Origin of the sequence: Streptomyces tardus (genome assembly GCF_018101125.2) — a bacterium.
GTDB classification, from domain to species: Bacteria; Actinomycetota; Actinomycetes; order Streptomycetales; family Streptomycetaceae; genus Streptomyces; species Streptomyces tardus.
The window spans coordinates 692,683-806,787 of the sequence record NZ_JAELVF020000001.1 but is presented as its reverse complement, the minus strand read 5'-3'; the positions used below and the strand labels follow the sequence as shown (position 1 = coordinate 806,787).

Annotated in this window: 99 protein-coding genes and 3 pseudogenes (1 of these 102 only partly in view); 53 read left to right on the top strand and 49 right to left on the bottom strand. The window is 72.1% G+C overall.

What is annotated here, in order from left to right:
- Window positions 1–2,946: WXG100-like domain-containing protein (locus JGS22_RS26935; protein ID WP_443742856.1), on the bottom strand; the 2,946-nt coding region annotated here is incomplete at its 3' end.
- A 625-nt stretch (window positions 2,947–3,571) separates the two neighbouring features.
- Here JGS22_RS26935 and JGS22_RS03485 point away from each other — a divergent pair.
- From JGS22_RS03485 to JGS22_RS03440, 11 genes are all read left to right on the top strand, one after another.
- The gene (locus tag JGS22_RS03485) at window positions 3,572–4,975 is read left to right on the top strand and encodes a DUF6716 putative glycosyltransferase (protein WP_236073373.1); all 1,404 of its coding nucleotides are present in this window, start codon (window positions 3,572–3,574) and stop codon (window positions 4,973–4,975) included.
- 101 nt (window positions 4,976–5,076) lie between these two features.
- Entirely contained in the window at window positions 5,077–6,417 is a 1,341-nt protein-coding gene (locus tag JGS22_RS03480) for an acylneuraminate cytidylyltransferase (RefSeq protein WP_211040400.1), read from the top strand.
- A gap of 82 nt (window positions 6,418–6,499) precedes the next feature.
- The gene (locus tag JGS22_RS03475; protein ID WP_211040395.1) at window positions 6,500–7,438 is read left to right on the top strand and encodes an N-acetylneuraminate synthase family protein; all 939 of its coding nucleotides are present in this window, start codon (window positions 6,500–6,502) and stop codon (window positions 7,436–7,438) included.
- Window position 7,439: 1 nt separating this feature from the next.
- Window positions 7,440–8,561: a hypothetical protein gene (locus tag JGS22_RS03470; RefSeq protein WP_211040394.1), complete on the top strand. Its 1,122-nt coding sequence runs from the start codon at window positions 7,440–7,442 to the stop codon at window positions 8,559–8,561.
- A 151-nt stretch (window positions 8,562–8,712) separates the two neighbouring features.
- The gene (locus JGS22_RS03465) at window positions 8,713–9,963 is read left to right on the top strand and encodes an amidohydrolase (RefSeq protein WP_308405491.1); all 1,251 of its coding nucleotides are present in this window, start codon (window positions 8,713–8,715) and stop codon (window positions 9,961–9,963) included.
- A gap of 366 nt (window positions 9,964–10,329) precedes the next feature.
- Window positions 10,330–11,361 carry a BMP family lipoprotein gene (locus JGS22_RS03460; protein WP_211040392.1) on the top strand — a complete coding sequence of 344 codons (1,032 nt, stop codon included), beginning with the start codon at window positions 10,330–10,332 and terminating at the stop codon, window positions 11,359–11,361.
- Window positions 11,362–11,565: 204 nt separating this feature from the next.
- Window positions 11,566–13,224: an ABC transporter ATP-binding protein gene (locus tag JGS22_RS03455; RefSeq protein ID WP_211040399.1), complete on the top strand. Its 1,659-nt coding sequence runs from the start codon at window positions 11,566–11,568 to the stop codon at window positions 13,222–13,224.
- Entirely contained in the window at window positions 13,221–14,342 is a 1,122-nt protein-coding gene (locus JGS22_RS03450; protein ID WP_211040391.1) for an ABC transporter permease, read from the top strand. Before JGS22_RS03455 ends, JGS22_RS03450 begins: the two co-directional genes overlap by 4 nt.
- Window positions 14,339–15,634 carry an ABC transporter permease gene (locus JGS22_RS25890; protein ID WP_236073014.1) on the top strand — a complete coding sequence of 432 codons (1,296 nt, stop codon included), beginning with the start codon at window positions 14,339–14,341 and terminating at the stop codon, window positions 15,632–15,634. Before JGS22_RS03450 ends, JGS22_RS25890 begins: the two co-directional genes overlap by 4 nt.
- Complete coding sequence (locus tag JGS22_RS25885; protein ID WP_308294363.1) at window positions 15,631–16,044, top strand: cytidine deaminase; 414 nt, start codon at window positions 15,631–15,633, stop codon at window positions 16,042–16,044. The genes JGS22_RS25890 and JGS22_RS25885 overlap by 4 nt, the downstream gene beginning before the upstream one ends.
- 173 nt (window positions 16,045–16,217) lie before the next feature.
- Window positions 16,218–17,507 (top strand): thymidine phosphorylase, encoded by a 1,290-nt coding sequence (locus JGS22_RS03440; RefSeq protein WP_211040390.1) that lies wholly within the window; start codon window positions 16,218–16,220, stop codon window positions 17,505–17,507.
- A gap of 406 nt (window positions 17,508–17,913) precedes the next feature.
- Here JGS22_RS03440 and JGS22_RS03435 read toward each other — a convergent pair whose 3' ends face one another.
- Both JGS22_RS03435 and JGS22_RS03430 read right to left on the bottom strand, forming a co-directional pair.
- Window positions 17,914–18,339, bottom strand: coding sequence for a VOC family protein (locus JGS22_RS03435; protein WP_211040389.1), 426 nt, complete (start codon window positions 18,337–18,339; stop codon window positions 17,914–17,916).
- Between the two features lie 196 nt (window positions 18,340–18,535).
- Window positions 18,536–19,789 carry an MFS transporter gene (locus JGS22_RS03430; RefSeq protein WP_211040388.1) on the bottom strand — a complete coding sequence of 418 codons (1,254 nt, stop codon included), beginning with the start codon at window positions 19,787–19,789 and terminating at the stop codon, window positions 18,536–18,538.
- Window positions 19,790–19,993: 204 nt separating this feature from the next.
- On the opposite strand from JGS22_RS03430, the gene JGS22_RS03425 reads away from it, so the two are divergent.
- Entirely contained in the window at window positions 19,994–20,878 is an 885-nt protein-coding gene (locus tag JGS22_RS03425) for a LysR family transcriptional regulator (RefSeq protein WP_372454297.1), read from the top strand.
- A 94-nt stretch (window positions 20,879–20,972) separates the two neighbouring features.
- On the opposite strand, the gene JGS22_RS03420 is transcribed toward JGS22_RS03425, so the two are convergent.
- Window positions 20,973–21,713 carry an alpha/beta hydrolase gene (locus JGS22_RS03420; RefSeq protein WP_211040386.1) on the bottom strand — a complete coding sequence of 247 codons (741 nt, stop codon included), beginning with the start codon at window positions 21,711–21,713 and terminating at the stop codon, window positions 20,973–20,975.
- Window positions 21,714–21,939: 226 nt separating this feature from the next.
- Here JGS22_RS03420 and JGS22_RS03415 point away from each other — a divergent pair, with 226 nt between their 5' ends.
- The gene (locus JGS22_RS03415) at window positions 21,940–23,109 is read left to right on the top strand and encodes an adenosine deaminase (RefSeq protein ID WP_211040385.1); all 1,170 of its coding nucleotides are present in this window, start codon (window positions 21,940–21,942) and stop codon (window positions 23,107–23,109) included.
- A gap of 156 nt (window positions 23,110–23,265) precedes the next feature.
- Entirely contained in the window at window positions 23,266–23,616 is a 351-nt protein-coding gene (locus JGS22_RS03410; RefSeq protein ID WP_211040401.1) for a hypothetical protein, read from the top strand.
- A gap of 97 nt (window positions 23,617–23,713) precedes the next feature.
- Here JGS22_RS03410 and JGS22_RS03405 read toward each other — a convergent pair whose 3' ends face one another.
- The 5 genes from JGS22_RS03405 to afsQ1 all read right to left on the bottom strand — a co-directional run bounded on the left by JGS22_RS03405 (window position 23,714) and on the right by afsQ1 (window position 27,651).
- Entirely contained in the window at window positions 23,714–23,917 is a 204-nt protein-coding gene (locus JGS22_RS03405) for a PspC domain-containing protein (protein ID WP_211040384.1), read from the bottom strand.
- Between the two features lie 69 nt (window positions 23,918–23,986).
- Window positions 23,987–24,586 (bottom strand): VanZ family protein, encoded by a 600-nt coding sequence (locus tag JGS22_RS03400; protein WP_211040383.1) that lies wholly within the window; start codon window positions 24,584–24,586, stop codon window positions 23,987–23,989.
- 107 nt (window positions 24,587–24,693) lie between these two features.
- Complete coding sequence (locus JGS22_RS03395; protein ID WP_211040382.1) at window positions 24,694–25,287, bottom strand: hypothetical protein; 594 nt, start codon at window positions 25,285–25,287, stop codon at window positions 24,694–24,696.
- 95 nt (window positions 25,288–25,382) lie between these two features.
- Window positions 25,383–26,963 carry an ATP-binding protein gene (locus tag JGS22_RS03390; protein WP_211040381.1) on the bottom strand — a complete coding sequence of 527 codons (1,581 nt, stop codon included), beginning with the start codon at window positions 26,961–26,963 and terminating at the stop codon, window positions 25,383–25,385.
- Window positions 26,964–26,973: 10 nt separating this feature from the next.
- Window positions 26,974–27,651, bottom strand: coding sequence for a response regulator (gene afsQ1, locus JGS22_RS03385; protein WP_211040380.1), 678 nt, complete (start codon window positions 27,649–27,651; stop codon window positions 26,974–26,976).
- A 204-nt stretch (window positions 27,652–27,855) separates the two neighbouring features.
- Here afsQ1 and JGS22_RS03380 point away from each other — a divergent pair, with 204 nt between their 5' ends.
- Window positions 27,856–28,716 carry a SigE family RNA polymerase sigma factor gene (locus tag JGS22_RS03380; protein WP_211040379.1) on the top strand — a complete coding sequence of 287 codons (861 nt, stop codon included), beginning with the start codon at window positions 27,856–27,858 and terminating at the stop codon, window positions 28,714–28,716.
- An 11-nt stretch (window positions 28,717–28,727) separates the two neighbouring features.
- On the opposite strand, the pseudogene JGS22_RS25880 reads toward JGS22_RS03380, so the two are convergent.
- Together JGS22_RS25880 and JGS22_RS03375 are read right to left on the bottom strand one after the other, a co-directional pair.
- Window positions 28,728–28,844: pseudogene (locus JGS22_RS25880) on the bottom strand (DNA-binding response regulator); the annotation flags it as partial.
- Between the two features lie 488 nt (window positions 28,845–29,332).
- A pseudogene (locus tag JGS22_RS03375) lies at window positions 29,333–29,500 on the bottom strand (sigma factor-like helix-turn-helix DNA-binding protein); the annotation flags it as partial.
- Between the two features lie 4 nt (window positions 29,501–29,504).
- On the opposite strand from JGS22_RS03375, the pseudogene JGS22_RS03370 reads away from it, so the two are divergent.
- Window positions 29,505–29,654: pseudogene (locus JGS22_RS03370) on the top strand (phosphate signaling complex protein PhoU); the annotation flags it as partial.
- Window positions 29,655–29,975: 321 nt separating this feature from the next.
- On the opposite strand, the gene JGS22_RS03365 reads toward JGS22_RS03370, so the two are convergent.
- The gene (locus tag JGS22_RS03365) at window positions 29,976–30,581 is read right to left on the bottom strand and encodes a uridine kinase family protein (RefSeq protein ID WP_211039104.1); all 606 of its coding nucleotides are present in this window, start codon (window positions 30,579–30,581) and stop codon (window positions 29,976–29,978) included.
- Between the two features lie 137 nt (window positions 30,582–30,718).
- Between JGS22_RS03365 and JGS22_RS03360 the strand changes: the two genes are divergently transcribed.
- Window positions 30,719–31,078, top strand: a complete 360-nt coding sequence (locus tag JGS22_RS03360; RefSeq protein ID WP_211039105.1) for a hypothetical protein — start codon at window positions 30,719–30,721, stop codon at window positions 31,076–31,078.
- A 175-nt stretch (window positions 31,079–31,253) separates the two neighbouring features.
- On the opposite strand, the gene JGS22_RS03355 is transcribed toward JGS22_RS03360, so the two are convergent.
- The 4 genes from JGS22_RS03355 to JGS22_RS25875 form a co-directional block, all read right to left on the bottom strand.
- A complete protein-coding gene (locus JGS22_RS03355; RefSeq protein ID WP_236073010.1) occupies window positions 31,254–32,315 on the bottom strand; it encodes an aldehyde dehydrogenase family protein in 1,062 nt (353 codons plus the stop codon).
- Window positions 32,308–33,738, bottom strand: a complete 1,431-nt coding sequence (locus tag JGS22_RS03350) for an aldehyde dehydrogenase family protein (protein WP_211039106.1) — start codon at window positions 33,736–33,738, stop codon at window positions 32,308–32,310. The genes JGS22_RS03355 and JGS22_RS03350 overlap by 8 nt, the downstream gene beginning before the upstream one ends.
- Before the next feature lie 8 nt (window positions 33,739–33,746).
- On the bottom strand, window positions 33,747–34,730 hold the full coding sequence (gene deoC, locus JGS22_RS03345; RefSeq protein WP_236073367.1) for a deoxyribose-phosphate aldolase: 984 nt from the start codon (window positions 34,728–34,730) through the stop codon (window positions 33,747–33,749).
- Between the two features lie 80 nt (window positions 34,731–34,810).
- A complete protein-coding gene (locus JGS22_RS25875; protein WP_211039108.1) occupies window positions 34,811–36,214 on the bottom strand; it encodes a sensor histidine kinase in 1,404 nt (467 codons plus the stop codon).
- Window positions 36,215–36,338: 124 nt separating this feature from the next.
- Between JGS22_RS25875 and JGS22_RS03335 the strand changes: the two genes are divergently transcribed.
- Window positions 36,339–36,959, top strand: coding sequence for a PH domain-containing protein (locus JGS22_RS03335; RefSeq protein ID WP_211039109.1), 621 nt, complete (start codon window positions 36,339–36,341; stop codon window positions 36,957–36,959).
- A gap of 101 nt (window positions 36,960–37,060) precedes the next feature.
- Here the strand turns inward: JGS22_RS03335 and JGS22_RS03330 are convergent, their stop codons facing one another.
- From JGS22_RS03330 to JGS22_RS03320, 3 genes are all read right to left on the bottom strand, one after another.
- Window positions 37,061–38,779: a phospho-sugar mutase gene (locus JGS22_RS03330; RefSeq protein WP_211039110.1), complete on the bottom strand. Its 1,719-nt coding sequence runs from the start codon at window positions 38,777–38,779 to the stop codon at window positions 37,061–37,063.
- A 233-nt stretch (window positions 38,780–39,012) separates the two neighbouring features.
- Window positions 39,013–39,825: a purine-nucleoside phosphorylase gene (locus JGS22_RS03325; protein ID WP_211039111.1), complete on the bottom strand. Its 813-nt coding sequence runs from the start codon at window positions 39,823–39,825 to the stop codon at window positions 39,013–39,015.
- A gap of 297 nt (window positions 39,826–40,122) precedes the next feature.
- Window positions 40,123–40,560, bottom strand: a complete 438-nt coding sequence (locus tag JGS22_RS03320; RefSeq protein ID WP_211039112.1) for a gamma-glutamylcyclotransferase family protein — start codon at window positions 40,558–40,560, stop codon at window positions 40,123–40,125.
- 175 nt (window positions 40,561–40,735) lie between these two features.
- Here JGS22_RS03320 and JGS22_RS03315 point away from each other — a divergent pair, with 175 nt between their 5' ends.
- Window positions 40,736–42,166 carry an NAD(P)H-quinone dehydrogenase gene (locus JGS22_RS03315; RefSeq protein WP_211039146.1) on the top strand — a complete coding sequence of 477 codons (1,431 nt, stop codon included), beginning with the start codon at window positions 40,736–40,738 and terminating at the stop codon, window positions 42,164–42,166.
- Window positions 42,167–42,372: 206 nt separating this feature from the next.
- Window positions 42,373–43,293, top strand: a complete 921-nt coding sequence (locus JGS22_RS03310; protein ID WP_308405489.1) for a DeoR/GlpR family DNA-binding transcription regulator — start codon at window positions 42,373–42,375, stop codon at window positions 43,291–43,293.
- A 379-nt stretch (window positions 43,294–43,672) separates the two neighbouring features.
- Here the strand turns inward: JGS22_RS03310 and JGS22_RS03305 are convergent, their stop codons facing one another.
- Window positions 43,673–45,451: an acetyl/propionyl/methylcrotonyl-CoA carboxylase subunit alpha gene (locus tag JGS22_RS03305; protein ID WP_211039113.1), complete on the bottom strand. Its 1,779-nt coding sequence runs from the start codon at window positions 45,449–45,451 to the stop codon at window positions 43,673–43,675.
- 647 nt (window positions 45,452–46,098) lie between these two features.
- Here JGS22_RS03305 and JGS22_RS03300 point away from each other — a divergent pair.
- The gene (locus tag JGS22_RS03300; protein WP_211039114.1) at window positions 46,099–46,611 is read left to right on the top strand and encodes a hypothetical protein; all 513 of its coding nucleotides are present in this window, start codon (window positions 46,099–46,101) and stop codon (window positions 46,609–46,611) included.
- Between the two features lie 190 nt (window positions 46,612–46,801).
- On the opposite strand, the gene JGS22_RS03295 is transcribed toward JGS22_RS03300, so the two are convergent.
- The 4 genes from JGS22_RS03295 to JGS22_RS03285 all read right to left on the bottom strand — a co-directional run bounded on the left by JGS22_RS03295 (window position 46,802) and on the right by JGS22_RS03285 (window position 49,927).
- Complete coding sequence (locus tag JGS22_RS03295; RefSeq protein WP_372454186.1) at window positions 46,802–47,410, bottom strand: Maf family protein; 609 nt, start codon at window positions 47,408–47,410, stop codon at window positions 46,802–46,804.
- Window positions 47,411–47,537: 127 nt separating this feature from the next.
- A complete protein-coding gene (mmpB, locus tag JGS22_RS26710) occupies window positions 47,538–47,669 on the bottom strand; it encodes a morphogenic membrane protein MmpB (protein WP_268980881.1) in 132 nt (43 codons plus the stop codon).
- 201 nt (window positions 47,670–47,870) lie between these two features.
- Complete coding sequence (locus tag JGS22_RS03290) at window positions 47,871–48,074, bottom strand: acyl-CoA carboxylase subunit epsilon (protein ID WP_211039116.1); 204 nt, start codon at window positions 48,072–48,074, stop codon at window positions 47,871–47,873.
- A 257-nt stretch (window positions 48,075–48,331) separates the two neighbouring features.
- On the bottom strand, window positions 48,332–49,927 hold the full coding sequence (locus JGS22_RS03285) for an acyl-CoA carboxylase subunit beta (RefSeq protein ID WP_211039117.1): 1,596 nt from the start codon (window positions 49,925–49,927) through the stop codon (window positions 48,332–48,334).
- A 110-nt stretch (window positions 49,928–50,037) separates the two neighbouring features.
- On the opposite strand from JGS22_RS03285, the gene JGS22_RS03280 reads away from it, so the two are divergent.
- From JGS22_RS03280 to JGS22_RS03265, 4 genes are all read left to right on the top strand, one after another.
- Entirely contained in the window at window positions 50,038–50,994 is a 957-nt protein-coding gene (locus JGS22_RS03280; protein WP_211039118.1) for a biotin--[acetyl-CoA-carboxylase] ligase, read from the top strand.
- A gap of 438 nt (window positions 50,995–51,432) precedes the next feature.
- Window positions 51,433–52,509, top strand: coding sequence for an adenylate/guanylate cyclase domain-containing protein (locus tag JGS22_RS03275; RefSeq protein ID WP_236073362.1), 1,077 nt, complete (start codon window positions 51,433–51,435; stop codon window positions 52,507–52,509).
- Window positions 52,510–52,740: 231 nt separating this feature from the next.
- Complete coding sequence (locus JGS22_RS03270; protein WP_211039119.1) at window positions 52,741–53,547, top strand: enoyl-CoA hydratase/isomerase family protein; 807 nt, start codon at window positions 52,741–52,743, stop codon at window positions 53,545–53,547.
- A 356-nt stretch (window positions 53,548–53,903) separates the two neighbouring features.
- Window positions 53,904–55,022, top strand: a complete 1,119-nt coding sequence (locus JGS22_RS03265; RefSeq protein WP_211039120.1) for a GGDEF domain-containing protein — start codon at window positions 53,904–53,906, stop codon at window positions 55,020–55,022.
- 204 nt (window positions 55,023–55,226) lie between these two features.
- On the opposite strand, the gene JGS22_RS03260 is transcribed toward JGS22_RS03265, so the two are convergent.
- The 4 genes from JGS22_RS03260 to JGS22_RS03245 form a co-directional block, all read right to left on the bottom strand.
- Window positions 55,227–55,859 carry a hypothetical protein gene (locus JGS22_RS03260; protein WP_211039121.1) on the bottom strand — a complete coding sequence of 211 codons (633 nt, stop codon included), beginning with the start codon at window positions 55,857–55,859 and terminating at the stop codon, window positions 55,227–55,229.
- Between the two features lie 73 nt (window positions 55,860–55,932).
- Window positions 55,933–56,886, bottom strand: coding sequence for a WXG100 family type VII secretion target (locus JGS22_RS03255; protein ID WP_211039122.1), 954 nt, complete (start codon window positions 56,884–56,886; stop codon window positions 55,933–55,935).
- A complete protein-coding gene (locus tag JGS22_RS03250; RefSeq protein WP_211039123.1) occupies window positions 56,886–57,197 on the bottom strand; it encodes a WXG100 family type VII secretion target in 312 nt (103 codons plus the stop codon). Before JGS22_RS03250 ends, JGS22_RS03255 begins: the two co-directional genes overlap by 1 nt.
- Before the next feature lie 145 nt (window positions 57,198–57,342).
- A complete protein-coding gene (locus tag JGS22_RS03245; RefSeq protein ID WP_372454185.1) occupies window positions 57,343–57,807 on the bottom strand; it encodes an ATP-binding protein in 465 nt (154 codons plus the stop codon).
- Between the two features lie 150 nt (window positions 57,808–57,957).
- Between JGS22_RS03245 and JGS22_RS03240 the strand changes: the two genes are divergently transcribed.
- From JGS22_RS03240 to hutH, 3 genes are all read left to right on the top strand, one after another.
- Window positions 57,958–58,836 (top strand): helix-turn-helix domain-containing protein, encoded by an 879-nt coding sequence (locus JGS22_RS03240; RefSeq protein ID WP_211039125.1) that lies wholly within the window; start codon window positions 57,958–57,960, stop codon window positions 58,834–58,836.
- A complete protein-coding gene (locus JGS22_RS03235; RefSeq protein ID WP_211039126.1) occupies window positions 58,833–59,024 on the top strand; it encodes a DUF397 domain-containing protein in 192 nt (63 codons plus the stop codon). The genes JGS22_RS03240 and JGS22_RS03235 overlap by 4 nt, the downstream gene beginning before the upstream one ends.
- A 511-nt stretch (window positions 59,025–59,535) precedes the next feature.
- The gene (hutH, locus tag JGS22_RS03230) at window positions 59,536–61,110 is read left to right on the top strand and encodes a histidine ammonia-lyase (protein WP_211039127.1); all 1,575 of its coding nucleotides are present in this window, start codon (window positions 59,536–59,538) and stop codon (window positions 61,108–61,110) included.
- A 50-nt stretch (window positions 61,111–61,160) separates the two neighbouring features.
- Here the strand turns inward: hutH and JGS22_RS03225 are convergent, their stop codons facing one another.
- On the bottom strand, window positions 61,161–61,523 hold the full coding sequence (locus tag JGS22_RS03225) for a hypothetical protein (protein WP_211039128.1): 363 nt from the start codon (window positions 61,521–61,523) through the stop codon (window positions 61,161–61,163).
- Between the two features lie 114 nt (window positions 61,524–61,637).
- On the opposite strand from JGS22_RS03225, the gene JGS22_RS03220 reads away from it, so the two are divergent.
- The 3 genes from JGS22_RS03220 (at window position 61,638) to JGS22_RS03210 (ending at window position 64,424) form a co-directional block, all read left to right on the top strand.
- Window positions 61,638–62,078, top strand: coding sequence for a hypothetical protein (locus JGS22_RS03220; protein ID WP_211039129.1), 441 nt, complete (start codon window positions 61,638–61,640; stop codon window positions 62,076–62,078).
- Between the two features lie 271 nt (window positions 62,079–62,349).
- Entirely contained in the window at window positions 62,350–63,627 is a 1,278-nt protein-coding gene (locus JGS22_RS03215) for a L,D-transpeptidase (protein WP_211039130.1), read from the top strand.
- Window positions 63,628–64,061: 434 nt separating this feature from the next.
- Window positions 64,062–64,424 carry a VOC family protein gene (locus JGS22_RS03210; protein WP_211039131.1) on the top strand — a complete coding sequence of 121 codons (363 nt, stop codon included), beginning with the start codon at window positions 64,062–64,064 and terminating at the stop codon, window positions 64,422–64,424.
- Window positions 64,425–64,526: 102 nt separating this feature from the next.
- On the opposite strand, the gene msrA is transcribed toward JGS22_RS03210, so the two are convergent.
- Together msrA and JGS22_RS03200 are read right to left on the bottom strand one after the other, a co-directional pair.
- Entirely contained in the window at window positions 64,527–65,192 is a 666-nt protein-coding gene (gene msrA, locus JGS22_RS03205) for a peptide-methionine (S)-S-oxide reductase MsrA (protein ID WP_211039132.1), read from the bottom strand.
- 129 nt (window positions 65,193–65,321) lie between these two features.
- Entirely contained in the window at window positions 65,322–66,503 is a 1,182-nt protein-coding gene (locus tag JGS22_RS03200) for a hypothetical protein (RefSeq protein ID WP_211039133.1), read from the bottom strand.
- A 32-nt stretch (window positions 66,504–66,535) separates the two neighbouring features.
- Here JGS22_RS03200 and JGS22_RS03195 point away from each other — a divergent pair, with 32 nt between their 5' ends.
- Window positions 66,536–67,678 (top strand): cystathionine gamma-synthase, encoded by a 1,143-nt coding sequence (locus JGS22_RS03195; RefSeq protein WP_211039134.1) that lies wholly within the window; start codon window positions 66,536–66,538, stop codon window positions 67,676–67,678.
- 230 nt (window positions 67,679–67,908) lie between these two features.
- On the opposite strand, the gene JGS22_RS03190 is transcribed toward JGS22_RS03195, so the two are convergent.
- The 3 genes from JGS22_RS03190 to JGS22_RS03180 all read right to left on the bottom strand — a co-directional run bounded on the left by JGS22_RS03190 (window position 67,909) and on the right by JGS22_RS03180 (window position 69,538).
- On the bottom strand, window positions 67,909–68,157 hold the full coding sequence (locus JGS22_RS03190; RefSeq protein WP_211039135.1) for a hypothetical protein: 249 nt from the start codon (window positions 68,155–68,157) through the stop codon (window positions 67,909–67,911).
- Window positions 68,158–68,168: 11 nt separating this feature from the next.
- Complete coding sequence (locus JGS22_RS03185) at window positions 68,169–68,726, bottom strand: sigma factor-like helix-turn-helix DNA-binding protein (RefSeq protein WP_211039136.1); 558 nt, start codon at window positions 68,724–68,726, stop codon at window positions 68,169–68,171.
- Between the two features lie 209 nt (window positions 68,727–68,935).
- Window positions 68,936–69,538, bottom strand: a complete 603-nt coding sequence (locus JGS22_RS03180; RefSeq protein WP_211039137.1) for a MarR family winged helix-turn-helix transcriptional regulator — start codon at window positions 69,536–69,538, stop codon at window positions 68,936–68,938.
- 152 nt (window positions 69,539–69,690) lie between these two features.
- Here JGS22_RS03180 and ilvA point away from each other — a divergent pair, with 152 nt between their 5' ends.
- The 3 genes from ilvA to JGS22_RS03165 all read left to right on the top strand — a co-directional run bounded on the left by ilvA (window position 69,691) and on the right by JGS22_RS03165 (window position 72,974).
- Entirely contained in the window at window positions 69,691–70,908 is a 1,218-nt protein-coding gene (gene ilvA, locus JGS22_RS03175) for a threonine ammonia-lyase (protein WP_211039138.1), read from the top strand.
- Window positions 70,909–70,986: 78 nt separating this feature from the next.
- The gene (locus JGS22_RS03170; RefSeq protein WP_211039139.1) at window positions 70,987–72,063 is read left to right on the top strand and encodes an ATP-binding cassette domain-containing protein; all 1,077 of its coding nucleotides are present in this window, start codon (window positions 70,987–70,989) and stop codon (window positions 72,061–72,063) included.
- Entirely contained in the window at window positions 72,060–72,974 is a 915-nt protein-coding gene (locus tag JGS22_RS03165; protein ID WP_211039140.1) for an ABC transporter permease, read from the top strand. The genes JGS22_RS03170 and JGS22_RS03165 overlap by 4 nt, the downstream gene beginning before the upstream one ends.
- A gap of 252 nt (window positions 72,975–73,226) precedes the next feature.
- On the opposite strand, the gene greA is transcribed toward JGS22_RS03165, so the two are convergent.
- Window positions 73,227–73,724 carry a transcription elongation factor GreA gene (greA, locus tag JGS22_RS03160; protein ID WP_211039141.1) on the bottom strand — a complete coding sequence of 166 codons (498 nt, stop codon included), beginning with the start codon at window positions 73,722–73,724 and terminating at the stop codon, window positions 73,227–73,229.
- Window positions 73,725–73,867: 143 nt separating this feature from the next.
- Window positions 73,868–74,287, bottom strand: a complete 420-nt coding sequence (locus JGS22_RS03155; protein ID WP_211039142.1) for a DUF4307 domain-containing protein — start codon at window positions 74,285–74,287, stop codon at window positions 73,868–73,870.
- A 177-nt stretch (window positions 74,288–74,464) separates the two neighbouring features.
- Here JGS22_RS03155 and mca point away from each other — a divergent pair, with 177 nt between their 5' ends.
- On the top strand, window positions 74,465–75,316 hold the full coding sequence (gene mca, locus JGS22_RS03150) for a mycothiol conjugate amidase Mca (RefSeq protein ID WP_211039149.1): 852 nt from the start codon (window positions 74,465–74,467) through the stop codon (window positions 75,314–75,316).
- A 4-nt stretch (window positions 75,317–75,320) separates the two neighbouring features.
- Entirely contained in the window at window positions 75,321–75,668 is a 348-nt protein-coding gene (locus JGS22_RS03145) for a hypothetical protein (RefSeq protein WP_211039143.1), read from the top strand.
- Window positions 75,669–75,776: 108 nt separating this feature from the next.
- Here JGS22_RS03145 and JGS22_RS03140 read toward each other — a convergent pair whose 3' ends face one another.
- The 4 genes from JGS22_RS03140 to JGS22_RS03125 all read right to left on the bottom strand — a co-directional run bounded on the left by JGS22_RS03140 (window position 75,777) and on the right by JGS22_RS03125 (window position 82,383).
- Window positions 75,777–79,094, bottom strand: coding sequence for a tetratricopeptide repeat protein (locus tag JGS22_RS03140; protein WP_211039144.1), 3,318 nt, complete (start codon window positions 79,092–79,094; stop codon window positions 75,777–75,779).
- 255 nt (window positions 79,095–79,349) lie between these two features.
- Window positions 79,350–81,125 (bottom strand): DUF6297 family protein, encoded by a 1,776-nt coding sequence (locus tag JGS22_RS03135; protein WP_216814824.1) that lies wholly within the window; start codon window positions 81,123–81,125, stop codon window positions 79,350–79,352.
- Window positions 81,122–81,844 (bottom strand): ABC transporter ATP-binding protein, encoded by a 723-nt coding sequence (locus tag JGS22_RS03130; protein WP_211042603.1) that lies wholly within the window; start codon window positions 81,842–81,844, stop codon window positions 81,122–81,124. Before JGS22_RS03130 ends, JGS22_RS03135 begins: the two co-directional genes overlap by 4 nt.
- Before the next feature lie 170 nt (window positions 81,845–82,014).
- The gene (locus JGS22_RS03125) at window positions 82,015–82,383 is read right to left on the bottom strand and encodes an MmcQ/YjbR family DNA-binding protein (protein ID WP_211042604.1); all 369 of its coding nucleotides are present in this window, start codon (window positions 82,381–82,383) and stop codon (window positions 82,015–82,017) included.
- Window positions 82,384–82,640: 257 nt separating this feature from the next.
- On the opposite strand from JGS22_RS03125, the gene JGS22_RS03120 reads away from it, so the two are divergent.
- Together JGS22_RS03120 and JGS22_RS03115 are read left to right on the top strand one after the other, a co-directional pair.
- Window positions 82,641–83,735 (top strand): LLM class flavin-dependent oxidoreductase, encoded by a 1,095-nt coding sequence (locus JGS22_RS03120; RefSeq protein ID WP_211042611.1) that lies wholly within the window; start codon window positions 82,641–82,643, stop codon window positions 83,733–83,735.
- Window positions 83,736–83,819: 84 nt separating this feature from the next.
- Complete coding sequence (locus tag JGS22_RS03115) at window positions 83,820–84,500, top strand: FMN reductase (protein ID WP_211042605.1); 681 nt, start codon at window positions 83,820–83,822, stop codon at window positions 84,498–84,500.
- A gap of 181 nt (window positions 84,501–84,681) precedes the next feature.
- Here the strand turns inward: JGS22_RS03115 and JGS22_RS03110 are convergent, their stop codons facing one another.
- A complete protein-coding gene (locus tag JGS22_RS03110) occupies window positions 84,682–85,329 on the bottom strand; it encodes a TetR/AcrR family transcriptional regulator (RefSeq protein ID WP_211042606.1) in 648 nt (215 codons plus the stop codon).
- Between the two features lie 119 nt (window positions 85,330–85,448).
- Between JGS22_RS03110 and JGS22_RS03105 the strand changes: the two genes are divergently transcribed.
- From JGS22_RS03105 to JGS22_RS03080, 6 genes are all read left to right on the top strand, one after another.
- A complete protein-coding gene (locus JGS22_RS03105) occupies window positions 85,449–86,657 on the top strand; it encodes a hypothetical protein (protein WP_236073007.1) in 1,209 nt (402 codons plus the stop codon).
- Between the two features lie 119 nt (window positions 86,658–86,776).
- Complete coding sequence (locus tag JGS22_RS03100) at window positions 86,777–88,291, top strand: serine hydrolase domain-containing protein (protein ID WP_211042607.1); 1,515 nt, start codon at window positions 86,777–86,779, stop codon at window positions 88,289–88,291.
- A 92-nt stretch (window positions 88,292–88,383) separates the two neighbouring features.
- Window positions 88,384–88,956 carry a fluoride efflux transporter CrcB gene (crcB, locus tag JGS22_RS03095; protein WP_211042608.1) on the top strand — a complete coding sequence of 191 codons (573 nt, stop codon included), beginning with the start codon at window positions 88,384–88,386 and terminating at the stop codon, window positions 88,954–88,956.
- Window positions 88,957–89,050: 94 nt separating this feature from the next.
- Window positions 89,051–89,416, top strand: coding sequence for a fluoride efflux transporter CrcB (gene crcB / locus JGS22_RS03090; protein WP_211042609.1), 366 nt, complete (start codon window positions 89,051–89,053; stop codon window positions 89,414–89,416).
- A 239-nt stretch (window positions 89,417–89,655) separates the two neighbouring features.
- The gene (locus tag JGS22_RS03085) at window positions 89,656–89,811 is read left to right on the top strand and encodes a DUF6131 family protein (protein ID WP_211042610.1); all 156 of its coding nucleotides are present in this window, start codon (window positions 89,656–89,658) and stop codon (window positions 89,809–89,811) included.
- Between the two features lie 653 nt (window positions 89,812–90,464).
- A complete protein-coding gene (locus tag JGS22_RS03080) occupies window positions 90,465–90,968 on the top strand; it encodes a nucleoside deaminase (RefSeq protein WP_216814823.1) in 504 nt (167 codons plus the stop codon).
- 186 nt (window positions 90,969–91,154) lie between these two features.
- Here JGS22_RS03080 and JGS22_RS03075 read toward each other — a convergent pair whose 3' ends face one another.
- The 4 genes from JGS22_RS03075 to JGS22_RS03060 all read right to left on the bottom strand — a co-directional run bounded on the left by JGS22_RS03075 (window position 91,155) and on the right by JGS22_RS03060 (window position 97,864).
- Window positions 91,155–92,660, bottom strand: a complete 1,506-nt coding sequence (locus tag JGS22_RS03075) for a cryptochrome/photolyase family protein (protein ID WP_308405488.1) — start codon at window positions 92,658–92,660, stop codon at window positions 91,155–91,157.
- Window positions 92,661–93,067: 407 nt separating this feature from the next.
- Window positions 93,068–93,952, bottom strand: a complete 885-nt coding sequence (gene xdhC, locus JGS22_RS03070; RefSeq protein WP_211042755.1) for a xanthine dehydrogenase accessory protein XdhC — start codon at window positions 93,950–93,952, stop codon at window positions 93,068–93,070.
- Window position 93,953: 1 nt separating this feature from the next.
- On the bottom strand, window positions 93,954–96,368 hold the full coding sequence (gene xdhB, locus JGS22_RS03065; protein ID WP_211042757.1) for a xanthine dehydrogenase molybdopterin binding subunit: 2,415 nt from the start codon (window positions 96,366–96,368) through the stop codon (window positions 93,954–93,956).
- Window positions 96,365–97,864: a xanthine dehydrogenase small subunit gene (locus tag JGS22_RS03060; protein ID WP_216814822.1), complete on the bottom strand. Its 1,500-nt coding sequence runs from the start codon at window positions 97,862–97,864 to the stop codon at window positions 96,365–96,367. Before JGS22_RS03060 ends, xdhB begins: the two co-directional genes overlap by 4 nt.
- A gap of 830 nt (window positions 97,865–98,694) precedes the next feature.
- Here JGS22_RS03060 and JGS22_RS03055 point away from each other — a divergent pair.
- From JGS22_RS03055 to JGS22_RS03040, 4 genes are all read left to right on the top strand, one after another.
- Entirely contained in the window at window positions 98,695–99,933 is a 1,239-nt protein-coding gene (locus JGS22_RS03055; RefSeq protein WP_211041053.1) for a sensor histidine kinase, read from the top strand.
- Entirely contained in the window at window positions 99,930–100,604 is a 675-nt protein-coding gene (locus tag JGS22_RS03050) for a response regulator (RefSeq protein WP_211041054.1), read from the top strand. The genes JGS22_RS03055 and JGS22_RS03050 overlap by 4 nt, the downstream gene beginning before the upstream one ends.
- Window positions 100,605–100,969: 365 nt before the next feature.
- Window positions 100,970–102,367: an MFS transporter gene (locus JGS22_RS03045; protein ID WP_211041055.1), complete on the top strand. Its 1,398-nt coding sequence runs from the start codon at window positions 100,970–100,972 to the stop codon at window positions 102,365–102,367.
- A complete protein-coding gene (locus tag JGS22_RS03040; RefSeq protein WP_211041056.1) occupies window positions 102,364–103,581 on the top strand; it encodes an FAD-dependent monooxygenase in 1,218 nt (405 codons plus the stop codon). Before JGS22_RS03045 ends, JGS22_RS03040 begins: the two co-directional genes overlap by 4 nt.
- Window positions 103,582–104,048: 467 nt before the next feature.
- Here the strand turns inward: JGS22_RS03040 and JGS22_RS03035 are convergent, their stop codons facing one another.
- Window positions 104,049–104,615, bottom strand: a complete 567-nt coding sequence (locus JGS22_RS03035) for a Uma2 family endonuclease (RefSeq protein WP_211041057.1) — start codon at window positions 104,613–104,615, stop codon at window positions 104,049–104,051.
- A gap of 196 nt (window positions 104,616–104,811) precedes the next feature.
- Here JGS22_RS03035 and JGS22_RS03030 point away from each other — a divergent pair, with 196 nt between their 5' ends.
- The 3 genes from JGS22_RS03030 (at window position 104,812) to JGS22_RS03020 (ending at window position 108,679) form a co-directional block, all read left to right on the top strand.
- Window positions 104,812–106,857, top strand: a complete 2,046-nt coding sequence (locus JGS22_RS03030) for a thioredoxin domain-containing protein (RefSeq protein ID WP_211041058.1) — start codon at window positions 104,812–104,814, stop codon at window positions 106,855–106,857.
- 117 nt (window positions 106,858–106,974) lie between these two features.
- Window positions 106,975–108,186 carry a pyridoxal phosphate-dependent aminotransferase gene (locus JGS22_RS03025; RefSeq protein ID WP_211041059.1) on the top strand — a complete coding sequence of 404 codons (1,212 nt, stop codon included), beginning with the start codon at window positions 106,975–106,977 and terminating at the stop codon, window positions 108,184–108,186.
- A gap of 85 nt (window positions 108,187–108,271) precedes the next feature.
- Window positions 108,272–108,679: an SCO4983 family protein gene (locus JGS22_RS03020; protein ID WP_211041060.1), complete on the top strand. Its 408-nt coding sequence runs from the start codon at window positions 108,272–108,274 to the stop codon at window positions 108,677–108,679.
- A 371-nt stretch (window positions 108,680–109,050) separates the two neighbouring features.
- On the opposite strand, the gene JGS22_RS03015 is transcribed toward JGS22_RS03020, so the two are convergent.
- Window positions 109,051–110,922, bottom strand: a complete 1,872-nt coding sequence (locus JGS22_RS03015) for a phosphoenolpyruvate carboxykinase (GTP) (RefSeq protein ID WP_211041061.1) — start codon at window positions 110,920–110,922, stop codon at window positions 109,051–109,053.
- Between the two features lie 288 nt (window positions 110,923–111,210).
- Between JGS22_RS03015 and trhA the strand changes: the two genes are divergently transcribed.
- Window positions 111,211–112,110, top strand: a complete 900-nt coding sequence (trhA, locus tag JGS22_RS03010) for a PAQR family membrane homeostasis protein TrhA (RefSeq protein WP_236073006.1) — start codon at window positions 111,211–111,213, stop codon at window positions 112,108–112,110.
- Window positions 112,111–112,167: 57 nt separating this feature from the next.
- On the opposite strand, the gene JGS22_RS03005 is transcribed toward trhA, so the two are convergent.
- Together JGS22_RS03005 and JGS22_RS03000 are read right to left on the bottom strand one after the other, a co-directional pair.
- Entirely contained in the window at window positions 112,168–113,736 is a 1,569-nt protein-coding gene (locus JGS22_RS03005; protein ID WP_211041062.1) for an N-acyl-D-amino-acid deacylase family protein, read from the bottom strand.
- 179 nt (window positions 113,737–113,915) lie between these two features.
- Window positions 113,916–114,105, bottom strand: partial view of an alanine racemase gene (locus JGS22_RS03000; protein ID WP_216814821.1) — the final stretch only. 1,085 nt of this gene lie beyond the right edge of the window; 190 of the gene's 1,275 nt are visible here — the last part of the coding sequence; the start codon falls outside the window, past its right edge — the gene reads right to left on this strand; the stop codon is at window positions 113,916–113,918.

Genomic DNA, 114,105 nt, shown 5'->3' with positions numbered 1-114,105 from the left:
GGCGGTGAGGGGGCGGCCGAAGGCGTCGCGTGTGAGGTGTGTGGAGGAGCCGAGTGGGTCGGTGAGTTGGGTGGGGAGACCGGTGGGGTTGTTGCGGGAGTGCTGTACGGCGCCGGTGGGGTCGGTGACGGTGGTGACGGCGCCGGTGGGGTCGTAGGTCAGGGCTGTGACGGCGCCGTCGGGCCTGGTGACGGTGGTGAGGTTGCCGTGGTCGTCGTAGGTGAGGTGGGTGGTGGTGCCATCGGGTCGAGTGGTGCTGGTCGGAAGGTGCAGGTCGTTGTAGGTGGAGTGGGAGGTGGTGCCGTCGGGGTGGTGGACGGTGGTGAGGTTGCGGTGGTCGTCCCATTCGAGACGGGTGGTGTGGCCGAGGGGGTTGGTGCGGGTGAGGAGGCGGTCGTCGCGGGTCCAGGTGGAGTGGGTGGTGTTGCCGAGCGGGTCCGTTTCCGCGATGACCTGGTGGAGTTCGTTGTGCTGGTAGGTGGTGGTGGCGCCGCATGCGTCGGTGTAGAGGGTGACGCCGGTGACCATGTCGTACTCGAAGCGGCTGGACATGGCGCCGTCGGGGCCGACTGTTTCGAAGACGCGGCCTTCGTGGTCGTAGAGGTAGCGGTAGGTGTCCTCGTTGCGGTCGGTCCAGGAGGTGATGCGGCGGTGTTCGTCGTAGGTGTAGACGAGGGCGAGCAGGGTGCCGACGAGCGGGTCGGAGTCCGGGAAGAACAGCTTGTTGAAGACGAGGGCAGCGGCTGCTCCGTAGAGGAAGAAGTCGTACCACTCGATCGTGGTGCCGATGAGGCTGGCGGCGACCACCCGGCGCAGCGGACCGGGACGGGTGGCGGCGCCGGTGGGGGGCGGGGCGGTTCCGTCGTCGGGAGTGGGGTCGCCGTCGGTGGTGTCGGGGTCGCCGTCGGGGTCGCTGTCGGGGTCCGCGTCGCGGTCGGAGGTGTTGTCCGGATCGTCGTTGTCCGGGGAGGTGGTGTCGTCTTGATCGGCCTTCGGATCGTCGTTGTCCGGGGTGGTGTCGTCCTGGTCGGGGCGGGTGTCGGGGTCCTTGTGGTCGTCCCGGTCGGTGGGACGGGTGTCGTCGGTGTCGGGCTTCGTCGGGTCGGTCGGGTCGCTCGGCCTGTCGGTGTCGGGCCGGGTGTTGTTGTCGTGGTTCTGGGGCTTGTCGGGGTCGAAGTCGTCGCGGGGCCGGTCGGGGGCCGGGGCGTCGGCGTCCTGGTCCGGACGGGGCTTGGTGCCGTCCGTGTCGGGTTTGGTGGGGCCGCCCTGGGGCCGGTCGGCGTTGTCGGCGTCGGGTTTGGTGGTGTCGTCCGGGCGTGGGCCGGTGTTGTCGGCGTCGGGTTTGGTGGTGTCGTCCGGGCGTGGGCCGGTGTCGTCGGGGCGGGGCTTGTTGGTGTCGTCGCTGTCGGGTTTGGCGGTGGTGTCGTCGTGGGGGCGTGAGGAGTCGTCGGTGGTGGGCCTGTCCTGAGCGAGAGTTGAGTCGCGGTCAGGAGTCGTGTCTGCGTCGGGAGTTGAGTCGCGGTCTGGGGTGGTGTCCGTGTCGGGGCGAGGCGCGCCGGAAGGGGGTGTGGTGGTTGTGTCGTCCGAACTCGGCTTGTTGGGTGGGGTGTTGCTGTCGGCGGCCGGGTTGTTGCTGTTGGGCGGAGTGGAGCTGTCCGTGGGAGGTGGAGTGTTGCTGTTGGCGGGGGCCGGGCTGGGTGTGGTGGTTGTGTCGTCCGAACTCGGTGGCGGTGTGGTGCTGTTGTCGGAGTCCTGGCTTCGTGGGGCGTCGAAGGGGTTGTCGGAGTAGGACTGGTTGCTGGTGTCGGAGGGGCGCGGGTAGTGGCTGCCGCCGTCCGAGCCGTCGCCGCTGTCCGAGCGTGTGCCGTCCGAGCCGCTGGGGGCGCTGGAGCCGTCCGAGCCGTCGCCGCCGCCGGGAGAGGTGGCGCTGGAACTGCCGTCTCCGGTACCGGAGTTGGGCGTACTGGACCCTGCGGGCGTGCCGGATCCCGACGGCGTACCCGAACCGCTGGGTGTGCCGGACCCCGAGGGCGTACCGCTGCCCGATGGGCTGGTGCTCCCGTCGCCGCCGGTTGACGTTGAACCGTCCGATCCGGTGCTGCCGTCGCCGCTCGTGGAGGTCGACCCGTCGGAGCCGTCGCCGGAGGTGGTGGTCCCGTCTGCGCCGTCCGTACCGGAGGTGGTGCCGTCGCCGGCGGAGTCGCTGTTGCCGCTGTTCTCGACGCCCTTGCGGGCCGAACTCCCGGCCTGCGAGGCGAAGTTGTCGACGAAGTTGGAACCGGCGTTCTCGTACTGGCTCTTGGCCTCTTCCTTGCCGGCCTCCACGCCCTTGTCGGCGGCGCTGCCGAAGTCGATGCCGTCCTGGGCGCCGAAGTGCTGGTTGGTGAACTGCCGCGCCAGGTCCTGGACCATGGCCTGGATGGCTTTCATCGCCGTCTGTTTCAACGCGTCGACGATCGTGTCCAGCAGCGCTTTCGCCGCCCACTTCAGGACTTGCGTCAAAATCGTGCGAGCCGCCGCGTAGAAACCACCACTGGCCAACGCCGACAGCCCGAACGTCGGCGCCGCCGCAGCCGCCGCAGCCGCCAACTGCACCAGAAACACGATGACCTGAATGATCACCGCGATCTTCAACCCGATCACGATCCCGGCCGCGACCTGCAACGTCGTCGCCAACACCGTCGCCGCCGTACGGGCATCATCCAGATAACCGCTGCCCGTCCCCGAAAACTCCCGCCACGACTCGTTGAAACCCTCGATCGAGGTACCGAAGTTCTCCGAGGTGACGTTCCCCGCCGCCTTGCTCCCCGCCACCTGCAAAGCCTCGAGATCCATCGCGAACTGGATCCACGCCTGCGCCGACTCCATCAGCTTGGACTCATCGGCCTCCGGCCAGTTGAACCCCAGCATCCCCAGGCCCTTTTCGACCTCGGCAGGCAGCATCATCCCCACGGCCGGTTTCCCCCCATTGCAACGGCACGGCAGCTCGAACCGAGCCTAGCCACGCCCCCCTGGCCCGCCACAAGAGGTGGACGCCGCCCGGCAGTTGCGTCTCGGCGCCCGCAGCGGGCTGCGCAATCGGCCGTGTACGAGGGGTGTTTCGGTCGGTTCGCCTTCGGAGGGACGACGCGGGGGAGGGCCGCCGCGGTTGCAGCCGTACGGGGCCGGGGCGCTCTTGTCGAGGTGGTCGCGACTGCCGACGGACGCCCCTCGACGGGCCCGCGCGCCCCGCCGCGACGCACGCCCTCGCCGCCGGACGCAGCCCCGCCTCGTGTCGGGACGTACGCCCTCACCGGCACGGCGCACGCCCCCTCAGCGACATCTGCCGCCCACCGGTCCGTCACCGCAGGAGCCGCGCGCGGGTGTGCGCGGGGCCTCGACCGCGTGCGGGAAGCAGCCCGCGGAGCGTCTTCGCGGCGCCTACCGGCCGGTCACCACAGGGCTCGCCCCACTGCGGCGCAACGCCACTTGTATTCCAGGTGAACGGCGACGGCAAATCGGGTTAACGCGTTTTCTCCCCGGTCCGGTTGGTTGTTCGTCGGCGCGTTGTTAACCCGCCGTTGCCATGGCGTTGGGCCGAAGAGCGGATTCCCTTTCTAGCGTCGGAGACGTGCCCACAGCTACCGAAACCGAGAACGGCGAACGCGCCCCGCGAATCGCCGTACTCGCCGATTCCGACACCCGCTGGAAATGGGGCGGTCTGACCGCCCAGCGCCTGCTGCCCGACGCCGATCCGGCGCGGGACGTGGACGGGCTGCTGCTGCGCGGGCGGGCCACCCCCACGCCCCGGCAGCTGCGCGAGGTCGGGGTGTCGGCGGCGTCGTTGGACGAGGTGACGGTGCCGGAGTTCCTCGCCCGCGCCGGGGAGTACGACCTGCTGGTGCTCTCCTGCGTCGGCGGCACGGTACAGGCGATGCTGCACGGGCTCGCGCACCGCTGGGGTTCGGCGGAGCTGCGCGAGAACGGTACGACGGCGAAACGCCCGGTGCTGGTCACCGGTTATGTCGGCGTGGTTTACGAGAAACTCGCAGACGGTCTGCTGCTGCGGAATGGCGCCGATGTCGTGTTGGCGAATTCGCGGGTCGACGCGGAGCGTTTCCGTGATGTTTACGCGGGCGTCGGACGTTCGACGGAATCCGTTGTGGAAAGCGCTCTGCCGTTTCTCGGCGGCGCCCCGTACGAGAAGAGCGGCGACCGCCCCTTCACCGTCACCTTCGCCGTTCAGCCCTCGGTGCCGGTGGACCGCGCGGGCCGGCTGTATCTGCTGAACCGCGCCGCCGACCACGCCCGGAAGCACCCGGACCGCGAGGTGCTCATCAAGCTCCGCAGCAAGCCCGGCGAGCACACCACACACATCGAGGAACTGCCCTACCAGCGGCTCGCGGACCGCCTCCCCGGCGGACTGCCGCCCAACTGCCGCCTGGTGTACGGGCACATGGGCGAGGTGCTGGACCGTACGGACCTGCTGGTCACGGTCTCCTCCACCGCCGCGCTGGAGTCGCTGCACCGCGGCATCCCCACCGCCGTGCTGGCCGACCTCGGTGTGCGCGAGGTGCACGGCAACCACCACTTCCTCGGCTCCGGCTGCCTCACCTCGTGGGACGCGCTGGACGCCGGTCATCTGCCGACCGCCTCCCCGCACTGGACGGCACGCAACGGCGTCGTCTCCGACGGCCCGTACGAGGCGGCCTTCGACCCGGCCCGCAAGCGAATCTCCGCGCTGCTCGGCCGACCCACGCTGCCGCCCGTCGAGCCGTACTACACCGCCGCCACCGCACCCGGCTATCTGCCCGGGATCCTCGCCCGTCACGGCCTGGGCCCGGACGGGGCGCCGACCGAGAGCACCGTCGAGGCACCCGGTGCCTCCGGAGTGCGCCGGGTGGTGCGCGGCGCCCTGCGGCGAGCCGCCCGCGGCGCGTACCGGCACGGCGTACAGCGCGTGGCGCCGGCCATCCGACGGATGGGGGAGCTGTGAACACCGCACCCGACCCCACCGTCGGCCCGACCGGCCCGACCGGCCCCGCACCGAACCAGCGCCAGCACCAGCACCAGCACCCCGAGCAGCAAGGAGCCCTCGTGCCTCCCACCGTCCTCGCCGTCATCCCCGCCAGGGGCGGCTCCAAGGGCGTGCCCGCCAAGAACCTGGCACCGGTTGCCGGCGTACCGCTGGTGGCCCGCGCCGTACGGGAGTCGCTGGCCGCGCGCCATGTGACCGCGGTGGTCGTCTCCACGGACGACGAGGACATCGCGGACGTCGCCCGCGCCGCCGGTGCGGAGGTGGTGCAGCGGCCCAGCGAGATCGCCGGTGACACCGCGACCAGCGAGGCGGCGGTGCTGCACGCGATGGACGTCTACGAGGCGCGGTACGAGTCCGAGGTGGACGTGGTGCTGCTCGTCCAGTGCACCAGCCCGTTCCTGACCGGCGAGGACATCGGCGGGGTCGCGGGGGCGGTCGCGGAGGACGGCGCGGACAGCGCGCTGACTGTCGCCCCCTTCCACGGCTTCGTCTGGCGCGACGGTCGCACCGACGCACCCCCGGACGTCGACACGGAACTCACGGAACCCCCCGCGCCGCAGGGTTCGTACGGCGTCAACCACGACAAGGCGTTCCGCCCGCGCCGCCAGGACCGGCCGCAGGACCTGCTGGAGACGGGCGCCGCGTACGCGATGTCCGCCGCCGGCTTCCGCACCGCCAAGCACCGCTTCTTCGGCCGTACCGACCTGGTGCGCACCGACCCGGCCCGCACGCTGGAGGTCGACGATCCGCACGACCTCGCCCGGGCCCGTGCGCTCGCGCCGCTGCTGGACGCCCCCGAGTCGTTGCGCCCGACCTTCGCCGACCTGGACGCGGTGGTCCTGGACTTCGACGGCACCCAGACCGACGACCGGGTCCTGATCGACTCCGACGGGCGGGAGTTCGTCTCCGTCCACCGGGGCGACGGGCTGGGCATCGCGGCGCTGCGGCGCTCCGGTCTGAAGCTGCTGATCCTCTCCACCGAGCAGAACCCGGTGGTGGCCGCGCGGGCGCGCAAGCTCCGGCTGCCCGTGCTGCACGGCATCGACCGCAAGGACCTCGCGCTCAAGCAGTGGTGCGAGGAGGAGGACGTCGCGCCCGAGCGGGTCATGTACGTCGGCAACGACGTCAACGACCTGCCCTGCTTCGGACTGGTCGGCTGGCCGGTCGCGGTCGCCGGCGCCCACGACGTCGTACGGGACGCGGCCCGCGTCGTGACCACCGCCGAGGGCGGGTTCGGGGCGATCCGGGAGATCGCCGCCTGGCTGCTCGGCCCCTCGCTGACCGTCCCCACCGGGCCCGCCACCACCGTCCCCGGAACCACCGGCCCCGCCACCACCGGCACCACCGGCACCACCGGGCCCGGGACCAACAGCGCACCCACCACCGGTGGTCATCCCTGACCGCTGTGCCCGCGCACACCTACAGACCCCATCCGAAAAGACCCACAGATGTACCCCCGAAAGAAGAGAAGGAACGCCTGCCATGACTGAAACCGCCGGAAACCGTCTCCGCACACTGGGCTCCAAGACCGCGGGCCCGGGCCAGCCGGTCTACGTCACCGGTGAGATCGGCATCAACCACAACGGCGACCTGGAGAACGCCTTCGCGCTCATCGACGCCGCCGCCGACGCGGGCTGCGACGCGGTCAAGTTCCAGAAGCGCACCCCCGAGGTGTGCACCCCGCGCGACCAGTGGGAGATCGAGCGCGACACCCCCTGGGGTCGGATGACCTACATCGACTACCGCCACCGGGTGGAGTTCGACGAGGACGGCTACCGCGCCATCGACGAGTACTGCAAGAAGCGCGGCATCGACTGGTTCGCCTCCCCGTGGGACGTCGAGTCGGTCGCCTTCCTGGAGAAGTTCGACGTGCCGGCCCACAAGGTCGCCTCGGCCTCGCTCACTGACGACGAGCTGCTGCGCGCACTGCGCGCCACCGGCCGCACGATCATCCTCTCCACCGGCATGTCCACCCCGAGCCAGATCCGGCACGCGGTCGAGGTGCTCGGCAGCGCCAACATCCTGCTCTGCCACGCCACTTCGACCTACCCGGCGAAGGCCGAGGAGCTCAACCTGCGGATGATCCACACCCTCCAGGCCGAGTTCCCCAACGTGCCGATCGGCTACAGCGGTCACGAGACCGGTCTCCAGACCACCCTCGCCGCCGTCGCGCTCGGCGCCTCGTTCGTGGAGCGCCACATCACCCTCGACCGCGCCATGTGGGGATCGGACCAGGCCGCCTCGGTGGAGCCCGGCGGCCTCCAGCGCCTGGTGCGCGACATCCGCACCATCGAGGAGTCCCTCGGTGACGGCGTCAAGCAGGTCTACGACAGCGAGGTCGGCCCGATGAAGAAGCTGCGTCGCGTCAAGGGCGTCGTGGCCGAGGCCGCGGAGGCCGACCGTGAGCCCGCGACGGTCTGAGATGTCGCCGCCCGCGGCCCCGCAGAACGGGGACACCCTGGCGTTCGTGGAGAGCCCGGTGCAGCTCCTGAACGTGCTGGAGTGGGCACATCGCGAGAACCCCCGCCCCGAACCCCCTTCCTCCGAGGGTGAGTTGGCTCCGCTGGAGGTACCGGCCAGCGGGCTCACGGTGGTGGTGCTCGCACCGCACGACCCGATGACTCGCGGGCAGCTGCGCCGGATGGCCCAGCTCGCCCGCGACGAGGGCCACGCGGTGGAGTGGGCCCGGGCCCGGGACGGACTGCTCGCGCCGTTCAGGACGATCGCCTCGCTGGCGGGTCCGCTGCGGCGGGCCCGCCGGCTGGTGATCGGCGATCCGTTCTCCCGCTACGTGCAGCTGCTGCTCGGCCTCTCCCGTGCGCGGGCGGAGCTGACGGTGGTGGACGACGGCACGGCCACCATGGAGTTCGTCGGCCAACTCGCCCGCGGTGAACGCTTCGTGCGCTGGCACCGCAGGGGCGCGGGCGGCTTGCGCGGTCTGCTCTTCGCGCCGGTCTCCGCTTCCGCCCGCCGTCGGCTGACGCCGGGCGAGGGGCGCGAGGTGGAGGTGTTCAGTGCGATGCCCGTCGAGTCCCCGGACCGGGTGCGGGTCACGGCCAACGACTTCGCCTGGACGCGCGAGAGGTTCGGCCCGCCGAGACTGACCCGGGGGACCGATCTGGTCGGAACCTCGCTGGTGGAGACCGGAGTCGTCGACCCTGCCCGCTATCTGGAAGCGGTGGTCTCACTGACGCGCACCCACGGAGCCACCCGTTACTTCGCGCATCGGAGGGAGAGCCCGGCGAAGCTGCACGAGATCGCCGTGGAGGCCGGGGTGGAGATCGTTCGCCCGGACCTGCCGCTCGAACTCGTCGCCCGGCGCGGGCCCATCGGCCGTACGATCCTCAGCTTTCCGTCCACGGTGGTGCACACCCTGCCGCTGGCGCTGGTCGGCACCGGGGTCCGGGTCGCCGTCTGCGAAGTGGACCCGAGCTGGCTGACAGAGAAGGCGTCACCGAGGGCGAGCGGCTTCCTCGCCGCTGTCACCGGGACTGCGAGAGACGCACAGCGCCTCGGTTCGGGACCCGCCGCAGCAGCGCCGTGACACACAGTGCGGACGTGATCGTCCGCGATATGAGACGACGCTCGAACAAGTCATGGGATATACCCAATCGGCCACGGACGTATGCACTAGACACAGAAGAAAATCTGTCGGTCTTCTTGATCACGTCCCGATAGGGCATACCCTGACTTGGGTGAGCCAATTGCTGTCGTCCCAGTCCAGCACTCGGACCATCGACGAGACGCCGCCGCTGCCCGGCACCCTGCCGACGGCGCTGCGGGCCGAACTCGTCGCGTTCCGACGGGACCTGCACATGCACCCGGAGCTGGGCCATCAGGAGTTCCGTACCACCGCCGCCATCAAGGCGCGGCTGGAGCAGGCCGGCCTCCGTCCGCGCACACTCGACTGCGGAACGGGTCTGATCTGCGACATCCACCCCAGATCCGCCGACGCGTGGGACGGCGTACGCCCCCTGCTCGCGCTGCGCGCGGACATCGACGCGCTGCCCATTCCCGACACCAAGACCGTGCCCTACCGCTCGACGGTGCCCGACCGGGCGCACTCCTGCGGCCACGACGTGCACACCACTGTCGTCCTGGGCGCCGGGCTGGTCCTCGCCGAGCTGGCCCGGGCCGGCCAACTCCCGCACTCCGTACGGCTGTTGTTCCAGCCCGCCGAGGAGGTGCTGCCGGGCGGCGCCACCGATGCCATCGACTCCGGGGCGCTGGACGGTGTCGGCCGGATCCTCGCCGTGCACTGCGACCCCAAGGTCGACGCCGGAAAGATCGGGCTGCGCACCGGCCCCATCACCTCCGCCTGCGATCGCCTGGAGATCGCACTGGAGGGCGCCGGCGGCCACACCGCCCGTCCGCATCTGACCACCGACCTGGTGACGGCCGCGGCCAAGGTGGCCACCGAGGTGCCCGCGCTGCTCGCCCGCAGAGTGGACACCCGCTCCGGCCTCGCGCTGACCTGGGGGCGGATCGACGCGGGCCACGCCTGCAACGTCATCCCGCAGCGCGCCGAACTCTCCGGCACCGTCCGCTGCTTGGACCTGCCGGGCTGGCGGGTCGCCCCCGACCTGGTGCACGGCGCGATCGACGAGATCGCCTCGCTCTACCAGGCCAAGCCCGAGATCAACTACATCCGCGGAGTTCCGCCGGTCGTCAACGAGCCCTCCAGTACGGGGCTGTTGCGGGACGCGATGACGGCGCGGATGGGTGCGGGCGCGGTCGAGTCCACCGAACAGAGCCTGGGTGGTGAGGACTTCTCCTGGTACCTGGAGCAGGTCCCCGGTTCGATGGCCCGTCTCGGCGTGCGTCGTCCGGGCGACCGGGTCTCCCGCGACATCCACCAGGGCGACTTCGACGTGGACGAGAGCGCCATCGCGGTCGGCGTCGAACTCTTCACCGCCGCCGCCCTCCTGGACGCCCGCCGCGACTGAGCCGAGCGAGCCCGTGCGCACTCCGTCGACGACACGTGTGCACGGGCTCGCCGGCGCGTACGGCCCGTACGTGCCTGCCCGCCCGTGCCTCCTCGCCCGCGCCCGCTCTCCGAAAAGGGAACGGCGCCTGCGCGCCATTGCCGCCCCCACCGGGTTTCCGTTGTGCGCGACCGGGGTCCGCGGCGCCGGTGTCAGGGGCCTGCGATCACGCGCGACCACCCAGCGAGGCGGGTTGAAACGCAGGGTTAACACCGAATCGATAACGGAGCGATCCGCGCCCTTTACCAGCCATCTACGCGCGTTACTCTGAGCTCGGGTTTCAGCGCCGGGTAAGAGGCGCCCTGAAGAGTCGAAGGAGACCTCCCCTTGCGTCCGGTAACCAAGCTTGCCGCCGCGGTCACCGCCACCGCAGCACTCGTCCTCACCACCGCGGCGTGCGGTGAGAGCTCCACCGAGAGTGGCAGCGACAAGGGCGTCGGTCTCGCCTTCGACGTCGGCGGCCGAGACGACCACTCCTTCAACGAGTCCGCCGCCCGTGGCGTGGACAAGGCGAAGGAAGAACTCGGCGTCGACGCCAAGATGATGACCGCCAAGAACAACGAGACCGAGGCCGACCGCGAGCAGCGCCTCACCTCGCTGGCGAACGCGGGCTACAACCCCGTGATCGGTGTCGGCTTCAGCTACGGCAAGTCGATCGCCAAGGTCGCCAAGAAGTTCCCGGACACCACCTTCGGTGTGGTCGACTCCGTGGCCGAGGGCAAGAACGTCGACAGCATGCTCTTCTCCGAGCACGAGGGCTCCTACCTCGCCGGCGTCGCCGCGGCCATGAAGACCAAGACCGACAGCGTCGGCTTCATCGGCGGCGTGGACAACGCGCTGATCCAGAAGTTCGAGGCCGGCTTCGTGCAGGGCGTCAAGGACACGAACTCCAAGATCAAGGTTCGGTCGGAGTACCTCTACCCGAACAACGACAAGGGCTTCAACGACCCGGCCGCGGCCAAGGAGAAGGCTCAGGGCTGGCTCGACGACGACGTCGACGTCATCTACACCGCCGCCGGCCAGTCCGGTGCGGGCTCCATCGAGGCCATCGGCGCCAAGAAGGGCACCTGGGCCATCGGAGTCGACTCCGACCAGTACCAGCAGCCCGGTCTGGCCAAGTACAAGGACTCGATCCTGACCTCGGTCGTCAAGAACGTGGACATCGCCGTGTTCGACCTGGTGAAGAGCGTCCAGGACGAGAAGCCGATCACCGGCGAGCAGCGCTACACCCTCAAGGAGGACGGCGTCTCCCTCTCCGAGTCCGGCGGCTTCCTGAAGGACATCCAGAAGGACCTCGACAAGGTCGCCAAGGACATCGCCGACGGCAAGGTCAAGGTCAGCGAGCGCCCCAGCCGCTGAGCCGCGCGCGCGAGCGCGGAACGGCCAGGGCCAGGGCCCGGAAGACGCGTACAGCATTCTTCCGGGCCCCGCCCCTTGTCCGAGACGCTACGCGCGTAGCACAGTGATCGACGCGACAGCGGTGATCGACGCGATACCGTCGCAGCTCGTCCAGCACAGCCACCCCCCGCCACCACCCCGCTCCTTAGCCGAGGAGAGTGCGCCATCACACCGCCCACCACCAGTCCACCGACAGACGCCGGGACCCTCGCGGTCGAGCTCCATGGAATCACCAAGAGATTCCCCGGCGTGGTGGCCAACCACGACATCGACATCACTGTCAGACGCGGCACCGTGCACGCGCTCGTCGGTGAGAACGGCGCCGGCAAGTCCACGCTGATGAAGATCCTCTACGGCATGCAGAAGCCGGACGAGGGGACCATCACCCTGGACGGCGAGCAGGTGAGCCTGAGCAGCCCTGCCGACGCCATCTCCCGGGGAATCGGCATGGTGCACCAGCACTTCATGCTCGCCGACAACCTCACCGTGCTGGAGAACGTCGTACTGGGCGCGGAGAAGCTGCACGGCATCGGCGGCGGGGCCCGCCGCAAGATCCTGGAGATCTCGCAGGCGTACCACCTCAACGTCCGTCCCGACGTGCTCGTCGAGGAGCTGGGAGTCGCCGACCGCCAGCGCGTGGAGATCCTGAAGGTCCTCTACCGCGGCGCCCGCACCCTGATCCTGGACGAGCCGACGGCGGTGCTGGTCCCGCAGGAGGTCGACGCGCTCTTCGACAACCTGCGCGAGCTCAAGGCCGAGGGCCTGACGGTCATCTTCATCTCGCACAAGCTGGGCGAGGTGCTGAGCGTCGCCGACGACATCACCGTCATCCGACGGGGTACGACGGTGGCTTCCGTGCACCCCTCCGAGACGTCCCCCAAGCAGCTCGCCGAGCTGATGGTCGGCAGCGAGCTGCCCACGCCGGAGACGCGCGAGTCGACGGTCACCGACACGGCGATGCTGCGGGTCGTCGACCTCAACCTGTCCGCCACCGACTCCGACGGGGTCTGTCGGACGGTTCTGGACGGCATCGGCTTCACCATCCACAAGGGCGAGGTGCTGGGCGTCGCCGGTGTGGAGGGCAACGGCCAGGCCGAGCTGGTCGAAGCGATCATGGGCATCCGTGACCCCGACGGCGGCGAGATCGTCCTGGACACCGACGACATCAGCCACGCGCCCACTCGTACGCGGCGCGAGAGCGGCATCGGCTACATCCCCGAGGACCGGCACCGGCACGCGCTGCTGCTGGAGTCCCCGCTGTGGGAGAACCGGATGCTCGGCCACGTCACCGAGAAGCCCAACAGCGGACGCTTCCTGCTGAACCTGAAGGGCGCCCGGCAGGACACCGAGCGCATCGTGCGCGAGTACGACGTCCGTACGCCCGGTATCGAGGTCACCGCGGCCTCGCTCTCCGGCGGCAACCAGCAGAAGCTGATCGTCGGCCGCGAGATGAGCCACCGGCCCAAGCTGCTGATCGCCGCGCACCCCACCCGGGGCGTGGACGTCGGCGCGCAGGCGCAGATCTGGGACCAGATCCGCGAGGCGCGCCGCGAGGGCCTGGCCGTCCTGCTGATCTCCGCCGACCTGGACGAGCTCATCGGGCTCTCCGACACCCTGCGGGTCATGTACCGGGGCCGTCTGGTCGCCGACGCGGACCCGGCCACCATCACCCCGGAGGAGTTGGGCTCCGCCATGACCGGCGCCGCCAGCGGCCACCTGGAGCACCACCCGGAAAGCCCGGAGAGCGTGCAGGACGACGAGCACGTGCAGGACGACGAGCACGTGCAGGGCAACGAGGCGCCGGAGGACGGTGAGAGCCGGTGAACGCCGTCCGCAGGGTCAACCGCGAGAAGCTGCTGCTGCAGCTGGGCGCGCCGCTGCTCGCCATCCTCGCCGCGCTGGTCATCACCAGCGTGATCCTCGCCACCACCGGTGGGGACCCGTTCCGCGCCTACTCGGTGATGATCGAGTTCGGCTTCAAGAGCGACAGCCAGATCTGGATCATCAACAAGGCCATTCCGTACTTCCTGGCCGCGGTCGCGGTCGCGGTCGGCTTCCGGATGAAGCTGTTCAACATCGGTGTGGACGGTCAGTACCGACTGGCCGCCTTCTGCGCCGCCGCCCTCGGTGGCGCGGTCGCCTTCCCGAGCTTCATCCAGATCCCGCTGATGATCCTCACCGCGATGTTCGTGGGCGCGATCTGGTCCGGCATCGCCGGTCTGCTGAAGGCGACCCGGGGCGTCAGCGAGGTCGTCAGCACGATCATGCTGAACTTCATCGCCGCCTCCCTGATCGGCTATCTGATCCAGGAGAACCGGCTCGGCGTCGTCGAGGGGAACCTGACGCACACCGAGAACATCCCGGAGTCCGGGCACTTCTTCGAGATCTCCACCGGCCAGGAGCCGATCGGCGGCTTCGTGATCGTCGCGGTCCTCGTCGGCGTCGTCTACTGGCTGGTGCTCAACCGCTCCCGCTTCGGCTTCGACCTGCGGGCGGTGGGCGGTTCGCACTCCGCCGCCGAGGCCAGCGGCGTCAACGTCAAGCGCATGGTGGTCAGTTCCATGCTGCTGTCCGGGCTGTTCGCCGGGCTCGTCGGAATGCCGACGCTGCTCGGTGAGTCCCACAACTACGGCACCGACTTCCCCGAGGGAATCGGCTTCACCGGTATCGCCATCGCCCTGCTCGGTCGCAACCACCCCGTCGGCATGGCGCTCGCCGCGCTGCTCTGGGGCTTCCTGGAGCGCACCGGTACGCAGCTGGAGTTCGAGGGCTACTCGCAGGAGATCATCGGCGTGATGCAGGGCGTGATCGTCTTCTGCGTCGTCATCGCCTACGAGGTCGTGCGCCGCTACGGGCTGAAGCTCCAGCAGCGCAAGGTCGGCGAGGAACTCGCCGCCGAGGCCAGGGCCAAGTCGAGCAACGAGGCGGGGGCGTCCGCATGAGCACCAACATCTCCGCACTCACCGGAAAGATCAGCGGTGCGCTGAGCAGCAAGGGGAGCGGCGGACGGTCCCGGATCTCGTTCCCGGTCGTTCTGCTGATCCTCTCCGGGGCGCTGATCGTCCTCTCCACGGTCCGGGTCATCTCCGGCGACATCAACGTCACCGGCACCGGCATGTACGTCGCCGCGCTCGGCTGGGCGGTGCCGATCGGCCTCGCCGGCCTGGGCGGCCTGTGGTCGGAACGCGCGGGCGTCATCAACATCGGCCTCGAGGGCATGATGATGCTCGGCGCCTTCTGCGCCGGCTGGATCGGCTGGCAGTACGGGCCGTGGGCCGCGGTGGCCGCCGGCATCCTCGGCGGTGCGCTGGGCGGTCTGCTGCACGCCGTCGCCACCGTCGGCTTCGGGGTCGACCACATCGTCTCCGGTGTGGCCATCAACATCCTCGCGCTGGGCACCGTCCAGTTCCTCAGCAAGCTGTGGTTCGGCGCCGAGGGCAGCGAGGCCGCGCAGGCAGGCGGCAACGACAAGCAGTCGCCGCGGATCGACGACATGCCGACGATCACCGTTCCGGGACTCTCGGACTGGCTGGGGACGCTCGCGTCCAAGGACTGGTTCCTGCTGTCCGACACTGCGGGCATACTCCGTGCGCTGGTGACCAACATGTCCTGGCTGACGGTGCTGACCGTGCTGCTCTTCGTCGGCTCGTACTTCGTGCTGTGGCGCAGCGCCTTCGGTCTGCGGCTGCGGGCCAGCGGCGAGAGCCCGGTCTCGGCCGAGTCGCTCGGTGTGAACGTCTACGCCTACAAGTACTACGCGGTCGTCATGTCCGGCGCGCTCGCCGGCCTCGGCGGTGCCTTCCTCGCGGTCGGCGTCCACTTCTACCAGGACGGCCAGACCGGCGGACGCGGCTACATCGGCCTCGCGTCGATGATCTTCGGCAACTGGCGGCCGGGCGGCGTGGCGATGGGCGCCGGACTCTTCGGCTTCATGGACGCGCTCCAACTGCGCGGCGGCGGCAGCACGTTGCACGCCGTACTGCTGGTCGCGGTCTTCCTGATGGCGGCGCTCGCGATCTGGAAGCTGTGGCAGGGCCGCCGCGCGATCGCCGCGCTCAACGCCGGCATCGCGATCGGTCTGCTGATCTGGTACCTGGGCACCGACACGCTGCCCAAGGAACTGGTCGAGGCCAGCCCGTACCTGACCACGCTGCTCGTTCTGACCCTCTTCGCCCAGCGGCTGAGAGTGCCCAAGACGATCGGTGTGCCGTACCGGAAGGGCGAGGGCAAGTGAGCCGCCCGCAGCCGCCCGCCTCCGCCGTCGACTGGGAGGCCCTGCGGGAGGTGGCCCGCGGCGCGATGTCCCGGGCCTATGCCCCGTACTCCGGCTTCCCGGTCGGCGCGGCGGCCCGCGTCGACGACGGCCGTACGGTCAGCGGCTGCAACGTGGAGAACGCCGCCTACGGTGTCGCCCTCTGCGCCGAGTGCGGACTGATCTCCGTGCTCGTCGCGGGCGGCGGCGGGCGGCTGACCCACTTCACCTGCTGCGGCGAGGACGGCGAGGTGCTGATGCCGTGCGGTCGCTGCCGCCAGCTGCTGTGGGAGCACGGCGGACCCGAGCTGTGGATGGACACGGCCTCGGGCGTGCGTACCCTCGCCGAGCTGCTGCCGGACGCCTTCGGCCCCGCGGACCTCGGCCGCTGACCGCCCGCGGACCTCGGCCGCTGACCGCCCGTCGACCGCCCGTGCGCGCGGCGCCCGCCCGGGTGGGCGCGCCCGAGTGCGCCCCGGCGGGCCGGGCGCCGGTCAACTCCCCGACGGAACAACACAGTCCGCGCCCGCTCACCACCGGGTGCGGACTACTCGCAAGGAGCACCATGGACGTCATCTCCGTCATCCGCGCCAAGCGGGACGGCCACGCACTCGGCCCCGAGCAGATCGACTGGGTCATCGACGCCTACACCAGGGGCCTGGTCGCGGACGAGCAGATGTCCGCCCTCGCCATGGCGATCCTGCTCAACGGCATGGACCGGGGCGAGATCGCCCGCTGGACCGCCGCGATGATCGCCAGCGGTGAGCGGATGGACTTCTCCGTCCTGGACCGCCCCACCGCGGACAAGCACTCCACCGGCGGCGTCGGCGACAAGATCACCCTGCCGCTCGCCCCGCTGGTGGCCGCCTGCGGTGCCGCCGTACCGCAGCTCTCCGGCCGCGGCCTCGGCCACACCGGCGGCACCCTGGACAAGCTGGAGTCGATCCCTGGCTGGCGCGCACAGCTGTCCAACGCGCAGATGCTGGAGGTGCTCGGCGATGTCGGCGCGGTCATCTGCGCGGCCGGGGACGGTCTGGCACCCGCCGACAAGAAGCTGTACGCGCTGCGCGACGTCACCGGGACCGTCGAGGCGATCCCGCTGATCGCCAGCTCGATCATGTCCAAGAAGATCGCCGAGGGCACCGGCTCACTGGTCCTGGACGTCAAGGTCGGCTCCGGCGCCTTCATGAAGTCCCTCGACGACGCACGGGAGTTGGCGAGCACCATGGTCGGGCTCGGCACCGACCACGGCGTGCGCACCGTCGCGCTGCTCACCGAAATGTCCACCCCGCTCGGTCTCACCGCGGGCAACGCGCTGGAGGTCCGCGAGTCCGTCGAGGTCCTCGCCGGCGGCGGTCCCGAGGACGTCGTCGAGCTGACCCTGGCGCTCGCCCGCGAGATGCTGGACGCCGCCGGCCTGCCGGACGCCGACCCGGCCAAGGCGCTGGCCGACGGCAGCGCGATGGACCACTGGCGGCGGATGATCGCGGCCCAGGGCGGCGACCCGGACGCCGAACTGCCCGTCGCCCGCGAGCAGCACGTCCTCACCGCCACCGCCACCGGCCGCCTCACCCGCCTCGACGCGTACGACGTCGGTGTCGCCGCCTGGCGGCTCGGCGCGGGCCGCGCGCGCAAGGAGGACGCCGTACAGGCGGGCGCCGGCGTGGAGTTGCACGCCAAGCCGGGCCAGGACGTGGTCGCGGGGCAGCCGCTGCTGACCCTGCACACCGACACCCCCGAGGCGTTCGACTACGCGCTCGCCTCGCTGGAGGGCGCGTACGACATTGCCGCTCCCGGCAGCGACGAGGCAGCCGCCCACCGGCCGACCCCGATCGTCCTCAACCGCGTCAGCTGACGCCGGCGGCCGCACCGCTGCGGCGGTCCCGCTTGCTGCCCCACTGCTGCCCCGCCGCCCGCCGCGGTGGGGCAGCGGTGCGTGGTGGGGCGGGCGTCGGCGTTGTCCGCGAGGGCTCGGGGCACCGCGGTACAGCCGGGCGCACAGGGTGCCGGTGAACTCCTCGGCCCGGGCCGGCTGCGCCCGCAGCGCAGCCGCTCCACCTGCTCCGCGGCGGCCTCCCGGCAGGCCCGTACGCGCTCCACGGGGGTGCCGCGGCGTCGGGAGTGCCGTGCGCCGGAGTCGCCGTGGCGCAAGTGCCGCTGCCGGCACGGTCGTCGGCGGTGGCGGTGGCGTCGGCGGTGGCGGTCGCCCGCACCGCGCCCGCGCCGGACGGCGGATACGCCCGACGGCGGATACGGGGGTGCTACCGGGCCGGGCCGCGGTAGGTGCCGAAGGTCCAGAGGTTGCCCTCCGGGTCGCCGACCGTGCACACGTACGACGCGGCGCCCGATCCGAACACGGTCCGGTGCGGCGGTTCGAGGACCTGCCCGCCCGCCTCGACGACTCCGCGGTGCACCCGGTCCACCTCGTCCGGGTCGGCCGCGACCACGTAGACCGCTCCCGTACCGGCTCGCATTCCCCCGTGCACGCTCTCCTTGTGCCGCGTCGAGCCGAACACCAGCGTGCCGCCGCCGGGTCGGCGCAGCTCGGCGTGGGCGAGGCCGCCGTGTTCGTCCGGCGCGGCGACCACCTCCTCGAAGCCGAGCACGTCGACCAGGAAGCGCAGCGCCGCCCGGGTGTCGTCGTAGTGGAGGACCGGCCACACGGTGGAAGGGCTCTCGGATGCCATGACACCCAGCGTAGACCCGGGCAGGGGCGCGGTACGCGGGCCCGTACGGTCCCAACCGGCCTGCGCAGTCCCGAAGTCGGGAGGGCCGTCGCCCCGGCGGTCGGGCCTCGTGCGCGAGCGGGCTGCGCGGGCGGATCTGCGCGGTCGAGGCTGCGCAGCCGGGACGCCGTGGCCCGGTCGGCCCCGGCGGGGCGCGTCAGCCGGCGGCCTCCCGCACGGCGGCCCGGGAGCCGAGCAGCGTCACGCCCGCCGCGACGCCGAGCGCGGCGGAGCAGAGCGCGACCGCCCCGCCCCAGCCGACCAGGTGGTACGCGAGGGCGGCGAGCGTGCTGCCGGCAGAGGACCCGACGTAGCAGGCCACCTGGTACAGCGCCGACGCCTGCGCGCGTCCGCTGGTCGCCGTGCCGCTGACCGAACCGGAAGCCGTCGCATGGCCGGCGAAGAAGCCCGCCGTGACGAGGACGAGGCCGGCGACGACCGCGCCGAGCGAGGCGTGCAGGGTCAGCAGGAGACCGAGGAGGGTCGTACCGATCGCCAGGTACAGCGCGCCGCGCCGACCGAGCCGCGCGACGATCCGTCCCGCGCCCGCCGAGGAGACCGTGCCCACCAGATAGATCACGAACACCGCGCCCACCAGCGTCTGGGAGAGCCCGAAGTCGTCGATCAGCCGGTAGCCGACCACGGTGTAGACCGCGCCGAAGACCGACATGAACACCATGCCGAGCACGTACAGCCGGCGCAGCAGCGGCGTGGCCAGATGTCCGCGCACCGTCGCCAGCAGTACGCGCGGACGCAGCGGTGCGGGGCTGAAGTTGCGCGGTGCGGGCAGCAGCAGCCGGTAGAGCAGCGCGCAGGCCAGGGCCATCAGCGCGACGGTCAGCAGCGCCGTCCGCCAGCCCCACAGGTCCGCGGCCCAACCGGTCAGCACCCGGCCGGACATCCCGCCGATGCTGTTGCCCGCGACGAACAGGCCGACCGCTCCCACCAGCGCGCGCGGTCTGGACTCCTCGGCGAGGTAGGCCATCGCCGAGGCCGGGACGCCGGCGATGGCCGCCCCCTGGAGCACCCGCAGCACGATCAGGGTGTCCATGTTCGGGGTGAGCGGCAGCAGCAGGCCGACGGCCACCGCGACGAGCACCGAGACGGTCATCACGCGCCGACGACCGAACCGCTCCGAGAGGATGCTCAGCGGCAGCACCGAGACCGCCAGGGCGAGCGTGGCACCGGAGACGGTCCAGGCGGCGCGGGCCGGCGTCACGCCGAAGTCCGCGGAGAGTGCGGGCAGCAGCGCCTGGGTCGCGTAGAGCAGGGCGAAGGTGGCCAGGCCCAGCACGAAGAGCGCCAGGTTGATCCGCCGAGCACTCGGCGCGGTGTCGGTCGCGGTGTCGGTCGCGGCAATCCGGGGTGCGGCGCCCGTGGTGGCGGGCGCCTCGGTATCGGCGGGAGGCATGTCCCGAAGCTAGTGCGGGCCCACTCATGCGTCCAATGCACAGAAATGCGAGTATCGATCCACCCATGCATGAGCCGAGGTCGGGGACGAAGAATGCCGTCGCAGCGCAGCGAGAATGACGCCATGTCCACCCCGCTCACCCGGGAGGCCGCCGCGCCCGCGCCCGTGCGCCCGGCCGAGTTGGACGCCGACTCCTGGGCCTCGGTGCTCACTCCGCGGCTCGCGCAGTTCGCGGCGGTCGCCCGGCACGAGCATGTGACCCGGGCCGCGGGCGAGCTGGCGGTGCCGCAGTCCACGCTCAGCCGCGCGATGGTCCGGCTGGAGGCGGACCTCGGTGTCGAGCTCTTCGCCCGTCGCGGCCGTACGGTCTCGCTCACGCCGGCCGGGCGCAGATTCCTCGGCTCGGTGGAACGTGCTCTGACCTCCGTCGAGGAGGCAGCCGAGTCGCTTCGCTCCGACGCCGATCCGGCGACCGGCAAGGTGGCTTTCGGGTTTCTGCACACCCTCGGCTCGGAGACGGTGCCCGCTCTCATCCGCGCATTCCGCGCGGACCATCCGGGAGTGCGCTTCGCGCTGGTGCAGAACTACGGCGAGGCGATGCTGGAGCGGCTGCGCGCGGGCGACCTCGACCTCTGCCTCACCTCGCCGATCCCCGACGCCCCCGACCTGGTCACCCGGGCGCTTGACGAACAGCGGTTGCGGCTGGTCGTGCCGGAGGACCACCGGCTCGCCGGGCGCCGGCGGGTGCGCCTGGAGGAGGCGGCGGAGGAGCCCTTCGTCACCCTGGAGCCCGGTTACGGGATGCGCAGGATCTTCGAAACCCTCTGCGCCCGGGCGGGGTTCACGCCGCGCATCGCCTTCGAGGGGGAGGAGGCCGAGACGCTGCGCGGTCTGGTCGCCGCCGGGCTCGGCGTCTCGCTGCTGCCGCCGCCGACCGTACTGCGCCCGGGGGTGCGGGAGTTGGAGGTCTCCTCACCGCGCGCGGTGCGCGAGATCGGGGTCGCCTGGCTGGACGGGCACCGGGACACCCCGCCCGTCGCGGCGTTCAAGGAGTTCCTGCTCCGCCGGCGCGGGCACCTGCTCGCCTGAAGTGCCGCACCGAACCGGCGAGTTGGTCGAACCGGCGCGGCAGGCCGATCACCACCCTGCCGAGCGCTGTCGCGCCGAGCGTACAACTGGCTTGCTAGGTCAGCGACTTGCCGAACCCGGAGGCCAGCGGCATCCGTAGCCCCAGCGGCGGCGGTGCGGCGAACGCGTCGGCCAGCGGACGGCAGAAGTCCCCGCCGGCCAGCGTGCCGAACACGAAATCGCGTGCCAGCGCCCGCACTTCGTCCCTGCGATAGCGCAACTCGTGCCGGTCGGTGTGGACTTCGAACCGGCAGACATCCGTGTTGATCTTCTTCAGCCGCTCCGCGAGGCGGAAGGAGAGCTCGGGGTCGGTGTGCCTGTCGTCCGTCCCGTGCGCCAGCAGCACCTGGCGCCCGGTCAGCTGACGCACCGGGTCCTCGCCGGTCTCCGGAAGCCACGGGCCCAGCGCCAGCACGGAGTTGACCGCCTCGTGGCCGCCTGCACGCAGCGCGGTGCGCGCGCCGAGGTCGTACCCGGCCAGGCAGATCGGCACATCGCCGTACCGCCGCCGGACCTCGTCCGCGGCCCATACGGCGTCGGCGACCGGATGCGCCGCCTCGCCGTTCCAGCCGCGGTAGCGGTAGTGCACCGTGTGGCACACCACGGCCTCTGACTCCTCGGTGCGCGCGAGTCTGCGGGCGAGGTTCTGCGCCCGGGCGGTGGCCAGCGGGGAGGTGCGCCGGTGGGACCTCGCCTCCCCGCCGGGCAGCACGAGGACCACTCCGTGCACGGGTCCCGTCGCGCCGATCGGCCGTCCCAGTCGGGCTTCCCGTGCGGGAAGTGCTTGCTGAGCCATGGGAGAACGATGGCAGAAGCGCGGGTATACGGAACGTACGCCTCAGTCACCTTTCGATATCGAAAGCCGGTACGGGCCTCGGGGCCCCGCCGCCGCTCCTCCACTGCCCGGAGGCGGTCCGCCCGTTCGCCTCTCGACCGTTCCCCGTCCGCCTCCCGGCCTCCGCCGGTGGCGTCGCCGCGCACGGGCCCTCGCCCATCTACGCGCGTAGGTCTACAGTGTTGAGATGACGAGCGAGACCCACACCACGCTTCCGACCCGGGCCCAGATCCAGCGCGCCCCCAAGGTCCTGCTGCACGACCACCTCGACGGCGGTCTGCGGCCCGCCACTGTCGTCGACATCGCCCGGGAGACCGGGTACGACGACCTCCCGGAGACCGAACCCGAGGCGCTGGGCGTCTGGTTCAGGGAGGCGGCCGACTCCGGTTCGCTGGAGCGCTACCTGGAGACCTTCCGGCACACCTGCGCCGTGATGCAGACCAGGGACGCACTCGTCCGGGTCTCCGCCGAGTGCGCGGAGGACCTCGCCGCCGACGGGGTCGTCTACGCCGAGGTGCGCTACGCCCCCGAGCAGCACCTGGAGCAGGGGCTGACGCTCGACGAGGTCGTCGAAGCGGTCAACGAGGGCTTCCGGGAGGGCGAACGCCGCGCCCGCGAGGCCGGTCACCGCATTCGGGTGGGCGCGCTGCTCACGGCTATGCGGCACGCCGCGCGTGCGCTGGAGATCGCCGAACTCGCCAACAAGTACCGGGACAACGGCGTCGTCGGCTTCGACATCGCCGGTGCCGAGGCCGGGTTCCCTCCCACTCGCCACCTGGACGCCTTCGAGTACCTCAAGCGCGAGAACAACCACTTCACCATCCACGCCGGCGAGGCGTTCGGGCTGCCGTCCATCTGGCAGGCGTTGCAGTGGTGCGGTGCTGACCGGCTCGGCCACGGTGTGCGCATCATCGACGACATCAAGGTCGCCGAGGACGGCACCGTCGAACTCGGCCGGCTCGCCGCGTACGTGCGCGACAAGCGGGTGCCGCTGGAGCTGTGCCCGTCCTCCAACCTCCAGACGGGCGCCGCGGCTTCGTACGCCGAGCACCCGATCGGGCTGTTGCGCAAGCTCCGATTCCGGGCGACGGTCAACACCGACAACCGGCTGATGAGCGGGACCAGTATGACCGACGAGTTCGAGCATCTGGTGCGGACGTTCGAGTACACGCTCGACGACATGCAGTGGTTCACCGTCAACGCGATGAAGTCCGCGTTCATCCCTTTCGATGAACGTCTGTCGATGATCAACGATGTCGTCAAGCCCGGTTACGCGGAGCTGCGTTCGCAGTGGCTGTTCCGCCAGGCGTCCGCCGACCGCGCCGTGACCAGCGACTCCTCGCGCTACCTCGGCTGACCCCGTACGGGGCCGGCGCCTGCCGCAGTGCGGGTGCGGTCGCGCGTACTCCCGGAATATTTCCGGGCGTTAGGGGCGTTTCGGTGTTTGCGGGCGATGGTCACAGCTGGCTACGTTCGGGGGCCGCACCGTCACCCCCATGAGGACACAGCTGAGATGAAGCAGGGAACGATCAAGACACTCGGTGTCGCCGCAGTGGGCGCCGCCATGGCCGTGGGCAGCGCCGGAGCGGCATCGGCCGCGCCCCAGGAGATGCCCGCGAGCCACCCGGCCGCCGACTTCGCCCAGAGCACGGCGGAGAAGGTCGCCGAGCTCCAGGGCCAGGACCAGCAGGGCCAGCTCGGCACCGCGGGCCAGCTGCTCGGCGGGCTGCCGGTCGCCGAGAAGCTGCCGGTCGCCGGCGATCTGGCCAAGGGCGGTGTCTCCGGCGACGCGGTCGACACCGACCTCGTCGGTGGCGGACTGCCCGTCGACACGCTGCCGGTCCAGGACCTCGGGCTCCTCTGAGGAAGCCGGGCACCGGTTACGGACATGCCTCGACCCGCCTGCGAGCCCTTCGGCCACGGGCGGGTCGACGCATGTCTGCGCGCGGGCCGGCGGCCGGTCACCACGCGCTGTGGACGGCCGCCTTCTCGCTCGGCAGCAGGACCCACAGCGCGAGGTAGAGCAGGAACTGCGGCCCCGGCAGCAGGCAGGACAGTACGAAGACCATCCGCATCGTGGACGTGGAGATCCCGAACCGCACGGCCAGTCCCGCGCAGACGCCCGCGATCATGCGGCCTTCGGTGGGTCGGACGAGTGCGGACACGGTGCGCTCCTTCATGCAGCGGGTGCGGCGCGGGCCTCGCCCTGCCGCCGACGCGTCCTGTGGCCGCGTCTAACCACCAACGTAGGGAGTGCCGCTCCTGGTGACATCGACCCTCGGAGCGATACGGACCCTGGAAGTTCTCAGGGGCCCGCCCGGCGCCGGTGCAGGGTCGGGGACGGTGGCCCGGCGCGAGCGGCCCCCGACCGCCGCGCCGGCGCGCCGGAAGGCGGCCCGCACCAGCGGATAGCAGAGCAGATGCGCCAGCGCGGCACCCAGTACGTGCAGCAGCACCGCGTCGATGTTGGGTACCTGGCCGGGCACCGAACTGCGCACCGCCTCCAGCGCTAAGGCCAGCCCGCCCGTCGCCACCACGGCACGGAAGAACGAACCGGTCCGGGAGCCGAGCGAACCGGAGGCGAGCGGCAGCAGCGCGCCGAGCGGGGCGAGCAGTGCGAGGTCCCCGCCCATCGTGCGCAGCGCGTGCACCGGTCCCTCGCGGAGGTCGGTGGCGATGGTGGCGAAGGGCTGGATGTTGGCCGCCGGCACCCACGGCACCGACAGGGGACGCAGAGTCAACCAGGCGACCAGGACCAGATGACCGGCGAGAAGGAGGAAACCCGCTGCGCGGAGCCGGAAGGCGCGCGTGCTGCTGGGACGTTGGTGGTGCACAGAAGTCAGGACGCCGGGTCCGCACGTGCGGTTCCCGACAGAATCTGACTGTTCGTGTTCGCTTTCCCCGACCGGTACGGGCGGGCCCGCTTCCGCCGGCGCGCTTCTCAGAAGGGCACTCCCGCGGTCTCCGCCGTCTCCACGGTGGTACGGAGCGCCGTACCGCACTCGTAGAGCTTGAGCGGCTTGTTCGGCTCGTTGTCCGGACCGCCGAGCAGCACCTGCCGGTTGGCGTCACCGAGCGTAGTGTCCGCGAAGGTGCAGATGACCTGGGCGAGAGTGAAGGACGGCAGCTCGTTCGGATGCCGGCTCAGCCGCAGCGCGCTGCTGTCGTCGCCCGGCCTGGGGGCGACGAGCTCGAGGTCCTCCGGCACGTCACTGGTGAAGCCCGCCTCGTGCTCCTTGTCGCTCGGCGGCTTCCGCAGCTCGGCCAGCAGCCCGCGGGCGAGCGCGTACCGCGTGCCCGAGGGCGGACGGGCCTCCTCCTGCGCGAGCTCCCGGCGTACGTCCACGACCCGTCCGCTGCACACCAGCGCGATCAGGTGCTCGACGGACGTGCCGCCCTCCGGTGAGGGCTGCACGGCGTTGCCGCCCTCCAGGGCGCAGGCCACCCGCGTGGGTGCGGGCTCGGCCTTGACCGGCACCGCGGTGCCGCGGATGCCGCAGCCGGCGAGCACCGACGCCGCGACCAGCGCGAACACCCCAACCGTCGTACGCCTGCCCGCCTTGCGCCCAACCGCCGTACGCCTGCGCGCCGGGCGCGGAGGGCTTCCGGCCGGCCGGGGCTCCCGTGTGCTCACTGGACGTCCTCCTCCTCGCGCTCCTCCGGCGCGACCAGCACGCTCGCGTCCGGGGGCAGTCGCAGCGTGAAGACGGCACCGCCCTCGGGGTTGTTGCGCGCGGTGATCTCGCCGCCGTGGATGTGGGCGTTCTCCAGCGCGATGGAGAGCCCGAGGCCGCTGCCCTCCGAACGTGGGCGCGAGGCGCTGGCCTTGTAGAAGCGGTCGAAGACGTGCGGCAGTACGTCCTCGGGGATGCCGGGACCGCGGTCCGACACCTCGATGACCAGCACCTCCCCCTCGGCGCCGACGAGGTTGCCCGCCCGTGCCTCGTCGACGGCCGGCAGCCCGGTGCGCGGCGCCGAGCACATGTGGACCGACACCCGGACCGGTGAGCCGCCGTGCTTGAGCGCGTTGCCGATGAGGTTGGCCAGGATGACGTCCAGGCGGCGGGGGTCGAGCCGGATCATCAGCCCGCGGTCCGCGTCGAGTTCGACCGCGTCCAGCCAGGCGCGGACGTCGATGCAGGCGGTGACCTGGTCGGCGACGTCCACGGTGTCCAGCACGAGCCTGGCGGTGCCGGCGTCGAACCGGGTCACCTCCATGAGGTTCTCCACCAGGTCGTTGAGCCGTCGGGTCTCGCTGACGACCAGCTGCACGGCGGGCGCGATCATCGGGTCGAGGTTGTCCTCCTCGTCCTCCAGCACCTCGGACACCGCGGAGATGGCGGTCAGCGGCGTACGCAGCTCGTGCGACATGTCGGCGACGAAGCGGCGGCTGGACTGCTCCCGCGCGCTCAGGTCGGCGACCCGCTCCTCCAGGGCGGCGGCGGTCGCGTTGAACGTGCGGGACAGCTCGGCCAGTTCGTCGGATCCCGAGACTTTCAGCCGGGTTTCCAGCTTGCCCTCGCCCAGTCTGCGCGCGGCGTCGCCCAGCCGCTGGACCGGACGCAGCACCGTGGACGCGGCGGCCTGCGCGAGCAACACGCTCCCTATCAGCGCGAGACCCGTGGCGATCGCCAACGACCAGGCCAGCGACGTCAGATCGTCCTGTTCCTGGTCGAGCGACTTGCGCATGTACCCGGCAGGGCCCTCGCCGATCACTGTGGCGCCGCTGATCAGGTACGGGGTGCCGTCCAGGTTGACCCGCTGCCAGTACTGGTGGTGGGCAGCGTCGGTGCCGCCGTCCGACGGCCGCTCCTCGACCACCGCGTTGCGCAGCTTCTTCGGCACGTCCCCGAGCTCGAAGTTCTCGGAGGAGGCGACCGCGCACTGCCGTCCGTCGCGCTCGAGGTCGACCAGGACGACCTCGTAGTTCTGGGTGGAGCCCGCTATCGCGTCGGCGGCCTCCTTGAGCTGCTCGCACTTCGGCCGCGGCGGGAGGGTGCCCGCGTGGTCGCCGAGTGTCTTGTGGAAGTCCTTGAGCGCCGCGTTCTGCGCACGGTTGACCACCGCGTCCCTGGTCAGCCAGTACGCGATCCCCGAGGCGGCGACCGCCGCGCTCAGCGCGACCATGGCGAACACCACGACGAGCCGCAGCCGCAGGCTCGGCAGCAGCCCGGTGAGCCAGTCCCGTGCACGGCCGAGCCACCGCCTCATGCGTTCACCTTCACGAGGGCGAGTCCAACCGGTAGCCGACGCCGCGCACGGTGCGGATCAGTGTCGGCGAGGACGGCACGTCCTCGACCTTCGCCCGCAGCCGCTGCACACAGGCGTCCACCAGACGTGAGTCGCCGAGGTAGTCGTGCTCCCACACCAGTCGCAGCAACTGCTGCCGCGACAGGGCCTGTCCGGGCCTGCGGCTGAGCTCCAGCAGCAACCTCAGCTCGGTGGGCGTGAGTTGGAGGTCCTCGCCGTTCTTGGTGACGGTCATGGCCGAACGGTCGATGACCAGATTGCCGAAGGTGGCCGAGTCGTTGGCCTCCCGCTCGCCCCGGCGCATCACCGCACGGATGCGCGCGTCCAGCACCCGGCCCTGGACGGGCTTGACGACGTAGTCGTCTGCGCCCGACTCCAGGCCCACCACCACGTCGATGTCGTCGCTGCGCGCGGTCAGCAGGATGATCGGCAACTGGTCGGTGCGCCGGATGCGGCGGCACACCTCGAAACCGTCGATGCCCGGCAGCATCACGTCCAGCACGATCAGGTCCGGACGCTGCTCGCGCAGCAGCTTCAGACCGTCCTCGCCGGACGCTGCGGTCACCACTCGATGGCCCTGACGGGTCAGACCCATCTCCAGGGCGGTACGGACTGCGTCGTCGTCCTCGATCAGCAACAGGAAAGCCACACGCGCCATTCTGGCCCATGACCCCCCGCAAGTTCGACCGGCCGGGTGCAACCCGCCTCCGACGGGCGTCGGTGGGGGGAGCGACGCGGGCGTTCCGGTTCCTGTGACACCGCTGTGACAGTCAGGGGACCCGCTCATGAAACTGGCCCGGCAGTGTGTCTGTCACACAGCAAGCGACGGGGCTGCTCACGAAGGAGGCGCGAGATGAACACACTGCACGGAAGCAAGGTCGGCGCAGTTGCTCTCACGCGCCGCTACCCCGGTTCGGTTCCCACCGTTCCGGTTCCTTCCGCCCGCAGCACCGAGAAGTCCAGTGCCAAGGGCGTACGGGGGTGTGCCCGCGGCACTGGGCGGCAGCGGCCGAGTTACATCGCGTCGTTGCCGGGGGGAAACCCGGGTCTCCCAGGGGGAGTTGGGGAACAGGGAAACCCGGGAGCACAGGGGAACACGGGGGAACACGGGGGAACGGCGCTCCGGGGGGAGCGCCAGGGCGAAGGCGTATCCAGGGAGGGTACGGGGGAGCGGCACACCGGCGTTTCGGAGGCGGAGTTCGTCGCCTACGTCAGTGAGCGCCGCGCCTCCCTGTACGCCACCGCCTACCACCTGACCGGGGACCGTTTCGAGGCGGAGGACCTGCTGCAGAGCGCACTGTTCTCCACCTACCGGGCCTGGGACAGGATCAGCGACAAGGCCGCGGTCGGCGGCTATCTGCGGCGCACCATGACGAACCTGCACATCAGCGCCTGGCGTCGCCGCAAGCTCAACGAGTACCCGACCGAGGAACTTCCGGAGCCGGCCGTCAGCGGCCAGGGCGATGCGATGCGCGGCACCGAACTGCGCACCGTCCTGTGGCAGGCGCTGGCCCGCCTGCCCGAACTCCAGCGCACCATGCTGGTGTTGCGCTACTACGAGGGTCGCACCGACCCGGAGATCGCCGACATCCTGGACATCAGTGTCGGCACCGTGAAGAGCGGCATCTGGCGCTCGCTGCGCCGGCTGCGCGACGACCAGGTCCTGGCCCTGGGCCGGGACCAGCAGGAGTGCTTCGGCGAACTGGTCGCCTGACCGGACCACCGGAGCGCGGCCAGTACGTTCTCCCGCTCGCCGAAAGTGGTGAGGATCAGCGGCTTCGCGGTGGGGACCGTGCGGCGCAGCTCGGCCAGCGTGGAGAGTCCGTCGAGCACCGGCATCTGGCGCTCGCTGCGCCGGCTGCGCTTCCCCGACTCCGCCGTGCCGTGAGCGCCGGGTCGCTCAGCTCCCGGCGGAGGAGGTGCCCGCGGCGCCTGCGGCAGCCGTGGCCGGGTCGATCTCGTCGGCGTAGTCACCGGTCACCAGGTAGACGACGCGGCGGGCGACCGCCGCCGGCGACGCGTACCTCTCGCCCGGCGCGTACGCCCCGCGACGGGCGTCACCGTTGCGCCCCGCGCCCGTACCCGCCCATCCGCATCGCCTGCCCTCGCACGCACCGCGTCCACGCCGCCGTGGCGGCCCGCGTCGCACACCCGCTCGGCCGGTCCCGGCGCCCCGCCGCCTGCGCTGCCGGATGGGGGTCCGGCAGCGCAGGCGGCGGGGCGCCGGACGAGCCGCCGTACGCGCGCCGCACGGTCCCCACCGCGAAGCCGCTGATCCTCACCACTTTCGGCGAGCGGGAGAACGTACTGGCCGCGCTCCGGTGGTCCGGTCAGGCGACCAGTTCGCCGAAGCACTCCTGCTGGTCCCGGCCCAGGGCCAGGACCTGGTCGTCGCGCAGCCGGCGCAGCGAGCGCCAGATGCCGCTCTTCACGGTGCCGACACTGATGTCCAGGATGTCGGCGATCTCCGGGTCGGTGCGACCCTCGTAGTAGCGCACCATGCTGGTGTTGCGCTACTACGAGCGTTTCGCCGACCACGCGGTCTCGGTCGCCCGCCGCGTCGTCTACCTGGTGACCGGTGACTACGCCGACGAGATCGACCCGGCCACGGCTGCCGCAGGCGCCGCGGGCACCTCCTCCGCCGGGAGCTGAGCGACCCGGCGCTCACGGCACGGCGGCGTGGACGCGGTGCGTGCGAGGGCAGGCGATGCGGATGGGCGGGTACGGGCGCGGGGCGCAACGGTGACGCCGGCGCGTCGGGAGACGGGGGAAACGAGGCGTGGGCGCTGCCGGATGGGGGTCCGGCAGCGCCCACGCCTCTTCTTCCGTCTCCCGACGCGCCGGCGTCACTCGCCGTCCGGCGTCACCGTTGCGCCCCGCGCCCCGCGTACGCCCCGCGACGGGCGTCACCGTTGCGCCCCGGGCGTACGCCCCGCGCCCGGCGCGTACGCCCGGGGCCGACGCGCGTCCGGCTCAGACCGTGCTGCGCACGTCCTCCGCCGCGGCGATCGCCGCCAGGGCCTCGCGCTTGCCGCACGGCCGGGCACCCAGCGCCGCGAGCTCCCGTACGATCCGCGGCTCCGCACGCATCAGCCGCCAGCCGCGCCGCAGCAGTACGGGCAGCGATTTGCGTCCCTCGCGCACGTCTCGGACGAGCCGGCGGCGGAAAGTGGTCGTGGGTCGGCCGCGCAGGCACAGCGCGTCGGCGAGCAGTCGGTCCTCGGCGCACCGTGCGGCTATCTGCGCGGCGAAGATGCCTTCGGCGACGAACAACGGCGAACCCCCGAGGTCCAGTTCGGCGGTCCCCTTCTGCGCGCTGACGGAGATGTCGTACACCGGGGCGGTCGTGGTGCCGTGTGCGCACAGCTCCCGCACGGCGCGGATCGCGGCGTCGGCGTCCCAGGAGAGGGGCGAGTCCCAGTCGGTGGCGCCGTCGGGGAAGGTGGGCAGGCTGGGGTCGCCTGCGTTCTTGTAGAAGTCGTCGAGCCGCAGTACGGGCAGTCCGGTGCGGGCGGCGAGCGAGGACTTTCCGGAACCCGAGGGGCCGGTCAGCAGGATCACGCGAGCGGAATCGGTCACGGGAGTCGATTGTCGCGCATTCCTTCGTCCGAGTGACCCCCGGGGAGACGGCGAATGAAGAATGCCACATCTCAACTACGCTGCGATGTCGACCGGTTACCCGGACCACACCGATCACGGAAGTAGCAGGTGCTTCGATGGCCTCGCGCGCACGGCACGCACGACCCAGGAGGCGACGTTTGCTCAGCGCCGGCCTCACCCTCTCGGCCGCGGGCGCGGCGGCGCTGGCCGCGGCGGGTTCCGCCCAGGCGGACATCGTCACCGTGGACCCCGCCGACCCGCTCGCCACCGTCGGCCACGTCGTCGGCCCGGTGGCAGACCTCCAGCTCAACCCGATGGCCAAGACCGGAGTCGATCCGCTCGACAACGGCATCGGCACCCAGATCGCGGACTTCCGCCCGATCAGCACCAAGGACGTCACCGGGCCGCTCTCCGAGGGCGCCTCGCTCTCCGACCTCGCCGCCCCCGTCACCGGGCTGATCGCCCCCGCCCGCTGACTCTCCCGCGGGCCGCACGCGCCGGCGTACCGGGCGGGTGCGCGGCCACGCATCCCGGGCGACCGGACGTACGGCGGGTGCAGGTGGGTGCAGGTGGGCCCGGCGAAGCCGAGAGCTTCGCCGGGCCCACCCACCGCCGATCGGTGCGGTCGTTGCACGCAGTCGGTGCGCCGGGTCAGTACGCCGAGCCGGCGGCGCCGAGTGCGCCGGTGGGGTGCCAGACCGTCTTGGTCTCCAGGAAGCCCAGCATCCGGTCGGTGCCCGGGTCCGCGGTCCAGTCGACCGGGGCGGGACGGCGTACGCGCTTGAGGTTGTCCGCCGCCGCGATCTCCAGCTCCACGGCCAACTCGCCCTGGGCGCCCGCGAGATCGATCGCGTTGACGTCCTGGTGCGAGGCGAGCGGGGGGCCCAGCTCGGCCGCCCGGCCGGACAGTACGTTGACCACGCCGCCCGGCACGTCGGAGGTGGCGAGCACCTCGGCGAGCGAGAGCGCGGGCAGCGGCGAGCGCTCGGAGGTGACGACCACGACCGTGTTGCCGGTGGCGATCGCCGGGGCGACCACCGAGACCAGGCCGAGCAGCGAGGACTCCTGTGGGGCCAACACCGCCACGACACCGGTCGGTTCGGGCGTCGAGAGGTTGAAGTACGGGCCGGCGACCGGGTTCGCGCTGCCGGCGATCTGCGCGACCTTGTCGGACCAGCCCGCGTACCAGACCCAGCGGTCGATCGCCGCGTCCACCTGGGCGGCGGCAGCGGCCGGCGTGCGTCCCTCCGCGTCGGCGACCTCGGCGGCGAACTGCTCCCGTCGGCCCTCCAGCATCTCCGCGACCCGGTAGAGCACCTGGCCGCGGTTGTACGCGGTCGCCCCCGACCAGCCGCCGAACGCCTTGCGGGCGGCCGAGACCGCGTCGCGCGCGTCCTTGCGGGAGGAGAGCGGCGCGTTGGCGAGCCAACCGCCCTTGGAGTCCGTCACCTCGTACACCCGTCCGCTCTCCGACCGCGGGAACTTGCCGCCCACGAAGAGCTTGTACGTCTTCAGCACGCTCAGCCGCGGTGCGCCGCCCGAGGCGCCCTGCTCGGCGCCCGCGACCGCGGCTGCGCCCGAACGCCCGGCCGAATCGGCCGACTTGACCGCCGTCTTCCCGGGCCGGCCCGTCTTCCCGGACTTGCCCGGCTTGCCGGTCCCGCCCGGTCCGCTCGTCCCGGCTGACTTCTTCTTCGCTGCCGACTCAGACATCGAGGTAGGCCTCCAGACCGTGCCGGCCGCCCTCGCGGCCGAAGCCCGACTCCTTGTAGCCGCCGAACGGCGAGGTCGGGTCGAACTTGTTGAACGTGTTGGCCCAGACGACGCCGGCCCGGAGCCGGTTCGCCATCGCCAGGATGCGCGAACCCTTCTCCGTCCAGATGCCGGCCGACAGCCCGTACGGGGTGTTGTTCGCCTTGGCGACCGCCTCGTCGGGAGTGCGGAAGGTGAGCACCGAGAGCACCGGGCCGAAGATCTCGTCCCGGGCGACCGTGTGCGCCTGGCTGACGCCGGTGAAGAGCGTGGGTGCGAACCAGTAGCCGGAGCCCGGGAGTTCGCACTCCGGCGACCAGCGGGTGGCGCCCTCCGCCTCGCCGGTCTCGGCGAGCGCGGTGATGCGGGCCAGTTGCTCGGCGGAGTTGATCGCGCCGATGTCGGTGTTCTTGTCCAGCGGGTCGCCGATCCGCAGAGTGCCGAGCCTGCGCTTGAGCGAGTCCAGCAGCTCGTCCTGGATCGACTCCTGGACCAGCAGCCGGGAGCCCGCGCAGCAGACCTGGCCCTGGTTGAAGAAGATGCCGTTGACGATGCCCTCGACGGCCTGGTCGATCGGGGCGTCGTCGAAGACGATGTTGGCGCCCTTGCCGCCCAGTTCGAGGGTGAGCTTCTTGTCCGTCCCGGCGACGGTGCGGGCGATCTGCTTGCCGACCGCGGTGGAACCGGTGAAGGCGACCTTGTTCACGTCCGGGTGGGCGACCAGAGCGGCGCCGGCGGCACCGTGCCCGGTCAGGATGTTCACCACGCCGCGCGGAAGTCCGGCCTGGCGGCAGACGTCGGCGAAGAAGAGCGCGGAGAGCGGCGTGGTCTCGGCGGGCTTGAGCACCACGGTGTTGCCGGTGGCCAGCGCCGGGGCGATCTTCCAGGCGAGCATCAGCAGCGGGAAGTTCCACGGGATGATCTGCCCGGCCACGCCCAGCGGCTGCGGTGCGGGGCCGTATCCCGCGTGCGAGAGCTTGTCGGCCCAGCCCGCGTGGTAGAAGAAGTGCGCGGCGACCAGGGGCAGATCGGCGTCGCGGGTCTCGCGGATGGGCTTGCCGTTGTCCAGCGTCTCCAGGACGGCCAGTTCGCGCGAGCGCTCCTGAAGGATGCGCGCGATCCGGAACAGGTACTTGCCGCGCTCGGCGCCGGGCAGCGCCGACCAGGAGGCGAAGGCCCTGCGGGCGGCGCGGACGGCGGCGTCGACGTCCGCCTCGCCGGCGTCCGCGACCTCGCTGAGCACCTCCTCGTTGGCGGGGGAGACGGTCTTGAAGACCTTGCCGTCGGCGGCCTCGCGGAACTCGCCGTCGATGAACAGCCCGTAGGACGGCGCGATGTCGACGACCGACCGGGACTCGGGTGCGGGTGCGTAGTCGAAAGCCATGTGTGTCGTCAGTCCACCGTCACGTAGTCGGGACCGGAGTAGCGCCCGGTGCGCAGCTTCTGGCGCTGCATCAGCAGATCGTTGAGCAGGCTGGAGGCGCCGAAGCGGAACCACCGGCCGCTCAGCCAGTCCTCGCCCAGAGTCTCGTTCACCATCACCAGGTACTTGATGGCGTCCTTGGAGGTCCTGATGCCGCCGGCGGGCTTGACGCCGATCTGGGTGCCGGTCGCGGCGCGGTAGTCGCGCACGGCCTCCATCAGCAGCAGCGTGTTCGCCGGGGTGGCGTTGACCGCGACCTTGCCGGTCGAGGTCTTGATGAAGTCGGCGCCCGCCATCATCGCCAGCCACGAGACCCGGCGGATGTTGTCGTACGTGGACAGCTCGCCGGTCTCGAAGATCACCTTGAGCCGGGCGTCCTCCCCCTTCTCGCGGGCGCACGCCTCCTTGACGGCCCTGATCTCCTCGAAGACCTGGAGGTAGTGGCCGGAGAGGAAGGCGCCGCGGTCGATCACCATGTCGACCTCGTCGGCGCCGGCGGCCACCGCGTCCCGGGTGTCGGCGAGCTTGACCGGCAGCGCCGCGCGCCCGGCCGGGAAGGCGGTCGCCACCGAGGCGACCTTGATCCCGGTGCCGCGCACCGCCTCGGCGGCGATCCCGGCCATGTCCGGGTACACGCAGATCGCGGCGACCGAGGGGGTCTCCCGGTCGGTCGGATCGGGGTGTGCGCCCTTGGCGCACAGCGATCTGACCTTGCCGGCGGTGTCGGCGCCCTCCAACGTCGTCAGATCGATCATCGAGATCGCCAGATCGATCGCGTACGCCTTGGAGGTCGTCTTGATGGAACGGGTGCCGAGAGTGGCGGCGCGGGCTTCCAGACCGACCGCGTCGACACCGGGCAGGCCGTGGAGGTAGCGGCGCAGTGCGGCGTCGGACGCGGTGGCGTCGGCCAGCGCGGCGGTCCCGGCGGTGGCTGTGGTTGTCACGGGAGGCATGCTCACCAGACGAGCATATCTACGCGCGTAGCGACCTGTCATCCCCCGGATCGATTTCGATCCGGCCGGCGGCCCGCGCCTCAGCCGCGGGCGGTCGGCCCGGAACCGGGGGAAGCGGGCCCCGGTCCGGCCTCGGCACGGACGTCGTCGCCGTCCGCGGACGGCCGTGGACGCGGAGCCCCGTCGGCGGCCGGGCCCTCTTCGCCGACCGCCGTGGCTTCGCCGGGGGCCGGGCCCTCCGGGGCGTCGCCGGACGGCAGTACGGCGCGTACGACGAAGCCGCCGTCCTCGTCCGGGCCGGCGGTGAGGGTGCCGCCGAGCAGTTCGGCGCGCTCGCGCAGTCCGGTCAGCCCGTGGCCGCCGGCGGGCAGCGACGGGCTGCCGCCGGGCGCCACGGGCGAGTTGCGTATCTCCACGACCAGTGCCCGCCCGCCGGAGCCGGAGGACACCGCCGCCCCGGCCGCTCCTGCCGACCGCGTGGAAAGGGCCACCGCCACCGCGGCCTGCGGCGCGTACTTGCGCACATTGGTCAGTGCCTCCTGAACCGTGCGGTACGCGGCTTCGCCGACCGCGGGCGGCCAGTCGCCGGGCACCGTCGAACCGTCGTTCAGCCGGGCGTCCAGCCCGCTGGTCCCCACCAACGACGGCAGCTCGGCCAGGCCCTGCCGGCCGCGCGGTGCCCGCAGCACACCGACCAGATGCCGCAGCTCCTCCAGCGTGCTCACGCTCAGCCCGTGGATGGCCCGGCCGATCTCCTGGCTGCCCGGCTCGGCGGAGGTCACCTGGAGAGCACCGGCCTGCAGCGAGATCATGCTGACCTGGTGGGAGACGAGATCGTGCATCTCGCGGGCGAGCCGTGCCCGTTCCTCGACGACCGCGCGTTCGGAGAGCAGCTCACGCTCGCGCTCCCGGGTGCGGGCCAGCTCCGCGAGGCGGTCCGAGAGCTGCGCGCGGGTGCGCACCAGCCGCCCCGTCGCGGCCGGGCCCGCGCTGAGCATCGCGGCCGAGAGCAGTCCGAAGAGGGCGTCCTCGAAGTTGAACGGCTCCTCCTCGGTGGGCAGCCACGGCCCGAGCCCGGCGACGAAGAGCAGCAGCACGCAGCAGACGATCGTTCGCCGCCGAGGTACCTGCCGGGCCACCTGGTAGAGCGCGGCGAGCGGCGCGATCAGCAGATAGCCGTCGAACGCCACCGGCAGCGTGAGCACGAACACCGCCAGCGGCCAGCGCCGCCGAAGCAGCAGCGCGGCCACCGTCAGCACGTGCCAGACCAGCTCCCAGGCGCTCGCGAAGCTCAGGATCGTCAGCAGTTCCAACGCCGAGGGCACCACCACGACAGCGGTCTCGGCGACGGAGGACAGCCGCCGGGTGCGGACGGGGGCAGGTCGTGGAGACAGCGGTGCGAGGCGGTCGAACGGGCCCGGTTTTCCCGCGCCGGAACGTCCGGTCCTGCCTTCGGGCCACCACCGCAGCACTCTTACCTCCACGTCAGCAGCGTGGGAGCAGCATGGTGCAGGAGCCGGAGCGGGGACAAGCGGGCCGGGTACGGGCGGGGCGAATGATGCGGGACTGAGATTCGCGCGCTCCCGGGGGTGCGGCACAATCGAAACCATGACCACTCCGGAGACCACCTACGCGGACCGCTGCTACCGCTCGGGAGCCGCGCTGCTGGGCGGGGTGCTGCTGCTGGCGCTCCTGGCCTGGCTCGGCGGCGACGCGGTGCTGCGCGGCGAGGGCCGTGCACCGCTGACCGCGCTCGCCGCGGTGCTGGCCCTGGCTCCCCTGATCGTCGCCTTCACGCTGCGCCCCGCTGTCTTCGCGGGCGACGAGCGGCTGTTGGTGCGCAACCCGTTCCGCACCATCAGCGTGCCGTGGGGCTCGGTGGACTCGCTGCGGTCCGGGTACTCCAGCGAGGTCGTCGCCGAGGGGACCACGTACCAGCTCTGGTCCGTGCCCGTCTCGCTGCGGGCCCGCAAGAGGGCCCAGCGCAACACCGCCAGGGTCGAGGCCGGCAAGAAGCCGCGCGGAGCGATGGCGGCGCTGCGCGGCGACGACCCCGAGAACTCCGGCCCCCAGCAGGCCACTTCCGACGCCACCATGGACGAGCTGCGGCAGCTGGCCGACCAGCACTCCGAGCACACCGGCCGCCTCTCGGTGCGCTGGGCGTACGAGATCCTCGCGCCCGCCGCCGTCGGCGCCCTCGGCCTGCTGCTCGTCCTGACGCTCGGCTGACCGCCGCCGTACCGGGTGCGCCGCGGTGCACCGAGGGGCCGGCCCGACTTCTCGTCGGGCCGGCCCCTCGTCGGGTGTGCGGTCCCGGGCGGTCGGCCGGGCTAGATGTCCGCGGCCGAGGCGATGTCCGTCTTCAGCCGGGCCAGGACCTCGCCGGCCTTCGTCCGCGCCGCGGGCAGTTCCGCGAGCTCCGCGACCGGCACCACGACCTCCAGGTAGCACTTGAGCTTCGGCTCGGTGCCGCTGGGCCGGACGATCACGCGCGCCGCGCTCGTACCCGAGAGCTGGTAGCGCAGTCCGTCGGTCGGCGGCAGTCCGGCGCTTCCGGTACTCAGATCGTCGGCCGCGGTGACGGTCAGACCGGCCAGGGCGCGCGGCGGGTCCGTGCGCAGCCGCCGCATACCGGCAGCGATCAGCGAGAGGTCGCTGACGCGCACGGAGAGCTGGTCGGTCGCGTGCAGCCCGTGGCGGACCGCGAGATCGTCCAGCAGATCGGTGAGGGTGCTGCCCTTCTGCCGCAGCTCGGCGGCGAGTTCGGCGATGAGCAGCGCGGCGGTGACCCCGTCCTTGTCGCGGACGCCATCGGGGTCGACGCAGTAGCCGAGCGCCTCCTCGTAGCCGTATCGCAGGCCGGGTGCGCGTGAGATCCACTTGAAGCCGGTCAGGGTCTCGGTGTGCGGCAGCCCGGCGGCGGCGGCGAGCTTGCCGAGCAGCGTGGAGGAGACGATCGATTCGGCGAAGGTGCCGCTCACGCCCTTGCGCACCAGGTGTTCGGCGAGCAGCGCGCCCACCTCGTCGCCGTGCAGCATCCGCCAGCCGTCCGGCGCCTGGGCGTCCGGGACGGCCACGGCGCAGCGGTCCGCGTCGGGGTCGTTGGCGAGTACGAGGTCCACCGGGCCGCCGGAGACCGCTGCGGCGCGCGCGGTGGCGTACGCCAGGTCCATCGCGCCGGGCTCCTCCGGGTTGGGGAAGGCGACGGTGGGGAAGTCCGGGTCGGGCGCGGCCTGTTCGGTGACGGGTACGGGCTCGGGGAAGCCGGCACGCACGAAGGCGTCGCCGACCAGCTCGCCGCCGACGCCGTGCAGCGCGGTGTGGACGATCCGCAGCTCGCGCGGCGATCCGGGGTCCACCACGGTGAGCGCACGGGCCAGGTACGCCTCCACCAGCTCCTCGCCGAGCACCTCCCCGCCGTCCTCGACCAGCGGAACCTCCGCGAGGCTGCCCACGGAGGCGATGCGCGCGGCGATGCCGGTGTCGGCGGGCGGCACGATCTGGGCGCCGTCGCCGAGGTAGACCTTGTAGCCGTTGTCGCGGGGCGGGTTGTGGCTCGCGGTGACCATGACGCCGGCGACGGCGCCGAGGTGGCGGATCGCGAACGCCAGCACCGGGGTGGGCAGCGGTCCGGGCAGCAGAGCGGCCCGCAGGCCCGCCCCGACCATCACCGCAGCGGTGTCCCGCGCGAAGTCGGCGCTCTTGTGCCGGGCGTCGTAACCGATGACGACGAGCCCGGGGTTCTCGGCGGGCGCGGTGGCCGCGCCTTCGGCGACCAGGTACCGGGCCAGGCCCGCGGCGGCCCGGACGACGACCGAGCGGTTCATCCGCATCGGGCCGGCGCCCAGCTCGCCGCGCAGGCCCGCGGTGCCGAACTGCAGTGTCCCGGCGAAGCGTTCGGCGAGCCTGGCCTGCGGCCGTACCGCCGTACCGTCGGTCGCCTCCGCCGCCTCCAGCAGGGCGGCGAGCTCCGCCCTGGTGTCCGGGTCCCGGTCTTCGGCCAGCCAGGCGCGCGCCTGCGCGAAGAGCTCGTCGTCCTGCACGGTCACGTTCGTTGCCTCTCGCGGTGGTGGTGGCCGGCGCGGGAGCCGGCCCGTTCGTGGGTGCGGACGCCCGCGGGCCGCCGGTCGGTTGCCGACGCGACGTCGAACGCGGGCCCGACCGCCACCGGGTTCCACGTCCACCGTTCCCGAACCGGCGCAACACCGACAGGGCGGGCCCCGCGGGTCCGGGGCGCCGGCGGCGACACCGGCGGGGCGGGCCCGCGGGGCCCGGAGGCGGATCAGATGCGGTCGAGCACCTGGGCGAGCAGGCTGCCCATGCGGCTGGCGGAGTCGCGGCCTGCCTGGAGCACCTCCTCGTGGTTGAGCGGCTCTCCGGTCATACCGGCGGCGAGATTGGTGACCAGCGAGATGCCCAGCACCTCCGCGCCGGCCTCGCGGGCCGCGATGGCCTCCAGCACGGTCGACATTCCGACCAGGTCGCCGCCGAGCACGCGGGTCATCTGGACCTCGGCGGGCGTCTCGTAGTGCGGCCCGGGCAGTTGGGCGTAGACGCCCTCCTCCAGGGTGGGGTCGATCTCCTGGCACAGCGTGCGCAGCCGCGGCGAGTAGAGGTCGGTGAGGTCGACGAAGTTCGCGCCGACGATCGGGGAGGCGGCGGTGAGGTTCAGGTGATCGCTGATCAGCACCGGCTGACCGGGACGCATCCCGGCGCGCAGCCCGCCGCATCCGTTGGTCAGCACGATGGTCTTGCAGCCTGCGGCCACCGCGGTGCGCACCCCGTGGGCGACGGCGGCGACGCCGCGGCCCTCGTAGTAGTGGGTGCGGCCGAGGAAGACCAGCGCGCGCTTCTCGCCCACCTTGTAGGAGCGCACCTTGCCCGAGTGGCCGGCGACGGCGGGCGGCGGGAAACCGGGCAGCTCCGTGATCGGGAACTCCAGCTCGGGCGCGCCCAGCGCCTCGGCGGCCGGCACCCAGCCGGAGCCCATGACCAGGGCGACGTCGTGGCTCTGCGCGCCGGTCAGCTCGCGCAGCCGGGCGGCAGCCGCGTCGGCTGCCCCGGTCGGGTCGGTGGAGATGTCGGATGCGTTCACCCGACGAGGGTAGCGCGAAAGCGCCTACGCGCGTAGAAGCTCTGTGCGACTGGGGCTGAAAACACAGGTCGCGGGCTCGGCGTTCGTACGATCCGCGGTACGTGCGCGCCGCCGCGTTCACGTGTCCACACCGGGAAGTTGGTGGCGGGTGCAGCGGTGGACGTGGTGCCGGATCTGCTTGCCGCCGTGCGCGTACGGGACACCCTCGCGCTCGGGTGCCGCGGGTGTACGGGCTGCGTGCGGGTGCGGGCTGATGAGCCGGTGCGTCCCGAGCGTCCGATGCGGCCGGCCGGCGGTTCAGCAGGGGCGCTTGCGCAGCTCCGTCACGTAGTCGTGGGGTGCTCCGGCGGACTCCGCCGCGTCGGCCAGCTCGCCGAGGTAGCGCGGTGAGGGCAGCCCGCCCTCGTAGCCGTTGAGCACGTACACCCAGGCCGGCAGGTCGCCGTCGAGCGTGTGCACCTTGATCCGCATCCGTCGGTAGATGTCGAGGCCGACGCCCTCCCAGCGGTCCATCGCGTCCTCGTCGAGCGGGGCGATGTCGTAGAGCGCGACGAAGACCTCGGACCGGGGCGCCTCGACGAGAGTGGCGAGCGCGCCTTCCCAGCCCATGTGTTCGCCGCCGAAGGTCAGGCGCCAACCGGTGATCCAGCCCGTACCCCGCAGTGGGGAGTGCGGGGCCCGGCGGGACATCAGCCGGGGATCGAGGTTCCCGGCGTATGCGGCGTAGAGCGACATGGCTTAGAGAGTACGGGAGCGCGGCCCCGGCGGGTGGGCCGCGCGGGTTCGAGTTGGCGCGACCCCTCGTTCGGCGCGGGTGTTCGCCGCCCGTGAGTGCGGGCCGGCGGACACGCTCCGTGACGCGGCGCGTCGTCGGGGGGTGGGGGCCCGGCCGCCGCCGCCGTACGGGACACTGGAGTATGTGACTCGGATCGTGATTATCGGCGGCGGACCTGGCGGATACGAGGCTGCGCTGGTGGCGGCGCAGCTCGGGGCGGAGGTGACCGTCGTCGACTGCGACGGTCTGGGCGGGGCGTCGGTGCTGACCGACTGCGTGCCGTCCAAGACCCTCATCGCCACAGCGGAGGTGATGACCAACTTCGAGTCCTCGCACCAGGAGTTGGGGATCACTGTCGGTGACGCCGCGCAGGAGAGCGGGATCGGTGTCGATCTCGGCAAGGTCAACCGGAGGGTCAAGCGGCTGGCGCTCGCCCAGTCGCACGACATCACCGCCTCCGTCATCCGGGCAGGCGCCCGCATCATGCGCGGGCACGGCCGGTTGGAGCCCACCCAGGCACCGGACGGCTCCCGCGAGGTCGTCGTCACCGCCGCCGACGGTACCGAGCAGCGGCTGACCGCCGACGCCGCGCTGATCGCCACCGGTGGCCATCCCCGGGAGATCCCGGACGCCCAGCCCGACGGCGAGCGCATCCTCAACTGGACCCAGGTCTACGACCTCGACACGCTTCCGGAAGAGCTGATCGTCGTCGGATCGGGCGTCACCGGCGCCGAGTTCGCGGGGGCGTACCAGGCGCTGGGCTCCCGGGTCACGCTGGTCTCCTCGCGGGACCGGGTGCTGCCGGGCGAGGACCCGGACGCCGCGGCCGTGCTGGAGGACGTCTTCCGCCGGCGCGGGATGAACGTCATGAGCCGCTCGCGCGCCGCCTCCGCCAAGCGGATCGGCGACCGGGTCGAGGTCGTTCTCTCCGACGGCCGGGTGATCACCGGTACGCACTGCCTCATGGCGGTCGGCGCGATCCCCAACAGCGAGGGAATCGGCCTGGAGGAGGCCGGTGTCCGACTGAAGGACTCCGGGCACATCTGGACGGACAAGGTCTCGCGCACCAGCGCCCCCGGGGTGTACGCGGCCGGCGACTGCACCGGGGTCTTCGCGCTCGCTTCGGTGGCCGCGATGCAGGGCCGCATCGCGATGTACCACATCCTCGGCGAGACGGTCGCTCCGCTGAACCTGCGCACCGTCTCGGCGAACATCTTCACCGACCCCGAGATCGCCACCGTCGGCTACAGCCAGGCGGACATCGACTCCGGGCTGATCGTGGCGCGCGCGGTCAAGCTGCCGCTGCTGCGCAACCCGCGGGCGAAGATGCAGGGCGTGCGGGACGGGTTCGTGAAGCTCTTCTGCCGTCCGGGCACCGGCATCGTGGTCGGCGGAGTGGTCGTCTCGCCGCGAGCGAGCGAGTTGATCCACTCGCTGGCGATCGCGGTGGACAACAGTCTGACGGTCGAGCAGATGGCCAACACCTTCACCGTGTACCCCTCGCTCTCGGGTTCGATCGGGGAGGTCGCCCGACAGTTGCACACCACCAAGGCCGCCCAGGGCTGAGCCCGTTCAGCGCCCGCCAGGCGCCCCGACCCGCCCGTTCCGGGCCCGGGTCGGGGCGTTTTTCGACGGTGAACGGGCAGCGGCGAGGGGTAGTTGTACAACACCGGACCGGGCGTATACCACGCAGTCGAAGCAGAGGCGAACAACTTCGGTAAATCACGGCAATCCGCTGAAAGCAGACGGTCGTTCGCGTTACGGTCTGTTCTGTGTTCGCAGCAGAACGTCGTCAATTGATTCTCGAAATGGTGCGGGCGAACGGGGCCGTGTCGCTCCGTGAGCTTGCCCGAGTCGTCCAGACCTCAGAAGTCACCGTGCGGCGGGACGTCCGCGCGCTGGAGGCCGAAGGCCTGCTGGACCGCCGGCACGGTGGTGCGGTCCTGCCCGGTGGGTTCACCAGGGAGTCCGGTTTCCCGCACAAGTCGCATCTCGCGACCGCGGAGAAGACCGCGATCGCCGAGGTGGCGGCCGGTCTCGTGCGCGAGGGCGAAGCCGTGGTGGTGGGCGCGGGTACGACCACCCAGGAGCTCGCCCGCAGACTCGCCCGGGTGCCCGGCCTGACCGTGGTCACCAACTCCCTGCTGGTCGCGCAGGCACTGGCGCACGCCAACCGCGTCGAGGTGGTGATGACCGGGGGCACCCTGCGCGGCTCCAACTACGCGCTCGTGGGCAGCGGCGCCGAGCAGTCGCTCCAGGGGCTGCGGGTCTCGCGCGCCTTCCTCTCCGGCAGCGGTCTGACGGCAGAGCGCGGTCTGTCCACCTCCAACATGCTCTCCGCCAGCGTCGATCGCGCGCTGGTCCAGGCGGCGGCGGAGGTGGTCGTACTGGCCGACCACTCGAAGCTGGGCACGGACACGATGTTCCAGACCGTGCCGACCGATCTCATCACCCATCTGGTGACGGACGACCCGCAGGGCGGCGAGGACCGTGCCGGCGCGGAGCTCCAGGCGCTGGCTGACCAGGGCGTACAGATCGCCATCGCGGGCCCCTCGGCCCCGGAGGGCGGCGGTGCGCGCCGGGAGGCGCTGCCGGAGCAGCGTCGCAACCCCCTCGGAGGAGGCGGCGCTTCGGCGCTCCGGGTGGCGGGGGCCGTGACCCAGGTCGCGGACCTGGGTCACCGCAGACGCTGACCGCGGAAACGTAACAGCAGGTGCGGCGCGGGCGATTCGCCTGCGCCGCCGTTTGCCGTGAACCGCGCGGCGCGGGCCCGGAGGTGCGGCCGTGCGGTGCGGGTCGCCGGGCGTGGGCCGTGCTGTGCGGCCGTGCGGGCCGGAGCTGGGGCGGTCGCGTGCTGTACGAGTGGGGTGCGACCGCGGGCGCACCCCGGCAACTGCCGTACTCGGGACGGGTGACCGCAACGGCGCAGGCGCCCCGCCGCAGGTCGCTTGCCCTGTGCGGGACGCCCGGTGCGCCTGTGCTGCGCAGATCGCCGTACGGCGGTTGTCCGAGGCCTGACCGCCGTACGGGCGAGCTCCGGCAACTCCCGTACGGCGGGCGGCGTACGGGGGGTCAGTCCTTGATCTCGCAGATGACCGTGCCGGAGGAGAGGGAACCGCCGACCTCCGCCGCGAGCCCCTTGACGGTGCCGGCGCGGTGCGCGTTCAGCGGCTGCTCCATCTTCATGGCCTCCAGGACGACGATCAGCTGGCCCTCCTCGACCTGCTGGCCCTCCTCGACCGCCACCTTGACGATGGTGCCCTGCATGGGGGAGGCGAGCGCGTCCCCGGAGGCGGCCGAACCGCCGGACTTCTTGGTGGCCTTGCGGCGTGCGGGCTTGGCGCCGCCGGCGACCGCGGCGCGGGCGAGGGGCATGCCGAGCGAGGACGGGAGCGAGACCTCCAGCCGCTTGCCGCCGACCTCCACCACCACGGTCTCGCGGCCGAACTCGCCGTCCTCGTCCTCGCCGCCCACGGTGGCGAACGGCGGGATGTCGTTGGCGAACTCGGTCTCGATCCACCGGGTGTGGACGGTGAACGGCTTGTCGCTGCCGGTCAGTTCGGGGGCGAAGGCGGCGTCGGTGACGGCCTTGCGGTGGAAGGGGATGGCGGTCGCCATGCCCTCGACCTGGAACTCGGCGAGCGCACGGGCCGCGCGCTGGAGCGCCTGCCGGCGAGTCGCACCGGTGACGACGAGCTTGGCGAGGAGGGAGTCCCAGGCGGGGCCGATGACGCTGCCCGACTCCACACCCGCGTCCAGGCGTACGCCCGGGCCGGAGGGCGGGGCGAACGTCGTGACGGTGCCGGGGGCGGGCAGGAAGTTGCGGCCCGGGTCCTCGCCGTTGATCCGGAACTCGAAGGAGTGACCGCGCAGCGGCGGGTCGTCGTAGCCGAGCTCCTCGCCGTCGGCGATGCGGAACATCTCGCGGACCAGGTCGATACCGGTGACCTCCTCGGTGACCGGGTGCTCCACCTGGAGACGGGTGTTGACCTCCAGGAAGGAGATGGTCCCGTCCTGGCCGACGAGGAACTCGCAGGTGCCGGCGCCGACATAGCCGGCCTCGCTCAGGATGGCCTTGGACGCCCGGTACAGCTCGGCGTTCTGCTCCTCGGTCAGGAACGGCGCGGGGGCCTCCTCCACCAGCTTCTGGTGGCGGCGCTGGAGGGAACAGTCGCGGGTGGAGACGACCACGACGTTGCCGTGGCTGTCCGCCAGGCACTGGGTCTCCACGTGCCGCGGCCGGTCGAGGTAGCGCTCGACGAAGCACTCGCCGCGCCCGAAGGCCGACACCGCCTCGCGCACCGCGGAGTCGTACAGCTCGGCGACCTCGGTGAGTTCGCGGGCGACCTTCAGGCCGCGGCCACCACCGCCGAAGGCGGCCTTGATGGCGATCGGCAGGCCGTGCTCCTCGGCGAAGGCCACGACCTCGTCCGCGCCGGCGACCGGGTCCTTGGTGCCGGCGACCAGAGGCGCGCCGGCCCGCTGGGCGATGTGCCGCGCGGCGACCTTGTCGCCGAGGTCGCGGATCGCCTGCGGGGGCGGCCCGATCCAGGTGAGTCCGGCGTCGAGCACGGCCTGGGCGAAGTCGGCGTTCTCGGAGAGGAAGCCGTAGCCGGGGTGGATGGCGTCGGCACCGGAGTCCTTAGCCGCCTTGAGCACCTTCGCGATGTCCAGGTAACTGGCCGCGGGGGTGTCACCGCCCAGGGCGAATGCCTCGTCGGCCGCGCGCACGTGCAGTGCGTCCCGGTCCGGCTCCGCGTAGACGGCTACGCTCGCGATCCCGGCGTCCCGGCAGGCACGGGCTACGCGGACAGCAATTTCGCCTCGGTTGGCGATGAGCACCTTGCGCACGATGGCTCCCTCCGTGAAACAAGCTGAGTTTAGGTACTGGCAACACCGCGCGCAGAGCCACCCCAGGGCGTGAGCTTGCCCACACGAGCAGTGGCAACGGGCCAGAGCGGGACTCAAATCCCCTGTGTACCAAGGTACGCCGCCCTTTCGCGTTCGCTGCCCGGTGTCGAGGCCGGGTGGGACTTCCGGCAGATTGGCGTTGGCGAAGAGCGGTGCTTTTTGTGGAATTCCCACGAAGAGGACGCCGGTTCTTTGCGGTCGCGCGATTCGGGTGCGGGCTCGCAGGAGGGCGTGAACGCCGGTTCGGGCAGGGTTCGGGTGCGGCTGTGCACAGGCGTCCGGGTTCGGGTGTGGGTGTTTCGGGTTCGGGTGCGAGCGGGGTGTGCCCGGGAGGGCATCGGGGTGCCGGTCCTGGCCGGCGGACGCGGGCCGGCGCTGCGGGCCGCCTGTCGTCGCGCGATCGGGTTCCGGCGGGTGTCCGCCGCGATCGAGTCGGGTGGTGTGCCGGCCGGGTCGGTCGTTGTGGGCCGCGAGTCTTGCCGCCCGCACTACCCGCTAGTAGCGTGCCGGTCGCAGTGGGCGTACTCGCGGTAACAGCACGGAAGTTGGGCAGGTGCCGGATGGGCCAGAGGCGCGCGACAGCGATCGTGACAGCAGTCGTCCTGCTGGTGGAGGGCGCCGTACTCGCCGCCCTGTTCTGGGTGTTGGCCGTCTTCGTACAGCGGCAGGAGATGTTTCTGGACGGGATCGGGCCGGGAACGATCGCGCTCGCTGCCCGTGGCGCGGGGGCGCTGCTCGGCCTCGGTCTGGCGCTCTGTGCGCTGCTGGTGCTGCGTGCCGGGCTGGGGGACCGCCCGCTCGGCCGGGCCGTGCGGATCGCCCTGATCGCCTGCGCGGTCACTCACGGTGTGCTCGCTGTCCTCGCCGTCGCGCTGGTCGGCTGGGGGGCGTTCCTCGTGCCGGCGGCGGTGCTCGGTCTGCTGGTCTGGACGCTGCTGGAGCACACCCCGCCCGAGCCCCGAGCCGACGCGTCCGCCCCGGGGTCGCCGCCCGTCCCGGACGCGCACGGCTCGGGTTCGCCCGGTTCGAAGGCGTCCGCCTCGGACACACCCGTTCCCGGTGTGTCGTCGAGCCCGGCGGGTCCGAGCCCGGTCGCGTGAGCCGTTGAGCGATGGCCGTCGGGTCGTCGGGCCGTCGGGCCGCTGGGCCGCTGGGCCGTCGAGCCGCTGGGCGGAACTCCCGCCCGTGGCCCGGGACTTCCGCCTCCCGGTCGGAGTCGCGCGGGAAGCGGGAGCGCGGCGGGGCGCGTACGGCGCCGACCGGGCGGTACGAGGTGCGGAGCCGCGCGGGTCAGGACGTCCAGAGGTCGGTGACCGAGATGTCCAGCTCGGCCAGGAGTCGCCGCAGCAGTGGCAGCGAGAGCCCGATGACGTTGCCGTGGTCGCCGTCGATCCCGTCCACGAAGGGGGCGGAGCGGCCGTCCAGGGTGAAGGCCCCGGCCACGTGCAGCGGTTCGCCCGTCGCCACGTAAGCCGCGATCTCCGCGTCGCTCGGTTCGCCGAACCGCACCGTTGTGGACGCCGTGGCCGCGGCTCGGCGGCCGTCCGCGGTGTCGATCACGCAGTGACCGGTCCGGAGGACTCCGCTGCGACCGCGCATGGACTTCCAGCGCGCGATGGCGTCCTCGGCGTCGTCCGGCTTGCCCAGCGCGCGACCGTCCAGCTCCAGCACCGAGTCGCAGCCGACGACCAGCGCCCCGGCCGCGGCCTCGCGTGCGGCCACCGCCTCGGCCTTCGCCTCGGCGAGCACCAGCGCGAGCTCGCCGGGGGTGGGGGCGTCCAGCGCGTCCTCGTCGACCCCGCTGACGATGACCTCGGGGGTGAAGCCGGCCTGCCGCAACAGGCCGAGGCGGGCAGGGGACTTGGAGGCCAGGACGAGACGTCGGGCGGCAGCGCTCATGCCGCCCATCGTAGAACCGGCCGGCCGCACCCGGCCCACTGCCCGGCACGGCGCCGGCGCGCGGGAACCGGGCACCCGGCGGCGCGCGCCTTCTCCCCTGCGGAGGTGCCGATCGGGAGCGCCGGAGTCAGCGGACGCCGAGTACCAGCATCACGGTGAAGATCACCGCAGCGAGCAGCCAGGCCGCCCGGTGGAGACGCTGCTGTACGGCGAGCAGCCGCTTCGAGGGGCCCTCGGGTGGGGGGTCGGACCAGAGCATGTGCACCAGCGTGCCCCTCGGAACGCCGCCGCGCCTGAGTACGCGTACTCAGGCGCGGGCCCGGATCGCACCCGGTCGGGGCGGCTCAACCGCCCGTAACGGGACGGACGGCGTGGTTGTCCGGTGCACGCAGCGAAATCCGCTGCCGCGAACCGCGAACCGGGCCGTGACGTCCGCGCAACGGCCCGGTCGCCCCGCGGCTCAGGCGGGCCAGTACGTCGTGCGCCAGGCGCGCGGCCCGGGCTCGGGTACGCGCCGCGGGACGATCCGCGCCGGATCGGACCACTCGGAGGGATCGTCCGACCGCTCCTCGACCGCCGCCGCGGCTGCGGCGCGCGCCTGGACCACTGCCAGCGCGGCGGCCAGCTCCTCGGGTGTCGGGTTGCCCCGTACGACCTTGATCATCGCGGTCTCCCTGCGTTCGGCTCGTCGTCCTCGGTCCTGCGGTGCCGGTCCTGGCCGCGCGGTACCGCCTGCGAGCTGCGGTACCGCTTCCCGGGGGCGGCTCCGCTCCCGGGTGTCCGACACCTACCCGGCGGACGCCCGGGTACGCCCGCGCCCCGCCGCGCTCCTACGCGCCCCGCCGCGCCGCTCCCGCCGGCGGGAGCCGGGCTCCGCCCGCCGGCGCGTGCCGGGTCGCGGCAACTGCCCGGCCGTGCCCGCTACAGCGGGATGTTGCCGTGCTTCTTCGGCGGCAGCTGCTCCCGCTTGTTGCTCAGCGAGCGCAGCCCGCGAGTGATGTGCCGTCTGGTCTCGGAGGGCATCACCACGGCGTCGACGTAGCCGCGCTCGGCAGCGACGTACGGGTTGAGGAGGTACTCCTCGTACTCCTGGGTGAGCTGCGCCCGCAGCGCCTCGCGCTCGGTCTCGTCCTCGACGGCGGCCAGTCGGCGGCGGTGCAGGATGTTGACCGCGCCCTGGGCGCCCATCACCGCGATCTGGGCCGTCGGCCAGGCGAAGTTGAGGTCCGCGCCGAGGTGCTTGGAGCCCATCACGTCGTACGCGCCGCCGAATGCCTTGCGGGTGATGACGGTGATCAGCGGCACGGTCGCCTCGGCGTAGGCGAAGATCAGCTTGGCGCCGCGCCGGATGATGCCCTGGAACTCCTGCTCCGTGCCGGGCAGGAAGCCGGGCACGTCCACGAAGGTCAGGACCGGCACGTTGAAGGCGTCGCAGGTCCGTACGAACCGCGCCGCCTTCTCGCTGGCGTCGATGTCCAGGCAGCCGGCGAACTGCATCGGCTGGTTGGCGACGACGCCCACCGGCCGGCCCTCGACCCGGCCGAAGCCGGTGACGATGTTGGGTGCGAAGAGAGCCTGCGTCTCCAGGAACTCCCCGTCGTCCAGGACGTGTTCGATGACGGAGTGCATGTCGTACGGCTGGTTCGCGGAGTCCGGGATGAGGACGTCCAGCTCCAGATCGCGCTCGGAGGTCTCCAGGTCCGCCTCCTCGGGAAAGGCGGGCGGCTCGGAGAGGTTGTTGGACGGCAGGTAGGACAGCAGGGTCTTGACGTACTCGATCGCGTCCTTCTCGTCGCCCGCCATGTGGTGCGCCACGCCCGAGGTGGTGTTGTGGGTGCGTGCGCCCCCGAGCTCCTCGAAGCCGACGTCCTCACCGGTGACCGTCTTGATGACGTCCGGGCCGGTGATGAACATGTGCGAGGTCTGGTCGACCATCACCGTGAAGTCGGTGATCGCGGGCGAGTAGACCGCGCCGCCCGCGCAGGGACCGACGATCAGCGAGATCTGCGGGACGACGCCCGAGGCGTGAACGTTTCGCCGGAAGATCTCCGCGAAGAGGCCGAGCGCCGCGACGCCCTCCTGGATGCGGGCGCCGCCGCCGTCGTTGATGCCGATGATCGGACAGCCGGTGCGCAGCGCGAAGTCCATGACCTTGACGATCTTCTCGCCGTAGACCTCGCCGAGCGAACCGCCGAAAATGGTGAAGTCCTGCGAGTAGACCGCCACCGGGCGGCCGTCCACCGTGCCGTAGCCGGTGACGACTCCGTCTCCGTACGGGCGGTTCTGCTCCAGCCCGAAGTTGGTCGAGCGGTGCCGGGCGAACTCGTCCAGCTCGGTGAACGAGCCCTCGTCCAGCAGAAGTTCCGCCCGCTCGCGGGCGGTCAGCTTGCCCTTCGCGTGCTGCTTCTCCACCGCGCGCTGCGAGCCCGCGTGGACAGCCTCCTCCGAACGGCGCCGGAAATCGGCGATCTTGCCGGCTGTCGTGTGGATGTCGGGCGTTTTTTCCTGCTCGGGCACGAGAGCGGCTCCTACTCGTCCTTGAGAACTACCGGCCCGTAACAGTAACGGCGGTGTGCAGGTCTCGCTGATGCGGCGTTGGCCACATCCGCGGACCCTAGGCTTGAGGCATGAAGCCGAACTCGTCGGGGAATGGGCCTCGTCCCGGGCCCGCCAAGCCGACCGAAGCTACTGCGCCGGGCCCCTGGACGGATCTCGACCGCCCTCCGCTGAACGCCGTGGCCCTGCGCCGCGCGCTGCTCTCCGGCGGCACCCGCCCGGACGCGAGCGGTGCGGACCCGCGGGCGGGAGGGCTGTGGACCGATCTGGAGATCGTCGAGGAGACCGGCTCCACCAACTCCGACCTCGTACGCCGCCTCGCGCACGAGCAGGTCGAGGAGGGCACCGTTCTCGTCGCCGAGCGCCAGGTCGCCGGACGCGGCCGGCTGGACCGGGGCTGGAACGCGCCCGCCCGCAGCGGGATCTTCGTCTCGGTCGTCCTGCGGCCGGGCGCCGACATCGAGCCGCACCGGCTCGGCTGGATGCCGCTGCTGGCAGGTGTCGCCACCGCCACGGCGCTCGCCCGCACCGCAGGCGTGGACACCGCGCTGAAGTGGCCGAATGATCTGCTGGCCGCGGTCGACGGCGAGGAACGCAAGATCGGCGGCATCCTCGCCGAGCGCATCGGCGACCGGCACAGCGGCGCCGTAGTCCTCGGCATCGGGCTCAACGTCACCCTGCGCGCGGACGAACTCCCCGTTCCGCAGGCCGGTTCGCTCCGGCTCGCGGGCGCGGTGAACACCGACCGCGACCCGCTGCTGCGCGCGGTACTGCGGTCGGTCGAGGAGTGGTACGGCAAATGGCGGGACGCCGAGGGCGACGCCGCGGCCTGCGGCCTGCTGGAGACGTACTCCGCGGGCTGCGCCACCCTCGGCCGCCAGGTCCGCGCGGAGCTGCCGGGCGGCAGTCAGCTGGTCGGCGAGGCGGTGGCCATCGACGGTGACGGCCGGCTGGTGCTCAACCTCGGCGACGGGGTGCTGGAATCGCTCGACGCGGGTGACATCGTCCATCTGCGTCCGGGCGGCTGACCGGCGCCGTTCCGCGGACCGCAGCCGTGCGGCCGGGCCCGGGGGACGGCCGACGCGTCCAGCACCGTGCCAGGTGAGGTTTGGTGCAGCTGCCGTATCGTGGGGCCGTACGCGGCGCGACGGGCGCGGTGGGAGTGAGAACGGAAGGGCAGTGCGCACGGACCTGGTAAGGGGCGGGCAGTGACCGCGAACGAACCGGAGGACTCCCCGCACGTCGCGGACCCGGAAGCGGGTGGCGGACGAGGGGGCGAATCGGGAGGCGGCGCCTCCGACGCTCGACGGGCGTCGGCACCCGGCGCCACCGGCCCGACCCCGGACGACGCTCCCGACTCCCGCACCGACCGTCGCCACGACCCGCAGGCAGAGCCGCGCGGGGCTTCCTCCGGCGAAGCCGCCCCGGACCGTGTCTTCGAGCCCGCGGATTCCACTGTCTCCGGGCTGGGCCCGGCCGCGTCCGTCGAAGCGCCGGACCGGGAGCTGATGCCCGGTGACAACCCCAACGCGCTGAAGATCGAGGAGCTCATCCTCGACGCCGGGCGCAAGTACACCGCCTTCCAGGCCGCCAGAGCGGCCGGTGTGCCGATGGAGCTGGCGTCCCGCTTCTGGCGGGCGATGGGCTTCCCCGACATCGGCCAGGCCCGCGCGCTCACCGAAGCCGACGTCCTCGCCCTGCGCCGCCTCGCCGGCCTCGTCGAGGCGGGCCTGCTGAACGAGGCGATGGCCATCCAGGTCGCACGCTCCACCGGCCAGACCACCGCACGGCTCGCCGAGTGGCAGGTCGACTCCTTCCTCGCCGGACTCACCGTCCAGCCGGAACCGGGCATGAGCCGGATGGAAGTCACCTACCCGCTGGTCGAGTTGCTCCTGCCGGAGCTGGAGGAGTTCCTCGTCTACGTCTGGCGCCGCCAGCTCGCCGCGGCCACCGGGCGCGTGGTCCAGGCCGCGGACGACGAGGAGATGGTCGACCGGAGGCTGGCCGTGGGCTTCGCGGACCTGGTCGGCTTCACCCGGCTCACCCGCCGTCTGGAGGAGGAGGAACTGGGCGAGCTGGTCGAGGCGTTCGAGACCACGGCGGCCGATCTGGTCGCGGCCAACGGCGGCCGGCTCATCAAGACCCTGGGCGACGAGGTCCTCTACGTGGCCGACGACGCCGGCACCGCCGCGGAGATCGGCCTGCGGATGATCGAGACCCTGGCGGGCGACGAGACCATGCCCGAGCTGCGGGTCGGCCTCGCCTTCGGCACCGTCACCACGCGGATGGGCGACGTCTTCGGTACGACCGTCAACCTCGCCAGCCGGCTGACCTCCATGGCGCCCAAGGACACCGTTCTGGTCGACGGTGTGGTGCGGGAGAAGCTCACCGAGACCGGTGAGGCGCCGGAGTCGGAGGTCGAGTCGCAGTGGGTCGGCGAGGAGGAGTCCAAGGCGTACCGCTTCGCGATGCGCCCGCTCTACCAGCGCCCCGTGCGCGGTCTGGGTGTCGTCGAACCCTGGCTGCTCTCCCGCCGCCCGTAGCCCTGCCGCCGCGTTGCCGGGTTCCGGCTGCCTCGCCGCCCGCTGCCGTCTGTGCTGCCCCGGCCCCTGAGCCGGCCTCCGCTTCGGGGGCGGGCCAACTTCCGTACGGGTGCGGTGAGTTCGCCGGGCCGGCTCGACGTCGGCGCGGTACGGCGGAGCCGGAGGCGTGCTCCGTACCCCCGTGAGCGACCGAACGCTAGGGTGTGAGCGACCGTTAACTGGGAGGGTACGATGACGCGCTTTGGTGAGTACGTCGAGGTCAGGTACGACGAGGAGCAGGGCGAGCGCACACATGTGGCGGAGCTGGTGCTCGACCGCCCCCGCGCGATGAACGCCGTGTCCACCGGGATGGCCCGCTCGATCGCCGACGCCTGCGCCGAACTGGGCGCGGACGAGAACGTACGGGCCGTCGTGGTGACCTCCAGCAGTGAGCGCGCCTTCTGCGTGGGCGCCGACCTCAAGGAGCGCAACTCCTTCAGCGACGCCGAGTTGGTGCAGCAGCGCCCGGTGGCGCGCGCCGCGTACACCGGCGTGCTGGAGCTGCCGGTGCCCACCGTCGCCGCGGTGCACGGATACGCGCTCGGCGGCGGGTTCGAGCTGGCGCTGTCCTGCGATGTGATCGTCGCCGACGCCACCGCGGTGGTCGGCCTCCCCGAGGTCTCGGTCGGCGTCATCCCGGGCGGCGGCGGTACGCAGCTGCTGCCGCGCCGCGTCGGAGCCGCCCGCGCCGCCGAACTCGTCTTCTCCGCCCGCCGGGTGGAGGCCGGGGAGGCGCAACGACTCGGCCTGGTCGACGAGTTGGTCGAAGAAGGGGAGGACCGGTCGGCCGCCCTCGCGCTCGGACGGCGGATCGCCTCGAACTCGCCGGTCGGACTGCGTGCAGCCAAGCGCGCCCTCCGACTCGGCTGGGGGATGGAGCTGCGAGCCGGTCTGGAGGTCGAGGACGCCGCTTGGCGCTCGGTGGCCTTCTCCGGCGACCGGGCGGAGGGCGTCGCGGCGTTCAACGAGAAGCGGAAGCCGGACTGGCCCGGCAGGTGACCCGGCCGGTCCGGTCCGGGGGCGTACCGCCGCTCCCGCGGGCGGCCCGTGTACGGAGGGCGACCGCGTACGGCGTCCGGGGCTGCGGTCCGCCGGTCCGCGTAAGGCGCCCGCGTAAGGCGCCCGCGTAAGGCGCCCGCGTCCGTGTGCCTGTGCCCGCGGTCCGTGTGCGGCGCCGGGATCTGTGTTCCGTGCACGGAGCCGGGCCCGAGGTCCGCATGTGCGGGGTACCGGTGTGCGGCGGCCCAGTCCGTTCGGAGCCCGCGTTCGGCCCGGGTCCGCCTGCGGTGTTACCTGCGCGCCGCGTCGCGCACCTCTCGAAGCACGGGGGCGCAAATCGCCATATTCTGGACGGGATGTCGGACGAGGTGCACCTCGGCGCCGTCGTGGCCCTCGCGCAGGCCATGGCCGTCGCCCCCACACTTCCCGCGGCAGCCGCACGGGCTGCCGCGGGCGCGCGGCGTGCGCTGGGTGGGGACTTCGCCGCCGTCTCCCGCTGGGACCGGGCCGGCGGCCTGCTCCGGGTGCTGGTCAACGACGGTGATCTCGCGCCCGGCGAGGTCCCGTTCCCGGCTGACGAGTCCTATCCCGTCCACGACTTCCCCGAGATCACCGAATCTTCACAACCCGGTTCCGACCGCGATTCGCCGCCCTCTGTCGTCAGCGCGCCGCCCGCCTGGGTGGAGCACGCGGGCGGGGCGGTCTCGGACCGTTCGGCGGCGCTGCACCGGCGCGGCCGTACCAGCTGCGTCGTCGCCCCACTGGTGCTGGACGGACGCGCCTGGGGCGAGTTGTACGTCGCGCGGGGCGCGGGCGGGGCCGAGTTCGCCGCAGCGGACGCGGAGTTCGCGACGGTGCTGGCGGCAGTGGCCGCCGCCGGAATCGCTCAGCACGAGCGGCTGGCCGAGGTGCGCAGGCTGGCGTTCACCGACCCGCTGACCGGCCTCGGGAACCGCAGGGCGGTCGACGAGCGGCTGGCGGAAGTGCTCGGCGGACGCCGGGACGAGTCGGTGGTGGTGAGCCTCGTCGTCTGCGACGTCAACGGCCTCAAGGGGGTCAACGACCGGTACGGCCACGCCGCCGGCGACCGCCTGCTGGAACGCTTCGGCTCACTGCTCTCCCGCTGCGGCGCCGCACTGCCCGGCTCACTGGCGGCGCGGCTGGGCGGCGACGAGTTCTGTCTGCTGGCGGTCGGGCCGCCGGCCGACGAGGTGGTCCGGGCAGCCGCCGAACTGTGCGCCCGCGCGGTCGAGTTGACGATCGGGGAGGGTGTCGCCTGCGGGGTGGCGTCCACCGGCGACCCGATCGGGCGGGTGCGGTCCGGTCGACGGCTGCTGCGGCTGGCGGACGCGGCGCAGTACCGCGCCAAGGCCGCCCGGGCGACGGGGCCGGTGGTGGCCGGCCGGGAGATCGCGGCGCTGGCCGACGCGCCCCGCCCGCCCTCCGGCGACCGCCGCCGCTTCCGGCGCCGCTGACCCCGCCGCCCGGGACGGGCCCGTACGGCCCGTACGGCCCGCGAGGCCCGTGCGACCCGTACGGCTCCCGGCCGGAACGGCTCGCAGGCCGTACGCCGGCGCCTCACCCGGCGCCCGGCTCAACCGACGTACCGGGTCGACGACGCGGGTCAGGCGCGTGGGGGCCTCGACCGTGCCGGGCGGGCGCCCTGGTGGGGCCGCCGGCTACCCCCTGACCGGCAGCGGGTCGCGGTGGCCCAGCTTGGGCGCGGGCAGGGCCTTGACGAACCCGCTCCACCCGGGTGAGGCGAGGGTGAGCGTCATCCAGGAGCCGTCCGGGAAGCCGATCTCGTGCACCCCGCCCCTGATGTCGCCGCGGTCGCGCACCCAGCTGATCCGGCTGAGGTCGGCGGCCCATCCACACTCCGTCGCGGCACCGACACGGCTGCCGATCTGCGCGGTCTGTACGTACACCAGCCGGTAGTGGGAGTTGGTCACGACCAGGTTCAGGCTCACTCCGGTGCGGGAGCGCGGACGCATCGCGAGAGCCAGGCGACCCGCCTCGCTCTCCCAGCCGCCCGACACCGCGCCCTTTCTGGGCCCGTCGTTCCACATCAGCCGCTCCATGAGCGCTTCGACGACGTTCCACGGAGCTCCCACGACGCGAAGCAGCCCGAGGCCGAGATTGGCCAGTCGGTCGCCCGGCATGCGCTGCCCGGGGAAGACCCGGGGACGCTGCCAGAAACGCGGTCCGGGCTTCAGATTGCCCGTGCCTGCCTCGTGCCGGGCCACCAACGTCTCGCCGTGCGCCAGTACCGCCGTCACCCGCTCGGTCAACGCCGAGTCCCGCTCGCTCACGCTCAACTCCCTTTGCTGTTCTGGATGTACGAACACTCTGCTGCTCGCGCTGAGCGCGCCGGAGCGACGGCCGTCAGCCGAAGGCCTCACGGACGGTCTTCTTCGCATGGTCGGGTGAGGCCTTGGTCCGTTCATCGAAGCTCTCGGGCCCTGGGCGATTGCGGTACTCAATACGTCGCTCTGCTATCCCGGGGCCCTCTTCCATGCCGACACCGGTCACCGCACCTGTCCGATCCACGCCGAGCGTCTCGTGCACGCCCGCTTTCACCACGCCCTTCGCCTGCCGGTACGCGGCGTAGCGCACAAGGTCCATCGGGTCCCGCGCCTGGCCCTCTTCCGGACGGATGAACCGTTTGAGGCCGCCCTTGAAGTGTTTCGGCCCCTTGCGCAACTCGTGCCGCACCTTGGCGAGCTTGCGCATGGCCTGCATACGTCGCGCGAGGTCGGCGAGCCGCTCAGCCAGCCTGGCGGTGATACGTGCTCCCCGCGCAACGCGGTAAGCGATGTTGGCGCCCGCGATGATCGGTCCGATGGCGGCTGCCGCTCCTGCGGTCAGCACTCCGAGGATCGCCGTGGTCGCGGCGGAGGCGATGACAGCCTGAACGATCTCCACGACGAGATCGAGCATGAGCTTCTCGGCGGCGGCACACTCCTTGGCCGCCATCTCCAGTAGTTGGGCGATCGTCTCCATGTCCTCGGCTTCGGCCAGCAGGGCCTTCTCGAAGCCGTTCATCATGGTGCCGAAGCCCTTGGCGGCAGGGCCCTTCCAGGCTTCGTTGAGGAGGTTGCGCTCCGCCTGGAGGTCGTCGACCACGCCGCGCAAGTCGCGGGCCGCCACCCGCCACTCGGTGGCCACCTCTGCCAACCGCTCGACGTCGCCGCTTACCTGCTCCAGGAGTTCGTCGACGTTGAACTGTTTGAGGATTCCGCGGATGATCTCATCCAGGGTGCTGGCCAGCGGGTTGCTCCAGTCGAGCGCGTAGCTGACGCGACTGAGAGCGTCACCGGCCTGTGCGCCGACGCCCACTACGCGCCACCGCCGAAGCGCTTTGTCTGCTCCTGCTCGTTGCTGTCGTAGTTGTCAGCAGATCCTCGCAGTGCATCCGCGATGGCGTTGAGACTCTCTTCGGCGTTCTTGAGGTCGCTCGTGGACTCCGTGTGCTGTTCGTCGTAGTCGTTCTTGAGGGAGTCCGCCTGGGGCAGTTTTCCGAATGTGCCCTGATTAAGGGTGAGTTTGCTGGTTCTGTTTCTGATGCGCTCGACGCGCTCGGCAGCTGCTTCGGCGCTCTTCCCGAAGCGGCGGAGTGCCGCGTCGTCCACGTCGTACGAGTCGGTCATGTCCCCTCCACATGAAAGAGGGCACGCGCTCTGGCTTGGTCCTGACCAGTTTCGGGCGCGTACTCGCTCAGGTGATAGAGCATATCGGTGACAGACCGTCACTTGTGCGTCAGGGCTTACTGGTTGGCCCCGCCCACGGGCGGGGTCAGGGGTGGTGGGTGAGGGTGGCCCGTACGGTCTTGCCGCTGGGTGGGTGGGAGACCGTGTCCCAGTGGTCGGTGAGGGCGCTGACGAGGGCGAGCCCGCGGCCGGTCGGGGCGAGTTCATCGGTGTCGGCCGGGGTGGGGCGGAGCTCGGGTCGCAAGTCGCCGCGGGCGTCGGTGACTTCGATCCGGAGAGGGCCGCCCGGCGGCGTGAAGCGGAGGGTGAGGCGGAAGCTGCGGCCGGGCACCCGGCCGTGGAAGGCGGCGTTGGCGGCGAGTTCGGCGATCACCGTCTCCGCGCGGGCGTACAGCTCGAACGGGACGTCCCAGGAGCGCAGTTCGGCTGTTCCGATCAGGCGGGCGAGGCGGGCGCCGCGCCGGGTGGAGGACAGCAGCTGGCTGAACGTGCGGGTGTGGGCGTCGAGTTGGGCGCGGGTGTGGTGCATGGGCGTCAGCCTGGTGCCCACGAGCGGACGGAATCGAGCGCCGCGCCCCGTACGCGGAGTCAGCGTACGGGCACGGACGGTGGACAGTGCGCGTCTAAGTCGTTCACCGTGAGCTGTGGGTGCGGAGCGCATGGCGCGCTCGTCGCGGCACGGTGGGGAAAGGGGTGGCGAATGGTCAGTGTCGATGGGGACGCGGTCGGAGTCGGCTGTGTGCGGACGGATGTGGGGGAGTGGGAACGAGAACCGGGGCCGTCGGACAGCCTGCGTACGTTCGGCGCGGTCGTCCAAGCGCTCCGGGAGCACTCCGGCCTCAGTCGGACCGAGTTCGGCGACCGTGTCCGCTACTCCAAACACACCGTGGAATCAGTGGAGTTGGGACGCCGTATGCCGGACGAGGCGTTCGTCGAACGCGGCGAGGAGGCGACCGGCAACACGGGAGCGTTGCGCAAGGCCGCCCGCCACCTCACGCGCGGCGAGGCGGGCCTGGCCGCCTGGTTCCGCCGCTGGGCCCGGCTGGAGCGGGAAGCGCTGAGCCTGTGCACCTACGAATGTCGGCTGGTCCCGGGGCTGTTGCAGTCCGAGGCGTACGCGAGGGCAGTGTTCGAGGGCACTATCCCGCTGCACACGGACGAGCATCTGGAGGCGCAGCTCAGTGTCCGGATGGAGCGGCAGACGATGTTGCGGGACCGGCCGACCGTGCCGTTCAGCTTCATCGTTGAGGAACACGTCTTCCGCCGGCGCTTCGGCGATGTGGCCGCGATGCGGGAGCTGTACGACCACGTCTTGGAACGCAGCGCCCCACGCAACGTGACGCTCCAAGTGGTGCCGCTGGACGCTGGGTTGCACGCCTGCCTGGACGGGCCGGTGCAGGTGCTGGAGACGCTGGAGGGGCGCCGACTCGGATACTCCGAAGGCCAGCAGAACGGCCGTCTGATTTCCGACCGGAAAGAGGTCAGCCTCGTCTGTCAGCGCTATGAAACACTGCGCTCGCAGGCCCTCAACCCCGTGGACTCCAGGGCCTTGCTGGAGCGATTGCGAGGAGAGCTATGACCAGCGGTGGAACGGAACTTGACTGGTTCAAGTCCAGTTACAGCGGCAGTCAGGGCGACAGCTGCGTGGAAGTCGCGATCGCCCTACTGGCTGTCCATGTGCGGGACTCCAAGGATCTGACGCGTCCGGCGTTCGCCGTTGACCGCGATGGCTGGGACGACTTCGTCCGGTTCGCTTCCGCGAGCTGAACTGGCGGACGTCGTAAGCAAGTTGCACCACCGGGGTGGCTGCCCATGCAGCCGCCCCTTTCGCGTTCGCCCATGCCGAGGCCACTCGCCGGCGGCCGATTGACGGGCGACCGAAAGTTCCCCGACTCGGCCTCCGCCGGTGGACGTTCCGGCGAACTCCGGCCTCCGCCATTCGGTCGCACTCGGTGAGCACCAGCCGCTTGGTCCGGTGCTCATCGACGTCGCGGATCTCGTTGCTCTTCAGCCCGCCGATTCGAGACCGATGCCGCGCGTCCCGATCGTCGGCGATCGACTTCGGGCCGCAGTCAAGCACCTTCACGGGCCCGTCGCGGGGCGGCATGACGTTGGCCGGCTTGAGATCCCGGTGCACTGTCCAATTCGCGCGCACTGTCCCAGCCGCGCGCACTGCACCTGCCGCCTGCGTTGCCGCGAGCCCAGCCTGCCGCCTGCCGGAGCCCGGCTGCGAGCCACCTCGTGACAGACCGGGATTCACTCTCTAGGGTGCCTGAATATGGATATGCAGAGCACCGTCGTCGTCGGCTCGGACGGCGTGACCGCCGAGGACGTACTCGCCGTCGCCCGTGGCGGCGCCCGGATCGAGCTGTCCGAGCAGGCACTGGAGCGCGTGGGCGCCGCGCGACGGTTCATCGAGGACCTCGCGGCCAGGCCGGAGCCCGTGTACGGGGTCTCCACCGGTTTCGGCGCGCTCGCCGTCCGGCACATCAGCCCCGAGCTGCGGGCCCGGCTTCAGCGCAACATCGTGCGTTCGCACGCCGCCGGCATGGGCCCGCGGGTGGAGCGCGAGGTGGTGCGGGCGCTGATGTTCCTGCGGCTGAAGACCGTCGCCTCGGGGCACACCGGAGTGCGTCCCGAGGTGCTGCGGACGATGGCCGAGGTGCTGAACGCCGGGATCACCCCGGTGGTGCACGAGTACGGGTCGCTCGGCTGCTCCGGCGACCTCGCGCCGCTCTCGCACTGCGCCATGACCCTCCTCGGCGAGGGCGACGCCGAGGGCCCGGACGGCCGGGTGCGTCCCGCGGGCGAGCTGCTCGCCGAGCACGGCATCGCCCCGGTGGAGCTGCGCGAGAAGGAGGGGCTGGCGCTGCTCAACGGCACCGACGGCATGCTCGGCATGCTGGTGATGGCCTGCGCCGACCTCGCCGCCCTGCACACCGCCGCCGACATCACCGCGGCGCTCAGTCTGGAGGCGCTGCTCGGCACCGAGCGCGTCCTGGCGCCCGAGCTGCACGCGGTGCGCCCGCACCCCGGGCAGGCGACCAGCGCGGCCAACATGCTGAAGGTGCTTGCCGGCTCGGGGCTCACCGGGCACCACCAGGACGACGCCCCGCGGGTGCAGGACGCCTACTCGGTGCGGTGTGCGCCGCAGGTCGCGGGCGCCGGGCGGGACACCCTGGCGCACGCGCGGCAGGTCGCCGAACGGGAGCTGGCCGCGTCCGTGGACAACCCGGTCGTGCTGGCGGACGGTCGCGTCGAGTCCAACGGCAACTTCCACGGCGCACCGGTCGCCTATGTGCTCGACTTCCTCGCCATCGCCGCCGCGGACCTGGCCTCCATCGCCGAGCGCCGCACGGACCGGCTGCTGGACCGCAACCGTTCGCACGGGCTGCCGCCGTTCCTCGCGCAGGACGCGGGTGTCGACTCGGGGCTGATGATCGCCCAGTACACGCAGGCCGCGCTCGTCAGCGAGCTCAAGCGCCTCGCCGCGCCGGCCTCGGTGGACTCCATCCCGTCCTCCGCGATGCAGGAGGACCACGTCTCGATGGGCTGGTCCGCGGCCCGCAAGCTGCGTACCGCGGTGGACGGCCTCACCCGGGTGGTGGCGGTCGAACTGTATGCCGCCGCAAGGGCGTTGGAGCTGCGCGCGGAGGTCGGTGCGGGCGGGAGCGCCGGCGCGGGTGCGGTCTCACCGGCCGGACGGGCGGTGGTGGACGCCGCCCGTGCCGCCGGCGTGGGCGGGGCCGGCGGAGACCGTTTCCTGGCGCCGGACCTGGCGGCGGCCGAGGCGTTCGTACGCGGTGGCGGGCTCGTCGCGGCGGCGGAATCGGTGACCGGGCCGCTGGGCTGAGACGAGTCGGCCCGGCGGCGGCCTGTGGGCGGGCTGACCGGCCCGGTGGATCAGGCGACGGAGCGGAGCTGGTGGCGGACCGAGTGCGCCACCAGACCGGCTCCCACCGCCAGGAACGCCAGTCCGCCGGTGAGATACGGGGCGGTGTCCACGCCGCCGGTGTCGGCCAGTCGCGGGCCGTGTGCGGGCTGCGGGGCGGCGTCGGCCCCGCCCGCTTCGCCGTCGGCCCGCTCGACGGTGACGTAGGAGCCGTCCGCCTCGCTCGACTCCGCGTGCTGTGCGGTGCGCACGGTCGACGGGGGAGCGGGTTCTTCGCTCTCGTACGAGGCGTTCGCCGTGGGTACGAACCACAGTGCGCAGAGGACGCCCCCTGCTATCACGGCGGTCGTCAGAGGGCGATGGTGTGCGGCCACGAGGGGCAACCCTTCGAGTGGTCAGACGGCGAATCGGCGGTGCGCAGGCCGATGTTAACGATCGCGGCGGGTCGTGCGGAAGTCGGGATTCCGCCGCCCCCTAGCCTCCGTGGCATGACGAGCGAAGGCGTGTCCAGCTATGTACGGCTTCAAGTGGAAATGGTGCTCGAAGTGTCCGACGTCGACGCCCTGATGGGTGCGGCAGTCGAGCATGTGGAGCAGGGGGACGCGCTCCCCGACGAGCAGCGCGGTACGACCCTGAGTGCGGTCGGGGACGAGCTCGACGGTGCGGCGGAGGCGGTCGCCCAGCTCGTCGATCCGATCCGGCTGGTCGACGGTGCCCCGGGTGTCGAGCTGGCCCAGGCGTCCTGGAGCAGCGAGATGCTGGACGAGTCGGCTGCCCGCGACCTCGCGGGCAGTGCGTGGTTCGAGGACGCGGACGGCTTCGCCGACAGGTTCGAGGAGGACTTCGGGGGCGGTTCGGGTCAGGGCTCGACCGGCGGTCGGGACGCCGCCGGAGAGCGCTCGGGCAAAACAGACAATGGGGACATGTAGTACGAAACTGATATGTCGTCGATCGTGAACTGCCGTCCGTGTGAAGCAGTTCTGTCCCATCCGGTCTCGAACAGGACTCAAATCTGTTCCGGCCTGTCGGTTTCCGTCGTGAGGGTCGCTCGGTGAAGCCGGTGGCCGTTAGTGTTTGGCCCACAGTGCAATTCGGGGTGGAACGCACCACAGCTGCATCGCGTTCTCTTACGTAGAACTGTGATGTCGCATGCCCGTTTCGAGCGGGAGCGCGACCCAGGGGACTCAGGGGCACGGAGTGATGGAGAAGCGTGTGAAGACTGCCAGCAAGCACCGCAACGCGCTCGCGGTGACCGCCGCACTGCTGAGTGGAGCACTCGTGCTCACCGCGTGCGGAGGCGGCGACAGCGGCAGTGACGACGACAAGAAGAACGGCTCCAAGGGGGACTCCTCGGAGACGGAGGCCGGCAAGCAGGGTGGGGACAAGGAAAGCTCTGCCGCCGAGATCGCCATCACCCCGAAGAACGGCGCGGACAACGTCGGCATCAACAGCGATGCCAAGGTCGGCGTCAAGGGCGGCAAGCTCGACAAGGTCACCATGACCGCCGTCAAGGACGGCACCGCGGTCGAGGGGGAGATATCCGGCGACGGCGCCAGCTGGGCTCCCTCCGGTGCGCTCCAGCGCGCGACCGAGTACCGCATCGAGGCGGTCGCCGAGGACGGCAAGGGCCGGGAGACCACGAACAACTCCACTTTCACCACCGTCTCGCAGGCCAACAGCTTCATCGGCCACTTCACCCCCGAGGACGGCTCCACGGTCGGCGTGGGCATGCCGGTCTCCATCAACTTCGACAAGCCGATCACCAACCGCAAGGAAGTCCAGACCGCGATCCGGGTCAGCAGCTCCGGCGGTCAGGAGATCGTCGGCCACTGGTTCAACGAGCGGCGTCTGGACTTCCGTCCGCAGGAGTACTGGAAGAGCGGCTCCGAGGTCGACGTCAAGATGGCGCTCGACGGTGTCAAGGGCTCGGAGAACGTCACCGGCGTCCAGGACCGCAGCTTCAGCTTCACCGTCGGCCGCTCGCAGGTCAGCACCGTCGACGCCAAGAGCCACCAGATGACCGTGGTCCGCGACGGCAAGACGATCAAGAAGATCCCGATCTCCGCCGGTTCCAACGAGAGCCCCACCTGGAACGGCCAGATGGTCATCTCCGAGCGGTTCAAGAAGACCCGGATGAACGGCGCCACCGTCGGCTTCACCGATGACGACGGCGAGGGCGAGTACGACATCCCGGACGTGCCGCACGCGATGCGCCTGTCCACCTCCGGCACCTTCATCCACGGCAACTACTGGGGCGCTCCCTTCGGTTCGGGCAACGCCAGCCACGGCTGCGTCGGCCTCAAGGACGTCAAGGGCGGCAACGACAAGGGCGCCGACGGCTACTGGTTCTACAAGGAGTCCATGCTCGGCGACGTCGTCACCGTGAAGAACTCCGCCGACAAGACCATCGCCCCCGACAACGGCCTGAACGGCTGGAACATGTCCTGGGAGAAGTGGAAGGCCGGCTCCGCCGTCTGATCCTTCCGGAGGCGCGGCCCTTCCGGAGGCGCAGTCCTTCCGTGCGCTGGTCCTTCCGGAAGCGACTCTCCGCGTTCCGCGACGCACCCCGTGAGGGCATCCGCGTCCTGCTCCGCATTCCGTCACCCCGTCGTTCGGCCCGAGGCCGTCGGCGGGGTGACGTCGTCGTGCCCGCCCCCTTCGCGGCGGTCCGCCCGGCGGCGCGGTCCGCCGCGCAGTGCTCGCGAGCGGCCGTCAACATCCCCTCGGGGCAGGTGAGTTCGACCGGGACCCGGTGCTGCGGGCCGGGCGGCGGGAGTCGCCGCCCGCAGGCGTGCGGCGGGTCGGCAGGGGTAGGTCACAGGGGAGGACATGCGGCGCCCGGCCGCCACCTTCCGTGAAGTGGTCGGGCCGGGTGCCGCGCCACCGCAGCAGAACCGGAGGCGAGTGACACCATGACCGACAGCAGGGCACTCTTGCTGGTGCTGGACTCCAGGGAGCCGGAGCAACTCGCGCAGTTCTACGCCGCATTGCTCGGCGGTGCCGAGATACAGGTGCAGCCCGACCTCACCCATCTGCGCGTCGTCCAGCCGCAGGGCGTTCAGTTGCTGATCCGGCGCAACGAGCAGATGGTGCCGCCCGTCTGGCCGCAGACCGGTGCCACCGGTCCGGAGGTCCGTCTCGCCGTCGCCGATGTGGACGCCGCGGAGCGCGAGATCATCAGCCTGGGCGGTCAGCCGCTCGACATCGAGTCCGAGGACTCGACACGTACTTTCGCCGACCCCGAGGGGCACCCGTTCGCCCTGGTGGAGTGGTAGGGCGGCAACGCCCGTCGCCGGCGCTCGGTGCGCCGGCGACGTTCAACTCCCGTACCGACCGGGCGAGTCGACCCGACCGCTGGACCGGGGCGGCGCGGCTGCTCAGCCCTCGGCCGGAGCGATGCCCACCGGGCAGGAGACGCCCGTGCCGCCGATGCCGCAGTACCCGTCGGGGTTCTTGTCCAGATACTGCTGGTGGTAGCCCTCGGCCGGGTAGAAGGGGCGGTCGGCGGCGGGCAGGATCTCGGTGGTGACGTCGCCGTGGCCCGCCGTGCCGAGGACCTTCCGGTATGCCTCCCGCGACGCCTCGGCCTCGGCCTGCTGCACGGGGGAGTGGGTGTGGATCGCCGAACGGTACTGGGTGCCCCGGTCGTTGCCCTGCCGGAAGCCCTGGGTGGGGTCGTGCGACTCCCAGAACAGCCGGAGCAGCTCGGCGTGGGTGACGACGGCCGGGTCGTACACCACGCGCACCGCTTCGGTGTGCCCGGTGTGGCCGGAACACGCCTCCTCGTACGTCGGGTTGGGCGTGTGGCCGCCCTGGTAGCCGACGAGCGTGGTCCACACGCCCTCGCGCTGCCAGAAGACGCGCTCGGCGCCCCAGAAGCAGCCCATGGCGAAATCGGCGATCTCCAGGCCCTCCGGGTACGGGCCGAGCAGTGGATTGCCGAGCACGGTGTGCCGCTCGGGCACGGCGAAGGCGGGCTCGGGCCGACCCGCCAGCGCCTCGTCCGGCTCCGGCAGGCGGTTCTTGAAGGGGTTGAAGAACATCGGGACTCCCCGGTCGGCGGAATGTTCGGCTTGCGCGCGGTGCACCGGCCGCGCGGTGCACCGGCCGCTCGGTGGACCGGTCTCGTGGTGGACCGGCCGCTCGTTCGGCCGGCGCGGTGGCCGGGGTGCTCAGTGGCCGGGCGGAGTGCTGGGGGCGTTGCCGCCCTCGCTCTCGTACCCGGCGACGGCCAGCGCGCGGTAGGCGGCGTACTCCCCGGTCGGGTTCTCGCTGTTCACCCAGGGCACCGCACCCACATAACCATCAACGATCCGCAAAGCTTCCATCGCTTCCTCGTACCGCTCGGCGCGCACCAGGAAGCAGATCAGCAGATGCAGCACGTGCGGACGCACCGGGTGATCGTCGGCGACGCTGTCGACGGCGAACTCGGCGGCCTCGATGGCGTCCTCGATGGTCTTGGACTGGTACATGCTGCGCACCAGGTTCGCGTCCGGCAGGTGCTCGTAGACCGCGAACAGCGGCAGCGCGGGCAGCAGGCTGCCGGCGGGTGCGGCACCGGCGGCGCTCTGCGCGAATCCGTACGCCTCCTCGCGGGATCCGTGCCACTTCTCCGACCAGTACGGCAGCGCGGCCAGATGCGCGCCCATGTGGTCCCGGGAACGCCGGGTGACCTGGTGCCACAACGACTCGAAGTCGGCTTTGCGGTAGCTCAGCGAGCGGGCGACGAACAGCTCGGTGATGTAGGGCGTCGGGTCCTCCGCGCTCAGCGCCGCGGCCTCGTGGGCGACGTTGCGCGCCTCCTCCAGCACGATGCGGTGGTCGGCCGAACCGGGGTCCGAGAGCGCCTGCCAGACCAGGAACTGCGCGTACACCTGGGCACCGCCGGGGTCCTGCGGCTGCTCGGCGCGCCAGTGCCGCAGCCAGCGGGCGTCCGCGGCCTTCGGCTCCTTGCTGAACGAGACGTTCTCGGGGCCGTCGGCGGGCGGGGCGTCCACCGGGGCGCCCTCGGCGCGCGCCTGGCGCAGCTCCATCGCCGCGGCACCGGCCAGCGACTGCACCCGCTGCCACCGCAGCTCCCAGTCGCCACCGCCCGAGGTGAGCGCGAGCAGCTGGGCCGCGGGCCGCCAGTCCTGCGTCCGCCGCACCTCGGCCAGCGCGTCGACCAGCTCCGGGTCGGGCCCCGGCAGCCGTACGTCCAACCGGTCGGTGGGCACGAATCCGTAGCTGTGCCGGTCGGTCGACCTGACCATGCCCTGTTCGGCGTCCTTCACCGCCCTGCGGCGGCGCATCATCGGGACGACGAAGAGGCCGACGACGGCCCCGACGAGGATGAGGGTCAGCAGGAACTCCATGTGTACACCGTACGGCGCATTAGGCTCGTCCCATGAGCCACCAGCACTTCGAGACTCTCGCCATCCACGCGGGACAGGAGCCGGACGCCGCCACCGGAGCCGTCGTCCCGCCCATCTACCAGGTGTCCACCTACAAGCAGGACGGAGTGGGAGGGTTGCGCGGCGGTTACGAGTACAGCCGCTCCGCCAACCCCACCAGAAGCGCGCTGGAGGAGAACCTCGCGGCGCTGGAGGGCGGCCGGCGCGGCCTCGCCTTCGCCTCGGGCCTCGCGGCCGAGGACTGCCTGCTGCGGACCCTGCTGGTGCCCGGCGACCACGTGGTCATCCCCGACGACGCGTACGGCGGCACCTTCCGACTCTTCGCCAAAGTCGCGGAGCGGTGGGGCGTGAAGTGGTCGGTGGCCGACACCTCCGACCCCAGTGCGGTACGGGCCGCGCTCACCGACCGCACGAAGGTCGTGTGGGTCGAGACCCCGAGCAACCCGCTGCTGGGCATCACGGACATCGAGCAGGTCGCGGCCGTCGCCCGCGGGGTCGGTGCACGGCTGGTCGTGGACAACACCTTCGCCAGCCCCTACCTGCAGCAGCCGCTGGCGCTCGGCGCCGACATCGTCGTGCACTCGACGACCAAGTACATGGGCGGTCACTCCGACGTCGTCGGCGGCGCACTGGTGACCTCCGACGCCGCGCTCGGCGAGGAACTCGCCTTCCACCAGAACGCGATGGGCGCCATCGCCGGACCGTTCGACTCCTGGCTGGTGATGCGCGGCGTCAAGACCCTGGCCGTGCGCATGGACCGGCACAGCGCCAACGCCGAGCGGGTGGCGGAGATGCTGGTCGGCCACCCGAAGGTCAGCTCGGTCGCCTACCCGGGGCTGCCCGGCCACCCCGGCCACGAGATCGCCGCGAAGCAGATGAAGGCGTTCGGCGGCATGGTCTCCTTCCGTCTCGCCGCCGGCGAGGAAGCCGCGGTCGAGGTCTGCAACCGGACCGAACTCTTCACCCTGGGCGAGTCGTTGGGCGGCGTGGAGTCGCTGATCGAGCACCCGGGCCGGATGACCCACGCCTCCGTCGTGGGCTCCGCGCTGGAGGTCCCCGGCGACCTGGTACGGCTCTCGGTCGGCATCGAGTCCGTCGACGATCTCCTGGAGGACCTGCGCACCGCCCTCGGCTGACCCGGTCGCGCGGCCGGCCGAGCTGATCGCCGCCGGCCGCGCGCACGCGGCACCGGGAGCACCGGGAGCACCGGGAGCACCGGGGCCGACTCCCGTCCGTACCACGGGAGTCGGCCCTTTCGCGCGCCCGCCGCGAAGCGCCGCAGGAGAGCGCCGCGAGAGGCCGCAGATGCCCCGGGAACCACCAACACCCCGCCGTCCGAAGGGTGTTCAGCGCCCTGCGGCCGACTTCACCAGCCGATGCCGGGCGGGGGCGCGGGCGTTGCGGGTTCGCGCTGCCAGGGCTGACTGTGCACGGCCCACACGGTGAACAGCGCCACCGCCAGCAGTGACGCGGCCAGCGCCAGCCGCCGCGCCAGCCGCCGGCGCCGCAGCAGCTGTCCGCCGCACACCGTCGCCTCCTCGACGAGGTTCGGGGGCACGTAGGGGTGCGGGCCGTCCAGGAGCTGCCGGACTCCTCGTTCTCTTCGGTCGGCCATCGTCGCGGCCGTCAGCCGTGCGTCCGGGCGGGGTGCCTGCCGAACCGCGCGACGGCGAGCGGGTGCATCGTCTCCAGCGCACGCTCGTGCACTGCGGTGACCCGCTCCTCGGAGAGGCCGAGCATCGCCGCCACCTGCCCCTGCGGGACGTCCTCGAAGAGCCGCAGCACCAGAACGACGCGTTCGTGCGGTGCGAGCGGGCCGAGAGTGCCGCCGCGCGAGCGCCGGTGGTGGTGCGCGGTGTGGCTGAAGCGGTCGACCAGCTCGCGTCTGGTCCGGTCGTACGGGTCCTCCTGGCGCAGCAGGTCCCAGCCGGCGTACGTGCGGGCCAGCGCGTGCAGCAGCAACTTGCGGGCGGCGGGCAGGAGTTCGAGGTCCGTGCGGTGGGCCGCGGGGCCCGTGTCCGAGTCGGTCGGGTGCGAGTCGGACGGGCGCGAGTGCGGTGAGGCCGTGCCGAACGGCTCGGTGGTCAGCAGGGCGCCCAGGTGCAGCAGCCGTCCCGACGCTCCCGCCACGAACGTGCCGAACTCCGCCGTGCGGCGCTCCTCGGCCGCTCCCCGGTCCCCCATGGGTCAAGTAGGCGCCGCACCGGGGGCCCGGTCAAGGGGCGTGCCGCAACCCGCAGGAGCGGGGGCGGGCGCGTGTCGCGGGCGCGCGGCGGCGGGCCGTCGGCCGACCGGCGGGCGGGGCCGGTGCGGACCGGTACGGGGCCGGTGTGGGTCGGTTCCCGGCGCGCTGCTGGAGGGCCGTACGCCGGGCCCGGGTGGTTGTGCGGGTCTCAGGAGGCGGAGCCGTCGCGAGGACCGAAGGGTGCGTGCACCTCTGCGAGGCCGCGGTTGAAGCGAGTCAGCAGACCGCAGAACACCTCACGCTCCTCGGGCGTCCACTCCTTGGTGAGCAGCGCCATCAAGTCCCTTCGCGAGGCGCGCACTTCGGAGAGCCGGTGGGCGCCGCGAGGCGAGAGCTCCAGCACGACGGCGCGACCGTCGGCCGGGTGCGAAGTGCGCTTGACGAGACCGGAGTCGACCAGCGGGGCGACCTGGCGCGTGACGGTGGAGGAGTCGATCCCCATGGCGGCGGCGAGCGCCTTCACACCGGTGGGGCCGTCCTGCTCCAGCCTGTTCAGCAGCAGGTAGGCGGCACGGTCCATGGAGTTGCGTGCCTGGCCCACTCCGCCGAGCCGGGTCTGTTCGGCCCGGCGCGCGAACAGTGCGACCTGATGCTGTATCGACTCGAGCAAGTCGGTGCCGCGGCCGGGGAGTTCGGCCGATTCGGCGCCCGGGTCCGAGCTGTGCCCGGTGCTCTGCTGCTGTGGAGCAAGGCCGTTGGGCTCCTGTGGAGCGACGGTGTCGGTGGTCGTCAAATCAGGGTAAGTGGGCATGTGCGGGAAGCTCACTTCTTTGATGTACGGGACGGTGGACGGATTGAGGGTGGGCCACAGAGTACGCGGCTTGTCGCTGTCTCGTACCGTGGCTTTTGTAATGACGTTCGCAGGCTGGGCGGCGTGCACAGTTCGCTGCCACACTGGGCTCCATGCGGCCCAGTGCGTCCGGTCTGACTCTTGACGCCGTGACCAGCGCCGACAAGGCGTTGGGCGGTGTGGCGCGCACTACCGCGATGGAGGGCAGCCGCCACCTCGAGGAGCTCGTTTCGGCTCCTGTACACCTCAAATGCGAGAACCTGCAACGCACCGGTTCCTTCAAGATCCGCGGGGCCTATGTGCGTATCGCCGGGCTTTCGGCAGCTCGGCGGGCCAAAGGCGTGGTGGCCGCGAGCGCGGGCAACCACGCACAGGGTGTCGCGCTCGCTGCCCGCCTGCTGGGAGTGCGTTCCACGGTCTTCATGCCGCTCGGTGCCCCGCTGCCCAAACTGGCGGCCACCAGGGAGTACGGCGCCGACGTACGGCTGCGGGGCCAGACGGTGGAGGACGCGCTGCGCGCCGCGGGGGAGTTCGCCGAGACCACCGGAGCGGTGTTCATCCACCCCTTCGACCACCCGGACATCGTCGCCGGACAGGGCACCGTGGGCCTGGAGATCCTGGAGCAGTGCCCCGAGGTGCGGACGATTCTCGTCGGGGTGGGCGGCGGCGGTCTGCTGGCAGGAATCGCGCTGGCGGTGGGTGAACTGCGCCCCGACGTACGGGTGGTGGGAGTGCAGGCCGAAGGCTCGGCGGCGTTCCCGCCGTCCCTGGCCGCGGGGCGTCCGGTCGCGCTGGACGCGCCGTCGACCATGGCCGACGGCATCAGGGTCGGCAGGCCGGGAGACGTGCCGTTCGAGATCGTCCGGGACCGCGTCGACCGGGTGGTCACGGTCGCCGAGGAGACGCTCTCCCGCGCGTTGCTGCTCTGTCTGGAACGGGCGAAACTGCTGGTGGAGCCAGCGGGCGCCAGCACCGTGGCGGCGCTCCTGGAGGACCCGGACGCCTTCGACGGACCGGTGGTCGCGGTCCTCTCCGGCGGGAACGTCGACCCGCTGCTGCTCCAGCGGGTGCTGCGGCACGGCATGGCCGCCGCCGGGCGCTATCTGTCGCTGCGGTTGCGGCTGCCCGACCGGCCCGGCGCACTCGCCTCGCTGCTCGGCGAGTTGTCGGCTCTGGACGTCAACGTCCTCGATGTGGGGCATGTCCGTACAGATCCGCGTCTCGGGCTCTCCGAAGTGGAGGTGGATTTGCAGTTGGAGACAGAAGGAGCCGACCACCGGACGCGGGTGCGGGCCGCCCTCCACGACGCCGGCTGGGTCGTGACGGGCTGAGGAACGGGACGCCGCGGCGGTACGGATCGTGCCCCTGCGCGAGCGGAGGCGCCGTACAGAGGTGTTGGGAGATTCCACATGGCAGGAGCCATCCACGCCGAGGGCCTGGTGAAGTCCTTCGGTGACGTCAGGGCGCTGGACGGCGTCGACCTCGATGTGCCCGAGGGGACGGTCTACGGGCTCCTCGGCCCGAACGGTGCGGGCAAGACCACGGCGGTGCGCGTGCTGACCACGCTGCTGCGGCCCGACAGCGGCTCGGCGACCGTCGCCGGTATCGACGTCCTGCGCCGCCCCAACGAGGTGCGGCGCAACATCGGCCTCTCCGGGCAGTTCGCCGCCGTCGACGAGTATCTGACCGGGCGCGAGAACCTGCGGATGGTCGGGCAGCTCTACCAGCTCTCCGCGCGCGACGCGAAGGCCCGCGCGGGGGAGCTGCTGGAGCGCTTCCACCTCGCCGAGGCCGCCGACCGCACGGCCAGGACGTACTCCGGGGGCATGCGCCGACGGCTGGACCTGGCCGCGGCCCTGGTGGTCAGCCCGCCGGTGATGTTCATGGACGAGCCGACCACCGGCCTCGACCCGCGCAACAGGCAGGGGCTGTGGGACGTCATTCAGGACCTGGTCGCCGGCGGCACCACACTTCTGCTGACCACCCAGTACCTGGAGGAGGCCGACCGCCTCGCGCACGCGATCTGCGTCATCGACCACGGGCGGGTCATCGCCCGCGGCACCTCCGACGAGCTGAAGGCGCAGGTCGGCGGGGAACGGGTGGAGGTCGTCGTACGCGAGCGGGAGCAGTTGCACACCGCTCGGGAGGCGCTGGCCGCACACCGCCGGGGGGAGTGCGAGGTCTCGATCGACCCGCACACCCGCCGGCTGACCGTCCCGGTCGAGGGCGGCGCCAGGCTGCTGGCCGAGGTGATCCGCGACCTGGACGCGCGCGGCATCGGCATCGACGACATCGGGCTGCGGCGCCCGACCCTGGACGACGTCTTCATCTCGCTGACCGGCCACGCGGCCGAGCAGGAGGAGGCCGGTGGAGTGCGGGGCGACCGCGCGGGCGGCGGGCGCGCGCCGGGAAGCACGGACGGAACGGGCGGGGGCGGCGCCGGCGCGCGCCGCGCCGGGGGCGAGCCGAGAGAGGTGTCCGAATGAGTACGTACAGCGGTGGGAACCCCGCGTCCGGCGGCAGTCCTGCGACCGGCGGCGGTACCGCGTCCGGCGGCCCGCTCGCCAGGACGCCCGTGTCCGGCGGCGGGCTGCGCCAGGCGGTCGGCGACTCCCTGATCGTCGCCCGGCGCAATCTGATCCGCATGGTCCGCATCCCCGAGGTGCTGATCTTCGCACTGGTCCAGCCGGTGATGTTCGTGGTGCTCTTCAGCTACGTCTTCGGCGGCTCCATCAGCGTGCCGGGCTTCGGCCTGGACGCGGCCGGCTACCGCGAGTACCTGATGGCGGGCATCTTCGCGCAGACCGTCACCTTCGCCACCGCGGGCGCCGGCGCGGGTATCGCCGAGGACATGCACAAGGGGCTGATCGACCGTTTCCGGTCGTTGCCGATGACCAGGGGTGCGGTGATGACCGGCCGCACCCTGGCAGACGCGGTCCAGACGGCGCTGACGCTGGTGGTGCTCGCTGTGGTGGCGGCGCTGGTCGGCTGGCGCTTCCACGAGGGGGTGCCGAAGGCGCTGCTCGCCTTCGCACTGTTGCTGCTGCTGGGTTACGCCTTCACCTGGATCGGCGCGCTGATCGGACTGATCGTGCGAACGCCGGAGGCGGCGACCTCGGGCGGGCTGATCTGGCTCTTTCCGCTGACGTTCATCTCGGTGGCCTTCGTGCCCTCGGAGAACATGCCGTCGTTCCTGGCGCACATCGCCGAGTGGAACCCCTTCAGCGCGACGGTGATGGCCTGCCGTGAGCTGTTCGGCAACCTCGGCCCCGGCTACCAGGCGCCGGACGCCTGGCCGATGCAGCATCCGGTGCTGGCCTCGGTGCTCTACTCGGTGCTGATCATCGTCGTCTTCCGGACGCTGGCGGTGCGCAAGTACCGGTCCGCCGCGGTCTGAGACGGCACCCGACGCGGGCGCCCGGTGACGACGTCCGGCTGACGTCGCCCGGGGGCGGATTTCGGCGATGGCGCACGACGTCGCCCGGTGGCGGGAATCCGTCGACGCACCCGGCGCGAGAGCCCGTCGCCGACGCCACCCGTCGACCCGTCTCCGCGCGAGGAGCGACCCCCGACGCCGTGTGCGCCGGGGGTCGCTGCCGCGTCTGGGGCCGGCGCGGTTTCCGCGGCCGGCCGTGGCCTCGAGCGGGCGTCAGCCGGTGAAGGGCTTCGCCTCGAGGATGCGCACCGCGGCGAGCTTGCCGTTCGGCAGCTCGTACTCCGCCTCGTCGCCGACCTTCTTGCCGTTCACGCCCCTGCCGAGGGGCGACTGCGGCGAGTACGTCTCCACCTCGGAGCTGGCGTACTCGCGCGAGCCGAGGAGGAACTTCAGGGTGTCGTCCGGGTCGTCGTCGAAGGAGATGGTGACGACCATGCCGGGCTCGACGACGCCGTCGTCGGGCGGGGTCTCGCCGACCTTCGCGCGCTCCAGGAGCTGCTGGAGCTGGCGGATCCGCAGCTCCTGCTTGCCCTGCTCCTCCTTGGCGGCGTGGTAGCCGCCGTTCTCCCGCAGGTCGCCCTCTTCCCGAGCTGCCTCGATCTTCTTGGCGATCTCGGTTCGTGCGGGACCCGACAGATCATCCAGCTCGGCCTTGAGCTGGTTGTACGCCTCCTGAGTGAGCCAGGTGACGTTGTCGCTGGTCTGGGTCACAGCTGCTCCTTGCGAGTACTCGGGATATAAAGCAACGCCCTGCCCTGAAGGTTGCTGCTGTCCAGGGCGGGCGAAACATCGAGCTTAACAATTACCGCGTGAAACGGAAGAAGGGGGAGCGGAAAGTGTTGATGCGGTGACCGTCAGTTGCTCTGTGCCGGTCGGCAGCCGATCAGTTGGGCCGAGGAGGCGCGACCGGTCGTGCGCAGCGAGACGACCTCGTCGATGCGGGTCTCGCGCTGCTCGAAGGTGAAGTCCTTGCGGCCCACCTCGCCCTTGTCCTCCGCCAGCGCCCGAACGGTGCACACGCCGGTCAGGTCCCGGTCCTTGTGGACCTCCAGCTGGGCCTGGACCTCCTCGTCCGAGATCACCTTGAACTTGATCAACTCGGCGTTCACATCGCTGCCCTTGGAGATATGTCCGAAACCGATCCACCCGATCAGGGCGAGCGCGGCAGCTCCCAGACAGGCCCCGACGATCTTCAACCGGCGGTCCGTGCGCTCCTCGTCGCTGGCAGAGCGCCCGTACCGCCCGGCGGGCAGCGGGACTTGCGGCTCTGCCATGGTCACTTCCTCGGCGGTGGTGCGGCGGGTGCGGCTCGCGGTGCCCGAGCAGCGGGGTGCGAAGTGTCGGTGGGATGCCGGAATATGTCCGTGCACTCGCTAGTCACTATAGAAGCCGTCTCCCGCGACACATCACCGAGGACTGCCTTGACTGAATCGACCGAGCAGCTGCGCATGATGGCCGTGCACGCGCACCCAGACGACGAGTCGTCCAAGGGCGCCGCGACCATGGCCAAGTACGTCTCCGAGGGGGTGGACGTGCTGGTCGCCACCTGCACCGGTGGCGAGCGCGGCTCCATCCTCAACCCCAAGCTCCAGGGCGACGCCTACATCGAAGCCCACATCCACGAGGTCCGACGCAAGGAGATGGAGGAGGCCAGGGAGATCCTGGGCGTCAAGCAGTCCTGGCTCGGCTTCGTCGACTCCGGCCTGCCCGAGGGCGACCCGCTGCCGCCACTCCCCGAGGGCTGCTTCGCCCTCCAGGACGTGGACGAGGCCGCGGGCGAACTGGTCCGGCTCATCCGCGAGTTCAGACCGCACGTGATCACCACGTACGACGAGAACGGCGGCTACCCGCACCCCGACCACATCATGACGTACAAGATCAGCGCGGTCGCCTTCGACGCCGCCGGCGACCCCGAGCGGTACCCGGAGGCCGGCGACCCCTGGACCCCGCTGAAGCTCTACTACAACCAGGGCTTCAACCGCCCCCGCACCCAGGCGCTGCACGACGCGCTGCTGGAGCGGGGCCTGGAGTCGCCGTACGAGGAGTGGCTCAAGCGCTGGGACGAGTTCCAGCGCAAGGAGCGGGAGCTGACCACCTACGTTCCGTGCGCCGACTTCTTCCCCGTGCGCGACCGTGCGCTGATCGCGCACGCCACGCAGATCGATCCCGAGGGCGGCTGGTTCCGGGTGCCGATGGAGCTCCAGCAGGAGGTGTGGCCCACCGAGGAGTACGAGCTCGCGCAGTCGCGGGTCGAGACCTCCCTCCCCGAGTCGGACCTCTTCGCGGGCATCCGGGACACTTGAGCACATGAGTACGTCTGTGCCCCTGGGCCATGAGTCGGATCTGTCGTCGCTGCTGCTCCTCGCGGACAAGCTCGACGAGAGCAAGGTGACGCCCGGTGTCCTGGGCTTCCTGGTCTTCGCGGTGATGGGTCTCGCGGTGTGGGCGCTGATGCGTTCCATGACGCGGCGGATGGACGCGGTCCAGGGCAAGCGCTTCGACGAGCCCGCCGCCGCGTCCCCCGCGGCAGCGGCGACCCGCAGCGCCGGTTCCGGGTCGGATGCCGGTTCCGGGTCGGGCGCCGGATCCGCGGCGAGCGAGGGCGACGGCGCGCGGCAGGGTGACGACGGCCGGAGCGGCCCGAGCGGGAGCTGAAGAACGACACGGCCGGAGAGTCCGGAAAGGACCCTCCGGCCGTGCGGTGTGCCCGGTGTGCCCGGCCGTGCGGTGTGCCCGGCGCGGGTGCGTCGGGCGGGGCCGCCCTCAGCCGAGGACGCCCACCACGTCGCGGGACTGCCGGGTCGGCACCATGCCGAGCTGCCAGGCCTGCCAGCCCGTCTTCAGCTCGATGCCCCGCTCCAGCATCAGCGTGTACGCCTCCGCGCTCTCGTGGAGCGAGGCGTCGCGGTTCTGGTGGTCCTCCCTCAGCAGCGTCGCCAGCTCCTCCTGCGCGACCGCGACGCCGACCGCCGAGCCGCCCGGCGAGGCGAACGGCAGCAGGGTGCAGCGCAGGAAGCGCGCCCAGTCCGCGCCCCTGCGGTCCGCCGGCTGGGGGTCCTCCTCGCCGTCCTCCGCCTGGCCCGCGGTGAACAGCCGCAGCGCCTCGTCGGAGAGAGCCAGCCCCGGGCTGAACTTGCCGTTGCCGGCCTCGATGATGGCCAGCTCCAGACACGACCAGGCCTCGCCGTGGGCGTCGCCCACGCGTTGGAAGTCGGCCTTGGCGTCCTGGAGCAGCTGACGGGCGAAGCCGCTGTTGTGCAGGGTCCCCGCACGTGCCGCGCGCTGGTCCCGGCTGACCCGGCCCAGGTTGTGCCGGGCACAGGCCAGCCCGTACACATCCCGCATCCGGCTGAAACTCGACCGCGCGCGCTCCAGCTCCTGGACGGCGCTGTCCCGGTCCCCGGACTCCTCCAGCGCAAGACCGAGGTAGTACAGCGACCACGCCTCGCCGCGCACGTCCTCGCTCTCCCGGTGCCGGGCGAGTGCGGCGTGCAGCTCTTCCACGGCCTCGCTGACGTCGCCGCCGTAGAGCTGGAGCCGGGCCAGCTGGGTCTGTGCCCACGCCTGGCCGCGGCCGTCCTGGGTGCGGCGGTAGTCCTCCAGCGCCTGGTGCAGCTCGGTGTACGCCTCCTGGAGATCACCGCTGCGCAGCAGCGTCTGGCCGAGCTGGAAGTGCGCCCACGCCTGGCCGTGCAGGGACTCGTTCTCCTCGTGCAGGCCGAGCGAGCGCTGCAGCATGTCGAGCGCCTCGTCCACCCGACCCCGGTCCCGCTGGACCGCCCCGAGCGCGTGCAGGGTCCAGGCCCGGTCGCCGCGCAGGGTTTCGCCGGTCTGCAACTCCAGCGCCTGCCGCAACTTGGCCGCGGCCTCCCGCAGTTGGCCCTGGTGGTGCAGGGTGATGCCCAGCTCGCGCAGGGTCCGCGCCGCTCCCGCCGGGTGCTCGGCCTCCAGGTAGAGGTTGACGACGGAGGCCAGCGTGGTGTGCGCGTGGTCCAGCTCGCCGAGCTGACGGGCGGCGACGCCGGTGCGCCACTGCACCGAGCGGGTCAGCAGCCCGCGGTCGACGGCCTGGGCGAGGTCGTTGAGCTCGCCCAGCCGGTAGAGGTCGCCGCGCAGCAGGCAGTAGTCGCACAGCGCGCCGAGCAGATGAAGTACGGCCGACTGGTCGACGCTCTCGTCGGCGTGCCGCAGCGCCGCGGTGATGAAGCTCGACTCGTGGTCCAGCCAACGCAGCGCCGATTCGAGGGACTTGAAGCCGTGGCCGCCGAACTCCCCGGCCCGCGTGGAGGTCTTGCCGTCCACCATCCGGATCACCGTGTCGGCCAGCTCGGCGTACGAGCGGATCAGCCGCTCCTGCGCCGCGCCCCGGTCCTCCGCCGGCTCCTCGTCGAGGAGCCGTTCCAGCGCGAAGTGCCGTACCTGGCCGTGGAGTCGGAAGCGGGTGCTGCGGACCCGCTGGATCAGCCCCGCCGCGGCGAGCGCTTCCAGCTGGCGCGTGGCCTCGCGCTCGTCGGTGGACAGCAGCGCCGCCGCGGCTGCCGCGCCCAGGCTCGCCCGGCCGGCCAGCGCGAGCCTGCGCAGCAGCCGCCGACCGGATTCGCTCTGGTCGGCGTAGCGCAGCGCCATGGCGCGCTGGACCGGGTCCAGCGCCGCGTCCGGCCCGTACGCCTGCAACTCGTCCGCCAGCCGGGCCGCGGTGCGCTGCCCGACCAGCGCGGAGCCGGCCAGGTGGAGCGCCAGCGGCAGCCCGCCGCACAGCTCCGAGATCCGCTCCAGGGCGGTGGCGTCGTACGGGTCGTCCACCGTGGAGTCGCCGCCGGTCGCCTCCGCCGCGGAGTGCGAGGCCGCGCGCAGCACCTCCTCGGAACCGGCCGAGTCCAGCGCCCCGACCTCCATGTGGTGCACCCAGGCGGTGAGTTCCTCGGGCAGCTCGATCCGGTCGGGGCTGCTGACCAGCACCAGGCTGTCGGAGCGCTCCGGCACCAGGCTCGCCACCTGCTCGGCGTCGCTGATCTCCTCCAGGACGATGGTGACCGGCACCCCGGTCAGGGTGCGCTGGAACAGGTCCTGCAGTCGGCGCAGCTGTGCCTCGCCGGCGCCCTCCCGGGCCGAACTGCCGCGGAAGAGCAGCTGCTCCCTGGGCGCGCCGAGCCGGTTCAGCAGATGCAGCAGCGCGTCGCGGGTGGAGAGCTGGTTGCCCTCGCGGGTGTCGCCGCGCATGTCCACCACGCAGGCGCCCCGGAACTGGTCGCGCAGCTCGTGCGCCGCTCGGATCGCGAGGTTGGTGCGCCCCGAGCCGGCCGGTCCGTGCAGCACGACCACGGTCGGCCGGGTCTGCGGACTGGCCCGCGCCTGGTGCACCCACTGGGCGATCTGGCTCAGCGACTCCTTGCGGCCGGCGAACACCCCCTGCGGCACCCGCAGATGACGGAAGGAGTCCTCCAGCTGACTGCGCCGCTTCGCCTCGCCGCTGCGGTCCCGGCCGCGGATCTTCGGCTGCTGCCGCCCGGTCCCGGACCCACCGGCACTGCTGCGCTGCTTGGGCAGAGTGCGCGGTGCCACCATCCGCTGCTGCTCCAGGTACGGACGGATGCCGCGGACGTCGAGCGCGGTGATCCAGGTCAGCTGCAACTGGGCGACCCCGCCCGGCTGATGACGCGCGCCCGCGCCGCGCTGGGCGGCCCACATGTGTGCGATCAGCACCTGAGCGACCGCGCCGAGGGCGCCGAACGCCACCACCACCCCGCCTGCTTTCATGGCGTCGTCGAAGCCGTGTTCGCGGTCGAAGAGCAGGATCGCCACGAAGGCCGTGAAGATCGCGCCGATGGCGGGGCCGAGCGCCTTGGTCGTGAAGCGCTCGGAGAGGTGCCGGGGGCCGGTGGCGTCGAGGGCCTTGAGGTAGGCGGCGTACTCCTCCTGCACCCGGTCCGTCATCTCGGGCAGCGAGGCGCGCGCCCTGGCGTAGAGCACCTTGCCGTCCGTCGTGCCGCCCGAGCGCCGGACCTCCTCCTCCACGGCCTGGGCGAGCAGCCGTTCGACTTCAGCGCGGTCAGTGTCTCTCAGCTTGTTGGCCCCCGACATGCGTACCTCTCTGTAGACCTGATGGGGGCAAGTCTTCCGCTTTACGGCCACGACCGACACCCCGCGCGTCGTGGTTGTGGGGTGGGTTGGGGGAGTTGGTCGCGTATGTGATCGGAATGGGTGACACTCAACTCGGTCCCGTGTACGCGTACTTGGGCGCGCCGGGCGTCGTCGGGCGGTGGGTCGCGCGGGGCGACGCGGGCCGGAAGCGTTCGAAGTGTGCGCGCCCGGACCGGTGTTGACGCCGGCCCGCGGTCAGCGCCGGCGCGCCCGGACGAGGGCCCACCAGAGCAGTCCCGCGGTGAGCGCGCCGAACCACAGCAGGGCGTACGGATGCGGCAGCAGCGGATACGCGGGCGTGGCGAGCAGCAGCAGTACGAGCGGTGCGCGGCAGTGCCACAGCAGCACGTTCAGCGCACCGGTGTTGCCCATCGCGGTGTCGGTGCCGATCAGCAGATGCGGGGGCATCTGCCCGCGGTACGCGCCGGCCAGCGCCGCCGCCGTACAGGCCGGTACGGCGGCGAGCAGCGTGAGCGTCGACGGCTGCGGGCCGGTGGTGACGGCCAGAAGTGCGGTGCCTGCCGCCACCGCGAGGCCCAGCACCGCGATGGGCAACGGGGCGTGCCGCAGGGCGAGTCGGCCGCGGGGCCAGGGGAGCGGGCCGGAGCGCATCGGGTCGGCGCCGTCGAGTTCCGCGCCGACGGCCGCTCTGCCGGCCGCGCGGCTGAGCAGCGCGAGTCCCAACGCCGAGGCCAGTACGCGCAGTTCGCCGGAGGTCTCGGCCGCGAACCGGACCACCGCGGTGGCGGCGAGCGCCCAGACGAGAGTGCCGGTCATCCGCCCGGGCGCCCTGAGCAGCGCCAGCAGATCGCGCCAGGGCACCAGCAGCCATCGGGTGCGCGGCGGCTCCGGCCGCCACCGTGCGGGCGCCCGGCGGTACACCCCGGAGGCCAGGCGCCGAGCGCCGCCGAGGTCGAACGAGTAGAGGGCGGCGGTGAGTTGGTGCGCCACTGTGCTCTGCAGCCGCAGTACGCGGGCGGGCACGCGCGGCGCGTCGCGCAACGCCCACCGACCCAGCAGCGCCAGGGTGGCGCCGCTCAGCAGCACTCCGGCCGCCGCCGTCCCCCAGCCCGCCGCGCCCCCGAACTGTCCGGCCGCCGCAGTGAGCGGAAGCGCCGGCCATGCCCAGGGCCCGGACCACACCAGCAGCGTCGCGGGCCAGTCCGGCCCGCCGGGCGCGAGCCGTGCGCAGGCGACCAGGCCCGCCGACACGGCGAGCAGCCCGACACCGGCGCGCAGCAGCGTGAACTCCCGCGCACCGGCCCGGGTCAGACGCTGCTGACGGCGCTGGACCCACACCCGTACCGCGGTGCAGAGCAGCCCCGTCACCGTGCCCCACCACAGCCCTGCCGACGTCGTCGCCCACCAGGGCGTCGCCGTCACGGCCTGGAGCGCGAAGCCTGCCATCGCGCCGAGCACCGCGCCGCCGGAAGCGGCGATCAGCGCGGTCCGCCGCAGCACCGGCAGCAGAACCCGCGCCCGGACGATCGGGTGCGGCAGCAGCCAGGCCGCGTCGGGTCGGCTCAGCAGCACCGGTCCGCGCCAGCAGGCCGAGCGTGCGCCCGTCAGCAGCACCAGCGCCGTCACCACGACGACCAGCGACGGCAGTACGGCGAGCGTGCGTTCGGCGATCAGCCCCTGGGCGGCGCCGCTGCGGGCCGCGTTCGCCGCGGCAGCGAGGTAGGGAACGGCCCAGATGCAGCTGAAGACGGCGAGGCAGTAGATGACGTACAGGGTGCTGCGGGCGTCCTCGCGGCGTTGCCCGCGGCGCAGTACGCGCAGATGGGCGAGGGCGAACTCGGTGCTGTCGACGGCGGGGTGGGGCTCGGCCCCCGGCGGGACGTCCGACTCGGCGGGCGCCGGGGCGGTGTCGGTGGCGGCGGCGTGCTCGGCGGGCTCGGCGTGCTCGGCGGTGGTCGCGCGGTGGTCGGCGTCGGAAGCGGAAGGGGGTGCGGCGGGTCGGTCGGTCACGGTGCGGGGTCAGCCTCTCCGCCGTCGGTCCTGCTGCGGTTCCCGTCGCCGTCGCCGTCGCCGTCGGTCGCGGCGCCCGGGGAGGTGGAGCAGAGGCGGCCGTCGTACAAGGTGTGTGTCGCATCGGCGGTCTGTTCGGCGAGTTCCGGGTCGTGGGTGGCGAGCAGGATCGCGCAGCCGTGTGCTCTGGCCTTCCGCAGCCGGGCGGCCAGTTCCGCGCGTGCGTCGCCGTGCAGCCGCTGCTCGGGCTCGTCCAGGATCAGCAGCCGGTACGGCCGTACCGCCACGGTCGCCAGCGCCATCAACTGCCGCTGTCCCGAAGAGAGTTCGTCGGGCAGGGCGTCGGTGTGGCCGCTGAGGCGGTGCGCCTCCAGCGCGGAGTCGACCAGGGCCCGTGCCCGGTCGTCGGCGCCGTGGGCGAGCGCGACCAGCATCAGGTGCTCGTGGACGGTGAGATCCGGGTAGCAGGCCGCCTGGTCGAGTACCGTCGCGATCTCGGCACGCCGGTCGGCGTCGTCCTCGTCGACCGGCGCGCCGTTCAGCAGCGCGCTGCCCGCGCTCGGCTCCTCGCGTCCCGCCGCGATCCGCAGCAGCGTCGACTTGCCGGAGCCGTTCTCACCCGTCAGTGCCACACAGCGCCCCGCCGCGACGTCGAGGCTGACCCCCGCCAGTACGCGTCGTGCGCCGTAGCGCTGCTCGATCCGGTCGAGTCGCAGCATCTCCCACCCCGTCGTCTCTCGTCCGCCCGCTGTCCGGAAGCAAGGACGCGCGGGGCCGCCCTGCAGTTGACCTCCGGCCGCCGCTCGACTCGGTGCCTGCCTCCGCCGGACTCCGCCGTCCGCCTCGTCGGTCGTCACCCCGCCGCCGCCCGTACGGGTCTCCCGCGGTGTCAGTCCGCGGACTCGTCCAGCCGGGCGACCAGACGTTTGGGGGCGGCCAACCGGTAACCCTCGGTGATCAGCTCGGCGATCTCGTCCCACGGCGGCTCGCGGTCCAGATGGACGCCGACCCAGCCCTTGGGGCCGAGGTAGGGCGGTTTGAAGAACCGGTCGGTGTCGGAGGCGATCAGCTCCTGCTGCTCCTCCGCGGTGGACTTGATCCAGACGTCCGGTCCCTCGCGGTCGGCGTGGATCGCGAAGGTCCGGTCCCGCACCTTGAAGCTCGGGTGGTGCACGGTGGTGCCCTCGTGTGCCTCGGGAAGGGCCAGGCAGCATTCGCGCAGCCGCTCCAGCGGGTCCCGCCGGTCGTCGGTGTCCATGCCGCCCAGCCTAGGGCGGAACCGGTACCCGCGGGCGCCCGCGGGTGCCGGGCCGCAGGTGCGCCGGGGTACGGACCGCGGGGTACGCGCACGGGCCCCGGGGGTACCCGCCGCGTCCGAGGGACTTCGGCGACGGGCTGCCGCGAACCCGTCGCGGACCGTCGCCGGACCTCTCCTCGCGGGCCGGGAATACGGCGCGGGGAGGGTATGTTGTGGGTGGTAGTTGAAGCATCAACAATACGGAAGGGGTGAACGCGGTGCAGTTCGGCATCTTCACTGTCGGCGATGTGACCACCGACCCGACGACAGGTCGTGCACCCACCGAGGGTGAGCGGATCAAGGCGATGGTGGCCATCGCGCGCAAGGCCGAGGAGGTCGGCCTCGACGTCTTCGCCACCGGCGAGCACCACAACCCGCCGTTCGTGCCGTCGTCGCCCACCACGCTCCTCGGGTACATCGCGGCGGCGACCGAGCGGCTGATCCTCTCCACCTCCACGACGCTCATCACCACCAACGACCCGGTGAAGATCGCCGAGGACTACGCGATGCTCCAGCATCTGGCCGACGGCCGCGTCGACCTCATGATGGGCCGCGGCAACACCGGGCCGGTCTACCCGTGGTTCGGGCAGGACATCCGGCAGGGCATCCCGCTGGCGATCGAGAACTACGCGCTGCTGCGGCAGCTGTGGCGGGAGGACGTCGTGGACTGGGAGGGGAAGTTCCGCACCCCGCTCCAGGGCTTCACCTCGACGCCGCGTCCGCTGGACGGCGTACCGCCCTTCGTCTGGCACGGCTCGATCCGCAGTCCGGAGATCGCCGAGCAGGCCGCGTACTACGGGGACGGCTTCTTCGCCAACAACATCTTCTGGCCGAAGGACCATTTCAAGCGGCTGATCGATCTCTACCGGCGGCGCTTCGCGAGCTACGGCCACGGCACCCCCGAGCAGGCCGTCGTCGGCCTGGGCGGCCAGGCGTTCATCCGGCGCAACTCCCAGGACGCGGTGCGGGAGTTCAGGCCGTACTTCGACAACGCGCCGGTCTACGGCCACGGGCCGTCGCTGGAGGAGTTCACCGAGCAGACGCCGCTGACCGTCGGCAGCCCGCAGGAGGTCGTCGACAAGACGCTGACCTTCCGCGAGAGCTTCGGCGACTACCAGCGCCAGCTGTTCCTGATGGACCACGCAGGCCTTCCGCTGAAGACTGTGCTGGAGCAGCTGGACCTGCTCGGCGAGGAGGTCGTGCCGGTGCTGCGGGAGGAGTTCGCCAAGGGCCGCCCCGCGGAGGTGCCGGACGGTCCGACGCACGCCGCGCGCCTGGCGCAGGCGTCCGCCGTCGCCACCGCGGGCGCCTGACCGCGCGGACGGGCGCGGCGTTCCCGTCGGGGCGCCGCCCGTCCGCCGCCCGCTCCCCGTTCACCCCTCGGAGAGGAGCCCGTCATGGAGCCCGTCACCCTCACTGTCGTCAGCGCCGGCCTCGGCAAGCCGTCCTCCACCAGGCTGCTCGCCGACCGTCTGGTCGAGGCGGTGGTGCGCCGACTCGACGCCCGTACGGGGGAGTTGACGCACGCCGAGGCCCAACCCCGCCCGGGCGGGGGCTCGGTGCAGGTGCGCGTCGTCGAACTTCGCGACCTGGCAACGGAGATCGCCCATCACCTGGTCACCGGTTTCCCCGGCCCCGCGCTCCGCGAGGCGCTGGAGAGCGTCGAGCGGGCGGACGCGCTGATCGCCGTCACCCCGATCTTCGCCGCCTCCTACAGCGGACTGTTCAAGTCCTTCTTCGACGTGCTGGACCGCGAGGCGCTGGACGGCACCCCCGTGCTGCTGGGGGCCACCGGCGGTACGGCGCGGCACTCGCTGGCGCTGGAGTACGCACTGCGCCCGCTCTTCGCGCATCTGCGCGCCGCACCGGTGCCGACGGCCGTCTTCGCCGCCTCCGAGGATTGGGCCGGCGGGGACGCGCACACAGCCGACCTGCCGTCCCGCATCGACCGTGCGGCAGGTGAGTTGGCCGCGCTCGTCGGTGCCGCCCCGGCGGTCCGGAAGCCGCGGGACGGGAGCCCGCGGGACGAGGAGGTCGTGCCCTTCGCCGACCAACTGGCCGCGCTCGGCGTCCAGTAGGGCCCCCGCGGGCAGTGACGCCCGTCCGGGTCGCAGCGGACCGCGTCCCGAACACGCCCTGAGCGGCGGCGTGTTCGGGACGCTCCGCGTGTGCGGGGATGCTCCGCGCGCGGGGACGTTCCGTGCGCGGGGAGAACACGTGTGGCAGTGGTGCCGGGGAGGGGCGCGGCCGGTGCAGGTGTCACCCCTCGGAAACCTGTTCGGTGCGGACCGCCTCCAGCAGCTCTTCGCGGTGTACCGGGAGGCCGGGCAGCGGCGGGACGCCGGGTCGGGCCCGCAGCCCCTCGATCACCACCTCCACGAACCGCTCCACGAGCCGGGTGCCTGTCGCCTCCGGCATGCGCGGAACCGGGCGGGCCACCGCCGAGAGCATCATCTGCAATTCGACCGGCGTCACGTCGGCCCGCAGGTGCCCGGCCTGCTGGGCGCGTTCGAAGATGTCGGCGGCTGCCGCGTACCGCTCCTCCGCGAGGGCCAGCAGCTCGGCGTCGTCCTCGACGCTCGGGGCGAGGTGCCGGGCGAGCGTGGGAACCAGCAGGCCGAAGCGCAGCCGGGCCAGCGAGCGTACAAACAGCTCCCACGCCTGCGCGGCGTCGCCGCCCGACTCCGCCCGGGCGCGCTCCGTCGCCTCGCCGATCGCCTCCAACATGTCCACGATCACCGCGCGGACGAGGTCGTGGCGCTTGGGGAACCGGCGGTAGAGCGTCGCGATGCCCACCCCGGCGCGCGCGGCGACCCGTTCCATGGCCACCGAGGTGCCCTCCTCCGTGAAGACCCAGCGCGCCGCCTCCACCACGGCCTGTCGGTTGGCGCGTGCGTCAGCGCGCATGGGGCCTCCTCGCGAGACAGGTGGAAGAAAAACTTCCACCTAGCGTACGGTGTGGACAGTCGGACCGGGCGCGTGCGGACGCCCGGCCGGTTTCGAACACCGCATGGAAGCAGGTCGCTGTGGATCATCGCGATGCGGGGGAGCGCGGCGCTCGCCCTGCGGGAGGCACCAGCCGGACGGGCGGGGCGGACGACACGGACCGTACGGAGCACGCCCGACCCGCGCAGAGCGCCGGACGGGCCGCCGAGGCGGGCCACAGCGAGGGCGCGGGCCGCAGTGAGGACGCGAACGCCGACCGCAGCGAGGACGCGGGCGCGGGCCGCAGTCCGGACACCGATGCGGACGCGGGTCGCAGCGGGAGCGCGGGGCGTACGGGCGGGAGGGTCGTGGGTGTCGCCGTCGCCATGACCTGCCTCATCACCCTGATGCTGCTCGCCTTCGCGCTGCCCGCCACGCACAGCGGGCCCGACCATCTGCGGACCGGCGTACTGCGCTCCCAGGCCGCCGCGCTGCCGTCCGGGCCGGAGGCGCAGGGCGGTCCGCGGCCCGAGCTGGTGCGGTACGAGAGTCCGGCCGAGCTGCGCCGGGCGGTGCGGGACCGCGAGATCAGCGGTGGGTTCGTCGTCGGTGAGCGGGCCGTCGAGGTCTACACGGCCACCGCCGGCGGGCCGCCCGCCGCCAACGCCCTACGGGCGATGGGCGAGGGGATCGCCGAACGGGCCCAACTGGCCACCGAAGTCACCGACTTGGCGCCCTTCCCGTCGGACGATCCGCAGGGCACCGGACTCAGCGCCGCCGCACTGCCGATGATCCTCGGCGGCGTCATCCCTGCGGTCGGCTTCCTTCAGCTCTTCCCTGGCAGACGGCGAGTCGGTCTGCGGCTGGCGGGCGCCGGGCTCTTCTCGCTGCTGGCGGGTTTCGCCGTCGCCACCGTGCTGTCCCGGGTGACCGGCACCCTGGACGGTCCGCTGGTGCCGGAGGCCCTGGGGCTGGCACTCGGCATGGCGGCGCTCTCGTACACCTTCCTCGGTCTGCACGCCCTCCTCGGCACGGTGGGGCTGGGCGCGGGCGTCGGCACGATGATGCTTCTGGGCAACCCGCTCTCCGGGCTGGCCACCGGGGGCGACTGGCTGCCCGACGGCTGGGCCACTCTCGGCCAGCTCCTGCCGCCCGGCGCCTCCGGCAGCCTGCTGCGCGGCACCGCCTACTTCGACGGAGCGGGTACGACCGCACCACTGCTCGTGCTCGTCGGCTGGGTGCTGTTCGGGCTGGCTCTCGCCCTCGCCGCCAACCTCCTGCCGCGCAGGGGGAGTTCGAAGGCCGCCTAGCCGTGCGCTGCTCCCTGCCGGCCCGCCGGCCGGCGCAGGGAGCCGCGCCCGCGGGCAGGCGTACGCTCGCGGCCCGTCGGTGGCGGACGATGTCGACCGGCCCAAGTAGCCTCGTCGCCATGCTGCTTGCCGCCACCGAACGCGCCCTCGCGCACCGTCTCGCCGTCGCCCAGTCCGAGGGGCGCACGCCGTCCGTCGTCGCCGCCGTCGTACGGGACGGGCAGACCGTCTGGAGCGGCGCGCGGAGCAGCGCCGACCCCGTACCGCACCCGGGCCCGGAAGCGCACGGTCCCGGCGCCGCGAGCGCCCACCCCGGACCGGCACCCGAGCCCGATCGCGGCCCGGAGTCCCACCGCGGCCCCGAGCCCGACCGCGGCCCCGGCGCCGACCCCGAGCCCGGTCCCCGGACCCAGTACCGGATCGGCTCCCTTACCAAAGCGCTGGTCGCGGTACTCGTCCTGCGGCTGCGCGACGAGGGCCTCATCGACCTCGCCGACCCGCTGGAGCGCCACCTCCCCGGCACCCAGGCCCCCACCGCGACGATCGCCCAACTTCTCGCGCACACCGCCGCCGTGCCCGCCGAACCGCGCGGCCCCTGGTGGGAGCGGACCCCCGGCGAGCTGCGGCCGGACATCGGCGATCTGCTCGACGGCGAGCCCAGGCCGCTCCCGCCCGGCCGCCGACACCACTACAGCAACCCCGGCTACGCCTACCTCGGGGCGCTCGTCGAACGGCTGCGCGGCGAGGGCTGGTACGAGGCGCTGCTCCGGGAGGTGCTGGAGCCGCTCGGCATGCGGGACACCACCCTGCTGCCCCGCCGGCCGCACGTACGGGGCTGGGCCGTCGCGCCCTGGGCGGACGTCCTGCTGGAGGAGCCGCTCGCCGACACCGGCACCATGGCGCCGGCCGGCCAACTCTGGTCCACCACCGACGACTTGGCCCGCTTCGCCGGCTTCCTCGCGGGCGACGGCGGCCGGGACGTACTGTCCGTCGACACCCTCGTCGAGCTGCGCACCCCCAACTCCCCGCCCGCGCACGACAATTGGGACGCGAGCCACGGACTCGGCGTCCAGCTGCTGCGTACGCCGCCGGGCTGGCCCGGTACGGAGCAGGCGTCGCGCTCGCTCGTCGGCCACGGTGGTTCGATGCCCGGCTTCCTGGCCTGCCTGCTGGTCGACCCGCAGGAGCGGGTCGGCGCCGTGGTGCTCACCAACGCCACCTCGGGTCCGGCGGTGATGGCCGCCGGCAGCGACCTGATCCGCATCGTGCTGGAGCACGAACCCCGCTGCCCGGAACCCTGGCGTCCGCTGGCCGCCGCGGACGCCGATCCGGAGCTGGTCGCCCTCACCGGCCCCTGGTACTGGGGCGCCACCCCGTTCGTACTGCGGTTGCGACCGGGGCGCGCGCTGGAGCTGGGGCCGCTCTCCGGGCCGGGCCGCCGGACCCGGCTGAGCCCCGAGGAGGACGGCACCTGGCGCGGTCTGGACGGGTACTTCTCGGGCGAGACCCTGCGGCTGTGCCGCGCGCCCGACGGCAGCGTGAGCCACCTGGACCTGGCCACCTTCGTCTTCACCCGCAAGCCCTACGACCCCGACGCCCCCATTCCCGGCGGCAGCCGGGGATGGACGGGCTGACCGGGAGGCGGTGCTGCGGCGCCCGGTGCGACCGCCCGCCGAGCCGTGCGCCCGCTGTCCGGCGGACGGCTTGAGGAGAGGAGGTGCACCCGATGTCCACGCCCGAGCCGCGCCCGGCCGAGGTGGAACCGCTGCACGAGGTCGGGTCGCCACCGGCCGCGCGCCGGGCGGAGCTGTCGGTCGTCGCGGCCGTCTCCCTCGGCGGGGCGCTGGGCGCCTGCGCGCGGTACGGCGCCGGGGTGCTCGGGCCGACCGCCGAGGGCGCGTTCCCCTGGACGACCCTGGCCGTGAACGCCGCCGGCTGCGCGGCGATCGGGGTGCTCATGGTGCTCGTCACCGAGGTCCGGTCCGTCCACCCGCTGGTGCGGCCGTTCCTCGGCACCGGGGTGCTCGGCGGGTTCACGACCTTCTCCGCCTACGCCGCCGACATCCACCACCTCTTCGCCGAGGGCCGGCCGCGTACCGCGTACGCCTACCTGGCCCTCACCCTGCTCGCGGCTCTCGCCGCGGTGACGATCGCCCTCCGGCTCACCCGCCGGCTCGTCCGGCGACGTGTGCGGCGGAAGGCGTCGGCGGACCGTCCGGCGCGCGGGACGCGGGCGGCCCTCGGCGAGGAGGGCCGGCGGCGCGCCCGAGCAGCCGCACGATTCAGGAGGACCCGATGACGCCCCCGACCGCACCACCGCCGCACACGCGCACCACCCCGGGTGCCCGGCAGCACGCGTGTGGCGCGTGTGGCGCGTGTGCGGACCGCCGCCCGTGAACTGGCTGCTCGTCCTGCTCGGCGGCGCGCTGGGCGCGCCCCTGCGCTACCTCACCGACGTCGGCGTCCAGCGCCGCCACGACTCCGGCTTCCCCTGGGGCACCCTCGCCGTCAACGTCGCGGGATGCCTGGTCCTCGGGGTCCTGACCGGTCTCGCGCTCCACGGCGCGGTCCCCGACTCGTTGCGGCTCCTGCTCGGTACGGGGCTGTGCGGCGCGCTGACCACGTACTCGACCTTCTCCTACGAGACGTTGCGGCTCGCCGAGTCCGGCGCCCGGGGCCGTGCCGTCCTCAACGTCGTGCTCAGTGTGGGCACCGGTTTCGCCGCACTCCATCTGGGGGTCGTTGCGGCCGGTTCCTGATGGTGAGGGCGGTTTAGTCTCGAATGTTCCCGGACACCCGTTGTGCACCGGCGAATTTGGCAACGGATGCATAACGGAGAGAGGTTGGGGCACCAGACAGACTCGGCGTCACAACGGACGCCGGGAACAGGGACGCTCGCCAGGGCCGGCCGCCGGCCCGAGCGTGGGAACAGCACCGGAGAGCCCGGGGCACCCCTGTACCGAACGGCGGCACACAAGCCCAGAGAAAGGGGGCCCAGATGATTATTCTCGGTGCCATCCTGCTGATTGTCGGCATGCTTGCCGGGATCTCCCTGCTGTCCACGGTGGGTGGAATCCTGCTCGTGATCGGCGCGATTCTGTGGGTACTCGGCGCGACCGGCCGTGCGGTCGGCGGCCGAAAGCACTTCTTCTGACCGAGCCCCGCGCAACGCGCGGAAACCCGTAGACGCCACGACGGCCCGCCACGCAACAGTGAAAGTCACTCACAAGGACTCTCACTGGTCCGGTGGCGGGCCGTTCGCATGCGGCGAGGCACTCCTGGCGGCAGATCCGGGCCGGACCCACGACGCGGAGCAGCCGCCGCACGGAAGCGGGCGGGCGCGAGGCGTGCCGGGCGGATACGAGCGCAGGGGCCGTGCGTCACACACGGCGCGGGGACTTCCCGACGCCGTGCGCGTGCCGACCGGCGGCGGGGGGCAGGAGACGGAGCACCCTTGTAGCAATCCACGAAGAGCAGGTCCGGGCCCGCTGGTCTCTTCATGTCTTCCGCCCCTGGCCGGTCGCGGTGGACCCGGGCGTCGGGCTGATCTCCGACTCCTCACACCCGCGGAACGCCGCGGTGCGCCGCGGGACGAGCCGCCGCGGAACTCCGTCGACACACCGGCCGCCGTGCGGCGCGACCGGTGCGCACGGAGGCCCGGGCACTCGGACCCGCCGGCGCGGCAACTCCCTCGGCCGTACGGGCCGTTCGCCCACCACGGCGCACTCCCGCCCGGCACGTCCGGCCGCGTCGTCCGTACACCCGGCCCGTACTCCGCCCCTGCCCGCCTCTGCGAAAGAAGTGACAGTGACCGCGCACACTCCGGAAACCAACGCCCAGCAGCTCGAACGCGCCTGGCTGGACGAGGCGATCAGCATCGCCACCGCCAGCGTCGCGGACGGCGGCGGCCCGTTCGGCGCCCTGGTCGCCAGGGGCGGCGAAGTGGTCGCCCTCGGCAGCAACCAGGTCACCGTGAACCTCGACCCCACCGCACACGCCGAGGTCAGCGCGATGCGCGCCGCCTGCCAGAAGCTCAACACCTTCTCGCTTCAGGGATGTGTGCTGGTCACCTCCTGCGAGCCGTGTCCGATGTGCCTCTCGTCCGCGCTGTGGGCGCGGGTCGACCGGATCGTGTACGCCGCGGACCGCGACGACGCCGCGGTGGCCGGCTTCGACGACCGCAAGTTCTACGACCTCTTCGAGAAGCGCCCGCAGTCGCAGTGGCCCACCGGGATCGAGCAGCTGGAACTGCCCAACCGCACGGCCCCCTTCGACGCCTGGATCGCCAAGCCGGACCGTATCGACTACTGAGCCCGCCGCCGCCCGGGCCCGTTCCGCCGCCCGCTGCCCGACCGGACGGCGGAACGGGCGGCGGGACCGGCGATGAGCCGAAGCGGCGGCCGAAACGAGAGGGCGGTACCGGCGCCCGACCCGGCGCCCGACCCGGCGCCCGACCCGGCTCCCGTTGCGGAGGGGGCCGGACGGCGGGCCGGGTGCTCAGGGCGTACGGCCGACGTTCCGCCGGTGCTCGCGCAGCAGCTCGTCCAGGTCGGACAGCCGGTCCAGGCCGTGCACCGGCCGGGCCATCCGCGGGTTGTGGACCAGCCGCTCGCGGTGCCGGTGCAGGAACGCCCAGTAGCCCGCCGTGAACGGGCAGGCCCGCCCGCCGGTGCGGTGGTCCGGACGGTAGGCGCAGGGCCCGCACAGGTCGGTCATCCGGTTCAGGTAGGCGCCGCCGGAGGTGTACGGCTTGGTGGTCATCCGGCCGCCGTCGGCGTACTGCGACATCCCGACGACGTTGGGGAGCATCACCCAGTCGTAGCCGTCGACGAAGCACCGATGGAACCAGTCGGTCACCGCGCGCGGGTCCCAGCCCGACTGGAGCGCGTGGCTGCCGAGCACCATCAGCCGCGGGATGTGGTGCGTCCAACCGGTGTCCCGCACTTGTGCGAGCACCGTCGACAGACAGCGCGCGGTCACCGCCTCGGCGTCCAACTCCAGGAACCAGTCGGGGAGTTCGGCCGTGTGGTGGAGTGCGTTGCGGTCCCGGTACTCCTCGCCGAAGTGCCAGTAGAGCTGCCACACGTACTCGCGCCACCCCGCGATCTGGCGCACGAAGCCCTCCGCGCTGTTCAGCGGCACCTCGCCCGCCCGCCACGCCGCCTCGGCCCCGGCCACGCACTCCCACGGGTCCAGCAGCCCCAGGTTGAGCGAGGAGGAGAGCAGGCTGTGGCTCATCACCGGGTCGGCGGCGAGCACCGCGTCCTCGTACGCCCCGAAGTCCGCCAGTCGGTGCGTGAGGAAGCGGCGCAGCGCGGTACGTGCCTCCCGGCGGTCGGCGGGGAAGAGTCGCGGCCCGTCGCGGCCGACGAACTCCACCTCCCCCTCGCGCTCCCAGCGGTCCAGATCAGCGCGCACCTCGTCGTCGATCGCGTCCTCGCGCGGCCGGTACGGCGCGGGTGTGTCCAGCCGCTCCGCGCCCGAGGGCGGCGGGAGGCGGTTGTCGTGGTCGAGGTTCCACCGGCCGCCGGCCGGTTCGTCCCCCTCCATCAGCAGCCCGTGCCGACGACGGACCCAGCGGTAGAAGTCCTCCTGCCGCAGCTGCGCGTCGGACCGCCCCGCGACCCACTGCCCGAACTCCTCCCGGGGCACCAGGAATCCGCGCGCGTCCAGCACCCGTACGTTCGGCAGCGCGGACACCAGGGCCATCGCCGCCCGCGAGGTGGGCCGGTGCACGGTGACCTCCGCGTCGCCGACGGCCTCCCGCAGCCCTTCCCGGTACGTCCTCGCCCGTACGTACCGCACCCGTTCGCCGAGTTCGGCCGCCCGGTGCCGCATCGCGGACAGCACCAGATGGGCCTTCGCCCGGTGGAAGCGCCGCCGCCGGAACACCGACCGCGCCTCGATCATCACCACCGGAGAGGCCTTGCGCGGCCCGCCCCCGCCGGGCGCGGTGAAGTGCGGTCCGAGCTGGTCGCCGAAGAGCCAGTGCGGCGTCTCCACGTGGTGTCCCCTTCCGGTCGGCGTACGGGGACGGCCCGCGCGGGGCCCGCGGCGGCGACAGTGACGCCGACGCACCGCTGCGGGCGGCGCACCACCGCCGACGGCGGTCGCGGCTCCGGGCGCGGAACCGGCCGGGTGGGCCGACACCGGGCGGAACCACCGCGTTTCCCCTGCCGCGGATACTGCCAGCCGCACCCGCCGCAGGCGCGCCTCCGCGCGGGCCGGCGGCGGATCGGGCCGAGCCGAGGGCGTGCCGGGTGCGGACCGGGCCGGGCGCCGATCGGAACGAGCCCGGGTCGGGCCGGGTGCGGACCGGCTGACGGAAGGGGCTGACGCGGCGCCCCGGTCAACCGCTCCCGGGCCCACCGCCATCGGCACCGTCGGAAGTGCCTCCCTGTGCACCGCCGTTACGCGCCCTCGGATGCGCCTCCGGACGCACCGCCGCCCGCCCCGTCGCCCGTCCCGCCGGGCTCCGGCGGCGCGGTGGCGCGCTCCTGCTCGAAGGTCCGCAGCAGGTCCGCCGCGACGCTCACGGCGATGGTCGCGGGCTCCTTGCCGGCGATGCCGGGCATGCCGATCGGGGTCCTGACCCGGTCGATGGCGGCCTCCTCGTGGCCGCCCTCGGTGGCCAACCGGCGGCGGAAACGCGCCCATTTGGCCGTCGAACCGATCAGCCCGATCGATCCGAGACCGCTGGTGCGCAGCGAGGCGTCGACCAGCGCGGCGTCCTCGGCGTGGTCATGAGTCATGATCAACACGTGGGCGCCCGGGGGGAGTTCGGACAGCACCTCCTCCGGCAGCAGCGGCGTGTGGTGCACCCGGACCTGGGCCACCGCGTCCGCCAGCACCGTGAGCCGTTCGTCCGTGAGTATTTCCGACCGGCTGTCGACCAGATGCAGGTCGAGGCTGTGTCGCGCCAGCACACGTGCCAGCTCCAGCCCGACGTGTCCGATGCCGAAGACCGCCACCGCCGGGACCACCGGCAACGGCTCCAGCAGCACGGAGACGACGCCTCCGCAGCACTGCACCCCGTGCGCGTTGCCGACCTTGTCGTTGAGGGCGAACTCCATCAGCTCCGGCTCCGGTTCGGCCGTGCCGATCAGCTCGCGGGCCCGGTCGATCGCGACGGCCTCGATGTTGCCGCCGCCGATCGAGCCCCAGGACTCCTCGCGCCCCACCACGAGTTTGGCCCCGGCCCGGCGGGGTGCGTGGCCGCGCACGGTCGCCACGGTCACGAGCACGCCGGGCTCCCGGCGTGCCCGCAACCGCGCGACTGCGGACACCCAGCTCATGTCAGGCACTGCTCAGTGCGCCGGTGCCGCTGGGCAGACCGTCGTCGGCGAGACCGACCCTCGACGGGGCCCGCCCCTCGTCGTGCGCACTGCGGGCCGACTCGACCGCCCAGTACACCGCCTCCGGAGTGGCGGGCGAGGCGAGGTCGACGCCGACCCCCGCGGGTCCGAAGGCCGCCGCTGCCTCCCGCAGCGCCTCCCGTACGCAGAACGCCAGCATCAGCGGGGGCTCGCCCACCGCCTTCGACCCGTACACCGCGCCTTCCTCGGTGGCGTTCTCCAGCAGCGCGACGTTGAACTCCTCGGGCATCTCGGAGAAGCTCGGCAGCTTGTACGTGCTCGCCGCCTGCGTCAGCAGCCGGCCTCGGTTCGGACCGTCGCCGGTGTCCCAGCGCAGCTCCTCCAGGGTCAGCCAGCCGGCGCCCTGCACGAATCCGCCCTCGACCTGGCCGATGTCGATCAGCGGGGAGATGCTGTCGCCGACGTCGTGCACGATGTCCACCCGCCGCAGCCGGTACGCGCCGGTGAAGCCGTCGACCTCCACCTCGGCCACGGCCGCGCCGATGGCGAAGTACTTGAACGGCGTGCCACGGAAGGTCTTCGCGTCCCAGTGCAGCCCCTCCGTCCGGTAGTAGCCGGACGCCGACAGCTGCACCCGCTGGAAGTAGGCCGTGCGCACCAGGTCGCTCCAGGCCAACTCCGTGTCCCGGCCCAGCGCACGGGCGACGCCGCCGGTGATGCGTACGTCCGAGGCGTTGGCGCCCAGCTGGGAGCCGGCCACCTGGAGGAGGCGTTCGCGCAGCTGCTCGCAGGCGTTCTTGATCGCACCGCCGTTCAGGTCGGTGCCCGAACTGGCCGCGGTGGCCGAGGTGTTGGGCACCTTGTCGGTACGGGTCGGGGCGAGCCGCACCCGCTCCAGCGGAATGCCGAGAGTGGTCGCCGCCACCTGGAGCATCTTGGTGTGCAGCCCCTGGCCCATCTCGGTGCCGCCGTGGTTGATGAGGACCGAGCCGTCCTTGTAGATCAGCACCAGTGCGCCGCCCTGGTTGAAGGCGGTGAGGTTGAAGGAGATGCCGAACTTGACGCCGGTGACCGCCAGCGCCCGCTTGGTGTGCGGGTGCGCCGCGTTGAAGGCGGCGATCTCGCGCCTGCGGTCGGCGACGCCGGCGTTCTCCTTGACCTGCTCCCAGACGGCCGTGATCCGCTCGGCCTGGGTGACCGGCTGCCCGTACGGCGTGGTCTGGCCGAGGCCGGGCCGGTAGAGGTTGCGCTCGCGCAACTCCGTGGCGTCCAGGCCCAGTCGGGGCGCGCAGCGGCCGAGGATGTCCTCGATCACCAGCATCCCCTGAGGTCCGCCGAAGCCCCGGAATGCGGTGTTGGAGACCGTGTGGGTCCTCGCGATGCGGCCGGCGACCCGTGCGTTCGGGATCCAGTAGGTGTTGTCGATGTGGCACAGCGCGCGGGCGAGGACCGGCTCGGACAGGTCCAGGCTCCAGCCGCCGTCGGCGGTCAGCGTCGCCTCCAGGGCCTGGATGCGGCCGTCGGTGTCGAAGCCGATCCGCCAGGTCGCGTGGAAACCGTGCCGTTTGCCGGACATCGTCAGGTCCTGCGTGCGGTTGAGCCGGAACCGCACGGGGCGGCCGGTCAGCTTGGCGCCGAGCGCCGCGACCGCCGCGAAGCCGTGCGGCTGCATCTCCTTGCCGCCGAAGCCGCCGCCCATGCGCAGGCACTGGACTGTCACCTCGTGCGCCGGAACGCCCAGCACGTGCGAGACGATCTCCTGCGTCTCCGAGGGGTGCTGGGTGCTGCTCTGGACGAACACCTGCCCGTTCTCGTCGACCTGGGCGAGCGCCGCGTGCGTCTCCAGATAGAAGTGCTCCTGCCCGGCGAACTCGAACTCACCGGTGAAGACATGGGCCGACTCGGCGAACCCGGCGGCGGCGTCGCCGGTCTCCATCAGCGGTTTGGCGCCGTGGTAGCTGTCGGCGGCGATCGCGTCGGCGAGCGTGACCAGGGCGGGCAGCTCGTCGATCTCCACCCCGACGGCGGCGGCACCGAGCCGCGCAGCCTCCAGGCTCTCGCCGATCACCCAGGCCACCGCGTGGCCGTGGAACATGACCTCCTCGGGGAAGAGCGGCTCGTCGTGCTTCATGCCGGCGTCGTTCTCGCCCGGCACGTCGGCCGCCGTCAGCACCCGCACCACACCGGGCACCGCGAGTGCCGGTTCGGTGTCCAGCGCGGTGACGCGGCCGTGGGCCTTCATCACCTGCACCGGGTAGGCGTGCAGCACGTCCTTGGTGCGGTGGACGAGGTCGTCGGTGTAGAGCGCGGCGCCGGTGACATGCAGCGCGGCGCTCTCGTGCGGCATCGACACACCCACCACGGGTGCGTCGGGGCGCTGGGAAAGATGACTCATGACGGCACCGCCTCGTTGGTCTGTGCGTACAGCTTCCGCAGGCTCTGGCCGAGCATCGCGGCCCGGTACTCCGCGCTGGCGCGGTGATCGCTCATCGGGGTCCCCTGTGATCCGAGGATCTCGGCTGCGGACTCGACGGTCGCGGCCGTCCACCGCTCGCCCTCCAGCGCCGCCTCGGCGGCCAGCGCGCGGATCGGAGTGGCGGCCACACCGCCCAGACCGATGCGTGCGCGACGTACGACCCCGTCCTCGATCTCCAGCGCGACGGCGACCGCCACGCTGGAGATGTCGTCGAAGCGACGCTTGGCGATCTTGTGGAACGCGGTCACCGGGGACAGCGGCAGCGGGATCCGCACCGCGCGGATCAACTCGTCCGGCCGGCGCACACTCTGCCGGTAACCGGTGAAGTACTCCGCCAGCGGAACCACGCGCTCCCCGTCGGCGTCGCTGAGCACCAGCGAGGCCTCCAGCGCGAGCAGCACCGGAGGGCTGTCGCCGATGGGGGAACCGGTGCCCAGATTGCCGCCGAGCGTCGCGCCGTTGCGGATCAGCCGGGACGCGAACTGCGGGAACAGCTTCGCGAGCAGCGGTACGCTGCCGTCGACGGTGCCCTCCAGCCGGCGCTCGATCTCGGTCAGCGTCAGCGCCGCCCCGATCTCGACGTGGTCGGCCTCCACGCGCATCTCGCGCATCTCCGGCAGCCGGTCGATCGCCACCACGCACTCGGCCCGGCGCGCGCGGATGTTGACCTCCACGCCCCAGTCGGTGCTGCCGGCGACCACCACCGCCTCGGGCCGCTCGCGCAGCAGCCGCAGCGCCTCGGGGAGGCCGGCGGGCCGCAGGAACGCACTGCCGTCCCGGGCGTACTCGGTGGCGACGGGCTCCGGGGGCGCCTGCTCGCGGCGCCGGGCCAGCGGATCGTCCTCCTCCGGGGCGCCGACGGCGAACGCGGCGTCGCGGATCGGCCGGTAGCCGGTGCAGCGGCAGAGGTTGCCGCTCAGCGCGTGCAGATCGAAACCGTTCGGGCCGTGCTCGCCGTCGACGGCCGGCTCGTCACCCTGAACGTCCTCGCCATCCGGCTGCGCGTGCGCGCACCGGCCGGGGCGGTAGTACTCCGCGGCCATGCTGCACACGAAACCCGGCGTGCAGTAGCCGCACTGGGAGCCGCCGCGCATCGCCATCTCCCGCTGCACCGGGTGCAGTTCGGGCGGGGCGCCGGCCTCACCGGCCGTGGCGAGACCCTCCGAGGTGACGACCTCCTGGCCGTCCAGCGCCGCGGCCGGAACCAGGCAGGCGTTGATCGGCACCCAGTCCGTCGGCTTGTCCGTCCCCGGGCGGGCCACCATGATCGAACAGGCCCCGCACTCGCCCTCGGCGCAGCCCTCCTTGCTCCCGGTGAGGCCGCGGTCCCGCAGGAAATCGAGAGCCGTCACATGCGGTGCGGAAGGGGAAAGCGGTGTCTCTTTCCCATTGACCGTGATCCGGGCCGCTACCATCGCAGATCCTCATTTCGGAGTGCGCTCGTACGGAATATTCTAGTCGCCATTCAAAAGCAGATTTCTGTTTCGGCGGCGCGGCCCGGACACGCGTCGGCGCGCGACGACAGGCCGCGGGCGATGACGGAGAACGGAAGAGGCAGGGCCGCGTACGGGCAGAGCAGAAGGCGTCGCGCGGCTAGTGGCCGTGCGCGACGCGGCCCGGAACCCAGGCGGTCTGCTGCGCGAGGCGGTGCAGGTCGGAGAGGGTGTTCATCCGACGTCGCCTCCTTCGGCAGCTCATGAACCGGTCGGCCCGAACCTAGGCCGCACCCGCCCCACCGTCAAGACCGCCCACACACCCGCACCACCCTCTGGTCGAACCTCCAACCATCACCCCCTCGGAACTCCCCGAATTGGTTCGATCGTGCAAAAGGAAATGCGCCGGCAGAATTTCGCTCTCGTCAACCCGCAACGGTCCGCCGCCCCCCGCGGGAGAACCCAACCCCGTCCCGCCCGGCCCGTCCCGTTTCCGTCCCGGTCCCGGCCCCGTCCCGTCGCGATGCACGTGCCGCACCCGCCCGTACGAGCCGCTCGGCCGCGACGGCGTCCCGTCCGCGAAGCCGTCAACGAAGCCGGCCACGGCACACCCTCCGGGCCCGGCTGCTCCGCGCCGGACGGCGGCGGCCCGAACGCCGTGGGAACGGCAGCGGGCTCGCGTTCTGCGCGTACCGTCCGGGCCGGCCTGGCAGCGGCTGCGCCCGCTGGCTACGGTGGCGTCAGCTTCCAGCCGACGCAGGCGCGTTCGCGTTCGCCGACGCCGACTCGTCGCCCACACGGAGGTGGAGCCCATGCTTGCGGTGAAGGAACGCCCGCGCGCGCTGTTCGCGGAAGCGTCGCGCCAGTGGGTGCGACTGCTGCCCTGGGGCGTGGCGTTCGTGCTGAGCGTCGCCCTGCTCCCCACCACCGTCGTGGTCCTCACCGCGGACTACGGCCTGGGCGCCGATGTCGCCGGCGTCCTGGCCGTCGCGCAGGTGGCACCGCTGCTGCTCGCTGTCGTCCGCCCGCTGTGGTCCTGGTGCGTGATCCTCGCGGCCGATGTGGCCGGAGCGTTGGTCCTGCTCGTGGCCGACTTCCCGGATCGGTTGCTGTGGCCGTTCACGCCGATGCAGATCGTCGGGTACGTGGGTCTCTGCCTCGCCCTGGGCCTGCGCGAGCGGCGCCGGACGCTGCTGCTGGTGTGGTCGCTGACGGCGGTCGCGTTCGTCGGCCTGGAGTTCGCCGTGCCCGAGGGCGCGAACAGCAACGGCACCCTGCTCGCTGTCCTCAGCGGCGTCGCACTCGTTCTTGCCGTGGCGCTGCGCGAACGGTACGAGGTGCAGCGCAGGCTGGTCGAGCAGAAGACGATCAGCGAGGCCGAGCGCGGTCGGCGGACGCTGCTGGAGGAACGCGCCCGTATCGCCCGGGAGTTGCACGACGTGGTGGCGCACCACATGTCCGTCATCACGGTGCAGGCGGACACGGCCGAGTACCGTCTCCCGACACTGCGGCCGGACGTGCGGGAGGAGTTCACGTCCATCGCGACGACCGCGCGGGAGTCGCTCGGGGAGATGCGACGTCTCCTCGGTGTGCTGCGGAGCGAGGAGGCGCCCGGCGAACTGGTGCCCCAGCCGGGCCTGACCCGGATCGGGCAGCTGGTGGAGGCGACGGCCAGGGCGGGCGGACCGGTGGAGTTCACCCCCTGCGAGGTCGAAGTGCCCGAAGCGGTGGGGCTCACGGCGTACCGGATCGTCCAGGAGGCTCTCGCGAACGTCGTGCGGCACGCACCGGGAGCCACGACGCAGGTGTCGGTGTCGGCGTCGGACCCCGCCGACGTCGGGGGCGGGGAACTGCTCACCGTCCTGGTCGTCAACGGGCCACCGCCCCAGGCACCCGCCGGGCCGCTCGAAGCGGGCGGGACCGGGCACGGTCTCGTCGGCATGCGTGAGCGGACGCGACTTGCCGGCGGCACTCTGGACGCGGGACCACTCCCGGACGGCGGATTTCGGGTGGCCGCCCAACTCCCTCTGAAAGAGAAGGACTTCACGTGACGACGCGCATCATCATCGTCGACGACCAGGCCATGGTGCGGGCCGGCTTCGCCGCGCTGCTGGCCGCCCAGAGCGACATCGACGTGGTGGGCGAGGCCCCCGACGGCGCCCAGGGCGTCGAACTGAGTCGGCGCACCCACCCGGACGTCGTGCTGCTGGACGTGCGGATGCCCGGCATGGACGGTCTGGAGGCCGCGCGCCAACTGCTCGCACCCGCCCCGGCCGTGACACACCGACCGCGAGTGCTGATGCTCACCACGTTCGACGTCGACGACTACGTGTACGAGGCGCTGCGGGCCGGAGCGAGCGGCTTCCTGCTCAAGGACGCGCCGCCCGCCGACCTCATCGCGGCGGTACGCGTCGTCGCCGCCGGTGACGCGCTGCTCGCCCCCTCCGTCACGCGCCGGCTCATCGCTGACTTCGCCAGGCAGCGGCCCTCGGCACGGAGCAGGCCCGCGCTGCGGCTCAAGGGCCTGACGGAACGCGAGACCGAGGTCCTCACCCTGGTCGCCCGCGGCCTGTCCAACACCGAGATCGCCCAGACCTTCGTACTGGCCGAGCAGACGGTGAAGACACACGTCAGCCGCGTGCTCACCAAACTCGATCTGCGCGACCGCGCCCAGGCGGTGGTCTTCGCGTACGAGTCCGGACTGGTGACCCCGGGCGAGTAGGCAGCCCCGGCCCGTCCGGCCCGTCCGGCGCGGCGGGGATCGCCCGTCCGCGCCGTCCCGCCGTCCCGGCCTCTCCGCGGGAGTGGAGGAGGTGCGGTGCTCTCCCGGCTGGGGCGCCCCGCGGATCGCGTGCGCTCGGCCTCTCCCCCACCCCCTACCGGGGTAGCACGCCCACGTTGGCTCCCCGGTACGACGCCCGGCGCTCTGCCGCTCCCGCACCCTCACTCCGTCAGCGCGAGGCGAACCGCGAACCCGGTGCGCACCCACCGCGACGACGAGGGGTTCCGTCACGACGGCCGGTTCCGCGACCGCTGGGTCGACGGCCTCCGTACGGCCCTCACCCGGCAAGGACGGAGAGGACGTTCATGACCACGATCCAGGCTCACCCACCCGGCACGGGCAGGGCCGCCATCGGAGCACTCGGCTTTCTGGCGCTGTCCACCGGCGCACTGGAATCGGTGGTGGCACCGACGATCCCGCTGCTGGAACGCGAGTTGGACCTGAGCCAGTCCGAAGGGGCGCTGCTCAGCATCGTGCTCCTGATCACCGGTGCGCTCGTCACGCCGTTGGCGGGCTCGTTCGGTGACCGCTACGGGGGGAAGAAGGTGCTGATCCGGCTGATGGCAGTGGTCGTGGTCGGCGGAACGGTGTCCTCCCTGGCGCCCAACCTGCCCGTGCTGCTGCTCGGCCAGGTGCTCCAGGGCGCGATGGTGGGGGCGCTGCCCCTGTCCTTCATCGTGGTGCGCAAACACCTCCCCGCGGGACAGTCGAAGGTGGCCATCGGCGCTGTCGGCGGGCTCTTCGTCGGGGGCGCGATGGTCGGCATGCTGTCGGCCGGGCCGGTGGCGGAAGCACTCTCCAGGCACTGGATGTTCGCGCTGCCGACGATCGCGGTGGCCGGCGCCACGTTGCTCCTGCACCGGCTGATGCCCTCCGACCCGCCCGGCCGGCCCCGCGACGCCGGAATCGACTGGCCGGGGCTGCTGCTCCTGAGCGGAGCACTGGCCACACTCATGCTCCTGCTGGCGCTGGCGCCCGAAGCCGGCTCGCAGCCACTGGTGTTCGGCTTCCTCGGCGTGCTGCTGGCCGCCCTCGTCGCCGGATGGGTGTCCGTCGAGCGACGCGCGACCGCACCGATGATCGATCTGCGCATGCTGGCGCGGCCCGCGATCTGGAAGGCGTGCGTGCTGACGTTCGTGATCTGCCTCGGCACGTCGGCGGCGGTCTTCCTCGTTCCCCAGCTGCTCGACGAGCGCGGCGACGGGTACGGGTTCGGTGCCGGCGCCACCGAAATCGGCCTCCTGCTGCTGCCCGGCGCCCTCGCCGCGACACTGGCCGGGCCGCTCGGCGGGATGGGGGACCGGCGGTTCGGGTCGCGGGCGGTCGTCAACGCCGGCGTCGTCATGATGGCGGTCTCGCTGCTGGCACTGGCAGCCGTGCACACCGAGATCTGGCATCTCGTCGTCGCCAAGGCGCTGATCGCGCTGGCCAACGGCCTGTGCGTCACGGCCCTGATGGCCAGCACCGCCACCGCCGTCGACGCGGGCGACACCGGCATCGCCACCAGCCTGATCCTGGTGAGCCGCGTGCTCGGCTACGCCGTGGGCGTCCAGCTCGCCGGTGCCCTCCTCACCTCGGCGACCCCTTCCGGAACGCGGGTCGCGGCCGAATCGGCCTATGTGACCGGTTTCCTCCTGGCCGGCGTCGTCACATCGCTCGCCCTGTTCGTCACTCGCACTCTGCGCAAGGGAGTCACCGCATGACCCACATCGACCGGCCGACGCACACCCGTTCCGCACCTCGGCGCGACGTCCTGATCTCCGGAGCCGGCATCGCGGGCTCCGCCCTGGCCTTCTGGCTCAACCGCCACGGCTTCGCGGTCACGGTCGTGGAGAAGTCCGGTACGTTCCGCAGCGGCGGCTACCCCGTCGACGTGCGCGGCACCGCACTCGACGTCGTCGAGCGGATGGGGCTCCTCCCGCGGCTCCGGGAGCAGCACATCGACCTGCGCCGCCTCACCTTCCTGAACGGCGACGGCAGTGAAGCGGCCTCGCTCCACCCCCACGCCGTCACCGGCGGGGCGGCCGGTCGCGACCTGGAGATACGGCGCGGCGACCTCGCCCACGCTCTCTGGACGGCCGTACGGGACGACGTGGAGTTCCGCTTCGACGACTCCGTCGAGACCCTCGACCAGGGCGACCACGGAGTCGACGTCACCTTCCGCGCCGGCGGCAGCCGTACCTTCGACATGGTGTTCGGGGCGGACGGTATGCACTCGGCCACCCGGGAGCTGCAGTTCGGGCCGGAGGAACGGTTCCAGCGGTACCTCGGCCACTGTTTCGCCGTGTTCACCATGCGCAACACGCTCGGCCTCTCCCACGAAACGCTGATGTGGAACACCCCGGGCAGGGCCGCGGCCCTCTACGCCGTGGGGGACGAGGACGAGGTTCACGCCTTCCTGAACTTCGCCCGGCCGGTGCCGCCCTCCGACGCCTTCGGCGGACGCGAAGCCGCGCGCCGGCTGCTCGCCGAAGTCTTCGCCGACGCCGGGCCCCCGGTCGAGGACATGCTCACCGCCCTCCGCGACGCTGACGACGTGTTCTTCGACGCGGTGGGCCAGATCCGCATGCCCCGCTGGAGCAGCGGCAGGGTCGCGCTGCTGGGCGACGCCGCCCACGCTCCCTCGTTCCTCACCGGCCAGGGCACGAGCCTGGCCCTCGTCAGCGCCTACGTGCTCGCGGGCTCGCTGGCCGGCCGCGAGCACGCGGCGGGATTCGCCGCTCACGAGAGAACCACCCGCGACTTCGTGACCCGGAACCAGGACCTCGTCGGCAAGGGCGGCGCCCTCCTCTTCCCGACCACGGCCCGCGCCCTCGCGCAGCGCAACGAACGCCTGCGCGATCTGAGCAGCGCGCCGTCACCGCAACCCCACTCGGCCCATTCGGCCCTCGTCCTGCCCGATTTCGGCGTCCGATGACCGCCGACTCCGCGCACCGCCGCGCACCGCCGCGCGCCCGTCGGGGCCGGCGAGCAGCACCATGCTTCGGTTCGTCTCGATTTGACGCCTTGTCAGCTGCCATTGATCGGTGGTGGCCACCCACGGGTCCAGCTCCCGCCTGCCGTGACCGTGCGGTCAACCGGGGGCACACAAAGGGGTGGGCGCGTATGCGGGAACCGACAACTACATCAGCTTGCTCAAGCGGGATGACGTTTGGCAGGCAACAGGTTGGCAGTTTCCGCAGCAGAGCTTCGCCGAACGCATGGACCGGGTTCGAAAGATCCGTAACAAGACCATGCACTTCCACGCAAGTGACGACGACCGCACCAGTGCGGTCCAGGAGATCCAGGTCGCTCTGCAAATGCTCAAACTGTTCAGCCGCAAGCCTGAGCGCACCCCATCTGCGCTTTCCCCTGTGTTTCGTCATGAGGGATCTTCTGGCGCTGTCAGACGGTGCCCAGGTCGACAGTGACGGGGAACGGAGCGGCAGTCTTGATCGCGCCGGTGAACATCTCGCCGTCCCGGTAAGCCTTGGTGGCGGGGTCGAGGACGTAGGTGTAGACGATCGGAACGCCGGTGGCGGCCTGCTCGATGCGCCAGTAGAAGGGGATGCCGGCCTTGGCGTACTGGTCCACCTTCACGATCCGGTCGGTGGTCTCAGAGCCGGGCGACACCACCTCGACGACCAGGAGTACGTGCTCGGGGCGGGTGGGCGTGAGGTCGATGGTTTCCGCCCGGTAGACGGTGACGTCCGGGCGGCGGTTGGTGAGGGGAACGTCCTGTAGGCGGACGTCGAAGTCTGTGTCCGCGTTCCAGTCCTGGCCCGCGGCGGTGTCCAGGGCGTTGGCCAGGATGCGGGCCAGCCGGTTGTGCCGCTTGGAGGCGCTCGGGCTCACGACGACCATCCCGTCCACGATCTCGATGCCGGCGCACTGCTCCTCGGACCAGGAGTCGTACTGCTCCGCGCTGATCTGTGTGTGCATCCACGCGGGCGCCACCATCTCGGCGGTCATGGTGTACCTCCTTCGAGAGGTCTCGGCAGGTCCGGCGCTGCTGCGTCAAGCCTACTGTTCCGAGGGTGCCGGGCTGCCCGGATCGGGCGGGAAGGACTCACCCCACCACGCAGTAACGGGTGGGGGCATTTCGGCGGAGTGAGCGGGCTCGGCGGGCTTCCTCGGTGGGTTCGAGCGCTGTGAGAGGCTGGGCGGCATGAACCGCTTGGCCGATGCGACCTCGCCTTATCTGCTTCAGCACGCGGACAATCCGGTGGACTGGTGGCCCTGGTCGCCGGAGGCGTTCGCGGAGGCGCGACGGCGTGATGTGCCGGTGCTGTTGAGCGTGGGCTACAGCAGCTGCCACTGGTGTCATGTGATGGCGCGCGAGTCGTTCGAGGACGCGGAAACGGCCGCGTTGATGAACGAGTACTTCGTCAACATCAAGGTCGACCGCGAGGAGCGTCCGGACGTCGACGCCGTCTACATGGAGGCGGTGCAGGCGGCGACCGGGCAGGGCGGCTGGCCGATGACGGTGTTCGCCACCCCGACCGGCGAGCCGTTCTACTTCGGCACCTACTTCCCGCCCACCGCCCGGCACGGGGTCCCGTCCTTCCAGGAGGTGCTGGAGGGCGTGCAGGCCGCGTGGGAGGAGCGCCGCGGCGAGGTGGACGACACGGCGGGGCAGATCGCGCGCGAGCTGGCCGGGCGGCGCATCAAGTACGGCGAGGGCACGCCGGAGCTGCCCGGCGCGGCGGACATGAGTGCCGCGCTGCTGGGGCTGACCAAGGAGTTCGACGCGATGTACGGCGGTTTCGGCGGTGCGCCGAAGTTCCCGCCGTCGATGGCGCTGGAGTTCCTGCTGCGGCACTATGCCCGGACCGGTTCGCAGGGTGCGTTGCAGATGGTGCAGTCGACGTGCGACGTGATGGCCCGGGGCGGTATCTACGACCAGCTCGGCGGTGGTTTCTCCCGCTACTCGGTGGACGCCCGGTGGAAGGTTCCGCACTTCGAGAAGATGATCTTCGACAACGCGCTGCTCTGCCGCCTGTACGCGCATCTGTGGCGTACGACCCGGGCGGAGTCGGCGCGGCGGGTCGCGCTGGAGACGGCCGACTTCCTGGTGCGTGAACTGCGCACCAACGAGGGCGGGTTCGCCTCCGCGCTGGACGCGGACAGTGCCGTCCCCGGCGCCGGGGACGGTCACCACAAGGAGGGCGCGTTCTACGCCTGGACTCCCGAGCAGTTGCGCGAGGTGCTCGGCGAGGAGGACGGCGCAGCCGCAGCCGCGTACTTCGGTGTGACCGAGGAGGGCACTTTCGAAGAAGGCGCCTCGGTGTTGCAGCGCCCCCAACGGCCCGTGGGTGCACCGGAGTTGGAGGGGGAGCGGCTGGCCTCGGTGCGCGAGCGGCTGTACGCGGCGCGGGAGGAGCGTCCGCGTCCGGGCCGGGACGACAAGGTCGTCGCCGCGTGGAACGGACTGGTGGTGGCCGCGCTGGCGGAAGTCGGCGCGTACTTCGACCGGCCGGATCTGATCGAGGCGGCGACGGGCGCGGCCGATCTGCTGGTCGGCATCCATCTGGACTCGCGCGGCCGGCTGGCGCGCACCTCCAGGGACGGCCTGGCGGGCGAGAGCGTCGGCGTGCTGGAGGACTACGGCAGCACCGCCGAGGGGCTGCTCACGCTGTACGCGGTAACCGGCGAGACGCCCTGGCTCGATCTGACCGGGGTGCTGCTGGAGACGGTGCTCCAGCGGTTCGTGGCGCCGGACGGCACGTTCTACGACACCGCCGACGACGCCGAGGAGCTGATCCGCCGCCCGCAGGACCCCACCGACGGTGCGGCGCCCTCGGGTTGGAGCGCCGCGGTCGGCGCGCTGCTGGCCTACGCCTCGTACACCGGGAGCAGCAGGCACCGCGAGGCGGCGGAGCGGGGCCTGGGCATGGTCAAGGCGCTCGGCCCGCGGGCGCCGCGGTTCGTCGGCTGGGGGCTGTCGGTCGCCGAGGCGGCGCTGGACGGCCCGCGCGAGATCGCGATCGTCGGGCCCGAGGGCGACCCGGGCCGGGCGGCGCTGCACCGCGCCGCGCTGCTGTCCACCGCTCCGGGCGCCGCGGTCGCGGCGGGGGAGGTGGGCACCGAGGGCGTGCCACTGCTGGCGGATCGTCCGCTGGTCGGCGGTCGTGCGGGCGCGTACGTGTGCCGGCACTTCGTCTGCGACGCTCCCACGGCCGAGCCGGCGGTGCTGGCCGGCATGCTCAAGTAGCGTTCGGCCGGCAGGCTCAAGTAACGCCGCGAGCTGGGCCGGAGGCGCCCGCGGGGCTTCCCGGGGTGGCGAAAAACACCGAGCGCCCGGCCCGGCCCGGCCGTATCGTGACGGACTATGCAGGTACTCCAGTCAACCAAGCTCGCCAACGTCTGCTACGAGATCCGGGGCCCGGTCCTTGAGGAGGCGATGCGGCTTGAGGCGGCAGGTCACCGCATCCTCAGGCTGAACACCGGCAACCCGGCCGCGTTCGGCTTCGAGTGTCCGCCGGAGATCCTCGAGGACGTGCTGCGCTCGGTGCACCACGCACACGGGTACGGCGACGCCAAGGGACTGCTCGCGGCTCGCCGGGCGGTGGTCCAGCACTACCAGACGCAGGGCATCCAGCTCTCGGTCGAGGACATCTACCTCGGCAACGGCGTGTCCGAGCTGATCCAGATGGCGATGCAGGCGCTGCTGGACGACGGCGACGAGGTGCTGGTCCCCGCGCCGGACTATCCGCTGTGGACCGCCTCGGTCTCGCTCTCCGGCGGTACGGCCGTGCACTACCGCTGCGACGAGCAGTCCGACTGGATGCCGGACCTGGCCGACATCGAGCGCAAGATCACCGACCGCACCAAGGCGCTGGTGATCATCAACCCCAACAACCCCACCGGCGCGGTCTATTCGCGCGAGATGATCGAGTCGCTGACCGAGATCGCCCGTCGGCACAATCTGGTGGTCTGCTCGGACGAGATCTACGACAAGATCCTCTACGACGACGTCGTCCACCACCCGACGGCCGCCGTCGCCCCCGACCTGCTCACGCTCACCTTCAACGGCCTCTCCAAGAGCTACCGGGTGGCCGGTTACCGCAGCGGCTGGCTGGCGATCTGCGGTCCCAAATCGCATGCGGAGAGCTACATCGAGGGCATGACGATCCTCGCCAACATGCGACTGTGCGCCAATATGCCGGTGCAGCACGCGGTGGCGACCGCGCTCGGCGGCTACCAGTCGATCAACGATCTGGTGCTGCCCGGCGGCCGGCTCAAGGAGCAGCGGGACGCGGCGTACGAGACGCTGACCCAGATCCCCGGCGTGACCTGTGTGAAGCCCAAGGGCGCGCTGTACGCCTTCCCTCGGCTCGATCCGAAGGTCTTCAAGATCAAGGACGACCGGCAGATGGTGATCGACCTGCTGCGTGCCGAGAAGATCATGATCGTGCACGGCACCGGGTTCAACTGGCCGGAACCGGACCACTTCCGGATCGTCACCCTGCCCGCGCCGGACGATCTGCGCGACGCGGTGGAGCGGATCGGGAACTTCCTCGACGGCTACAGCCAGCACTGAGCACGTCACTCTGCTCGTACTGACTACAACTTTAGACAGAGTCCAAGTTAGGCTGGTTTCCTGCACCCGCGCCAGGAGGCCATCCATGTACGAACAGATCCGCGACAAGTCGGTGCACACCATGACCGAGCCTGCCGCCGAGGACTTCCCGCACCGCTCCCGCGAGGAGGAGCTGGACATCCGGCTGGCCGGCTGTCTGACCGCGCTGCTGACCGTCACCGACGAGCTGCGCGCGCTGACACCGAGCCCCGAGTTCAACGCCGCCGCCAACCGGCTCGCGGTCCAGGTGGCGCGGCTCGGCGACGGACAGCCGCCGCTGCGCGCCGAGCCCTCGGTGCGCGACAGCTCGCCCGAGCACGTCGAGTCGCTGCACCGCCGCGCCCACACGCTGGCGGGCAACGCCCTGGTGGTCGCCACCGCGCGCGGTGACGTGCCGGGCGAGGCGCTGGCCGCCGCCCGGCTGAGCTACCACGCGGCGGCGCTCGGCCTGTAGGTGCAGGCCGGTCGCGGTGCGTACGGGCCGCGTGCGGCTCGTGGGGTCGCACCCGGTTGGCTCGACCGCGTACCGCGTACCGCGTACCGCGCACCGGGTGCCCGGCGGCGCGCACCGCGCCACCGCGGGTGCGGCTCGCCCCCACGGCACTCGGCGGCGCGGCCGGACGGGCCGGAGCGTCCGGACCGGGTCGGGCTCGGTCGCGGCGAAGGGCCCGCGGACGGCTGGGCTTCGGTGCGCGGCGAAGGGCTCGGACGGCGTGCAACGGCGAAGGGCCCGGGCGGTGGCCCGGGCCCTTTCTCTGCTCGTCGCGCGTTCCTCGGCCGGGGCTCAGCCCCGGGTCCGCGCGCCGTCGATCACCGCGCCGCGGCTCAGCCGCGCTCCAGCCGCTCGACGAGGGTGCGGTACTCCTCCCACAGCTCCTCCGGCGTGTGGTCGCCGAAGGTCTTGAGGTGGTCCGGGACCAGGGCGGCCTCCTCGAGCCACTCCTCCTTGTCCACCGTCAGCAGGAACTCCAGGTCGGCGTCGGAGAGTTCGAGGCCTTCGGTGTCCAGGGCCTCCTTGGTGGGCAGCACGCCGATCGGGGTCTCGACGCCCTCTGCCTCGCCGTTGAGCCGGCCGACGATCCACTTGAGCACGCGGCTGTTCTCGCCGAAGCCGGGCCAGACGAACTTGCCGGCGTCGTTCTTGCGGAACCAGTTCACGTAGTAGATCTTCGGCAGCTTGTCGCCGTCGCCGCGCGCCGCAGCGTCCTGGCCGACCTTGACCCAGTGGGCCATGTAGTCGCCCATGTTGTAGCCGCAGAACGGCAGCATCGCGAACGGGTCGCGGCGCAGCTCGCCGACCTTGCCCTCGGCGGCGGCGGTCTTCTCGGAGGCCACGTTGGCGCCGAGGAAGACGCCGTGCTGCCAGCTGCGGGACTCCGTCACCAGCGGTACGGCGGTGGCGCGCCGGCCGCCGAAGAGGATGGCCGAGATCGGCACGCCCTTCGGGTCCTCCCACTCGGGCGCGATGGTCGGGCACTGGGCCGCCGGCACCGCGAACCGTGCGTTGGGGTGGGCGGCCGGGGTCCCCGACTCGGGGGTCCAGTCGTTGCCCTTCCAGTCCGTCAGGTGGGCGGGGGCCTCCTCGGTCATGCCCTCCCACCAGACGTCGCCGTCGTCGGTGAGCGCCACGTTGGTGAAGACCGTGTTGCCCCAGAGGGTCTTCATCGCGTTGGCGTTGGTGTGCTCGCCGGTGCCGGGCGCGACGCCGAAGAAGCCGGCCTCGGGGTTGATCGCGTACAGCCGGCCGTCGTCGCCGAAGCGCATCCAGGCGATGTCGTCGCCGATGGTCTCGACCGTCCAGCCCGGAACGGTCGGCTCCAGCATCGCCAGGTTCGTCTTGCCGCAGGCCGAGGGGAACGCCGCGGCCACGTACTTCGGCTCGGTCGAACCGGAAGCGGAGGCGGGCGGGGTGAGCTTGAGGATCAGCATGTGCTCGGCGAGCCAGCCCTCGTCGCGGGCCATCACCGAGGCGATGCGCAGTGCGTAGCACTTCTTGCCGAGCAGGGCGTTGCCGCCGTAGCCCGAGCCGAAGGACCAGATCTCGCGCTCCTCGGGGAAGTGCGAGATGTACTTGGTCTCGTTGCACGGCCACGGCACGTCCTGCTCGCCCTCGGCCAGCGGGGCGCCGACGGTGTGCACGGCCTTGACGAAGAAGCCGTCCTCGCCGAGCTCGTCCAGCACCGGGCGGCCCATCCGCGTCATGGTGCGCATGGAGACCGCGACGTACGCGGAGTCGGTGATCTCCACGCCGAGCGCGGAGAGCGGCGAACCGAGCGGGCCCATGCAGAACGGCACCACGTACATCGTGCGCCCGCGCATCGAGCCGCGGAAGACGCCGCCCTGCTCGCCGTCACCGGTGAAGATCTCCCGCATCTCGGCGGGGGCCTTCCAGTGGTTGGTGGGGCCCGCGTCCTCCTCCTTCTCGGAGCAGATGAAGGTACGGGTCTCCACGCGCGCGACGTCGGAGGGGTCGGAGGCCGCGTAGTAGGAGTTGGGGCGCTTGTCGGGGTCGAGTCTGGTGAAGGTGCCGGCCTCGACGAGCTCCTCGCACAGGCGCTCGTACTCAGCCTCCGAGCCGTCGCACCAGACGACTCGGTCGGGCTGGGTGAGGGCGGCGATCTCGTCCACCCATGCGACCAGTTCACGGTGGTGGGTGGGGACCTCGGTGGTGGTGGGAGCCGCAGAGCTGCGCGCCACAATCGCTCCAGAGTGTTTGAGGGTTTTGTTGCTTTGTGTGTACGGATGCGTCCCACGTCGCGGTGGGAGTGAATCCGCGTCCTGACCCCTTGGGGGCTGCGACCCGGATGCTGCGGCGATGCTCATCCGGTGTCGACCACGCTCATCTGATCATGGCGTTCGCGCTCGTATGTGTCCAGGGGGTCGACAGGTGAGCAGCACCACTTCCCCTGTCACCCCTGCTGCCACCGGGAGTTGGTGGTGCGGGCCCCACTCCGAAACCTACGGAGGCGTAGGTAGCCTGGCCCCATGACTGCTGCCGCGCACGAACCCGCCGGAGCGTCCTCGGAGGTGACGGGTGCCGCCGACGGTCGTATCGACGCTGCTTCCGGCACGACTCAGCCTGCCGGGGGCACCACCGCTGAAATGTCCGAATGCTCGACGGGGCCCGAGCCCGCGTCCGCGGAGCCCGAGGGGTCCTCCGCCGCCGGGTCCGAGGGAGGCGCGTCCGGTTCCGCTGCCGCTGCTGCGCTTGCCGCACCCGCGGAGCGCGCCGCGCACTTCGTCCACCAGGAGATCAAGCCGCGGCTGCGCGGCTGGCTGCACGCCGGGATGTTCCCCGCCGTGCTGGTCTCCGGTGTCTTCCTCACCGCGTTCGCCGACTCTCCGCGCGGCCGTGCCGCCTGTGCGATCTACACCCTCACCGCCTGCCTGCTCTTCGGCATCAGCGCCCTCTACCACCGGGGGAACTGGGGTCCGCGCGCGGAGGCGGTGCTGCGGCGGCTGGACCACGCCAACATCTTCCTGATCATCGCCGGCACCTACACCCCGCTGACGATCCTGCTGCTCGAAGGGGCCAAGGGGCAGGCACTGCTGTGGGGGGTCTGGGTGGCGGCGGCAGCCGGCATCGCCTTCCGGGTCCTCTGGGTGGGCGCGCCGCGCTGGCTCTACACGCCCTGCTACATCGCGATGGGCTGGGCCGCTGTCTTCTTCCTGCCCGACTTCCTCCGGACCGGCGGGCTCGCCGTACTGATCCTGGTCATCGTCGGCGGCGTGCTCTACAGCGTCGGCGGAGTGATCTACGGACTCAAGCGGCCCAACCCCTCACCGCGCTGGTTCGGCTTCCACGAGGTCTTCCACTCCCTGACCCTGGCGGCCTTCTTCACGCACTACATCGGCATCTCGCTCGTCGCCTACCAGCACGCCTGAGCGCGCCTTCCCGAGGTCTGCCGGCCCCGCAGCCGCCAGGGGGGCGGCGCGGTTTGGCTACGGGAGCGGGGTGCGCCGCACCGAACGCCCGGCCAGCGCGTCGGTGCGGCGGCCCCCGTCGATCGCGAGTGCGCCGTTCACCAGCACGTACGGGATGCCGGTGGGGGGCGTGCGCGGCTGTTCGTACGTCGAACCGGCCGCCACCGTCAGCGGGTCGAAGAGCACGAGATCGGCCGCGTACCCCTCGCGCACCAGCCCGCGGTCGGGCAGCCGGAGGCGGGCGGCGGGGCGCGAGGTGAGCCGGGCGACGCACTCCTCCAGCGTCAGCACCCCCAACTCCCGCACGTAGTGGCCCAGATAGCGGGGGAAGGTGCCGTACGCGCGCGGATGCGGTTTGGCGCCGCGCAGGATGCCGTCGCTGCCCCCGGTATGGGCGCGGTGCCGCATCACCGCGCGGACGTTCTCCTCGTCGCCGACGTGCTGGAGGATCGTGCTGCCGAGGCGGTCGGCGAGCAGCAGCTCCACGGCCTCGTCGAAGCCGGAGAGGCGACGGCCGGTCCAGCCGCCGAGCGCGGGGTCGGCGACGCCGGAGATCTCCACCGTCGACCAGTCGACCGGCACACCGTGGCAGCCGTCCGAGCCGGTGACCTCCATGGTGTGCCGGACGCGGTCGCGCACGAGCGGGTCGCGCAGCCGCTCCAGGGTCGCCTCCGGACCGCCCTCGGCTGCCCAGCTGGGCAGCAGCGCGGCGAGCGTGGTGCAGCCGGCGAGGTAGGGGTAGGTGTCCAGGCTCAGGTCGACGCCCTCGGCCAGCGCCTGGTCCAGCAGTGCGAGCAGCTCGGCCGAACGGCCTCTGTTGACGGGGAAGTTGAGCGTGGCGTGGGCCAGGTGCAGCGCGCAGCCCGAAGTGCGGGCGAGCGCGATCATCTCCCGGTAGGCGGTCAGCGCGCCCGCCCCGTACGAGCGGTGGTGGGGGCAGAAGTAGCCGCCGTAGGAGGCCACCACCCGGCAGAGATCGACCAGCTCGTCGTCGCCGGCGTACATGCCCGGGGTGTACGTCAGCCCGGCGGACAGGCCCACCGCGCCCTGCTCCAGCCCTTCGGCCACCAAACGGCGCATCCGGGCGCGCTCGTCCTCCGTCGCCGGACGGTCTTCCCAACCGGCCGCGAGCATACGGATGTTGCCGTGCGGCAGGAGGTAGGCGGCGTTCAGCGCGACACCGCGGTCCAGCCGGTCCAGGTAGCCGCCGGCGTCGCGCCAGTCGAGGTCGAGGTCGCCGCCGTCGCCGTTCCAGCCGGTGATGGCCTGGCGGACCTGCGGCAGGGTGGTGTCGTCGACCGGGGCGTAGGAGAGGCCGTCCTGGCCGACGACCTCCAGGGTGACGCCCTGGGCGAGCTTGGCGGTGTGCTCGGGGTCGCTGAGCAGGGCGAGGTCGCTGTGCGCGTGCATGTCGACGAAGCCGGGCGCCAGGACCAGCCCGTCGGCGTCCAGCACTCTGCGGCCGGTGAGCCGCGCGCCGCGCCCGCTCGGCGCGAGGGCGGCGATACGGCCGTCGCGCAGCCCGACGTCCGTGCCCGGGCGGGCGGGGGCGCCGCTGCCGTCGACCAGGGTCGCGCCGCGGATCACGGTGTCGAGGCCGGTGTCCGAGCCTGGCGTGCCCGCCGTGCTCCCCGACGGGACGCGTCGGACCCGGCCGCCGGTCGGGTCGTGGTGGCCGGTTGGGCCGTTGCGGACCCGGCGGCCGGGCGGGTCGTTCGGGTCCGGCAGGTCGTCGCGGTCGGGCCGGGGGGACGGCCCTGTCGGGCTCAGAAGAAGGTCCTGACGCAGTCGGTGACGGTGCCGTCGGCCGCCACGAGCGGGATCAGCTGCCACCGGTCGAAGATCGTGCAGGGGTGGGACATCCCGAGGCCGACCCAGTCGCCGACCTCCAACTCCCTGCCCGCGCCCGTCAGTTCGGCCCAGGCGTGCTGGTCGGAGAGCTTGACGATCTCCACC

Excerpts from the sequence above, each read along its gene's own strand:
- mmpB (WP_268980881.1), bottom strand. The coding sequence starts at position 47,669 with ATGCTCTGGTCCGACCCCCCACCCGAGGGCCCCTCGAAGCGGCTGCTC.
- JGS22_RS03020 (WP_211041060.1), top strand. The coding sequence starts at position 108,272 with ATGTACGAACAGATCCGCGACAAGTCGGTGCACACCATGACCGAGCCT.
- JGS22_RS03350 (WP_211039106.1), bottom strand. The coding sequence starts at position 33,738 with ATGGCTTTCGACTACGCACCCGCACCCGAGTCCCGGTCGGTCGTCGAC.
- JGS22_RS03415 (WP_211040385.1), top strand. The coding sequence starts at position 21,940 with ATGACGAGCGAGACCCACACCACGCTTCCGACCCGGGCCCAGATCCAG.
- hutH (WP_211039127.1), top strand. The coding sequence starts at position 59,536 with ATGGATATGCAGAGCACCGTCGTCGTCGGCTCGGACGGCGTGACCGCC.
- JGS22_RS03390 (WP_211040381.1), bottom strand. The coding sequence starts at position 26,963 with ATGAGGCGGTGGCTCGGCCGTGCACGGGACTGGCTCACCGGGCTGCTG.
- JGS22_RS03295 (WP_372454186.1), bottom strand. The coding sequence starts at position 47,410 with ATGAGCGCTGCCGCCCGACGTCTCGTCCTGGCCTCCAAGTCCCCTGCC.
- JGS22_RS03215 (WP_211039130.1), top strand. The coding sequence starts at position 62,350 with ATGGAGAAGCGTGTGAAGACTGCCAGCAAGCACCGCAACGCGCTCGCG.
- JGS22_RS03030 (WP_211041058.1), top strand. The coding sequence starts at position 104,812 with ATGAACCGCTTGGCCGATGCGACCTCGCCTTATCTGCTTCAGCACGCG.
- JGS22_RS03280 (WP_211039118.1), top strand. The coding sequence starts at position 50,038 with ATGAAGCCGAACTCGTCGGGGAATGGGCCTCGTCCCGGGCCCGCCAAG.
- JGS22_RS03410 (WP_211040401.1), top strand. The coding sequence starts at position 23,266 with ATGAAGCAGGGAACGATCAAGACACTCGGTGTCGCCGCAGTGGGCGCC.
- JGS22_RS03360 (WP_211039105.1), top strand. The coding sequence starts at position 30,719 with ATGGCCTCGCGCGCACGGCACGCACGACCCAGGAGGCGACGTTTGCTC.
- JGS22_RS03115 (WP_211042605.1), top strand. The coding sequence starts at position 83,820 with ATGGAGCCCGTCACCCTCACTGTCGTCAGCGCCGGCCTCGGCAAGCCG.
- JGS22_RS03420 (WP_211040386.1), bottom strand. The coding sequence starts at position 21,713 with ATGGCTCAGCAAGCACTTCCCGCACGGGAAGCCCGACTGGGACGGCCG.
- JGS22_RS25890 (WP_236073014.1), top strand. The coding sequence starts at position 14,339 with ATGAGCACCAACATCTCCGCACTCACCGGAAAGATCAGCGGTGCGCTG.
- JGS22_RS03185 (WP_211039136.1), bottom strand. The coding sequence starts at position 68,726 with ATGGGGGACCGGGGAGCGGCCGAGGAGCGCCGCACGGCGGAGTTCGGC.
- ilvA (WP_211039138.1), top strand. The coding sequence starts at position 69,691 with ATGCGGCCCAGTGCGTCCGGTCTGACTCTTGACGCCGTGACCAGCGCC.
- JGS22_RS03290 (WP_211039116.1), bottom strand. The coding sequence starts at position 48,074 with ATGATCAAGGTCGTACGGGGCAACCCGACACCCGAGGAGCTGGCCGCC.
- JGS22_RS03195 (WP_211039134.1), top strand. The coding sequence starts at position 66,536 with ATGAGCCACCAGCACTTCGAGACTCTCGCCATCCACGCGGGACAGGAG.
- JGS22_RS03125 (WP_211042604.1), bottom strand. The coding sequence starts at position 82,383 with ATGGACACCGACGACCGGCGGGACCCGCTGGAGCGGCTGCGCGAATGC.
- JGS22_RS03140 (WP_211039144.1), bottom strand. The coding sequence starts at position 79,094 with ATGTCGGGGGCCAACAAGCTGAGAGACACTGACCGCGCTGAAGTCGAA.
- JGS22_RS03040 (WP_211041056.1), top strand. The coding sequence starts at position 102,364 with ATGACCCACATCGACCGGCCGACGCACACCCGTTCCGCACCTCGGCGC.
- mca (WP_211039149.1), top strand. The coding sequence starts at position 74,465 with ATGGCCGTGCACGCGCACCCAGACGACGAGTCGTCCAAGGGCGCCGCG.
- JGS22_RS03190 (WP_211039135.1), bottom strand. The coding sequence starts at position 68,157 with ATGGCCGACCGAAGAGAACGAGGAGTCCGGCAGCTCCTGGACGGCCCG.
- JGS22_RS03265 (WP_211039120.1), top strand. The coding sequence starts at position 53,904 with ATGTCGGACGAGGTGCACCTCGGCGCCGTCGTGGCCCTCGCGCAGGCC.
- JGS22_RS03165 (WP_211039140.1), top strand. The coding sequence starts at position 72,060 with ATGAGTACGTACAGCGGTGGGAACCCCGCGTCCGGCGGCAGTCCTGCG.
- deoC (WP_236073367.1), bottom strand. The coding sequence starts at position 34,730 with ATGCCTCCCGTGACAACCACAGCCACCGCCGGGACCGCCGCGCTGGCC.
- JGS22_RS03475 (WP_211040395.1), top strand. The coding sequence starts at position 6,500 with ATGACTGAAACCGCCGGAAACCGTCTCCGCACACTGGGCTCCAAGACC.
- xdhC (WP_211042755.1), bottom strand. The coding sequence starts at position 93,952 with ATGAGCTGGGTGTCCGCAGTCGCGCGGTTGCGGGCACGCCGGGAGCCC.
- JGS22_RS03200 (WP_211039133.1), bottom strand. The coding sequence starts at position 66,503 with ATGGAGTTCCTGCTGACCCTCATCCTCGTCGGGGCCGTCGTCGGCCTC.
- JGS22_RS03380 (WP_211040379.1), top strand. The coding sequence starts at position 27,856 with ATGAACACACTGCACGGAAGCAAGGTCGGCGCAGTTGCTCTCACGCGC.
- JGS22_RS03045 (WP_211041055.1), top strand. The coding sequence starts at position 100,970 with ATGACCACGATCCAGGCTCACCCACCCGGCACGGGCAGGGCCGCCATC.
- JGS22_RS03035 (WP_211041057.1), bottom strand. The coding sequence starts at position 104,615 with ATGACCGCCGAGATGGTGGCGCCCGCGTGGATGCACACACAGATCAGC.
- JGS22_RS03170 (WP_211039139.1), top strand. The coding sequence starts at position 70,987 with ATGGCAGGAGCCATCCACGCCGAGGGCCTGGTGAAGTCCTTCGGTGAC.
- JGS22_RS03210 (WP_211039131.1), top strand. The coding sequence starts at position 64,062 with ATGACCGACAGCAGGGCACTCTTGCTGGTGCTGGACTCCAGGGAGCCG.
- JGS22_RS03440 (WP_211040390.1), top strand. The coding sequence starts at position 16,218 with ATGGACGTCATCTCCGTCATCCGCGCCAAGCGGGACGGCCACGCACTC.
- JGS22_RS03100 (WP_211042607.1), top strand. The coding sequence starts at position 86,777 with ATGCTGCTTGCCGCCACCGAACGCGCCCTCGCGCACCGTCTCGCCGTC.
- JGS22_RS03055 (WP_211041053.1), top strand. The coding sequence starts at position 98,695 with ATGCTTGCGGTGAAGGAACGCCCGCGCGCGCTGTTCGCGGAAGCGTCG.
- JGS22_RS03335 (WP_211039109.1), top strand. The coding sequence starts at position 36,339 with ATGACCACTCCGGAGACCACCTACGCGGACCGCTGCTACCGCTCGGGA.
- JGS22_RS03085 (WP_211042610.1), top strand. The coding sequence starts at position 89,656 with ATGATTATTCTCGGTGCCATCCTGCTGATTGTCGGCATGCTTGCCGGG.
- JGS22_RS03470 (WP_211040394.1), top strand. The coding sequence starts at position 7,440 with ATGTCGCCGCCCGCGGCCCCGCAGAACGGGGACACCCTGGCGTTCGTG.
- JGS22_RS03145 (WP_211039143.1), top strand. The coding sequence starts at position 75,321 with ATGAGTACGTCTGTGCCCCTGGGCCATGAGTCGGATCTGTCGTCGCTG.
- JGS22_RS03235 (WP_211039126.1), top strand. The coding sequence starts at position 58,833 with ATGACCAGCGGTGGAACGGAACTTGACTGGTTCAAGTCCAGTTACAGC.
- JGS22_RS03025 (WP_211041059.1), top strand. The coding sequence starts at position 106,975 with ATGCAGGTACTCCAGTCAACCAAGCTCGCCAACGTCTGCTACGAGATC.
- crcB (WP_211042608.1), top strand. The coding sequence starts at position 88,384 with ATGTCCACGCCCGAGCCGCGCCCGGCCGAGGTGGAACCGCTGCACGAG.
- JGS22_RS03155 (WP_211039142.1), bottom strand. The coding sequence starts at position 74,287 with ATGGCAGAGCCGCAAGTCCCGCTGCCCGCCGGGCGGTACGGGCGCTCT.
- JGS22_RS03250 (WP_211039123.1), bottom strand. The coding sequence starts at position 57,197 with ATGACCGACTCGTACGACGTGGACGACGCGGCACTCCGCCGCTTCGGG.
- JGS22_RS03130 (WP_211042603.1), bottom strand. The coding sequence starts at position 81,844 with ATGCTGCGACTCGACCGGATCGAGCAGCGCTACGGCGCACGACGCGTA.
- JGS22_RS03270 (WP_211039119.1), top strand. The coding sequence starts at position 52,741 with ATGACGCGCTTTGGTGAGTACGTCGAGGTCAGGTACGACGAGGAGCAG.
- msrA (WP_211039132.1), bottom strand. The coding sequence starts at position 65,192 with ATGTTCTTCAACCCCTTCAAGAACCGCCTGCCGGAGCCGGACGAGGCG.
- JGS22_RS03320 (WP_211039112.1), bottom strand. The coding sequence starts at position 40,560 with ATGTCGCTCTACGCCGCATACGCCGGGAACCTCGATCCCCGGCTGATG.
- JGS22_RS03110 (WP_211042606.1), bottom strand. The coding sequence starts at position 85,329 with ATGCGCGCTGACGCACGCGCCAACCGACAGGCCGTGGTGGAGGCGGCG.
- trhA (WP_236073006.1), top strand. The coding sequence starts at position 111,211 with ATGACTGCTGCCGCGCACGAACCCGCCGGAGCGTCCTCGGAGGTGACG.
- xdhB (WP_211042757.1), bottom strand. The coding sequence starts at position 96,368 with ATGAGTCATCTTTCCCAGCGCCCCGACGCACCCGTGGTGGGTGTGTCG.
- JGS22_RS03430 (WP_211040388.1), bottom strand. The coding sequence starts at position 19,789 with ATGCCTCCCGCCGATACCGAGGCGCCCGCCACCACGGGCGCCGCACCC.
- JGS22_RS03180 (WP_211039137.1), bottom strand. The coding sequence starts at position 69,538 with ATGCCCACTTACCCTGATTTGACGACCACCGACACCGTCGCTCCACAG.
- JGS22_RS03060 (WP_216814822.1), bottom strand. The coding sequence starts at position 97,864 with ATGGTAGCGGCCCGGATCACGGTCAATGGGAAAGAGACACCGCTTTCC.
- JGS22_RS03355 (WP_236073010.1), bottom strand. The coding sequence starts at position 32,315 with ATGTCTGAGTCGGCAGCGAAGAAGAAGTCAGCCGGGACGAGCGGACCG.
- JGS22_RS03220 (WP_211039129.1), top strand. The coding sequence starts at position 61,638 with ATGACGAGCGAAGGCGTGTCCAGCTATGTACGGCTTCAAGTGGAAATG.
- JGS22_RS03240 (WP_211039125.1), top strand. The coding sequence starts at position 57,958 with ATGGTCAGTGTCGATGGGGACGCGGTCGGAGTCGGCTGTGTGCGGACG.
- JGS22_RS03435 (WP_211040389.1), bottom strand. The coding sequence starts at position 18,339 with ATGGCATCCGAGAGCCCTTCCACCGTGTGGCCGGTCCTCCACTACGAC.